Raw genomic sequence first — 114,123 nt, 5'->3', positions numbered from 1 at the left:
GGACCATCATCGACGTGCTGCTGATGAAGCAGATTCGGTTCGACGAGTCCGGCCAGGCGCACTTTGAGCCTATCGACGAGGCCTTCGCGGCGCGGGCCGCCCAGCTCCACAACGACCTCGTGGAGAGCATCGCGGAGAACGACGAGGGGCTGATGGAGCTCTACTTCGAGAAGGGCGAACTGTCCGAGGCGGAGATGCGGACGGGGCTCCACAAGGCCATGATCGCCCGTGAACTCTTCCCGGTCTTCCTGACTGTGGCGAGCGAGAACGTCGGCGTGTCGCGCCTGATGAGCTTCATCGACAACGTCTGCCCGAACCCGACGGAGATGGAGCCCCCGCACATGGACGCGGGCGAGGTCCACGTGGACGCCCAGGCGAGCCCGGTCGCATTCGTGTTCCGCACCATGGCCGAGGAGCACGTCGGCGAGTACTCCTACCTCAAGGTCTACGACGGCATGCTGACGGGCGGCATGGACCTGGAGAACGCCCACGACGGCTCAATGGAGCGTCTCGGCGCGCTGTTCGCCGTCAACGGCAAGGACCGCGACGGCGTCCCCCAGTTGGTCGCTGGCGACATCGGCGTGACCGTCAAGCTGAAGCACACCAGCACGGGCGACACGCTCCGCGCGCGAGGCTCGGACGCCGTCGTGACCCCGGTCGAGTACCCCGAGCCTCGGATGCGGCTCGCCATCCACGCGGTCCACACCGGCGAAGAGGACAAGCTGGCGCAGGGCCTCGCACAGATCGTGAAGGAGGACCCCGCGCTGGTCGTGGAGCACGACGCCCACCTCGGGCAGGTCACGCTGGCGGGACAGGGCGAGATGCACCTCGACATCGCCAAGTACCGGCTGGCGCACCGCGCCAACGTGGAGGTCGCCTTCGACCGGCCCAAGATCAGCTACCGGGAGACCGTCCGCGGACGGGCCGAGGCGAAGTACCGCCACAAGAAGCAGACGGGCGGCGCCGGGCAGTTCGCCGAGATCGCGATGCTCGTCGAGCCCATGGACCGGGACTTCGTGCCGGACGGGCAGATGAAGATCCGCAACGAGCACACGGCGGAGACGGAGTGGGGCAGCCGCGTCCACTTCGTCGACGCCATCGTGGGCGGGGTGATCGACATGCAGCGCTTCTTCGGCGCCATCCAGAAGGGCGTCGCCGACATGCTCCGCGAGGGACCGGTGGCGGGCTACCCGGTCGGCGACGTGCGGGTGGTGGTGTTCGACGGCTCGATGCACTCGGTCGACTCGAACGAGAACGCCTTCAAGACGGCGGCCAAGATGGCCTTCCGGGACGGATTCCGAGACGCCAAGCCCGCGATCCTGGAGCCGGTCGTCGAACTGGAGGTGCTGGTGCCGGGCGACTACATGGGGGACGTGTTGGGCGACCTCAACACGCGCCGCGCGCGCATCCAGGGGATGGAGGCCGAGGGGCCGTTCCAGAAGATCACGGCGCACGTACCGGAGGCGGAACTGTACCGCTACTCGACCTCGCTCCGCTCGATGACCCAGGGCCGCGGCCTCCACCGCGCCCGCCCGAGCCACTACGACCCGGTGCCCCGCGACGTGCAGCAAACGCTCGTTTCCTCCCGCCTCGCGGACGCGGAGTAAGGGCGTCTCGTCGTCCGACTGCGATAGGGTGGGGGCTGGACTGCGCCCCCCCAGGGCCCCGACTCTCGCACCGAGGCGGGCGAGCTTGGGGTGATGACCGGGTACGGATGGCGCAGCCGCGGCGTTATCTTTCCTTACACGACGAAGGGATTCATGCTCGGACTGAACAGCGGCCGGATGGCCAAGCCGCGCGGCTACTCGTACCAGCCTCGCTTCTACGACCCCGAGGCGGACGCGCGCCGGAAGCGGCAGCTTCAGTTCGTCCGCCCCAGCGACAAGCGCCAGCGCAAGACCAAGCAGCCGCAGTTCGTGGCGGTCGGCCTGGGGCTGGTGCTCGCGTTCTACTTCTACATCAACATCGAGACGATCGTCGAGCGCGTGACCGCGTTCGGGGGATGGTTCTTCGGCTAACCCTCCGATGCGCACGCCCGACGCCTCGACCGACGGGCTCATCCAGGCCCTCCCCGACACGCTCGCGAGCAAGATCGCGGCGGGCGAGGTCGTGCAACGCCCGGCCAACGCCCTCAAGGAGCTGATCGAGAACGCTCTCGACGCCGGGGGCTCGTCCGTCGAGGTGGTCCTCAAGAAGGCCGGCAGTGAGCTGATCCAGGTCACCGACGATGGCTGCGGCATGGGCCCGGGCGACGCGGTCGCCAGCTTCGGGCGCCATGCGACCAGCAAGCTGCGGCGCTTCGAGGATCTGGAGCACCTCCGCACGCTCGGCTTCCGCGGCGAGGCTCTGGCGTCCATCGCCTCGGTCGCGCAGGTGGAGCTGACCACGCGGCGGCAGGGAGACGAGGAAGCCGTCCGCGTGCGCGTGAACGGTGGCGATCTGGAGGACGTGGCCCCTGCGGCGGCGCCGAACGGCACCTGCATCGCGGTCCGCAACCTGTTCTTCAACGTCCCGGCGCGGCGGGCGTTCCTCAAGAGCCCCGCCACCGAGTTCAAGCACCTCGTCGAGGCCTTCCAGGCGCTGGCGCTGTCGCACCCGACGGTGGGCTTCACGCTGGTCCACGACGACACCGAGGTGTGGCGCCTGCCCGCCACCGACGGCCCCGACGCGCTTGCGGTCCGCCTCGACGCGCTGGCGGGTGGGGGGCTGGAAGGGAAGCTGGTCCCGGTGGAGGAGGCGACGAGCTACCTCTCCATGCACGGGCTCGTGGCATCGCCCGAGCGGTCGCGACGCAGCCGGGGGGAGCAGTACCTGTTCGTCAACGGTCGCTTCGTCAAGAGCCGCGCGCTCGACCACGCCGTGGTGTCCGCCTTCGGGGCGCTCCTTCCCGAGCGGCAGCATGCCCTCTACGCGCTCTTCCTCGACGTCGACCCTCGGCACGTGGACGTGAACGTCCACCCGACCAAAACGGAGGTCAAGTTCGACGATGACCGGGGGGTGTACAGCTTCGTCAAGGCCGTCGTGAAGCGGTGTCTCGCCGAGAGCGGGCTGGGGCTGTCGTTCGACCCGCTGGCGCGTCCGGTGGGCCCGTCCGACCCGCCTCCGTCTCCTTCGTTCGAGCCTCCACCGGCCTCGTCGGACCTGGAGGGCCCCATCCCGTCGGCGGCGACGGTGCCCGCCCGGGGCGACGGCTCGTCGCGCCCCGCGATGCCAGCGTCCGTCCCCACGTTCCGCCTCGAAGCCGGCTCCGGGCTCGGGGCGATGCCGCCGCTTCCCGACCGTGGCGACCTGGAGCCTGTCCCACCCACGATCCCCGACCCGACGGTCGGGCCGATCCCCGCCCGCCTCGGCCCCGCGTTCGACGTGGGCGACGACCTGGAACTGGACGCCAGCGATGCCGACCGCACCTTCTGGCAACTCCACGGGCGGTACCTGCTCTCGCCGGTGCGCTCCGGCCTGCTGGTCGTCGACCAGCGCGCGGCGCACGAGCGGATCCTCTACGAGCGTGCCCTGGCCACGATGGCGAGCGGCATGTCGATCAGCCAGCAGCTGCTCTTCCCGTTCACCGTCGACCTGTCGCCGACCGACCGGGCGCTGCTGAGCGAGATCCTCGGCGACCTCCAGGCGCTCGGCTTTCAGATGGAGGCCCCCGACGGGCAGCCCGTCCTCGTCCGCGGCGTCCCGGCCGACGTGACGCTGGGTGACGAACGGGCCGTGCTGGACGACCTGCTCGCCCAGTTCCGTCGCAACCACGGGCTCCGGCTGTCGGCCCGGGAGAACCTCGCCCGGAGCATGGCCGCGCGCAGCGCCATCCGGCCCGGCCACCCGCTCGGGCCCGCCGAGGCGAAGCTGCTCGTCGACCAGTTGTTTGGCTGCGACGACCCCTTCAGCGACCCGGCCGGACGCCCAACGATGACCCGCTGGTCGACGGACGAGATCGACCGCCGCTTTCGGCCGCGGTGACGCTCGCCGCGCAGGTCCACGACGGCCTTCGTGCTGCGGGTGTCGAGGAGGCGGGCCGGCTGGCGGTCGCCGTGAGCGGCGGGCTCGATTCGATGGTGCTCCTGCGGACGTGCGCCGCCCTCGGGCGGGACCTCGTCGCCCTGCACGTCGATCACCAGCTTCGCTCGAGTGGGCACGAGGACGCCGCGTTCGTCGCCGCTCTCGCCAGGGACCTCGGGGCAGACTTCGAGGGCCTGTCTGTCGAGGTCGCCGACGGGAACGTGCAGGCAGAGGCGCGCCGCGCCCGTTACGCCTCTCTCGCGGAGGCCGCAGACCGGCACGGCTGCCGGTGGGTGGTGACCGCGCACACCGCCTCCGACCAGGCCGAGACGGTGCTGGCGGCGCTCGCCCGAGGCGCAGGCTTGCGCGGGCTGGCAGGGATGCCGCTCGTCCGGCCCCTCGGCCCTGGCGTGACGCTGGTCCGCCCGATGCTGGCCGTCTCGCGCACAGCCGTCGAGTCCGAGGCGGCCACGCGCCGCTGGTCGTGGCGCGAAGACGCGTCCAACGCGGGCCGGGCCTACCGCCGCAACCGCCTGCGCGCCGACGTGCTGCCGTGGATGGAGGCCGAACACGGTGACGGCGTCGACCTTCGCATCGCCGAGTCGGCGACCGCCGCCCGCGCTGCGCTGGGGCTCGTTCAGGAGCGGCTCCAGGCGCTGACGGTCGGCACCGGTCGGCTGGCTGTCGAGGGCCTCCGCGCGCTGTCGCGGGACGCTCAGTCGCTCGTCCTCGCCGAGGCCGCGGCCCAGTGGGCGCCCGAGGCCGGGCGGTCCGCCTCGGTGGTCGCGAGGCTGGCGACGCTGGTCGACGCGGAGGTGGGCGCCTGTGTCGAGAGCGGCGGACTCCGCGTGTGGCGTGAGTGGGCCGCGGTGCGGTTCGAGACGTCGGCCGCGCCTGTCCTGGATGGAATGCTGGTCTCGACGCCGCTCCTGGAGACACCCGACTCCTTCCCCGCCGACCGGTTCACCGAGGTGGTGGACGTCGACCGCGTCTCTGGCAGCGTGCAGGTGCGGGGGTGGCGCGAGGGGGACCGGATCCAGCCTGTCGGGATGGTCGGTAGCCGGCTCGTGTCCGACCTGCTCCGCGAGCGAGGAGTGGCACGTGCCGACCGGGCGCATGTGCCGGTGGTGTTGGTGGAGGGCGAGGTCGCCTGGGTGGTGGGTCACCGCCTGTCCGCCCGGGTCGCCGTGACGGCAGAGACACGCGGAGTTCTGGAATGGGCGTGGCGCCGGAGCGAGGGGGCGGGGTAGCTTCGGTCTCGCTCCCGACTGCCTCATGCCCGAGACCGCTGCCGCCGCCCCCGACATCGTTCACTGCCAGGGGGAGCGCTTTCGGCTCTACCTCAGCGAAGAGGAGATCCAGACCCGGATCCGCGCGCTCGGCGAACAGATCGCGACCGACTACGCCGATCTCGGCGTCCCCATCCTGATCGGGGTGCTCAACGGCGCGTTCATCTTCACCGCCGACCTGATGCGCGCCATCCCGGGCGATTCCGAGGTGGACTTCTACAAGCTCTCCAGCTATGGCGAGCGGAAGGTGTCCAGCGGGCAGGTGACCGAACTCAAGGACATCGACGCCAAGCTGGAGGGGCGACATGTGATCGTGGTGGAGGACATCGTGGACACGGGCCTCTCGATGAAGTACGTCATCGACCAGATCACGGCCCGCAACCCGGCGTCGCTCCGCGCGGCCACGCTCCTCCGCAAGCCCGATGCGGCCAAGGTCGAGGTCTCGGTCGACTACGTCGGCTTCGACATCGACAATCTGTTCGTGATCGGGTATGGCCTCGACTACGGCCAGCTGGCGCGCAACCTGCGGGCGATCTACATCCTGGACGAGGAGTCCGAGGAGGAGGCGTCGGCCTGACCTCACCCGCCTCGGCACCGAGGCGAGGGCCGCGTCCGCTACAACTCGAACCGGACGACGACCTGGGAGCGCACACCGGACGGGCTGTCGGGCGAGGGAGCGAACCGCATCTCGCGGACGATCTCCTCGGCGAGCCCGTCGAGCCCACCGCCGATGGGGGTCGGGACGGCCGTCGTCACCACGCGCCCGGTGCGGTCGGTCTGGAAGAGAACCAGCACGTCGCCCTCGATGCGACCCACCGTGGCCCACCGCGGGTACTCGGCCTCGTCCAGGCGCCGCCGGATCACGTCGGGGTTGCCGAGGCGGCCGAAGTCGAAGCCGGGCAGGAACGCGACGGCGCCGTCGGACGGGAGGCTGGGCGTGCGGACGGTCTGTGGGGCGGGGCGAGGGGCCACGGGGGCCGGAGCTTCGGTCCGGAGCACGGCCAACTCGCTGGCGAGTCGGTCGCGCTCGGCGGCGAGGGCCTCGCGCTCGGACTGGGCAGCGGCGAGCTGGTCGAGGAGAGCGGCACGGTCGTCCAGGGTCGCCGCTACAGGCGCCGGTGTCATCGGGGCGTCCCCACGGAGCGACTCGAAGGCGGCGCGCTCGGCGGCGAGGGCCGCGCGGTCGGCGTCGAGGAGGGCGCGGTCCCGAACGAGGGCAGCCCGCTCGGCATCCAGGGCCGCGCGCTCCCGTGCGAGTTCTTCCATCGAGGCAGAAGGAGCGGTGGCCGGCGACGGGGCCACGCGGAGCCGGTCGCGCTCGACGACTAGTTGGTCGCGCTCGATCCGGAGGGCCGTCACCTCAGCCACTGACCGGTCGAGGGCGGCGACCGCATCGTCCCGGAGGCGGTAGGCACGGTCGCGGTCGGCCAGTGCGCGGTCCCGCTCGGCTTGGAGGGCCACGAGCCGGGCCTGCATCGCATCCAGCGACGACTCTGCGACGGGCAGCCGGGATGCGCGGTCGGCCTGCTCCGCGCGCAGCAGGTCGATGGCACGGTCGCGGGCCTGGAGGTCGGCGCGGAGCTGGGCGAGTTCCTCCTGAAGCGGGGTCATCTGCTCGCGGCTCCGTGCCCAGCCGGCCGCCGAGGCCTCGGCCTGCTCCGCGCGCTGGCGGACGCTGCCGAACTCCGCCGCGAGGCGGTCCCGCTCGGCCTGTGAGGCCGCGAGGGCGTCGGAGAGCTGGTCGCGTTCGGCCCGGAGGCGCGTCGCTTCCTGGGCCAGCCGGTCCCGTTCTCCTGCGAGCCGAGCCAGCGACGCATTGAGCGCGGCGGTCTCCTGCGTCGCCGAGGCCGAGAGCGCCTGCGCGCGGAGGGCGGCGTCGCGCTCCCCCGCGAGACGGTCTCGCTCGACGGCGAGGCGCTCCCGGTCGGCCACGAGGCGGTCCAGTTCGCTCCGCAGGCGGCTGATTTCGGTGTCCTGCAAGTACTGCGCGGCCGGACGGCTCGACAAAGTCGGACGGGGCCCGGAGGCCCGCTCCCTCTGGGACGACTGCTCGGGGAGGGTGCTCCGGCGCCCCCGTCCGGACACGTCGTCGGCGATGGCAAAGCGCGCCGGACCTCGGGAGCGGCTCCGCGACGGCTCGAAGGTCACGTATGCGGTCGTCGGGCCGGACAGCGAGAGGATGGGCTCACGCGAGAGGAGGCGGACGCTCCGGCCGCCGGTCGCGAAGTAGAGCCCGGACCCGTCGAACTGGCCCGCTCGCCGCGCGCCGGCGAAGGGGCGCTCCGAAATCGTGTAGGTGCCCTCACCGGGGACGGAGATCGTGAGGATGCCGAACGGCTGCTGCACCAGCGGCGTGCCGACCGTCGTCAGGCGATCCCCGTCGACCGACAGAAGGGGATCGACGAGCCGAAAGGTGGTCTGCCCCGTGGCCGTCGGGGCGAGGAGGAGCAGGGCGAGAGCAAAGAGAATCCGCATGGGCAGAGGGGGGCAGGCGTCCGCAGGGCAACGCCGCACCGAACCGTTTGGAGTCCAGTATACACGGTCTCCCTGCAATGCTCCCGTGACGCCGCGGGTCCTCAAAACCCGCCGGAGTCGTCAGCCGCGGTCGTGGTCGCTGTAGAATCGCTTCAGGCGAGACGGCGAGACGCCGACGTTCCAGGCCGTCCAGAGCGCCAGGTTGCGAAGCTGCTGGCGGACGGCCCCGACTTCGCGGAACCGGCGGGCCGAGGTGGTGACCTCCATGTCGAGGAAGACGAACCGCCCATGCTGCCGCATCGCCCGGACGGCGTCGAGGTCCTCGAAGATCGGCTGGTCTGGAAAGCCGCCCATGGCCTCGAACACGCTCCGCCGGACGAACAGCGCGCGGTCGCCGAACGCGAACCGATGCCACTGCATCCAGAGGCGCGACTCCCAAAGCCGCATGAACGCGCGGCCGAACGGGCTGAACCCATCCCGGCCCGGGTCCAGGTCGAAGGTCGTGCGGAAGCAGCCCCCGGACACCGCTGGGTCCGCCATCGCATCGCGCAGGGCATCGAGGGCGCCGGGGGGGAGCCGGGTGTCGGCGTGGAGGAACAGCAGCAGGTCTCCGGTGGCCGGTGCCGCGCCGTCGTTCATCTGACGCGCTCGGCCCCGGTCTCCGCACACGACACGGGCCTCCGGCATGGTCCTCTGCGCCGCCTCGGCCGTACCGTCGTCGGAATCCCCCACCGCGACCAGAATCTCGTACGGGCGAGACTGGCGAGCCACGCTCACGAGCGCCGCGCCGATGCCCCCGACCTCGTTCAGAGCCGGGACGACGATCGAGACCAGGGGGGGCGCGGACAGGGCAGGGGGAGGCAGGGCGAGCGAAGATCCGACTGTCCAGCAGGCGCAGCCACCCCGCCTGGCTCTTACCAGAACATCAGCTTCATGCAGAACACCGAGCCGCCGGACTTCAGGAACTCGCTCGTGTCCATCTCGACAGGCTCGAACCCGGCCGCGCGGAGCAACTCGTTGGTGTCCGTGCATCCCTTCTGGATGAGGACGTGGCGGCCGTCGGGCGAGTGGGCGTTGCAGGCGAACCGCTCACGGGCATCGGCCTCGGGCGCCTCGATGACGCGCCGGAAGTGCTGACGGATCGCAGCGATGCCTTCGTCGGTGAACGCACCGGGGTAGTAGAGCGCGGTCTCCTCGTCGAGTGGGCAGAGGCAGGTGTCGAGGTGATAGAAGTCCGGGTCGGTCAGCTCCAGCGCCACGATCGGAAAGCCGAGGGTGTCGGCGAACCGGGTGTACACCTGCCGGTCGGTGCGGTAGCCGTAGCCGCCCCAGAGGAGGTAGCGGCCGGGGTGCCACAGCGCGTCGCCCATGCCCTCGAAGTCGCCGGGCAGGTCGGCGTCGAGCGCGTGGACCTCGTACCCCTCGCCCCCGAAGAAGCGCTCGTAATGCTCGACCTCAGGCTTCCGTTGGGGCGCGTGCATCCGACTCAGGATGACGCCGCGCTCCCCGCCCGGCGTCTGGTACGGGAGCGTCTGGTTGGCACAGAACACCATGTCGGGCAGGTCTGCCACGCCCGCGACTTCCACCACCTCGACGCCGAGGCGCTCGTAGGCGTCCTTCAGGGCGTCCCACTGGGCGCGCGCCCGCGCGGGGTCGACGTCGCCCACGTTGCCCTCCATGTGGGGGTTGATGACGTACTCGACCGCGAAGTGCTCGGGCGTGGTCATCAGGACGCGCCCCGGCCGCGGGATGGCGGGGATCGCGTCCAGCGAGAAGGCGTCGGGGAGGAGGGCGTCTGGCGACATCGGCAGGAGGGGCAGGGCGCGAGAAGGTACCCCGCCCGTGTCGCCCTTACCGCTGCGCCGAGGCGAGGAAGGCAGGCGTCAGGAAGCCCTCCACGCGGACGCCCTCGGCCTCGGCGGTCACGTCCACGCCGTCCAGCACGTCCAGGGCCGACGGCTCATCCTTCATGCCGATGCGCATGGCGGACAGGCCGGCGCGCACCACGTCCCCGACATCGTCGGGGTTGGCTTCGGGCTTGGTGGCCAGGAAGGCGCGGACGGGGACGCCGTCGTCGTCGAAGCGCATCGACAGCACGAACCCGGCCGCTGCGCGAGCGGCGAGCGCCGACGGACCGGCCTCGGCCGGGATCTCGCCCGTCACACGGTCCAGCCCGCGGGCGACGAACCACGCGTCGTCGGGGAAGGCGACGCGGTCGAAAAGGGCCTGGAGGTCCGGCCCGGCCGGACGAGCCGTGGTCCCGAGGCGTTGGACCATGCCGGTCAGCGTGGCCTCGTCGCCTGCCAGCACCATCTGGTCGCTCGCCAGGGCGAAGCCGCCCCGTCGGCCGTCCTCGGACGTGGTGAGGTAGACCGCGGTGCCCTCGATCTGTGTGACCTCGAAGTCCGCCTCGTCGGAGTCGGCGAGGTACCGCTCGATGCGCTCCCGGTCGAACCGACCGTAGGCCACGAACGCCGCCCGCTCGTCCATGCCGTCGCTTACGGCCACGTACATGCGGTCGAGGTCTTCGGCCGGGTCGAAGCCCGTCATGCGCACGAAGTCCTGGAAGTCGGCCGACCCGCGCTCGCTGACCATGCCGAGGCCGCTGCCACCGAGAGCCGTGGCGAGGGCGTCGCTGCCCCGTGCCTCTGCGAGGTTGGTCATGCCGTACACGTCGGCGTCGGACGGCAGGACCGCGAGCGCGTCGGTCGTCTGCGACGACGTGCCGATGCCGGCTGCGGCCACCGAGTCGCTGCATCCGGTCGCCAGCAGGGCGAGGCCCGCGAGCAGCAGGGCGCCGAGGACACTGGCGAGCACGATGCGCGGGATGCGGGAGGGAGTCGCGAGCATGGGACTAGAAGTCGGTACGAGAGAAGAGGAAGAAGGCCAGGCCGTAGCACGCCGCGCCGAATGCGAGCGAGGAGCCCAGCAGCCACGGCGACCCTACGGCCGCTCCGGTGGCGAGTTGCGGCACCACCTGCGTGCCCACGCCGCCGAAGTTGGGGAGGGCCCAGTACGCGCCGGTGACGAGCGGACGCCACGTCGCGTCCACCTGGACGGCCAGTTCGGGGATGGCCAGGATCAGACTCACGAACAGCACGCCCAGGGTCACGATGAACGACAGCGGGCCGCTCCCGCTCCACACGCCGACGAGCGTCACGACGCCGTACACCACCACGAACATGCCGAACACGACGGGGATGGCGAGCAGAAAGCCCGGCGCCCACAGGCCTGACTTGATCGACATGACGAGCCAGACCGCCCCGAACAGGTAGACGAGCAACACGAGCATGACCGCCATCACGGCCAGCAGACGCCCCGCGAGCACCGCCGACCGGGAGAGCGGCTTCGTCAGCAGCACGTCCACCACGCCGCGCTCGGTGAGAGACGCCACCAGCCCCCCGGTCGCGAACAGCGCCAGTAGGATGCCGACCCAGTAGGCGGCCCCGGCTACGAAGGCCTGCGCGCCGAACACGACGCTCTCCAGCATCGTGTCTCCGAACGGGGGCATGTCGTCCCGCGCCGTCCGCGGTTCGCCGTCGGCGTTCAGAATCACGTTCCCCTCCTCGTCGAGGAGCGGCGCGTCTGGATCGACCGACCCGTCGACGGCTTCCTGGCCGAAGAGCCGGGCGCCCGCCAGGGTGCCGTCGACCACGTCCAGTTGGAGGGCGAAGGTGAACGCGACCCACACCACGGTCGCCACGAGAAAGAGGCCGATGACGACCTTGCGGGCGCGCAGTTCGCGGAGGGTGAGCAAGAAGAGGCCGAGCATCAGCGGGGGGGAAGCGGGCCGAGCGTCTCGTCCTGGACGACCTCCACGAACAGATCCTCGAGCGACTGACGGGCGGGTTCGAGCGCCTCCACCTCGACGCCGTCCGCGCGGAGGCGGTCCAGCGCATGATTCAGCGCGGTGCGGTCGGGGAGGGTGAGCAGGGAGCGGACGAGTCCGTCCGGGTGATCCACGGCGGAGGCGTCCAGCGCCGGGCCCAGCGCGTCCAGGGTGTCGGGTGGGAGGGGAGAGGTGACCAGCCGCCACGCGCGGCCCTGGCGCGTGAGGTCGTCCACGGTGCCCATGCGGATCGGGACGCCGCCCTTGAGGATGGCGACGCGGGTGCAGACGCGCTCGACCTCGCTCAGCAGGTGGGAGTTCAGAAACACCGTCACCCCATCGTCCCGGAGGCGCTCGATGAGAGTCCGGATCTCGCGACGGCCCACCGGGTCGACGCCGTCGGTGGGCTCGTCCAGGAACACCAGCCGCGGACGGTTCATGAGCGCCTGCGCGATGCCGAGGCGCTGGAGCATCCCCTTCGAAAACGTCCCAACGGCTCGGTCGGCTGCCCCATCAAGGTGGACGAGGCCGAGCAGTTCGTCGGCGCGCGCCGGACGGTCGGCGGCCTCGACGCCCGCCATCTGTCCGAACACGTCGAGCGTCTGCCGGGCGGTCAGGAACAGTGGGAAGCGGTGGCCTTCGGGCAGGTACCCGACCGGGCGCCGAGCCTCGGGGGTGCCGATGTCGCGGCCAAACATGGTGGCCCTCCCGGCGGTCGGGCGGACGAGCCCGAGAAGCAGCTTGACGAGCGTCGTCTTGCCCGCGCCGTTGGGACCGAGGAGGCCGAACGTCTCCCCGGCGGCGATCTGGAGGTCGAGCGGCTTCAGCGCCTCGACAGGTGGGCGCCCGCGGTACGTCTTGGCCAGCCCGGTGGTGTCGATGGCGAGGTCGGTCATGGCCGCCTGACGCCTTCTCGGCTGCGAAGTTGCGCGCTACGCCCCGGCCGCCGCGGCGTCGGCGTCCGACACGCCCGGGCCGCCGTCGGCGGATTTGACGTAGACCGTCCGGCGCGGGAACGGGATCTCGATGCCGCGCTCGTCGAACCGCGTCTTGATGAGGGACCGGAGCTGGCGCTCGGCGGGGAACTGCTCGCCGGGTTGGACCTGCACGACCACCCGCGCGGTGACGGCCGAATCGCCCAGTGCGAGGAGCGCCTGCACCTGCGGCGCCTCCTCGACCATCACCTCCCGGGCGTGGTCCGTGGCGGCCCACTCCTCGGCGACCTCCTCCAGCACCCGCAGCGCCTCGGTGGCGTTCTGCTCGTAGCTCAGTCCCACCTCGACGATGGCGCGGGCGTAGCCGACCGACTTGTTGCCGAACGTCCGCAGCTCGCCCGCCGGGACCATCAGCAGCTCGCCGTCGAACTTGCGCACCTTGATCAGCCGAAGGCCGACGTACTCGACCGTCCCGGTGTCGGCCCCGATGCGAATCAGGTCGCCGTTGCCGAGCGTGTCGTCGAACAGCAGGAAGAAGCCCGAGATCACGTCCTTCACGAGCGTCTGCGCACCGAAGCCAATGGCCAGGCCCGCGATGCCTGCGCCCGCGAGCAGCGCCCGCACGTCGAACCCGATCATCGCGAGCACCGTCACGATGGTGATGGCCCAGATCACGTAGCGGGCGACCGACCCGAGCAGGTCGGAGGTCGTCAGGACCCGCTGGCGGCGCTTGTCGGTCGCCGGGTCGTCCTGGACCGATGCCACCCATCGCTTCTTGATGCGCGTGACCACGCCGATGGCGAGCAGCGCCAGCGCGATCGTCAGGCCGACGCGGAGCGCGGTCATCCCCACGCCGAGCCAGAACTCGGGCGAGATCACCGCATTGGCGGCCTGGGCCACATCCTGGGCGGTGATGCCCAGCGTAGAGTCCGTCACGGCGGTCGTCGTGTCGGAGGGCGGAGTCGAGAACTGCATGTCAGAGCGAGGCGTCGGGGGGAGAAGGGCGAGGGAGGTGCATGGAGGTGAGCATGGCCCGGAAGCGGAGCGCGGACGTCGCCACGGCCGCCACCCCGATCTGGACCGGCACCGTCGCGCCGAGGGTGTCGAGGCCGACCAGCAGCGCGCTGCCGATGACGGCGGCGGTCGCGTAGAAGCCGCGGTCCAGCACCGCCGGGCGCTCGCCGACGAGCACGTCGCGGATGACGCCGCCGCCGACGGCCGTCAGCGAGCCCATCATCACCACGCCGAGCGGGCCGAGCCCGGCCTGGGCGCCTTTGAGCGCCCCGAGGGCTGCGAACAGCCCGAGGCCGAGCGCGTCGGCGACCATCACGCGGTTCCAGCGCGCCGCGATAGGGCGGGCGGCCACGATCACGGCGACGGCTCCGGCGAGGCAGGCCAGGAAGAACCGCTCGTCGCGGAACACCGCGGGAGGCGTGTCGCCCAGGAGCACATCCCGGATCAGCCCCCCGCCCACGCCGGTCAGCACAGCGAGGACCGCGATGCCCAGCCAGTCGAGTTGGTTGCGGACGCCCTTGAACGCGCCGGAGAGCGCGAACACGAACGTCCCCACGAGATCGAGGGCCGTCAGCACGTCGCTCAATCGAGCGCGGCGAGCCCGGGCAGCGTCTGGCCTTCCATGAACTCCAGCATCGCGCCGCCGCCCGTCGAGACGTGCGTGACGGCGTCCGCGAGGCCGGACTGGTTGAGGGCCGCCACGGAGTCGCCCCCGCCGACGACGGTCAGCGCGTCGTGGTCGGCGGTCGCGTCGGCCAGGGCCTGGGCGACCGCGAGCGTGCCCCCTGCGTAGGGAGCGAGTTCGAACACGCCCATCGGTCCGTTCCAGATGACCGTCCGAGCGGTACCGATCAGCTCGGCGTAGCGCTCGCGGGAGGCCGGGCCGATGTCGAGGCCCATCCAACCGTCCGGAATCTCACCCGAGACGACCCGAGTCTCCGCGTCGGCCGAGAAGGCGTCCGCGACGACGTGATCGCTGGGCAGCACGAGCGTGTCCTTGAACTGCTCGTAGAGCCGGAAGGCGTCGTCGGTCCGGTCGGCCTCGACCAGCGAGGTGCCGACCGAGTGGCCGAGCCCGGCGAGGAACGTGTAGGCCATCGCGCCGCCGATCAGCAGGTGGTCCACCTTGGGCGCGAGCGCTTCGATGACGCCGATCTTGTCGGACACCTTCGCACCGCCGAGCACGGCCACGAACGGACGCTCGGGATCGTCGAGGGCCTTCGTCAGGAACGTGACCTCGCGCTCCAAGAGCTTGCCCGCGGCGTGCGGGAGCTGCGCCGCGACGCCTGCGGTGGATGCGTGCGCGCGGTGGACCGACCCGAAGGCGTCCGACACGAACACGTCCCCGAGGCGGGCCATCTGGGCCGAGAGGTCGGCGTCGTTGGCCGTCTCGCCCGGCAGGAAGCGCGTGTTCTCGAGCAGCACCACCGATCCCGCAGCGGCCCCGTCCACGCACGCCTCGGCGGCGTCGCCGACGGTCTCGTCGCAGAACACGACGGGCGCGTCGAGGAGTGCGTCCAGCACGGCGGCGACCGGACGCAGCGAGTAGGCCGGGTCCGGCGCGCCCTTGGGGCGGCCGAGGTGCGACATCAGCACCGGCGTGCCGCCCGCGTCCAGGATGGCCTGGATCGTGGGCAGCGCGCCCCGGATGCGCGTGTCGTCGGTCACTGTGTCGCCGTCCATCGGGACGTTGAAGTCCACGCGGACGAGGACGCGGCGGCCGGACAGGTCGAGGTCGGAGAGGGTGTTCATCGGATTGAGTTCAGCGTTCGGAGTTCGGAGTTCGGGGAGTCGACTCTGAGCCCCGAACCCTGAACTCTGGACTCGCTACGCCATCAACTTCTGGACGAGGTCGACGGTGCGGTTGGAATACCCCCACTCGTTGTCGTACCAGCCGACCACCTTGACGAGCGTGCCGTCGGTCATCGTCGACGGCGAGTCGAGGATGCAGGAGTGCGGGTTGTGCACGATGTCGATCGAGACGATCGGGGCGGTGCTGTACTCCAAGATGCCCTTCATCGGGCCCTCGGCGGCGGCCTGGAAGGCGGCGTTGACCTCCTCGACCGTGACCTCGCGCTTGACGATGGCCGTGAAGTCGGTCAGCGAGCCGTCCGGAGTCGGGACGCGGAGCGCGAAGCCGTCCAGCTTGCCGGCCAACTCGGGGAGGACGAGGCCGACCGCCTTGGCGGCGCCGGTCGTCGTCGGGATGATCGAGAGCGCGGCGGCGCGGGCGCGGCGGAGGTCGCGGTGCGGAGCGTCCGCGATCCGCTGGTCGGCCGTGTAGGCGTGGACGGTCGTCATCATGCCCTTCTCGACGCCGAACGCGTCGTCGAGGACCTTGACCATCGGGGCAAGGCAGTTGGTCGTGCAGCTCGCGTTGGAGACGATGTCCTCGTCGCCCGTGAGCGTGTCCTCGTTGACACCCAGCACGACCGTCTTGACGCCGCCCTTGGCCGGGGCCGAGATGACGACTTTCTTGGCGCCCCCCTGGAGGTGCAGCCCGGCGCTGTCGGCGTCCGTGAAGCGGCCCGTCGACTCGACGACCACGTCGGCGCCGAGGTCGCCCCAGGGCAGGTTGGCGGGGTCCCGCTCGGAGAGCACCTTGAAGCGGTCTCCGTTGATCACGAGCTCGTCACCCTCAGCCGACACGTCGCCGGGGAAGACGCCGTGGACGGAGTCGTACTTGAAGAGGTGAGCGAGCGTCTCGGCGTCGGTGAGATCGTTGACCGCGACGATGTCGAAGTCGGTGCTGCCGCGCTCGAGGATGGAGCGGAACACGAGGCGGCCGATGCGGCCGAACCCGTTGATGCCAATCTTGATGGCCATGGGGGAGTCGGGGAGAGGAGAGGGAGGCACTACGCCGAGAGTCAGGGTACAGGACTCGTAGCGCTTCCGGGTCCCGGCGTCCGGTGAAATCGCTTGCAAGAGGCGGTCGGGCGCGGGCGCGAACTTTATCTCGCCCGGCTCTTCACGCCGCACGAGGCCGCGGCTCCGCTACCTTTCGCGGTTCGCGGCGTCGGCCGCGCTGTCCCGACTCTCCGACCTCCCCCGATGGCCCAGATCAACCCGCCGAAGACGCTCACCGCCTCGCATCCCCACGACCTCCGGGAGGATGCCCTTGCGACCTCCGCGTCGCGCGGTGCCGAGTTCTTCGAGGACCACCGCAACGCGGTCATCGGCGTGATCGTCGGCATCGTGGTCCTCTCGCTCGCCGTCATCGGCTGGCGCGCGTACCAGGCGAACCGGTCGGCCGAGGGCCAGGAGCTCCTCGGCGCCATCCTGACTGAGTACGAGGCGGGCAACCTCCAGACGGCCCTCGATGGCACCGGCGACATGCCGGGCCTCCTCGAAATCGCCGATCAGTATGGCTCCACGGCCACGGGCGAGCAGGCCACCTTCTTCGCTGCTGACGCCCTCTACCAACTCGGCGACATGGACCGCGCCTTGGAGCTGTTCGAGGACTACGACGGCGACGGGCTCCTCGCTGCCAGCGCCATCGGCGGCCAGGCGGCCATTGCCGAGGAGCAGGGTGATGACGCCAAGGCGGCCCGTCTCTACGAGCAGGCGGCCTCTGAGTTCGTCTCCCCGGCCTCGACGCCGGGTTACCTCCTCGACGCCGCGCGCGCTCACCTCGCCGCGGGCGACACCGAGGCGGCCGAGTCCGCGCTCATGCGCGTGATCGACGAGTGGGAGGCGGCCCCGGAGGTCCGTACGGCGCTCGTGGAACTGGGCGAGGTCCAGGCCACCGCCACCGCCACCGGCACGCCCACGGGCGACGTGATGGCGGCACCGGCCACGCCGGACTCCGCCGCTGCCCCCTCGGCGCCGGTCCCGGTCCCCTCGCCCGCCGAGCAGTAGGCCGGACGACGGATCGCGAGCGGGAGCAGGCCGTAGCTTCGGCATCCCTTCTCGCGCCGCCATGCCGACTGTCCTCATCGCCGACGACGAGCCCGCCATCCGGCGGGCGCTCCGGGAGATCCTCGAGTTCGAGGGATACACCGTCGAAGAAGCTGTCGACGGCGACGAGGCGCTGGAGAAGGCGCGGTCGGGCATCGACCTGCTCCTGCTTGACATCAAGATGCCAAAGCGGGACGGCATGGAGGTGCTCCAGGCCCTCCACGACGCCGAGTCCACGGTCCCGGTGGTGATGATCTCGGGCCACGGCACCGTCGAGACGGCCGTCGAGGCGACCCAACTCGGCGCGGTCGACTTCCTGGAGAAGCCGCCGGACCTGAACCGGCTGCTCGTCACCGTCCGCGGGGCGCTTGCGCGGGGGCAGCTCAAGGTCGAGAACGTCCGCCTGAAGCAGGTCGTCCGGGACGCCGGCACGTCGGACCTGACGCCCATCGTGGGCGACAGCCCGGCCATCGGGCGCATCCAGCAGACCATCGAGCGGGTCGCGCCGTCGGAGGCGCGCGTGCTCATCACCGGCGAGCCCGGCACCGGCAAGGAACTCGTCGCCCGGCACCTGCACGCCCAGAGCCCGCGGGCCGACGGTCCGCTCGTGGAGGTCAACTGCGCCGCGATCCCGTCGGAGCTGATCGAGTCCGAACTGTTCGGTCACGAGAAGGGCTCGTTCACCGGCGCCACCAAGCAGCGCATCGGCAAGTTCGAGCAGGCGGATGGCGGGACGCTCTTCCTGGACGAGATCGGCGACATGTCGCTCGACGCACAGGCCAAGGTGCTCCGCGCCCTCCAGGAGAGCCGCATCACCCGCGTCGGCGGCGACCGCTCGATCTCGGTCAACGTCCGCGTGGTGGCAGCCACCAACCGGGATCTGCTCCAGCAGGTCGACGAGAAGCGATTCCGGGAGGACCTCTACCACCGCCTCTCGGTCATCCTCATCCACGTCCCGCCGCTCCGCGAGCGTCGTGGCGACATCCCGGACATCGCCCGCTTCATCCTCGGGCAGGTCATGCGTCGCAACGGCATGACCGACAAGTCCTTCGCCGACGGCGCGCTGACCCGCCTCGGGCAGCAGGAGTGGCGCGGCAACGTGCGTGAACTGCGCAACGTCGTCGAGCGCCTCCTCATCCTGTCCGACGGCGACGAGATCACCGCGGCCGACGTCGAGCGCTACGTGATTCCGTCCGGCTCGGGCGGATCGGCGGCGGGCCTGATCGACCGCTACGACACGCTCTTCGAGTTCCGCGATCACGCCGAGAAGCTGTTCATCGAGCGCAAGCTGGACGAGAACGACTGGAACGTCTCCGCGACGGCCGAGCTGATCGGCATCCAGCGGTCGCACCTCTACAACAAGCTGAAGGACCTCAACATCGAGAGGCCGGAATGAGCGAGGACCCACACGGCCCGTCGAATCGGCCGGACACCGGCTTTCCCCTGGGCGGCCCCGCCCCCGAGGCGGTCCACCTCGGCAGGGGAGAGGCCCTCCCGCGGGAGGCCGACCTGCCTGTGGTGCCATCTCCGGGCGCAGGTCGTGATCCCATCCTCTCCGCCCGCGGCCTCGGCAAGAGCTACCCGACGGCGACCGGGGCTCTGGAGGTGCTCGCCGACCTCGACGCCGACATCTACCCCGGCGAGCTGGTCGCCATCGTCGGCGAGAGCGGCACGGGGAAGAGCACGCTGCTGCACCTCCTCGGCGCGCTCGACCGGCCGACGGCGGGGGGCGTGACCTTCCGCGGGGAGGACGTGTTCGCCAAGGGCGACGAGGCGCTGGCCGCGTTCCGCAACCGAGCCATCGGGTTCGTCTTCCAGTTCCACCACCTGCTGCCCGAGTTCAGCGCGCTGGAGAACGTCGCCATGCCCGCCCTGATCGCGGGCGGCACGTTCGCCACGGCGACGCCGAGGGCGACCGAACTGCTCCAGATGCTCGGCCTCGGCGCCCGCCTCGACCACCGCCCGAGCCAACTCTCCGGCGGCGAGCAGCAGCGCGTCGCCGTCGCGCGGGCGCTCATGAACGAGCCGGGCCTCGTGCTCATGGACGAGCCCTCCGGCAACCTCGACACGAAGACCGCCGAGACGCTCCACGACGAACTCCTGCGCCTCAGCCGCGACGCCGACCAGGCCTTCGTCGTCGTCACCCACAACCCCGCTCTCGCTGCCCTCGCCGACCGCGTCCTCCGCCTCGACGGCGGGCGCCTCGTGGACGATCGCCAGCCTGCCGACGCTCACCCCGCCTGACCTGGGCCTCTCGTTCCGGCGTCGGAGGGGGCAGCGGTCGCCGGGTGGGCCCGTTCCGCAGCCGAGGCGGTCTGAGGTCATTACATAGGGAGAGGCGTCACTAGATTTGGAGAGCGGTCTCTGCATCCAGTCACTCTGCCTGCCGCACAAGTACTGGTTCTACGGCCTCCCGGTCAGCACCGCCCTCGATGGTTCGCTTTCTCCTGACATTGGCTGTGCTGAGCGTCATGCTCTGCTCCTGTTTCGACCTCGACCCGCTGGACGTGGACCAACTCGTCACACAGGAGGCGGAGTCCGCCTCGGGGACCTCTACTACACCTTCTTCGAGTCGTACATCACGAGCACAAGCGACCACTACTTGGTAAGAGTCCCCCGTGACGGTGGCGACGCCGATACGCTGTACAGCTCTGAGGTCTTCTTCGATCTCGACCTCGTCGACGATACCGCCGTGGTTACGACCTGTAGCAGGAATGCCGAGACGGGCATCGCACCGGGGAAAGTCGAGGTAATCGTGGATGAGGACTTCGACTGCCGTACGAATAGACCCATCCTCGCGAGGAAGTAGCATCGTAGTTGCGTCTCCCCCGGCCGTAGAACCCGCCGCTGTAGGCCGACCGGGAGCGTCAGCGCTCTTGGCTCGCCCGAACAACGGCGCCTACTTTCTCCCGTCCACCCGCCGCGCCGTCAGCCCTGGCGGCTAAGCGTCCCCCTGTTCGGCAGCCTTCCCATATCTCTTATGCCGATAGCAGAAGCCGTATCAACAGCGCTAGGAGCTTTGAGCACTGGGATTCAGATCCGCGACTCAATGGAGAAGGGGGCGGTGGGAGTCAGTCTGAGAGTCAAGCAGTTTGTGATCGGTAGCACGCACTTGGGGAGGGGAGCAGCGCTGGCTTTCATAGCCGTGACCAATGAGTCCGACAGGCCCAGGTCGATTACGGACATAACGATCGATTTTGGTAAATCCAGAGCCTCCAGGGTTCCACTGATCAGCCTGAGCTACCCGACCTTTTCGGATTCCAAGATTGATGCTGAGTCATACGTACACAGTAGCGGGTTCGATGACGTGTCACCACCGTTTCCAGACCTCAGGCGGCTTCCGCAGGACATCTATCTGCGTCCTAATGAGTCGCAGTCTGGATGCGCTCTGTTCGTATTCGAGGACAAGGGCGAGTTGTCTTCGCCACTTGTGATCGTCGAGGTCGGCGGCGTCGGCTTTCTTTCGAAGCAGATCAACTCGGTACCACAGTTGCCTAACTCGCCGCTGTAGGCAGACGCCGGGAGCGAGCGCCCTCACCTCGTCCGAGCGTCGGCGTATCCTTGTGCTCGTCCTCCTACAGTCGCCGCCCGTCGCGGCAAAGCGGCCCCCTGTCTGTTCATCGCCTTCCGACCGATCCATGAACGCAGAACGCAAGTACTGGCTCGTCGGTGCGAACTGGAGCGGAGATGACCAGGCCGAAGCCTTCTACCGTCGAGGCTATTGGGAGATCGGCTACAGCGATTCGGAGAAGCCCAACTTCGCTGCGCGTCGTGACCGAATGGAAGCAGGAGATCGGGTCGCCATCAAGTCCATGCGAGGGCGTGGGGCAGACACCATTACCATCAAAGCGCTGGGAACGGTCAAGGAGGTCTACGACGGCAAGGTCTTCATCGATTGGTTAGTGACGGACCTTCACCGAGAGGTGGAGAGCAAGGGGTGCTTCAAGACGATTCACGGCCCCTATGGGGCTGGCCGGGAGCCGGAGTGGGTCAAAGAGGTCTTCCACATCTAGCCGGGCGGCCCACCGCACCGCTGGAGGTGCCAAAAGTCGAGACCCACGACGCGTCCCCACCTGCCTCGGCCGCCTCCCCGGCAGAGCCGCTCCCTCGAGACCCGCCCCAACTCCTCACCAAGGCCCACAGCCCTAGGCCCCCGGACGCCGATTAGGACCCCTCGAACATCGATTTTGACCTCTTTTCTGGACACCCCACCCACGCCGACAGAATCCCCATCCCCCGACCGGCGTACAGCCAGCCCCGTCCCCGCGCCCCCATGACCGAGACGCTCGCCCTCCCGACCCTCCCCGCCGAGATCGCCCGCGTCGGCTTCGTCCGCGAGGACATCGACCCCACGCTCGACCTGTTCGAGGAGATCGAGCGCCTCAAGCGCGAGAAGAACGCTGTCTTGCTCGCCCACTATTACCAGGAGGGCGACATCCAGGACATCGCCGACTACATCGGCGACTCCCTCGGCCTCGCCCGCGAGGCGGCCCGCACCGAGGCCGAGATCATCGTCTTCGCCGGCGTCCACTTCATGGCGGAGACCGCCAAGATCCTCAACCCGACGAAGACGGTCCTCCTGCCCGACCTCCACGCCGGCTGCTCCCTCGCCGACTCCTGCCCGCCCGACGAGTTCGCCGCCTTCCGCGCCCAGCACCCGGACCACCTCGTCATCAGCTACATCAACTGCTCGGCCGCCATCAAGGCGCAGACGGACATCATCTGCACGTCGTCCAACGCCGAGCACATCGTCCGCCAAATCCCCGCCGACCAGCCGATTCTGTTCGCGCCCGACCGCAACCTGGGCCGCTGGCTGATGAAGCAGACCGGTCGCGACATGTTGCTCTGGGACGGCGCCTGTATCGTCCACGAGATCTTTTCCGAGCAGAAGCTGGCACGCCTGAAAGGGCGCTATCCCGGAGCGCCGGTCCTCGCCCACCCCGAGTGCGAGGAGCCCGTCCTGCGGCTGGCCGACCACATCGGCAGCACGTCGTCCATCCGCCGCTTCGCCGCGGAGTCGGACGCCGACACGTTCATCGTCGCCACCGAGTCCGGCATCCTGCACCAGATGCAGAAGGACAACCCCGGCAAGACGTTCGTCGCCGCGCCCCCGGACAACGGCTGCGCCTGCAACGACTGCCCGCACATGAAGCTCAACACGCTGGAGAAGCTCTACCTGTGCCTCAAGCACGGCCAGCCGGAACTCCACATGGACGAGGCGATGCGCGTCGCCGCCCTCAAGCCCATCGAGCGGATGCTGGACATGAGCGAGGGCGTCAAGTAGGGCCGGGGCCACCGACGGGTCTCCCGGCCGCGGTGCCGAGGCCGGCGCAGTCCAGGGGACGGCCAGTCTCGACACGTCCCCGGGCCGTTCCGCCGACCGCTACCGCCCGAACCGTAGGCCCACCATCGGCTCGAAGCGTCGCTCGACCAGGAAGCGCGGCGGCCCGTCGGCGTACTCCGCCCCGTCCGCCTCGGTGAGGCGGCGGTAGCCGTACCGCGAGCGGACGAACACCATGCCCCGGTTGCCGACCGGCACGTGGACGTTGAGGACGAGCGTGTTCAGCGCCCCGAGGTCCTGGATGAGGTCGAAGAAGCCTCGGAAGTCCTGGCGTTCCAGCCCGAACTCCACGAGTCCGTTGTCGGGAAGCCGGGCCGCGAGGCGGAGGCTGTACGAGCTCGCCCGCTCGTCGCCGATGTGGCGCCGGGCGTACTGCGACACCTCCAGCCGCCCGAACACGATCAGCCGCAGGTCGGCCACCAGGTCGACCCCGCCCGAGAGGCTGTCGAGCGGCGTCCCCGCCAGTTCCGACGCCACGCCGGGGGCGTAGAACGAGCCGTCGTCCACGATCCGGTCGGTGGCGTTCGAGATCGAGTAGAACGGGCCGACGTGGCCTGGCACGAAGCGGCCGGATGAGGCGAACACGGCCACCCGTGCCCGCGCCCGCGCCTGGTCACCGATGTTGGGCGCCCCCACGTCCACCCCCACGCCGACCGTGCCGCCCTTCCCGAGGTACTGGGCATGGGTCACGAACGGGCGCAGCAGGACTGGACCGAGCCCTGCGTACGCGCCACGCACGGTCGCCTCGACGCCCGTCAGCGACGAGTCGCCGGACAGCCCCGACTGGCCGAGGTCGTGGACGCCGCCGAGCGTCAGGCCGAGATCGGTCACCGGACCGACCCGGAGGCCGCTGCGGAGCGTGACCTCCCCGCCCACGATCCCGTCGGCGCGGAGGACGTCGTCCACGAACGCCGTCGCACGCACCGTGCGGGTCCCGGCGGACCCTTCCGCGCCGATGCGCCGCTCGTCCCACGCCGTCGTCGTCCGGTATCGGCTCACCAGCGCGCCGACGCCGAGCGACACGCGCTGCGTCGGCCCGAGGCGGGCATAGCTCGCCTGCCCCGGCACGGCGTTCCACCGGGCGTATCGCAGGACACGCGCGAGGTCGTACAGTTCGTCGTCTTCTGGTCCATACAGCCCCGAGTCGCCCGAGTGGATCGTCTGGCCGAGTCCGAGGCTGAAGCGTCCTGTGGAGGCGTCCAGCGACGCGTGGGCGCCCGCCCGCCACTCGTCGGGCAGGTAGGCCGGTCCCACGCCTGCGCCGACTGCGAGCCCGTCTTCCGGGCGGAGCGTGCTGCCCCACTCCAGCGGATCGTCGGACGAGCCGAACGCGACAGGCTGGGCGGCCAGCGGCGCGCACAGGACGAGGAGGAGCAGGAAGCGGGACGCGCGCACGGATCGAGGAGGGCGGGACAAGCTACCCTTGCTCGACACAGAACCTCACGCGAACGGCATGGTAGGCCCATGCCTCCGTCCCACCATGTTCGACGAACGTCTCCCCCTGTTCCCCCTCGGGATCGTGCTCCTGCCCGGCGAGCCCGTTCCCCTGCACATCTTCGAGCCCAGATACAAGGAGATGGTCCGCGTCTGCATCGACGGAGACCGGCCGTTCGGGATCGTGTACGCCTCCGAGGAGAAGCTCGCCGATGTCGGCTGCACCGCGCGCATCGAGCGCGTCGCGGCGCGCTACGAGGACGGCCGCCTCGACATCGTGGCCGTGGGCGAGCAGCGGTTCGCCGTGGATGAGATCCACCGGGACCTGGAGTACCTGTCAGCGAACGTGCATGCGGTGGAGGACGCCGGGGGGGAGACCGACACCGCGGCACGCGAGACGGCCATCGCACGCCACATGAAACTGCTCGAGATGGCGGGCGAGGCGCCGTCGCCGTCGCGCTATGATCACTCTCTCCCTGTGTCGTTCCTCATCGGGCGGAACGCAGGACTGGACCTCTCCGAGAAGCAGCGGTTGCTGGAAATGGCGCTCGAGTCCGAGCGCATCCAGTTCCTGGCCAACCACCTCGGCGCGCTGCTGGTGCGCCTGGAGAAGGCGCGGGAGTACCGCGACCTCGCACGCGGAGACGGCCACGCCTCCGGACTGCCCGATCTGGATGTATAGCCGAGCCGGGGAGGAGGGAGGAGGCATGACCACGTTCTTCGGTCCCCGTGACACACGGGCGACCCTGGGCGGGGTGATCTTGGCGTCCCGTCCGAGTCGCGCATGATCCCGCTTCGCCTCCACCTGTCCAACTTCCTCTCCTATGGGGAGAACGCACCCGTCCTGGATCTGGAAGGCATCCACGTGGCGTGTCTGTCGGGGGGGAACGGGCAGGGGAAGAGCGCCCTGCTGGACGCCATGACCTGGGCGATCTGGGGCGAGGCACGCAAGTCGGGCGAGTCCCGCAAGCCGGACGACGAACTCCTCCGGGTCGGCACGCGCGCGATGGTGGTCGACTTCTCCTTTCGGATCGGCGGGGTGGACCACCGCGTGGTGCGGAGCTACACCCGGTCGGCGAGTGGCAAGACCTCCAAGCCGGGGCTCGAATTCCAGATCCGCGACGGCGACGCGTGGCGCCCGCTCACCGCCGAGTCGGTGCGCGCCACCCAGGCGGCCATCGACGAGCGCGTCGGGATCGACTACGAGACGTTCATCAACTCGACGTTCCTGCTCCAGGGCCGCAGCGACGAGTTCACCAAGAAGAAGCCCGGCGAGCGGAAGGAGATCCTGGGCAAGATCCTCGCGCTGGGGCGGTACGACGCGATGGCTGCTCGCGCAGGCCAGCGGTGGTCACGTCTGCGCGAGCGGGCGACCGCGCTGGAGGCTGAGGGCACCCGCCTCGACGTCTCGCTGGAGCCGGTCGGGGAGTGGGAGGCCGAGAGGGCGGAGGTCGAGGCCGAGGTGGGGAGGGCCACCCAGGCGGTCGAGGCCGCCGCCGCCGCGCTGGCGCAGGCCACGGCCACGCTCGCCGGGCTCGATGCGGCCAGCCGGGAGGCGACCACGCGCGAGGAGGCGCTCGCGTCGCTGGGTGGACGGCTCGCGGCGCTCGACCGCGACCTCGTCACCGTCGCCCAGCGCATCGAGACGGCGGACGCGCTCCTCGCTCGCTCCGAGGAGATCGAGGCGGACCACGCGCGCTACGAGGCGCTGCGGCGTGAACGCGCGGCACTCGACGAGAAGGCCGCCCTCTTCCGCGGGGTCGATGCGCAGCGCCACGCGCTCCGGCTAGAGATGCAACAGCAGACGGCGGAGGCTCGCGCGGAGATCGTGTCTCAGGAGGGGGCACTCGCCACCCTGGACCGGCAGATCGAGGCCGACACTGAGGCCGCGGCGGGACTGGCTGCGGCGGAGGCTGCCCACGCCCGCGCCCTGGCCGCAGTCGACGATCTCCAGCGGTTCGAGGCCGTCGCCACCGAGCGGGCCGGGATCGAGAAGAGGATCGAGGCCCTCGACAAGCAACTCGCCGCCGACAAGGGCGCGCTGGAGGGGACGCGGGCTCGGATCGTGGAAGAAGGCAAACGGCTCGCCGCAGAGGTCGCCGCGGCGCAGCCAGTGGAACTGGACGCGCTCCAGACGGCGGTCACCGCAGGCCAGGACGCGGCGACGCGGCGCGAGCACCTCCAGGCCGAGGGCACCGAGGCGTCGCGTGCGGTTGGCGCGTTCGAGGGGCGGCTCCAGGCGCTCGCCGCCGAACGGGCAGCCGTCGAGGAGAAGCGTCGTAGGCTGGTCGACTCGGAAGACGACACCTGCCCGACGTGTGGGACGGATCTTTCCGACGCGCACCGCGCGGACGTCCTCGCAGGATATGCCGAGTCGCTGCAGGCCCTGGCGGACGCACAGGCGGCAGTAACGGCGGACCGCGACGAGGCGGTCGCGACGCGGGACCGACTCCGCGCCGAGTACGTCCGCCTCGGTACGGTCGTCGAGGCCGGTGACGTGGCGACCCGCGACCTCCGGGCAGCCCGCGACCGTGCCGAGCGGGCGGAGGCCATGCAGGCGCGCCTCGAAGAACTTCGTGCCGACGTCCGGCGGCTCCAGAAGCAGATCGATGCGGAGGACTACAGCCCGAAGGCCCGCGCCGAGCGCACGGAGCTGCAGGAGACCCTCGCGGGCGTGGACTACGACCCCACGGGGCACGCCGCTGCCCGCGCCGAGGCGAAACTCCTCGACCACTGGGCACGCCAGGTGCGAACGCTGTCGCTCGCCTCGGAGCGGCTCTCGCAGGCGACCGCCGACCGAACGCGCCGCGTGACAGCGCTCGCGGACCGCCGCGCGGCCCTCGATCGTAACGACCACAACGCGGAGCGAGCCCAACGCATGGCCGCACTGGACGCGCAGGTCGAACGTCTCGAGTTTGACCCTGCCGAGCACGAGCGGGTCGGCAAAGCATTCGACGCCCTGGCCGACGCACCCCGACGGTTGGCCGAACTCCTCGACGCCCGGCGGCAGCGTGCAGAGCTGGGCGAGCGCCGCGCCGCGCGGGTCGAGGAGCGAGCTCGCGTGGAGCGTGACCGGGGGGCTCAGGCGGAGGCACTCGCCGCACTTCAGGACCGTCTCGCAGCCCGGCCCGAGGCGGAGCGCGTCCGGGACGCCGCCGAGGCGGACCGCCGGAGTGCCGCAGCGCGGCTCGCGCAGGCGCAGGAACGCCTCGGCGCGCTCACCGAGCGCCTGGCGAAGGCGAGCCGGGACCGGGCCCTGCGGACGGAGGTCCGCGCTGAGCTCAAAGAGGTCAAGCGGGAGCGAGCCCTCTACGGGCACCTCCGCCGCGCCTTCGGGAAGAATGGGATTCCCTCTCTCATCATTGAGGAGACCCTTCCCGAGATCGAGGCCCGCGCCAATGCGTTGCTGGAGCGCCTGAGCCGCGGCCGGACGCGCGTCGCTCTCGAGACCCTAAAGGACAAGAAGACGGGCGGAGGCACGCGCGAAACACTCGACATCCGGATCACGGACGACCAGGGCGTAGCGCGAGCGTACGAGACGTATTCGGGAGGCGAGGCCTTTCGGGTCAACTTCGCGCTCCGCATCGCGCTGAGCCAGATCCTCGCCGAACGGTCCGGGACTCAGATCCGGACCCTCGTGATCGACGAGGGGTTCGGCACCCAGGACGCCGAGGGGCTACAGCGGCTGATCGGCGCCATCCGCGCGATCCAGGACGACTTCGAGACCATCCTCGTCATCACCCACCTGGACGAGTTGAAGGCGGCCTTCCCCGTCCGCATCGAGGTGCGAAAGGAGCCCGTCACGGGCTCGACCTTCGAGGTCGTGGGCGTCTGAGCCCCCGCCGTCAGGTCCCTGGCGTAACGGTCTCTGTGCTGGATCCCTCGAGCACGACCCCGCTCGCCACCGCCCCGAGGAGGGCCTTCCTGAACGTGCTCACGTCCTGCTCGCCAGGCGTCAGGTCTTCGCCGTTCACCTCCTGGTAGTAAGGCCCCTGGTCGGTGTCGATCCGGAAGTAGACCTCATAGGTGGCGATGGTCTCGCCGCCGGTGTTCTGCGCGCGGTACTCGACCGTCACGAAGGAAGTATCGGCGCTCACCGCTTCGTTGGTGAAGCCGAGCACCTCGGCCGTGAGCATGGACTCTTCGCCTTCCTCTACGGCTGTCATGAAGAGCGTCGCCTGCGCGGTACGACCTTCGCGGACCGACACGGTGACCGTGCTGGTGCGGTAGCCGCTGCGCGAGGCGGAGATCACGTACGTGCCCGTAAGGACGTTCGGAACCGAGAACCGGCCTTCCCCATCCGCGGTGATCGCATCGGTGGCCGGGCTGGTGGTGATGCCCGCACTCGGGATCGCCGCGCCGGTGTCGAAGTCCACCACGACGCCTTCGATGCTGCCGAATCGCTCGGGCTCGACCAGGCCGTCCTTGCAGGCGGTGAGCGAGAGGGCCGCGAGGGCGAGGAGGGCGAAGGATTTCAACGTCATGAGGAACCGGGGAGGGGGGCTGCGGAAGTTATCGCGCCGGAGCGTCTCCGACCGTCTCGTCCAGGGCGTCCCGCGAGATCTGCCCGTCGGCCCATGTGACGGTCAACGACACGACGATGTGGTCGCCTGGAGCCGCCGACACGGACTGGGTCGACAGCGTGCGCGTCCCGGCGTCCAGAAGCTCGAACGCGCCGCTCTGACGAGCAACGGACGATCCGGCCGCGCCTTGGCGCCTCACCTCGATGTCGTATGCGCCACGCGCCGGTCCATCCGCCTCGGCGACGGCAGAGAGAACGTAGGTGACGCCTCGCTCCACGTGGATCTGAGCCGACCGGCTCGGGAGCGGCGATGGGGAGGACATACACGCGAACAGAGCACCCAGCAGCACGAGCAGACGCATCATCGCAGCAGGGAAGGGGAGCAGAACCGGCCTGGCAGGCCGGGCAGAAAATGAACGAGCCGACGGCCGTGAATCACAGACCGTCGGCTCGTGTGGCCCGTAGGCGCGTCCTAGAACTGGGTGATGGTCACCGAGTTGCCGTCACCCAGCGCCGCCGCGTTGGCGGTGCTGCCGACGCCAGTCTGCGTGATGGTGATGGTGTTCATGTCACCCTCCACGTAGAGGCCCGGTCCGAAGGGACCACCGGAGACGGAGTTGTTGCTGCCGTCCTGGGAAACCGTGATCATGTTGCCGGAGGCACCATCCTCGAGCCAGCCACCGATGAAGTTGTCACCGCCCGCCTGATCGAAGTCGATCACGTTGTCGTTGACGCCGAGCACCGGAGCCGTCGTGTTGCGACGGCCATCGAGATCGACCTCCTGGTTGTTGCCGCTCTGCGTCACCGTGATGGTGTTGCGGTCGCCCCAGATGTGCGACACGGCGATGTTGTCGCTGTCGATCTGGTCGATCGTCAGGACGTTGTCGTTGCCGCGGGTGGTGCGGTCGGCAGCCCGGTTGTTGAAGCCGTCCTGCGTGATCGTGGACACGTTGCGGTCGCCGACCTGCTTCACCGTAGCGGTGTGCTCGTTGCCGGTCTGGAGGATGTCCGCAGCGTTGTCGTCACCGTCCTGGACGATGCCAGACTCGTTGTAAGCGCCGCCGTCCTGGTTGGACGTGCCAGTGTTGTTGGTTCCGGCGAGCTGCTCCACCGAGGCCATGTGGCCAAGGCCGGACTGGTTCACCGTGGCGAACCCGTTGTCACCGGCCTGGTCGACGAAGCCGACGAGGCTCGCCCCGTCGCCCTGAGCGACACGGCCGTCGTTCGTCGAGCCGCTCTGGACCACCGTCGCCGAGCTACCGCCGAGGCCGGGGAGGGTAACGCCCTGATCGATCACAGCCAGGTTGTTGGATCCGGACTGAATCGAGGTGGCATCGTTGATGGCGCCGTCCTGGTCGATGTCAGTCGTGTTGTCCATGCCGGACTGCTCGACGTAGGCGTCGTTCGAACCCGACTGGTTCAGGTCGATGGTGTGGCCAGTACCAGACTGGATCGTCGTAGATGTGCTCTGTGCGTGGACGACCCCAGTGAGGCCGAGCGCGAGCGTGAGAGTGAGTAGTGAGCGCATGAAGATGTGGGGGAAGGGAAAACAGGGGCCCGCGTGGTGTTCGTGGCTAGAAACGCCTTCCACGTTCGGGACTAACTCCCGCTGAGTCAGCTGTCTGGCTGGCACGGGAAGGGGCGGCGATCCGTCTTACCGGCGTCGCAACCCTGAAGCCTGTCGGGATCTACCGACGAATGATGGAAATCTCGGCGCCTCCGTACTGCTCGATCGAGGCGGGCGTCATCCCTGCGCCGACGACCTGCGAGGCCGTGTTCCCGGGGCCGTACTGACGGATCGAGTGCTCGGTGTTGTCGACCCCGTCGAGGCGAAGACGGTAGACGTTGTCGCTGCCAGCCTGGAACGAGTCGACGAGGCGGTTGCCGTCGCCGGTGATGTCGGCGAGGAGAAGGTTGTCGACGCCCCGCTGGTACAGATCGACTTCGTTGAACGAACCGGTGATGTCGAGGCCGAGTCGGTTGCCGTAGCCGCGCTGACTCACGAGAGCGACGTTGCCGTCGCCCTGGACCGAGACGGACGCGGTGTTGGAATCGAACCCCGTTCCGACGAGCGAGCGATCCAGGGCCTGGCCGGCGACGGCACTCGTCAGCGCGATGTCCTGCGCGGATTGACCCAGAGACACCCCAGCTTGCTGGATGTAGGTCTCGCTCGATTGGGCCGAGACCAGGGGAGCCGCCAGGGCCGCAGTAAGAAGGAGGAAAGTGCGCATAGAGAAGGCCGGATAAGGATGGGAACCGGCGAGGAGAAATGGGTCTGGCGACCGTGTTACCGGTCGCCAGCCCAGGAGGTCCCGAGGGACCGGAAGAACGTTAGTTCTGCGTGATCGTGACGGTGTTGCCGTCGCCGAGCGCGGCCGCGTTCGCCGAGTGGCCGACGCCCGTCTGGCTGATCGTGATCGTGTTGAGGTTGCCCTCAACGTAGAGGCCCGGGCCGAACGGACCGCCGTTCACGCTGTTGTCGGAGCCGTTCTGCGTGATCGTGATCGTGTTGCCGGAGGCACCGTCCTCGATCCAGCCGTTGATCGTGTTGCGGTCGCCGCCGAACTGGTCGATCGTCATCACGTTGTCATCGACACCGAGCACCGGGATGGTCGTGTTGCGACGGCCGTCGATGCGGATGCGGTTGTCGTTGCCGCTCTGCGTGATGGCCGCGCTGTTGCGGTCACCCCAGATGTGGTAGATGACGGCGTTGCCGCTGTCCACCTGATCGATCGTCAGGACGTTGTCATCACCGCGGGTGGTGCGATCCGCCGCCGAGTTGTTGAACCCGTCCTGGGTAAGGGTCGAGTTGTTCCGGGCGCCGACCTGCTTGATCGAGGCGGTGTGCTCCGAGCCCGACTGGACGATCAACGCCACGTTGTCCGAGCCGTTCTGCTCGACCGACGCGTCGTTGTTGGTGTCGCTCACGAGTGCAGCCACCAGGATGGTCGCGTCGTTGGTGGTGCCGGACTGCGTCGAGCTCGACGTGTTCGTCGTGCCGTCGATGCTGTGGTATGCCGTGTTACCGGTACCCTCCTGGACGGCGGTGGAGCTGTTGCCATCACCGAAGAACAGGCCGAGCTCGAGGGTGGCGTCGTTGGCGGTCCCGGTCTGGGACACCGAGCCGGACTGATCCGCGCCATCCTGAGCGACGAGGGCGCCGTTGCCGTCGCCGTCCTGCGTGATGCTCGCCGCGCCGGTGTCGCCGAACTGGTCGATCAGCGCGAGGTTGCCGTCGCCGGTCTGCGTGGCGTCGCCGGTGTTGCCGTCGCCACCCCACTGACGGGCCTGCGACTGGTTGCCGTCGCCGGAGACCTGGGTCAGCGTGGCCGTCTGGTTCGTGCCGAACTGATCGACGACCGAGACGCCGTTGTCACCCGTCTGGAGGACGAGGCCGTTGAGCGCATCACCGGGGCCCTGGAGGACGAGCGCCTGGTTGGTGCGACCGTTCTGGCCGATCCCCGCGTAGCTGTTGGACAGCGGCGAGAACGACGCGCCCTGGTCGATGATGGCGAGGTTGCCGGTACCGTCCTGATCGGTCTCCGCAATGTCGTTGTCACCGTTCTGGAAGATCTGGGCGTCCTGGCCCTCTCCCTGCTGGAACGACGAGCTGAAGTCGCCCGTGCCGGTCTGGTCCACGGTCGCGACGCTGTTGGCGTCGGTCGTCGAGAAGCCAGCGATCACCTCGGCGTAGTTGCCGGAGCCCGACTGCGTGATCGTCGCGTCGTTGTTGTCGCCGTCATTGAAGATGTCACCGACGTTGGTGTCACCCGACTGCGTGATCGTGCCGTCGTTGTTGGCGCCGAAGAACGTGCCGAGCTGGGTGCGCGCCTGGTTGGCGTCGCCCGACTGCGTGATCGTGCCGATCTGGTTCGAGCCGCCGTCTGACGTGATGGCGAGGTGGTTCGTGTCGGTCTGGTCAATCGTCGAGACGTTGCTGTCGCCCGACTGGGAGACGTCCGCCGTGTTGTCGTCGCCGGTCTGGACGATCGTCGAGAGCTGGTTGGTACCAGTCTGGCCGACGAAGGCCGCGTTCCCGTTGCCGAGCTGGTCGACGGTCGCGAGGATGTCGACGTCCGCCGAGTTGAGGCCAGAGACGACGTCAGCGAGGTTGTTGTCGCCGGTCTGGTTGATCGTCGCGTCGACGTTCACGCCGTCGTTGAAGACCCGGCCGAAGTTGTCGTTGCCGAGCTGGTTGATGACCGCGTCGATGTCGCCGCCACCCGTGAAGAAGGTGCTCAGGAGCGCGACGGCTTCGTTGCCCGTGCCGTCCTGGTCGATGTCGGCGTTGTCGGCCGTACCGCCCTGCTCCACTTCGGCGACGTTGGCGCCGGTCTGGAGAATGTCGGCGATGTTGTCGAGGCCGGACTGATCGACGGAGGCGTCGTTCATGAACGGATTCTGCACGATGCTAATCGTGTGACCCGACCCCGACTGGACAGTCGAGGACGTGTTCTGCGCGCTCGCGGTGCCGACGAGGCCAAACGCGATAGCGAAGGGAAGGAGGTTGCGCATGGCTACCAAGGAGAGTGGGGAAGAGTGCCCGAAGGCTGAAGGATGCGGAGGTCCGCAGATCCCATGGGGTGGGGACCCCTCGGCAAAGACGCCGGGTATGGGAAGGAGCGGGAGGACGTGTTACCGGCCTCCCGCCCGGGGTCAGGCAGGGTAGCGCCCAGGAGGGAAACAGCGAGCAGGTTCATCGGAGCCTCGTGCTCCAGAGCGGTCCATGTGCGCCCGAGCCCTCTCGGAGGCGACCGGGCGCGACGAGCCGGTCCATGTCGAAGCTGCCGTCCGACGGGACGGGGCGCGTCCTCTGATCACACGATCCGAAGAAGCCACAGCGCCTTCTGGAATCGGGCGCGTCCACGCCGCACGGCGCCCGGTGGCCTCAGAACCCCTCGAAGCCGTCGAAGCTTCGGATGTCGGGCGAGCGGGCATGGAGGTCGAGGCGTTGGGAAGGACAGGCATAGCCGGAGTGGCGTCGCCCGTGGTGCCTCAGGTGGTGGGAGCGGAAGCCGCTCAGAGGGCCAGGGTGTCTGGATGTGTCAGCAGCCTCTGAGAGAGGCGTACCGTGCGTAGCACGCCGTTAGTTAACGGCAAGAATTGTAAACGTGCAAGCGCTCAGACCTTCTGAATTCCCGGCCCGTCTCATTCCGGCCTCCTACGGCACTGGTGCCTGGAGACGATTGCGGAAAGGATCCTCGAACCACCCCTGCGGCCGCTCCGCGCATGGTGGCTTGCTATATGCCCAATACTATGGAGTTGCAGCCCGTGGCGCCGGAAGCGCTCCCGGGGGGTGGTCTCGTGGCGGACTCCTCCGGACGGTCAAAAGGCAGTCGCTGGACGGGGGGCGTCGGCGAACAGGGCCGCGCGATGTGACCTCCGAACGAGAAGAAGGAATCGGAACCTAACGGAATATGACGCTGGCCGAAATCGGGGAGCTCGCGTCCTGGCGCTGCCACCGTTCTTACAGATGCCGTCCTCAGACGTGAGGGGGAATGCGAGGTCTAGAACGATGTGTAGAAGACGAAGCCCCCTCGGCCGACCCAGATGTTGTCGTTGACGCTGCCGGACCCCTGAAGGCCGTCGAGACCCTCGTAGAACGGATAGTCGACGCCCGCCTCGAGGAAGAGTCCGAGGGAGGGGCGGATCCGGCTCTCGATGCCCGCCAGCGCGGTCGCATACAGGTAGGAGGAGGGCGAGTTGGGGACGTCGGGGGAGAACAGCCCGCCCAGCCCGACGGTGAACGTCGGCGATGTCTGCGCAGACGGGACGAGGCGGGAGCGGAGGGTGAGCGCACCGGCTCCGAACCGCTCGCCGGTGCCGTTCACGTCGATCAGCCCGCCTTCTCCGCGAACGCCCACCGAAACCCCGTTGCCGATCGGGTAGTCCAGCGAGACCGCGCCGACGGGCTGGATGCCCGGGGAGGCATAATCGCTCTCGATCCGCCCGATCCCCGCCGACAGCCCCACGGCGAGCCCGTCGCTGGACGCGTCGAGAGGCGCCCGGTCATAGAGGTCGCGGGAGGCGTCCTCGGCCGCTCGCGCATCGTACGCCGAGAGGAAGTCCTGCGTGTTGGAGTCGTTCGGCCCCTGGAAGGCCCAGAGCCCATCCCGCGAGCCCTCGACCACCAGGGCGATGACGGCCTCCTCGATGGCTGCCGTGACCGCCAGCACGGGCGGCTCGTTGGTGGAGTAGCCCGCCTCGGTCTCCAGCAGCGCGTCCGTGTCGACGAAGCGGAAGAGTCCCCCGTCGAGCTTCTGCGAGATGAGCGTCTTGGTCGTGTAGACCGACTTCAGCACGCGGCCGTTCTGCACGGAGACGGCGCGGAGGTACACCGTCACCTGATCCTGCCGGAACTGGCCGCTCCCGCCGGCCCCGAGGAGTCGGGCGCCCGCACCACCGGTCAGCACGTTCGAATCGTAGCCCACGATGCCGCCTTCCAGCAGGACCCCCGCGTACAGGAGCGGAGGCAGCGGCCCAAGCCCTTCACCCTCCGGGCCGGTGTACTGCTGACGGGTCGAGGAGATGATCTGACGCTCGTTGAGGAGGTTCGACAGCCCCTCGCGCTCGATGGGGACGAAAAACCCAGACTGTTCCAGGGCGCGCATCAGGATGCTCGTCGCCCCCTGCGTCACCGAGGTGGAGAAGGTGGACAGGTTTTCGAGAGCCCGGTACTGGCCGGTCTGGTCCCGGAACCGGTACACCGCTACCACCACCGGGTCGACGGGCGCTGGCACGGCATCCAGCAGGTCGGCGACGGTGGTCCGCGGCGCGGCCACCCGTGGCGACTCCACGTGGTAGGGCTGGAGGAATCGGGCCGAGCACCCTGCGAACAGAGTCAGCGAGACGACGGCGAGGAGGAGAGCGCGCACAGACGAGAGAGCTAGAGGCTGTTGGGGATGGACACGATGGTCTCCTCCCCGGTAAGCAGGTTGAAGAGGCGAATCGAGACGCCGTCGAGACCCGGAGTGATGTCGATCTGGAAGTCCCCCAGCGTGAACGTGCCCGGCTGGGTCAGATCGAGGTCGCCGAACCGGTTCGTGATCAGCTCTCGCGAGAGCTGATTCAGGATCTGGCGCTGGAGCGTGTCGGCGAAGTTGTTGATCGTCGAGTTCTGAGACGCGCCCCCCTCGTCCTCATACTGGTTCTGCAGCTGCGCGGACTGGAGGAGCCAGTTGTAGTTCAGCGGCGAGCCCCCGAACGCCGGGTTGGTCGGCTGGTAGACCAGCTGCTGGGCAGAGGCGGGAGCCGCGACGGCGAAGAGCCCGAGCGCGAGGGCGGCGGAGAAGAGGCGACGCATGGACAGGCAAGAGTGGGGTGGGGGACGATACGGGTGGGGGCATAGGCGGGCAAGGCCCGTCGCATCACCCGTCGCCCTGCGGCAAACGGCGGAGGGTGAAGCCGACCGCCTGCTGTGCCAGGGCCTCGGCGTCTTCCTCCCGGGGCGACAGTCGGGACTGGAACACCAACTCGCCGTCGAGGCGAACCGACACGAGGGTGCCCTGGCCCGGAAGGGGCTGCTCCGACAGGATCACGCTCACGAACCGTGCGCCCTCCGGAGGCTGCCACAGTCGGTAGAAGACGTCGTAGAAGTAGCTCCCCGTCCGCGACAGCGTCTCGTCGACGACCAGCCGGCCGATGCCCATAAACGGATCGGAGTCGTCGGGTCGGACGGTCGGGTCCGTGGGGATCAGGCGCAACTCCCGGCTCTGGGCGAGCATCGCGCGGTACGTCAGCACCGTGCCGTACGCGAACGACTCCGTCGAGTCGGCGCGGGCCTCCTGTCCCATCGCAGAGGGCGAGAGCACCAGGGCGGCGGTTCCGACGGTCAGAAGGACGAGCGAGCGCATGGCCTCAACCTACCGCCGGCCGGCGGCGCCGGTGCGTCCGATCCGTTTCCGGAGATCAGGTCACGGCGGGGACCCCTGCCGGAGCCGCGACGCCGCGACGCCGCACCACCACCACGCCCAGCACGATGAGCAGGCCCCCCAGGATCTGGAGCAGGGTCACCTGCTCCCCGCGCAGCACGATCCCTGCGAGGACGCCGACGACCGGCACCAGATTCGAGAACGCCGCCGTCTTCGACGCACCCACGGTCCGCACGGACTCGTTCCAGATGGCGTATGCGAGACCCGTCGACAGCCCGCCCGAGAAGAGGATCGCGCCGATCTCCGCCGGACCGAAGGCCGACCACGTCACGGTCGGCAACTGAGGGGCTGCCAGGAGCAGGAGGCCGGGAGCCGAAACCACGATTCCCCAGAACGTGAGCCCGAGCGCGGAGGCGCCTCGCTGCATGAGGGGGCGGGAGAGCGCCGTGTAGAGGCCCCACGCCAGCGCGGACCCCAGCATCAAGACCACCCCGGAGCCGTCCGCCTCGAACGCCGCGCCGGGGTTGCCCGCCACCACCAGCGCGACGCCGATCAGGCTCGTCGCTGTGCCGATCCATCCGAGAGGGAGGAGCCGCTCGTGGCCCAGCGTGTGGGCGGTCACCGCCGTCCAGGCCGGGCTGGACGCGATCAGCAGCGCCCCCGTGCCCGCCGACACCCGGTCGATGCCGACGATGAACAGTGCCTGATAGGCGAGGATGCCGAGCAGGCCGATGCCGATGACCCGACCGGCCCCTGCGTCGAACGTTGACAGCGGCGAGACGCCTCGCGTCCGCGCCTGCCGCACGTGCAGCGTGCCCAGCACCGCGGCCGACACCAGAAACCGAAGCAGGTTGACCGTGAATGGCGGCGCGACCTCCAGTGGTAGCTTGATGATCGCGAAGTTGATTCCCCACACCACGACCACGACCAGCAGGCCGACTTCGGGAGCGAGCGAGACGCGCGGCACAGGTTCAGAGGAAGGACGCGCCGAACGTACCCCGCCCGCTCCCGGCGAGTCCGCGACGGCCGGGTCCGCACGCGATCCTCACCATGGCCTCCGGGATCCGAAAGCTCTACTACTCCATCCGCGAAGTCAGCGACATGACGGGTCTCAAGCCGCATGTCCTCCGCTACTGGGAGAGCGAGTTCGAACAACTCCGGCCCAAGAAGAACCGGGCGGGCAACCGGGCCTACACCGATCCCGACATCGACCTCGTCCGTCGCATCCAGCGCCTCGTCCACGACGACAAGTACACCCTGGAGGGCGCCCGGCAGGTGCTCGCGCGCGAGGCCGACGGGGAAGAGGCCTTCGAGGCCGCCGTCTCCGAGCTGTCGCGTGAGGACCTCGTGGACCTGCGTGCGTTTTTGGCGGACGTGTTGCGGGCGCTCTGAGGCTGGTCCTAGTTTTGGCCTCCCGCAAACGCGGATCACGGGTAGTGGCGCAGCCAGGTAGCGCACCAAGCTGGGGGCTTGGGGGTCGTGGGTTCAAATCCCGCCTACCCGACACCGACCGCCCGGCTCACATCGAGCCGGGCGGTTTTCGTTGACGCGCTTCACACTCCCGTTCCCCCCGACGCAGAGGAGGCGCTAGTTTGAGACGCCCCGCCATCTCGCCTGTGCCCTCCGGAACGTTCGAAGCCGATCTCCGCGCGACTCGTGAGGCCCGAGGCCTGTCGCTCGACGACATTCAGCAGCAGACCCGCATCCCCGTCGATGTCCTCAGGCGGTTCGAGGCCGGAGATCTCGTGAGCGACCCGACCTTCAATCAGGTCTACCTGAAGGCGTTCTTGCAGTCGTACGCCAAGGCGGTGGGGTTGTCGCCCAGCACCGTGACTGGCGCCCTCGCAGACCAGTCAGCAGGCCGTTACGCTGGGGCGCTCCACCCCGACTACGACCCGGCCTCGGCCCCACCACCCCCTGCCCCGGAGCCCACGCCGGAGCCCGCGTTGGGCACCCCGGACCGCACGGACGTGGGACCGAAGCCTCCTCCCGCAGTCCAGGCGCTTCGCGAATCGGCCCCGAGCCCGGCGCCGGCCGCCCGAAAGCCGCTCAGCCCCTCGACCCGCAACGCCCGCGTCAGCCGCCCGAGCGTTCCGTCCGCGCGTCGCTCGTTCGACAAGAACTGGACGACGATCCTGGGGCTGTTCGGTGCCTTCGTGGTGATTCTCGCGCTGGCGTTCTACTTCCTCATCTTCCGCGACGACTCGCCCGAGGCGGACACCGAGCAGGTGACGACCGCCGACGGCCAGCAGACCCCCATCGACTCGGTCGGCGTCGGCGCCGCGGCCTCGGCGGGGCCGCGCCTCCAGCTTCCGATTCAGGTCACCCTGACCGCCGGCGGCGACGGGTTGCAGTCGTTCCGCGTGACGGCCGACGACAACTCGCGCCGCCCCTACTGGATCGAGGTCGGCAACTCGGAGGCCTTCCAGGCCGACTCGCTCCTCGTCCTCTGGGGGGAGGACCCGAACCAGGACTTCAGCGAGGCGACGGTGGAGTTCCAGGGCATGCGGTTCACGCCGCCGAGCGGGCGGCCCTTCCAGATCGACCGCGCCAACGGCCAGCAGGTGCTCGACTCGCTCTCGGCCGCTCCCGCCTCGGCGCCGCCCCCGGCCGGCCCGGCACCGACGGTGGATCCCTCGGCAGTCGAATAGCATGGACCTCGTCGGTTCCGCGCTGGACCTGCTGGCTCGCCTCGACGCTCGCCCTCCCGCCGACCTCGCGGAGCAGGAAGCGACCACCCTCGCCGACGCGCTCCGGCCCGTCGTCCGCGGCCTGGGGCGTGCCTACTACACCGAGGGGGAGAGCCTCGTCGGCGACACGCAGTACGACCGACTCTTCCACGCGCTCCGAACGCTCGAAGAGCTTCACCCGTCACTCGTCACGCCCGACTCGCCGACGCACCGCGTCGGGGGGGGGCCGCTGGACGCATTCGAGAAGGTCGAGCACCCCGTCGCCCTGCTGTCGCTCGGCAACGCCTTCGACGGGGACGACCTCCGGGCGTGGGTCGACCGCGTATACAAAGGGCTCGATGCCGTGCTCGCGGAAGACGAGCGGGTCGCCTTCGTCGCCGAACTCAAGATCGACGGCCTGGCACTCGCGCTGACCTACCGGGACGGTGTGCTCGTCCGCGCTGCGACGCGGGGCAATGGCCGCGTGGGAGAGAACGTCACGACCAACGTGCGGACGATCCGCCCCATCCCTCTGCGGCTGGGTCCGGACGTGCCGGACTCGATGGAGGTCCGCGGCGAGGCGTACCTGAGCCGGTCGCGGTTCGAGGTGCTCAACGAGCGACTCGTCGAGGCCGGGGAGAAGCCGCTCGCCAACCCCCGCAACGGGGCCGTCGGCAGCCTCCGCCAGCTCGACCCGACCGTCACGGCTGCGCGCGGACTGGCGTTTTTCGCCTACGGCGTCGGTCCGGTGGAGGGGGGGACGCTTCCGGCGACCCAGTCGGGCGTTCTCGACTGGCTCGGAAGCCGCGGGCTGCCGACCGGTCCGGAGCGGGCCGTGTTCGAGGACGTCGATGCACTCGTGGCCTTCTGCGAGTCCTGGGCCGGCCACCGCGACCGCCTCGACTACGAGATCGACGGGGTGGTGGTGAAGGTCGACCGGCTCGACTACCAGGACGTCCTGGGGCAGGTCTCGACGGCACCGCGCTGGGCCATCGCCTTCAAGTTTCCCGCTCGCGAGGCCACGACGCGGCTGCTCGGCATCGACCACAACGTCGGCCGGACGGGCGTCATCAAGCCGCTGGCGATCCTGGAGCCCGTCCAGGTCGGGGGCGTCACCGTCTCGAAGGCGACGCTCCATAACGCCGACTACATCACCTCGCGCGACATCCGAGTCGGCGACGACGTGGTGGTGAAGCGCGCCGGCGACGTGATCCCGGCCGTGGTCGGCCCCGTCGGCGCCGATCCGGACCGGGACCGGCCAGTCTATCTCCCCCCGGACGCCTGTCCCGTCTGCGGGCGGCCGCTGGTTCGCCCCGAGGGCGAAGTAGACCTTCGTCACCTCGAGGGTGGGTGCCCGGCCCAGCTCCGCCGCGCCGTCGAGCACTTCGTGTCCCGGAACGCCATGGACGTGGACGGTCTCGGCACCAAGGGGGCAGCCCTCCTCGTCGATGTCGAGCTCGTCACCGACCTGCCGGACCTCTTCACGCTCCAGCGAGAGGACCTGCTCGCGCTGGAGGGCTTTAAGGATAAGAAGGTCGACAACGTCCTCGCAGGCGTCGAGGCGGCCCGGCACCGTCCGCTCGCCCGGTTGCTGTTCGGGCTCGGCATCCGTCACGTCGGCGAGACGGTCGCGCGCGACCTCGTCGCCCACCACGACAGCCTCGACGCCCTCGCGGCGGCGGCTGGGGAGGACCTGGAAGCCATCGACGGCATCGGGCCCATCGTGGCCGAGAGCGTGGTCGAGTGGTTCAAGGACGAAGCAAACCGGCGAACCGTCGAGGCGCTCCAGGCCGCTGGAGTGAACACCCGCCGCTTGCCGGAGGAGCGCGTCGCGGCAACCCTCGACGCGTCCGCCCCGCTGGCGGGCGTCACGGTGGTCCTCACCGGGACGCTCCCGACGCTCACGCGTCCGCAGGCCAAGGCGCGCGTGGAGGACGCCGGGGGGAAGGTGAGCGGCAGCGTCTCCAAGAAGACGGGCCTCGTGGTGGCGGGCGAGGCGGCGGGCTCCAAGCTCGACAAGGCGACCGACCTCGGCATCCCGGTCGTCGACGAGGCCGGGCTGCTGGCGATCCTCGCCGGGGCGCCCGTGCCCGGCGCCGACCCGACCGCACCCACCGCGGCGCCGGAGCCGGACGCTTCGGCCCCCGCAACGCCAACGATGACGCTTCCCGATGGGGAGACACGCAGCCTGGACGCCCTCGGGACCGACGATCCAGAGCAGGGGGATCTGTTCGGCTCATGATCGAGCCGATCCGTCAGGCGCTCGCCCAGCGCGCGGCTCGTGCCGCGCTCGCCGCCCGCCGTCCGCGCCCGTTGCCGCTGCTCGCCGACCGCCGGGTGCTGGTGGTGCTGCCGGAGGATGGGCCCGGCCAGCGCGCCGCGTGGTCGCTCCTCGGCACACTCGGCGTGCCGCCCGCGCGGGTTCGGCCGGTGCTGATGGCGCCCTTCGAGGCCGACGTCCCCTCGGCGTTTTCAGCCGACCTGCGGACCGTCGGCGACGACGAGCGCGACTGGCGCCGCCTGCCCACGCCCGCTGTGCGCGCCGATCTCTGGCGCCCCGAGCCGGACGTCGCCCTCAACCTGGCCGATCCGAGCGATCTTGGCGCGGCGCTCCTCGTCGGCGCGTCCCCCGCGGCGGTGCGGATCGGCCGCCACCGGGCCGATCGCGAGGCCTTCTACGACCTGATGCTGCAGGGCGCCTCCGACGCCGTCTCGGCCGCCGAGGCACTCGGCCGCCTGCTCCGCCGTCTCGACCCGCCGGTCCTCCCCACCCGCTAGCCCGTGCTGACGCCCCTCGACTACGTCGTTCTCGCACTGTATGCCGTCGGGATTGTCGCCTTCGGCCTGAAGGCGGGAGGGCGGCAGACGACGACGCAGGACTACTTCCTCGGCGGTCGCGACCTGCCATGGTGGGCCGTCTGCTTCTCGGTCGTCGCGACCGAGACGAGCACGCTCACCGTCATCGGGGTGCCCGCCGTCGCGTATGCCGGGCCGCTGACGTTCCTGCAACTCACGGTCGGGTACCTCATCGGACGCGTGATCGTGGCGACGGTCTTCCTGCCTCGGTACGTGCGTGGGGAGATGCAGACTGCGTATGCCTTCCTCGGGAGCCGCTTCGGCGACCGGATGCGAGGCATGGCGTCGGTGACGTTTTTGCTGACGCGCCTGCTGGCGGACGGCGTCCGGCTGTTTGCGACTGCGATCCCCATCCAGGTCGTCGCGCGGGCGGCGGGATTCGAGGTCGGCTACCCGGCCGTAATCCTGACCATCGGCATCGTGACCGCGGCCTACACCTACGTGGGAGGCCTGAAGGCGGTCGTCTGGATGGACGTGGTGCAGATGGGGATCTACGTCGGCGGGGCCCTGGTCGCGGTCGGGCTGCTGCTCGGCTCCCCCGCCGCCGGGTCCTTCGCCGCGGCGACCGAGGCGGGCAAGCTCCAACTCCTCGACCTGGACTGGAGCGGGTGGGGCATGCTGCTCACCTCGCCCTACGCGCTCCCCGTCGCGGTCCTGGGCGGCGCCGTGTTTTCGATGGCGTCGCACGGGACCGATCAGCTCATCGTGCAGCGCATCCTCGCCACGCGGAGCCTCACCGACGCCAAGAAGGCGATGGTGTGGAGCGGCATCTTCGTGATGCTCCAGTTCGCGCTGTTTCTGGGCGTGGGCCTGCTGCTCTGGATCCACTACGGCGGGGCGCCACTCGCGGACCTCGGCCTGACCCGCGGCGACGAACTGTTCCCGATGTACATCCTTGAGGAGATGCCTCCCGGCCTACGCGGTCTGCTCCTCGCGGGCATCGTGGCCGCGGCCATGAGCACCCTCTCGTCCTCGCTGAACGCACTCGCCGGGTCGACGCTGATGGACCTGCTGGAGCGGTTCGGGACCACCCCGCGCACGCCGGCGCAGGCGCTGTCGCTGAGCCGCGTGCTGACGCTCGTGTGGGCGGGCGTGTTCGTCGGCTTCGCGATGCTCTTCACCGGGCTGGACAACCCGGTGGTCGAACTCGGCCTCGGCATCGCGGGCTTCACCTACGGGGGGCTGCTCGGCGCCTTCCTGCTGGGCCTGCTGTCCCGCCGGGCCACCGAGGCGGACGCCATGATCGCGTTCGGGGTCACCATCGTCGCCATGGTGCTTCTCATCTTCGGGCTCTGGTGGAGCACCGAGATCGGCGCCTGGGTCGTGGACTGGCGGCCGACGGCTGAGGCGCGCGAGGCACTCGGGCTCCGCGCCGTCGCGTGGCCCCTGTACCCGGTCATTGGGAGCGCCCTCACCATCGTGCTGGGCATGGGGCTCGGGCTGCGTCGGCCGGGAGCCGATCCGGCCGGGCAGCGTCAGACGAGCCTATGAGCTTCCTCGATCGCATCGGCCTGTCTCCCAAGTCCGGGCGCTACTCCCGCCGGGCGGGGCTCCGCACGGACCGCCGTGCCGACCGGGACACGCCCCGCATGGGACGCAAGGACGTGTTGGCCCGCGTCGGCATGTTCCTCGTGCTGGCCGTGCTGGCGTTGCTGGCGTTCCCCAACGTCGCCGTCTACGACGGGACGGCCCGCGTCGGAGACGTGTGGCAGTCCGACGACGTGGTGGCGCCGTTCGACTTCTCCATCCGCCTGCCGGAGGAAGAGATCCAGGCGCGGCGCGACTCCGTGCTCCAGTCCGAGGCGCCCATCTTCAGTGAGCGGCCCGAGGCCCTCGCCCAAACCCTCGCGCGCCTCGACTCGGTCGATGCCCGTCTGGATTCTGCGTTTGCAGCGTACGTCGCCTGGGAGCAGTCCCAGAGCCGCCTCGACGAGGTGACCGTCGCAGACCCAGCCACGGACGAGCCGGTCGACCTCAGCGGCCTCCGCGCCGCGCTGCGCCGCGACTCGCTTCGCTACATCGAGCAGCGTCAGGCCCTGTCGCTCAGCCTCAGCCCCCGCCAGTGGGATCTCATGCTGCGCTCGGCCTTTGACGTCGCGACAGGCCGCGCGCCCGGCCCGACGCTGGACGACCGACTGCTGGGGGAGGACAGTCGCATCGCGCGTGAGTTGCTCGGCCGAGGGGTTCTCAACGTGCCGATCGACTCGGTTCGCTCCCCGACCCTCCTCGTCCAGGATCTCGACCAGCGGAGCGAGACCGAGCGCCGCCGCTCCGACGTCGTCGGCATCGACGAGGCGATCGTTCTGGCGCGGCGGAGCCTGTTCGCGGCGTTCCCGAGCCACCCCGACACCGTCGCCATCGGTGCGGCCCTGTTCGCCTCCGCGCTCGACCCCTCGCTCGTCTACGACGCGGAGGCGACCGAGCGGAAGCGGAACCAGACCCTGAACTCGGTGCTGCCGACCCGAGGGCGCGTCCGAGAGAGCCAGATCATCATCCGGCGCTACGACGAGGTCACGCAGGCGCGCTTCGAGATGCTCCAGTCGCTCGACTACGCGCAGCGCGAGCGGAGTGGCGACAGCTCGTGGATCGCGACCGTGCTGGGGCGCTCGATCCTCGTGTTCTCGGCCATCGCGCTGTTCTTCCTCTACACGTACCTGCTCCGCCCCGCCATCTTCGCGAACCTGAGGAAGTTCACGCTGGCGTGCATCGTGCTGGGGGGGGTGATCTTCGGCTTCCTGATCGCAGGCGCGTTCGGAGGCGCGGCGCCCTACGCCGTTCCCGTCGCGCTCGCCTCGATCCTGCTGACGATCGTGTTCGACAGCCGCGTGGGCAGCTTCGCTACGATGACGCTGGCAGCCATCGGCGGGCTCGCGTTCGGGTACGACTTCCCGTTCACCTTCGCGACCCTCATCGTCGGCGTGCTGGCGGTGTTCTCGGTGCGCGACGTAAAGAACCGCAGCCAGATCCTGGCCTCGGCGGGGCTCGTGTTCCTGGCCTACACGCTGGTGCTGGTCGGCCACGAGCTGCTCCGGGCCGACCCGTTCTCGTCGCTCTTCTGGGCCGACCTGGTCGCCGTCGCCGTCAACGCCGCGCTGATCATGCTGGCCGCGCCGCTGCTCTGGGGCATGGAGCGCGTCTTCGGCGTCACCACCGACATGACCCTCTTGGAGCTCTCCGACACGAACCGGACGCTCCTCAAGAAGCTCTCGATGCAGGCGCCGGGCACGTTCAACCACTCGCTTCAGGTCGCCAACCTCGCCGAGGCGGCCGCGGACGCCATCGGCGCGAACGCGCTCCGGGCGCGCGTCGGGGCGCTGTACCACGACATCGGGAAGATGCTCAAGCCCGAGTACTTCATCGAGAACCAGCAGCCGGGCGAGAACCCCCACGAGAAGATCAAGCCGTCCATGAGCGCGCTCGTGATCGCGGCCCACGTCAAGGAGGGCGTCCAGCTGGGCCGCGAGCAGAACCTGCCGCAGGTGGTGATCGACTTCATCGCCAGTCACCACGGGACGAGCCTCATCGAGTTCTTCTACCGCAAGGCCCAGGAGGCCGAGGAGGACCCGGCAGTGGTGGACGAGTCCGACTACCGCTACCCCGGCCCGCGCCCGCAGACCAACGAGCAGGCCATCGTGATGCTCGCCGACTCCATCGAGGCGGCCTCGCGCAGCCTCAGCAAGCCCACGCCCCGGCGGCTGGAGACGCTCATCGAAGGCATCGTGGCCTCCCGCGTCGCCGACGGCCAGCTGGACGAGTCCACCCTGACGTTCGCCGACCTCGCCCGCATCAAGGACGCCTTCCACAGCCTCCTGTGTGGCATCTACCACTTCCGGGTCCGGTACCCGGATCAGGAGGAGGAGTCGACGGCTGGCGATGGGGCGGCTGCGACGGCGGACCCCCCGGCCGAGCCCGTCGCCGAGGCCGAGGCGGACGAGACCAAGCCCACCTCGGAGGAGCGGTCGACGCTGGGATAGGCGGGGCGGTCGGGCAATGAAGGCAGGCCCCGCTCCTTCGCTATCCAGCCAGCGCGTCGCGGATGCGGGCCAGCGAGGCGGGCGCGAGCGTCGGCACCATCTCTGCGTTGGGCGTCTCCATGCGCTGCAGCAACGGGCGCACGCGCCGCCGGGCCTGGGGCGTGTAGGCCACGAAGGCCGACTGGCGGACGACCGTTTCCACCTGCCGTCGATCGGCGTCCACGGGCAGGCCGAGCAGGGTGCCCGCGAAGCCGGTCCGCGACCGGATCTCGTCGGACAGCGGCGCGACGGCGTCGGCGTGGCGGCTGACCAGACCGAGGGACTCGCCGGGACCCAGACGGGCGATGCGTTCGAGCACGTCGAGCGGGTACTCGACCGCGGCGCCGACGATCTCGGCGGTCGGACGGGCGCGGCGCGCGGTCCGCAGATCGGGAAGGGCCACCACGAGGCCGTCGAGGGTGTCGAGGTCGGCCAGGTCGGTCAGCAGGGAGGGGATGACGCGCTCTTGCAGGGCCGCCCCGGCCTGCTCGGCGCCACTCTCGGCCAGCTCGCGGTAGCCCGCCGCGAACACGAGCGTCCGACGCACCCCCGGCCGCTCGAAGAACTGCAACCCCTCCTGCACGACGTACTCGACCTCCTCGTCGTTGAGCCCGAGGCCGACGAGCTTGTGGAGCGCTTCCTCGACCACGCCCGCGCCACGCTCCAGCCGCTCGGCCCGCGACAGCGTCTGGCGCTCCAGGACGACGTAGCCGCCGCCCCGGCGCACGTCCACGATGCCCTCCTCGGCGAGCCGCTGGTACGCCTTGCGGACCGTGTGGAACGAGATGCCCAGCTGGTCGCCCATCACCCGCGTAGACGGCAGGCCCGAGCCGGGCCGGTAACGGCCTGACGCGATCTCGTAGCGCATCGCCTCGACGAGCTGTTCGGCGAGAGGGAGCGGTGCGTCGCGGTCGAGCTCGATCACGGCGAGGGAGCCGCGCTCCGCGTCATTCCCCCTTGAGCATCTGGCGAGCCGCCACGGCCGCGCCGACGATGCCCGCCTCGTTGCCCAGCTTCGCCGGGACCAGCGTCGCCTTCGTCTTCAGGAACGGCGAGAACGCCCCCCACCGCTCAGGCTTGCTGACGCCGCCGCCGATGATGATCAGGTCCGGCGAGAGCAGGAACTCATACATCTCCAGCACTGGTTGCACGCGGCGCTTCGCCCAGCGCTCCCAGGTCAGGTGCTCCTTCGTACGGATCGAGTCGGCCGCGACGTGCTCAGCGATGCGCTTGTCGAACTTGATGTGCCCGAACTCGGTGTTGCGGACGAGGTGCCCATCGGTGAAGAGCGCGCTGCCGATGCCCGTACCGAGCGTCAGCATGAGCACGGTGCCCTTCTTGCCCCGCCCGGCGCCGAAGGCAACCTCGGCGAGCCCTGCCGCGTCGGCGTCGTTGAGGACCGCCACGGGGACGCCACAGGTCTTGCTGAACAGCTTCTCCGCGTTCGTCCCGATCCAGGCGTCGTCGATGTTGGCAGCCGTCTGGACGACGCCCCGCACCACGCGCCCTGGGATCGTGCACCCGATGGGCTTCTTCCACCCGACCTGCTCCATGATCTGGCAGACGGTCTCGGCACACGCCTGAGGCGTCGCGGGCTGAGGCGTCGGGATGCGGACCCGGTCGGCGACCAGGACGCCCTTCTTGGTGTCCACCGGTGCGCCCTTGATGCCCGAGCCGCCGATGTCCACCCCGAGGATCTTCCGGGGCGCGCGTTTCGACTTGGATGATTTGGCCATGCGGGAAGCTACCGCGAGCCCGCACCGTCTGCCGCATAGAGCTCCACGGCGAACCAGCCGCGCGCGTCGGTCCACCGTTGCTGACGCACGAGCCCGGCCGCCTCGGCGAGGGCGCCGAGGCCGTCGGGGCCGTACTTGTGGGAGTTTTCGGTGTGGATGGTCTCGCCTGCGGCGAAGGCGAACGGGTGGCCGAGGACGGTCAGCGTCTGGTCGCGGAGGCTGCGGAGATGCATCTCGACGCGTCGGGCGTCTGGGTCGAGGCGGACCGCGTGCGCCCACGCATCCAGGTCTGCGTCGCCGTCCAGCTCGGCGTTGATCCGGCGGAGGAGGTTCAGGTTGAAGTCCGCCGTGACGCCCTCGGGGTCGTCGTAGGCGAGGCGCAGCACGTCGGCGTCCTTCCACTGGTCCATGCCGACGAGCAGCGCGCCGTCGTCGCCGATCTGCTCCGCCACGTGCGCCAGGAACGTCGCTGTCTCGTCCAGGGAGAAGTTGCCAATGGTGGAGCCCGGGAAGAACACCACGATCCGCGACGTCTCCTCCGGGAGATCGGGCAGGTCGAACGGCTTCGTGTAGTCGGCCGCGACGGGCAGCACGGGCAGGCCGGGGTACGCCTCCCGGAGTCCCGCGGCCGTCTCCAGCAGGAACGTCTCCGAGATGTCGATGGGCACATAAGCCGCCAGCGTCCGTCGCGCGTGGAGCGCGTCGAGCAGGATGCGCGTCTTGTCGCTGGAGCCGCTGCCATACTCGACCAGGGCCGCGTTCTTGCCGATGGCGTCGACCATCGCGTCGCCGTCGTCCAGGAGGATCTGGCGCTCGGTGCGCGTCGGGTAGTAGGCGTCGAGGCGGGTGATGGCGTCGAACAGCCGCGACCCGCGCTCGTCGTAGAAGTACTTGGCGGGCAGCGTCCGCGGGGTGGCGGACAGGCCGGCGAGAACGTCGCGCGCGAAGGCGGAGGTCGGCGAGTCGGTGGCGGGGAGGTCAGAGATCACGAGCGCGCGAGGCGGAGGCCCGTGAACTGCCACGTGGCGTCGGGCGGGAAGAAGTTGCGGTACGTCGGCCGGATGTGGCTCTGCGAGGTGGCGACGCTGCCGCCGCGGAGCACGAACTGGTTGGCCATGAACTTGCCGTTGTACTCCCCCAGGGCGCCCTCGACGGGCCGATAGCCGGGGTACGGGGAGTACTGGCTGTGCGTCCACTGCCACACCTCCCCGAACATCTGTCGGAGAGCGGGCTGGGTGGCTGGAGCGCCGTCGCCGCCGACCGGCTCGGCAGGGGCAGGGTGGAGGCGCCCCGCGTCGACGAAGGCGCCGGGCGCGTCGCCGGTGCCATCCCAGACGGTCCGGCTGGCGACCTCCCACTCGGCCTCGCTGGGGAGGCGGGCGCCCGCCCAGCGCGCGTAGGCGTCGGCCTCGAAGTAGCTGAGGTGCGTGACCGGCTCGTTCGGGTCGACGCGGCGCATCCCGGCGAGTGTGTAGTGCCACCACGCGCCGTCGCGCTGCTCCCAGTAGAACGGCTCTGTCCAGCCCTTCTCGACGCGCGTGGCCCAACCGAGCGACAGCCAGAGGGGCGCCTGCTCGTAGCCGCCATCGGCCATGAAGGCGAGGTACTCGCCGCAGGTCACGAGGCGGTCGGCCACCTCGAAGCCCTCCACGAAGGCGCGGTGCCGCGGCCCCTCGTTGTCGAAGTGGAACCGCCCCCGGCTCGTGTCGGCGTCGGTGGACTCGAAGCCGATCTCGTGGAGCCCAGCCTCGAACGACCGCCAGCGCAGCGGGCCGGGGTCCACCGTGGCCGCCTCGGGGCGCTCGCGAACAGCCGGGCGCAGCGGGTTGACGGCGAAGACGTGCTTCAGGTCCGTCACCATCAGCTCCTGGTGCTGCTGTTCGTGGTGGAGCCCGACCTCGACCACGTCGGCGATCTCAGGGTGCGAGGCCTCGTCGAACCCGTCGAGGAAGCGGTCCATCGCCTCGGTGACGTGCCGGCGGTACGCGAACACGTCGGCCACGGTGGGACGCGAGAGGTAGCCCCGCTGGGCGCGGCAGTGGCGCTCTCCCGCCTGGACGTAGTAGCTGTTGAAGAGGAACGGATAGCGCTCGTCGTAGAGCGCGTATCCCTCCGCGTAGGGCGTCAGCACGAAGGTCTCCCAGAACCACGTCGTGTGGGCCAGGTGCCACTTGGTCGGCGACACGTCTTCCATCGACTGGACGACGAAGTCCTCGGTGGCGAGGCCGTCGCAGAGCGACTCGGTGAACGCGCGGACCTCGGCGAACCGGGCCGCGAGGTCGGCGCGGACGGCGGGCGGGGAGGGGGGATCTGCAGCCAGCATGGTGGAGCGGTCGGGGGGAGGGCGGACCGGATCGGACGGCGTCGGGTTCCGGTCCGACGGCCACTCCGGGGACGCCCCCACACCCCGATTTCCTACCTGCGTCTACGCCGCCTCGGTCACGATCTGGATGTCGCCCTCCAGCGTCCGGTGGACCGGGCACCTGTCGGCGATCTCCAGGAGGCGGGCCCGCGTGGCTTCGTCCAGGTCGCCGTCGAGGCGGACGGTCCGGGTGAGGCGGCTGATCTGGCCCTCTTGCGTCAGGCACGCCTCGCAGTCGGCCGCGTGGAGGCGCGCGTGGCTCACCGTGACCCCGACGCCGTCGAGCGGCAGCGACTTCCGGTCGGCGTACATCCGGATCGTCATCGCGGTGCAGGCGCCGAGTGCCATCCCGAGGAGGTCGTAGGGCGTCGGGCCGGTCTCGGTGCCGCCGACAGACGCGGGCTCGTCGGCGACGAGGGAGAAGCCGCGAGCCGACAGGGCGGTGCGGAATCCGGTCGGACCGATCTCGACCGACACCGTCGGGTCGTCGTAGGCGGGTGGCGCCTCAGCAGACGGGCAGAGGTAGCGGCTGGCCCAGGCCGCGAGCACGTCGGCGACGAAGCGGGCGTCTGCGGGGGCCGTCAGGAGGTGGTCGGCGCCGTCGAGCGAGACGAAGCTCTTCGGGTGCCGGGCGGCCTCGAAGAGATGACGCGCCTGCTCAATGCCGACGGTTTCGTCCTGCGGTGAGTGGAACACCAGCAGCGCCCGGCCGAGCCCCGCGATCCGCGCCTGCATCCGGTCGTGGGTGTCGAGGTCGTCGAGGAACTGCTTCTTGATGGTGAACGGCCGACCGCCGAGATCGACCACCGCCTCGCCGTCGGTCAGGATGTCTGCCTCCTGCGCCATCAGGTGCTGGCGGACGTGTCCGGGGTCACAGGGGGCCCCGATGGTGGCGACCGCGCGGACGCTGGGGAGTTCGGCTGCGGCGACCACCGCCGCCGCCCCGCCGAGCGAATGCCCGATCAGCAGCTGGGGCGCCTCGTGGACCGTCTCGAGGTGTCGCGCCGCAGCGACGAGGTCGGAGACGGTCGACGAGAACGACGTGTCCTCGAACGCGCCCTCGGACTGCCCGAGGCCGGTGAAGTCGACCGACAGGACGCCGAGCCCGCGCTCCGTGAGCGCCGACGCGATCCGGCGCACGGCGTGGAGGTCCTTCGAGCACGTGAAGCAGTGCGCGAAGAGAGCGTAGGCCTCGGGCTCGCCGACCTCGGGGAGGTCGAGGCGGGCGGCCAGCGCGTGGCCGGAGGCGTTGGACAGGCGGTGGGATTCGGAGCGGGGCATCGGGCTCGGAGGGGGGCTCCGAACGGTACGACGCCCGGCCGCTACGCGTCGATGTCGGTGTCGCCGTCGTCGTCGCGCACGTCCGAGTCGTCGTCGGCGCGGCCCTGCGGGGTGGGGGGGATCTCCTGATCGACCTCGGTGATGTCGTCGTCGGTGGCGGAGGTGTCGGCGGGAGTCTGGGCGTCGGCCATGGGACCTGGGGGAGTGGAGCGCGTTGACCCCCGAGCCCGACCCTCCGTTCCGCGCCATGACCGGCCGCCTCGTCTCGATCTACCTGGCCTCCGCTGCAGGCGCCCCGGTCCGCGCCGTGCCCGAGGTGGAGGCGCTCGCCGGGCGCGGGCTCGCGGGCGACCGGTACGCCGACGGCGCGGGCTCGTTCAGCCGATGGCCGGGGAACGGGCGTGACGTGACGCTCATCACCGCGGAGGCGCTGGCGGCGGCAGAGGCGGAATTCGGCGTGGCTGTCGGCGCCGGGCAGCACCGGCGCAACCTCGTCGTCGAGGGCGTGCCGCTGGCGGACCTCCGCGGGGTCCCGTTCCAGATCGGGGGCGCGCGGTTCGAGGGTGTGCGGCGGTGCGCGCCCTGCAAGTACCTCGTCCGGGTGACGGGGCAGGAGCGGATCTTCGACGCGCTGGTGCGGCGAGGTGGACTCCGCGCCTCCGTTATTGCATCCGGCGTGGTGCGCGTCGGCGACGAGGTCTCGTGGGATCCCGTCGACATCGAACACCGCCGCACCCTTCCGGGGTAACCTCCGCAGTCCCCCCGATTCCATGGCTGGCATCCCCGACTCCGTCATCGAAGAAGTCCGCGCTGCGTCCGACCTCGTGGACGTGGTGAGCGACCGCGTGCGGCTCAAGAAGCAGGGGAGCAGCTATATCGGGCTCTGCCCGTTCCACAACGAGAAGACGCCGTCGTTCAACGTGGTGCCCGACAAGGGCTTCTTCCACTGCTTCGGGTGCCGGGAGTCCGGGGACGTGTTCTCGTTCGTCCAGAAGATCGAGGGCGCGGGCTTCCTGGACGCGGTCCGCCTGCTGGCCGACCGCGCGGGCATCGAGATCCGGGAGGAGGGCGCCAGCACCGAGGGCGACCGGAAGGCGGGGCTCCACGCGGCGCTCCGGTTCGCGGCGGGCTACTTCTACACGACCCTCGGCACCCCGGAGGGCGAGCGGGCGGTCGCCTACCTGAAGAGCCGGGGCTTTTCGAAGGAGGCCGTGCGCGAGTTCGGCATCGGTGTCGCCACGCCGGCCTGGGACGGCCTCGTCCAGGCGGCCACCGAGGCGGGCTACAAGCCCGAGGTGCTGGAGGCGGTCGGCCTCGTCAAGGAGCGCCAGGGCGGCGGCTTCTACGACGTGTTCCGCGACCGGCTGATGTTCCCCATCCTGTCGCCCATCGGCAAGGTGCTCGGCTTCGGCGGGCGCATCCTGCCGGACACCCAGACCGGCAGCGCGGACTACACGCCAGCCAAGTACGTCAACTCGCCCGAGACGGAGGTCTACCAGAAGAGCCAGGTGCTCTACGGGATGAAGCAGGCCAAGCGCGCCATTCGGACCGAGCGCGAGGCCATCATCGTGGAGGGCTACGCGGACGTGGTGTCGCTGTGGGACGCGGGCGTCCGCAACGTGGTCGCGGCCAGCGGGACGGCCCTCACGAGCCAGCAGCTCGATGCCCTGAAGCGGCTCGACGTGCAGCGTCTCGTGCTCCTGTTCGACGCCGACGAGGCCGGCCAGAGCGCGGCCCAGAAGGGCATCGACCGGGCGCTCGACGCCGAACTGGCGCCCTACGCCGTCACGCTCCCCGACGGTGCCGACCCCGACTCGTTCGTCCGTCAGTTCGGGACCGAGGCGTTCCGGACGGTGCTCCGGGAGGAGCGGATGGACTTCGTGGCGTTCCTCGCCCGTCGTGCCCGCCAGGCCGGCCGCCTCGCGACGCCCGAGGGCAAGGCCGAGGTGGTCCGCGACGTGCTGGCCACGATCCGGCGCATGCAGGACCCGATCCTCGTGGAGGGCTACCTGCGGCGCGCGTCGCAGGAGCTGGACGTGGTGGATACCGACATTCGGCGGCTGTTCGGCGGGCAGAAGCCCAAGCCTGCGCCGCGTCGCTTCGAGCGGGAGCCCGAGGTCCGCGAGCGGGCTCCGGTGGAGGTCCCGGTCGTGCGTCCCGAAGAGGCGATGCTGATCCGGCTCATGGTCGAGCACGGCAGTCCGATGGTCGAGCACATCCTCACCCGGATGGGCGTCGACGAGTTCACCGAGGGGCCGTCGCAGCGTGTGGTCGCGGCGCTGATCGCGCAGTTCGAGGCGGGCACGGTCGAGGCCGCGCCGTTCATCCGCGGCGACTTCGGGGAGGCCGAGCGCGTGCTCGTGACCGACGCCCTCGCCGAGCGGCACGGGCTCTCCGGCAACTGGCTCTCGAAGGTGGGCGTCAACGCCAAACAGCGCGACGACCAGCCGTTCGCCGCCGCCACCAGCGCCATGCGCCTCCTCAAGCTCGACCGCGTCCAGGAGGCGATCACCTCGCTGACCCGGGAGATCCAGGCCGCCGAGCGGGCCGGGGAGGACATCGAGCACCTCCAGGTCGAGGTCGGCGCCCTCAACGACCTCCGGCGGCAGATCGACAGCGGCGAGTTCATGGAGTGGTCGGCCTGACGGGGGAGCGCGGAGCCTCCCGGCGCGTTCTACCTTCCCGACGACCCCCCGAGCACCCATGGCCAACGCCCCTTCTGACGAAACGCCCCCCCAGCCTCTCCTCGAGGCCGAGATCGAACGGGACGCACTGCCGGAGCCTGCGGAGCCCGTGCATGTCGAGGCCGCGGACCGGCGGGACCAGGAGCTGACGCTGGCGGTCGTGCCTTCGGAGGTGCCGGAGGACCCGTCCCTGGACGATCCGTCGCTCTACTTCAACCGGGAACTGAGCTGGATCGACTTCAACTCACGCGTCCTCTTCCAGGCCATGGACGAGCGGGTTCCGCTGCTGGAGCGCGTCCGGTTCGTCGCCATCACGGCCAACAACCTCGACGAGTTCTACCGCAAGCGGATCGGGGGCCTCAAGCGCCAGCTCGGCGCAGGCGTCCGCGCGCTCTCGCCCGACGGGCGGACGCCGCGGGAGCAACTGGACCTCTCGACCGACGCCGCGCTCGCCATGCAGCGCGAGCTGTCGCGCCTCTGGGAGGACGAACTCCGTCCCGACCTCGCCGAGGCGGGCGTGGTGGTCCGCGAGTACGACGACCTCGAAGACGAGGAGCAGGCCGCCCTCGACCGCATCTTCCGGGAGACCATCTTCCCGATCCTGACGCCGCTGGCCGTCGACTCGGGGCATCCGTTCCCGTTCATCTCCAACCTGTCGCTGTCGCTCGCGGTCACGCTCCGCCACCCGACCCGCGGCACCGAGCACTTCGCCCGGCTCAAGGTGCCGACGGGCCGGGGGCGCTTCCTGGAGGTCGAGGGCACCGACCACCATGTGGTCGCGGTGGAGGACGTGATCGCCAACAACGCCGAGGAGCTGTTCCGCGGCATGGAGGTCGAGGGCGTCTACGCCTTCCGCGTCACCCGCAACGCGAGCGTCGACCGGAGTGAGGAGGAGGCCGACGACCTGCTGGCGATGATCTCCGAAGAACTCCGCGAGCGCAAGTTCTCCGAGGTGGTCCGCCTGGAGGTCGAGCACCACATGCCCGAGCGTGTCCGCGAGCTGCTCTGCCGCGAGCTCAACCTGACCGAGTCCGAGGACGTGGTGGAGGTGGATGGGCTGCTCGACCTGTCGGGCCTCTTCTCGCTGGCCGACACGGACCGCCCGGACTTGAAGGACCTGCCCTGGGAGCCCGTGGTGCCCATCCGCCTGCGGCACATGGTGCTGGAGGACGACGAGGACATGTTCTCCGTCATCCGCAAGGGCGACCTGCTGGTCCATCACCCGTACGAAAGCTTCGCGGCGACCACCCAGCGCTTCATCGAGGAGGCCGCCGAGGACCCCAAGGTGCTCGCCATCAAGTTGACGCTCTACCGGACGAGCCAGGACAGCCCCATCGTCCGCGCCCTCATCCGGGCCGCCGAGGCGGGCAAGCAAGTGGCCGCGCTGGTGGAACTCAAGGCGCGCTTCGACGAGGAGAACAACATCGAGTGGGCGCAGAAGCTGGAGCGGACCGGGGCGCACGTCGCCTACGGACTGGTCGGGCTCAAGACCCACGCCAAGACGACGCTCGTGGTCCGCGAGGAGGCGGGCGGACTGAAGACGTACGCGCACCTCGGGACGGGCAACTACAACCCGAGCACGGCGCGCTTCTACACCGACTTCGGGCTGTTCACGTGCCGCGAGGACATCGGTGAGGACCTCGTGGGGCTGTTCCACTTCCTGACCGGCTACGCGCCCGAGCAGGAGTACCAGTCGCTGGCGGTGGCGCCCCGTGACCTGCGGCCGCGGTTCGTGGAACTGATCCGCCGCGAGATCGAGCACGCGAAGGCCGGGCGGAAGGGCCGCATCATCGCCAAGATGAATGCGCTCGACGACGTGGGCATCATCCAGGAACTCTACAAGGCCAGCCAGGCAGGCGTCCGGGTCGACCTCATCATCCGGGGCCACACGCGGATGCGGCCGGGGGTCCCCGGCGTGTCCGAGAACGTCCGGATCGTGTCGATCGTGGGGCGTTTTCTGGAACACAGCCGCATCTACTACTTCCACAACGGCGGCGATCCGGACATCCTCATCGGCTCGGCCGACTGGATGCGCCGCAACCTCGACGACCGCGTCGAGGTGGTGCTCCCGGTCGAGGACGAGACGGCGCGCGCCCGCTTGAAGCGAACGCTCAAGTTCTGCCTCGATGACAACCGTCAGGCCTGGGACCTCGGTCCGGACGGGCGGTACTCGCTGCGCTGGCCCGCCGAGGACGAGCCCGTCCGCGCCTTCCACGATACGCTCATGCACCGCGCCAAACGCCGCACCGAGGAGGACGACGCGGCATGGTCGTTCTAGGCAGTCCGATGCATCTGGACAGACGAAACGAAGGGCGTCGATGGGAAGGCCGGTGTCGGGTCCTGTGCGGCGTCGTGCTCCTGCTCGGCCTCGGGGCGTGCGCGGAGCCGCCCGGTCCGTCGCCGGAGCAGCAGGCGCTGTTCGCGCAAGCGGTGGACGCCGAGGTGGTGGTCCGGGCGGCGAAGAACGCGATGCGCTTCGAGACCCTCCGCGTCGAGGCGCCCGCGGGTGCCACCGTGCGCCTCGTGATCGACAACGCGGAGACGACCAGCCCCGCGATGGTCCACAACGTGGTCGTCGTGGCTGCCGAGGCAGACGTGGAGCGCATCGGGCAGGAGGCGTCGGGCGACCGGCTCCCCGACGACCCTGCGATTCTCACCGCGACGCCCCTCGCCGGGCCGGGCGAACGGATGGCGGTGGTGTTCACCATGCCCCCGCCGGGCGAGTACCCGTTCATATGCACCTACCCCGGCCACGCGCGCTTCATGCAGGGCACGCTGGTGTCGACGCCGTAGCGGACAGCGACAGGGGGCCACTCCCCAAGGCCCGGCCTCGGACGGCTGGCTAGTACGCGACCTGATCCTCGATCTGCGGAGGACGGGGCGCGATCGGCTCGATGGGCTGCTGCTGCCGCGGCGTCGGCGGCGTCTCCGGCGTCAGGTCGGCGACGGGAGTCCGGCCGAGGTTCACCCGGGGGTTGACCGAGAGCAGGGTCTCCGTGGTCGCGACGAGGCTACGGAAGGCAGCCGTCCGCCAGATCGAGCGGTGGATGCGGGCGACCTTGGCCTGCGTCTGTCGGTAGCGAGAGTCCGGATTCTGCGAGGCGAGCGACTGCAACTGGTCGTGGATCCGGTCCAGCCGCTGCTGTGCCTCCCGCGTGAAGCCGAAACGGCCCGCGTCGGCGACGAGGCGCTCGTAGGCCACGTCGGTGGACGTCCGCTCGCCCTCCTCCAGCAGGAAGGTGCGCTCGTTGAAGGGCTCCGACTCGCCGATCACGTCCAGCCCGACCCGCTGAAGCACGGAGGTGGCGCCCGCAGGCAGAAAGAAGCGCACCGGCGTGCTGCCGGACGACGCGGAGAACCGAAGGTCACCCGCGGCGGGGATGCCACCACCCGGCGCCATCGGCAGGTCGATGTGGGGGTTGAGGTCGCGGAACTTCTCGTAGATCGTTTCGCCCTCGACCGGCCCCCAGTTGAGGCGCCGTCCGTGGGGCTCCAGGGCGGTCAGAAGCTGGGACAGGCTCGCCGTGGAGCCGGCCCGGATGCGAACCCGCTCGGCGTGGATCGTCTCCGAGGGGTCGATCATGCGGTCCTCCGTGGCGCGGAGGGCGCCGTAGGCCTTGAGCACGTACACGCGCGACTGAGGCCCGAAGCTCGAGACGGCGTCCACGCGCTCGAATCCGTCGGTGACGCCCCACATGTAGGCGTCCGAGACGTGCTGGCCGCGCGCCTCACCGGGGTTGGCGCGGATGTACTCGCGGTAGAGCGCGAAGATGTTGCCGGGGCCCGTGTGGTACGCCGAGATGCCCGGCAGTTCGTGGCCGACCGAGTTGGCATAGGCGCGGACGAGCATCATGTAGGGCTCCATCGCGAGCAACGGGTGCTGCTCCTCCCGGACATCCACCCGACCGCCGCTGGCCACCGGGAGCGTGTACTGCTCCACGTCGAACATCCGCATGATGTCGGGCATCATCTGGTAGCGGCTGCGCGCGCCCGCCGACGACACGAGGCGGTCCTGGTTGAACGTCTCGACGGTGCCGATCTCGGTGGCGAGCACGCTCAGCCCGAGACGGCGCGCCAGGTTGACCTCGTAGGTCAGGTACCGCGCGTCACGCTGACGGGCCTCCAGCGTCTGGTCGGCATAGCCCCAACGGATCACGATGTGCTCGCGGGGGACGCCGTAGGCTTCCCACTTCTGACGGAGCGCGGAGGTGGCCGTCCGTCGCTCGCGGTTGACCGCGTCCCAGTCCGCCTGCCCCGACCCGTCGAAGCGGTCCTTCACGTCTCGGAGCTGGAGTACTTCCAGGGTGCGGCCGTCGCGGTCGTCGAGCACGCGGATGGTAAAGTTGTCGTCCACCCCGTACGCCTTGCGGTACATGTCGAGGCGCCAGCGGAAGTCGGCGAGGTGGCGGTCCTCGGCGCCGCCGCTGGAGGCGGAGCCCGAGAAGGCGCCTGCGAAGTACTGCCCGTAGAGACGGTCCGGGTGGATGTCGAGTCCGCGGAACGTGTAGGGGTCGTCCGGACTGAAGGGGACCACGGGCGCCTCGGCCTCGGTAGAGCCGACGGGGGCCTCTGCGGGAGCCGCTGCCCGCAGGTCGCCGCCGTTCATCGCCAGCACCAGCAGGCCGATGGCGAGGAGGCTGCCGAGCGAGAAGAGGGGCACCCGCATGGCGTCGCGCCACGCGCGCCGGCCCGACGCCCCCTGGGCCGAGAGGTCGTCGTGCTCGTCAGCCGGAGCTCCCGCGGCGCCGGTCGGCTGGCCACCTTCGAGGTCGTCGGGGAGTGGGGAGAACGCGGACGGGTCGGACGGAACGGGCATCGGGGAGAGTGAGCGGCGGGGGGACTGACTACGGTTCAAAAACCGGGCCGAGACCCGATCCGTTCCCGTCTCAGGCGCCTCGGGCCTTTTCGACGAGGTCCTCGAACAGCGCGTCGAGCGGGGGATCCATGGCCTCTGGATGGAACTGTACGCCCACGAACGTCCCATCTGTCCGTTCGATGGCCTCGATGGTGCCATCTGGGGCCACGGCTGAGATCACGAGGTCGGCCCCGGGCTCGGCCAGCGCCTGCACGTGGCGGGTGTTGACTTCGATGGACGATCGGCCCACGATCCGGTGCAGCGTCGTCCCCTCGACCAGGTCGATAGGGTGCGTCGTCCCGCCTCGGCCGCGGCTGTGAGTCGCGGTGCCGTCGACCTGCGTCTCCACGTCGGCGTAGATGGTGCCACCGGCGAGCGCGCTCGCCAGTTGCATGCCGTAGCAGATGCCGAGGGTCGGGCGCCGGGCGTCGAGGAAGGCACGCAGGATGCGCCGGTCGGACGCGACGCGGTCGGGGTCGGTCGGGTCGATGTCCTCGGGCAGCGCCCCGATGAGGCCGTCCGTGACGGCCGGGCCGCCCGTCACCACGAGGCCGTCCAGCAGGGCGGCGAACGCCTCGGCGGCCTCGTCGGTGGCGACCATCGGAACGATGAGGGGCAGGCCGCCTGCCCGCTCGACGGCGCGCACGTAGGCGAGGTCGAGGCGCTGCTCGCGAGCGCCCGATTCGGTGAGGTTGAGCGACGTGGTGACGCCGATACGGGGACGGTTCATCAGCGGAGATCGGCGAGGCGGAGGCGGCCGGGACGCGGGCTCGGTGCGGGCGCGATGCCGAGCGTCAGCATTCCTTCGCCGCGAAAGCTAGAGGTTACGTGGCGGTCGAAGGCCCCCTCTTCCAGCGCGTCGTGGAGGGCGCCCTTGATGGTCTGCGCGACGCCCCGATCCGCCGTGGAGGTGCCGTGGATGAGGCGGACCGTGTGCCGCCCATACCGGGCGGCCTGCACGACGACCGAGTGGGCCAGGTCGAGCGCGTCGGCGACGCGCACGCCGTGTAGGTCGAGGGTGACCGACTGGCCGTCGTCGTCGAGGCGGGGGAGGGGCATGGCCGTTCGGTGGGGGGAGGCGAACGGAGGCGACCGGAGGGCGTTCCGTAGCTGCTCATCCTCTCGTCTCCGTCCCTCTCGATGCACCCCTCTCTAACAGACCTCAAGTCGCTCGTCCTGACGACCGTCCGCGAGGTGGCCGACGACGACGTGCCGTCGCTCGCTGCCGCCATCGCCTACTACACCGTGTTCTCGCTTCCCCCACTGTTGGTCCTGCTGGTCGGGCTGGCGGGCGCGGTGCTCGGCCCGGAGCGCATCGTCGAGGGGATCACGGCCCAGGTCGGCTCCGCCGTCGGCCCCGACGGTGCGGATGCGGTGCGGACCATGATCCAGAATGCCAGCATGACGGGGACGAGCCTCGGCTCGAAGGTGCTCGGCCTGGGAGCGCTCCTGTTCGGCGCCACGGGCGCGTTCGGACAGCTTCAGAAGGCCCTCAACCGGGCCTGGGAGGTGGACGAGTCCACAGAGGAGGGCGGCCTCGTCGGCATCCTTGTCAAGCGCGTCCTGTCGTTCGGGATGGTGGTGACCGTCGCGTTCTTCCTGCTCGTGTCGCTGGTGCTCTCGGCCGTGCTCTCCGCCCTCGGCGACGTGGCGACCTCGGCGCTGGGAGGGGGCGCGGTTGGGTTCGGGCTCCGCGTGGCGAACGTGGTCGTCGGCCTGGCGATGACGGCGGGATTGTTCGCCGTCGTGTTCCGGGTGCTGCCGGATGTCAAGCTCGCGTGGCGCGACGTCGGGGTAGGGGCGGCCGTGACGGCGATCCTGTTCACGCTCGGCAAATCGGCGCTGGCGGTGTATCTGGCCAACGCCGACCCCGGCTCGGCCTTCGGGGCCGCCGGGGCGTTGGCCCTGCTGCTCGTCTGGATCTACTACTCGGCGCTGATCCTGCTGGTCGGGGCCGAGTTCACCCAGGCATGGTCGTGCTGGGCACGCGAGCACCGCGGGGCGGACGGCGGGGGATCGCCCGTCCACCCGGTCGCGCTTCCACGGGACCCGGCGCCATACTGATCACCGCGTCGGCCGACGGTCAGTCGGCCGGGAGCGGGTCGGGACGGATGGGGCGCGTTACTTCGGTGCCCTGCGCCTCGAAGGCGATGTCGTGGAGCCGGGCCATGTCGTCGCGGTCGAGTCCGAGCACCTCGCGAGCCTCGTGGAGGCCGACGTGCTCAGCAGGCTCGATCAGGCCGTCGGCGAGGACGACGTCGATCAGGTTGAGCATCAGCGCGCGGCGCAGCTCGTGGTCGGCGTCGCGGAACTGGAGCAGGCAGCGCTCCAGCGGCGGCGGCTGGATGGCGAGCTGGAAGATCTGCTTCCGGGCCTCGACGGAGAGGCTGCCGAGGTTGAGGGACTCGAAGATGCGGTCGTCCTCGCTCTCGTCCATGTCGAGGTCCGCGGCGGACATCGCGAAGAGGGCGCCGAAGAAGGAAAGCTGGTCCTTCTCAGAGAGCGGGGAGAGGTCGAGGGTCGGAAGCGAAGACATGGCGGGGGCCAGAGAGAGGGGAGTCCCAAACTACCGCCTTCGCCTCGCTCTGTTGGCGCCTCCCCATGAGGCGACGCCCGATTATGCAGCCAGCGCACGGGCCGGGCGACGCACCGGTACCTCGGCCACCCAGGCGTAGCGATCGAACAGATCCCCGAGGTCTCGGCGGACGGCGTCGGCCAGCGGGCCCGTCGGCCCTTCGGCGTAGGCGGCCTCCATCTGGGCGACGAAGCGCGGCCAGTCGGTGACGGTCACGCCCGCGCGGAGCGCGACCGGCGCGAGGGGGGAGGCGAACCGCTCGCGCCGCCATGCGGCCTGGAGTGCCACCCCGTCGTCCCAGCCCGCCTCGGGGGCGGGGCGGCCGAGGCGGAGCCACAGGCGCACCACGTCGGCGTGGGCGCGGACCGCCGCGGCGACCTCCGGCAGCCGATGGGCGTGGCGCACGCGGAGGCCGAGCGTGGTCTCGACGACCTTAACGCCCCGGAGACGCAGCTCGCACAGCGTCTCGGCCGGCGCCCAGTGCGCGCCGGGTCCCTCGGGGCGCGGCACTGGCTGTGCGTGGTGCTCGGGCGGGCCGAAGCGGAACGGGGCATCCGCGAGGTGGGCCGCAGTGCGGGAGGTCGGGGTGGCCTCGTGGGCGCTCAGGGCGCGCTGGAGGACGGGAAGCTGCGAGCGGGTCATCGCCACTGCGGAGGTGCAGGGGCAAGATGGGGCGACCGGGTGTCAGCCGCGTGTCACAGGGTTCTGGCTACGGAATCTCGTCGATCCGCTCCAGGATAGCGTCCGCCTCCGCGGTCTGTCCGGCTCGGCGTCGGGCGCGGGCGTACGCGCGCACTTCTTCCTCCGTGGCGAGCTGGTAGGCCTCGGTCTCCACCGCCGCAGCCGCCTGCGGATCGTCGAGGGCGTAGTAGAGCCGGGCCTTGGTCATGTGGTTGGCGAACGTCGGCCGGATGGCGATGGAGCGGTCCGCCCAGCCCAGCGCCTCCTCGACGCGCTCGTGGTGATCGAAGGCGTAGCGCGCGATCTGGTCCCAGCTCTCCCAGTAGAACCCGTCGACGCCCCGAAGCTCGGCCTCCATCTTCTCCAGGACCACCCGCGGGGTGGAGACGTGGAGCTCGATGGGCACCTCCAACTCGTCCCAGGACAGGACGAGGAACGCGTCCGCATCGGTGGGGTCGTCGAACCGGTAGGCGAGGCGCTCGGTCATCGGCCCCTCGCGCGGGGTCACGGTCACGCGCAGCGCGTCCTCGGCCGGGTCGTAGGTGTAGGATCCCCAGGCGACCGACATCGTCGAGAAGATGACCGTCCAGTCGCCGTCGGTGGGGATCATGTGGAGGCCATAGCGCCCCGCGGGCAGCGGCTGGCCTTCCACCTCGATGTCCGTGGAGGTGTCGAACACCGTGTTCTCGTTGGCGCCCGCGCGCCACACTTCGCCGTAGGGCACGAGGTCGCCCCAGACGCGGCGCCCGTTGACGGCGGGCCGGTGGTAGTCGACCGACAGCTCGGTCATGCCGACCGTCTGGCTCACGCGAGCGTGCGGGCTGACGCGCGGCGTCGTGAGCTGCTGCGCCGAGGCGGGCAGCGCGAGGCCCAGCAGGGCGAAGGAGAGGAGGGCGAGGCGCATCGGTCGGAGGGGTGTCAGGCAGAGTTTACCGATGCCGCCGTCTGCACGCGCCGCTCCCCCGCCTCGGTGCCGAGGTGGGGAGCGCTACCGTCGCGAGACGCGCCAGATGACGTTGCCGACGTCGTCGGCCACGAGCAGCGCGCCGTCGGCGGTGACCTCCACGCCGACGGGACGGCCGTAGGCCTCCTCCTCGTTTTCGGAGAGGAAGCCGGTCAGCACGTCGCGGGGGAGGCCGACCGGCGTGCCGTCGGCGAAGGGCACGAACACGACCTTGTAGCCACTCGGCGGACGGCGATTCCACGAGCCGTGCTGGCCGATGGCCATGCCGCCCTCGGCGCCCAAGAGGCCGGGCTCGACCCAGGCAAGGCCCAGCGACGCGGTGTGCGGGCCGAGCGCGTAGTCGGGGACGAGAGCCTGGGCGACGAGGTCGGGACGCTGGGGCTCGACGCGCGTGTCGACGGTGTCGCCGAAGTAGCTGTACGGCCAGCCGTAGAAGCCGCCCTCCTGCACCACCGTCATGTAATCCGGCACGATGTCGCTGCCCAGCTCGTCGCGCTCGTTGACGGCGGTCCACAGGGCGCCGGTGGTGGGTTCGACCGCCAGGCCGACCGGGTTGCGGAGGCCGGAGGCGACGATCCGCGTCTCGCCGGTGATCGCATCGACGGCCCAGACCGACGCGCGGCCCTCCTCCATCTCGATGCCGTGCTCGGCGACGTTGCTGGCCGACCCCACGCCGACGTAGAGCGTCCGCCCGTCGGGGGCGAGGAGGAGGCTCCGCGTCCAGTGGCGGTTGACGGGGCCGACGGGGAAGCGGGCGAGGGTGTCGGGCGCGGCCGTGATGCGCGTCTGGCCGAGCGTGTACGGGAAGCTGACGAGCGAACCGCTGTTGGCGACGATCAACCGGTCACCCACGAGCGCCATGCCGAACGGAGACGCCAGGCCCTCCAGGAGCGTGAAGCGGACCTCGCCGTCACCGTCGCCGTCGGTGTCGCGCAAGAGGGTGATGCGGTCGGCGCTGGGGGTGACGGCGCCGGCCTTCTTCATCAGCGCCCGCTGGATCATGCCGCGGATGCCGCTGGTGCCGGTGCCCGGAGGGGCGTTGGACTCGGCCACGAGCACGTCGCCGTTGGGGAGGACGTGCAGCCAGCGGGGATGGTCGAAGCCGGACGCGAACGCGTTGACGACGAGGCCGGGCGCGGGCATCGGCATCCGGCCGTCGGGCCACGGCTCGGCGTTGGCGAAGTTGACGGTCGGGATGAGCGTCGGGGTGGGCTCGGGGATCGTGGGGGTCGGCCCGGACCCCTCGGCCACGGTGAGGCGGGCAGTGTCGCCGCAGCCGGTGACGGCGAGGAGGGCGACCAGGAGACCAAGGCGGGGGAGGGGCGGCATCGTAGCGGGGGAACGGACGCCTTGCACCGTCGGGGGGCGTACGGGGTCCGAGGGCGACCCCGACGCGGGAATGCCTGAACCCGGCGCGCCTCTGCCCGCCTCGGCGTCGAGGCGGGCAGTCTCCCGGTGCGTCTGCTCAGGAGCCGACCGGTCGCGCGATGATGCTGCCCAGGGGCGTCGGCGTCTTGTCCTCGCGGTGGGCGACCGCGTCCAGCGCCCACGGTTCGAGCTGGACCTTGCCGGGCTGGAAGATCATGGCGTGCGTCGAGCCGCCAAACTCGAAGTTCCCCAGCGCGTCGCCTCGGCTGACGGTCACCGGCGGGTCGCTCGGGCCGACGAGGAAGTCGGGGTTGATGACGCAGGTCGAGACCTCGACCATCCCGATGCAGATCAGGGCCACCTGCCCGCACTGGGGATGCTCGAACACGAAAATGGCCCGCGCGGCGACGTGGCCGAGATAGGGCTGGGACTCGGTGCCCTCCCAGGTCCCCGGCCCCTCGGCCTGGCCCGGACGCTGGGCGAAGTAGGTGCCCGGCTCCACCCACGAGCGAACCAGCGTGCCCTCCAGCGGGCACTGCCAGCGGTGGTAGTGCGTCGCCGAGAGGAAGCCCTGGTACAGCTGGCCGCCGACGAACGGCGTCGCTACGTCGGTCTGGCCGCCGAAGAGGTCGAGCAGCGAGTAGTTGACATCCTTGATCCAGAAGTCAGTCGTGAGCGCCAGTTCGTTGGCGTACTGCCACGGCGTCGTCTCGCAACCGATGTTGACCACCTCGCTCGTGCCCTGGAAGGGCCGCGCGCCCGGCACGAACTGGCGGATGAAGAAGTCATTCCAGCTGCTGAAGCCGTAGCCGGGGGCGGTCTTGTCGTAGACCATCTCGTTCCAGACGCCCGCATCCCAGGCCTGCTGGGAGATCCAGGAGCCGGGCTTCTCGGGGTCGGCGATGTCGAGCTTGTCGAGCGAGGCAGGCGACTTCAGGAAGGCGTTCCAGGCGTCGAGAACGGTTTTGAACTGCGCGTTGAAGGTGGCGTCGTGGAAGAGGGCCAGCCCCGCTTCGGTCGCCATCGAGACGGCCAGCAGGCCGTTCATGGGGGTGCCGACCATCACGGTCTCGTTGAAGCCGGGCGACGTGGTGACGATCTCGTTCAGGATCTCGAACAGGCTGTCGAAGCTCTCGATCCAGAGCGCGTCGCCGTCCTCGAAGATCGGGAGCCACGGGGAGCCGGGGTCGAGGACGAGGGAGGCGACGTACGCGTTGGCCTGCTCGATCATCGAGGTCACCCACATGCGGTACACGCTGTTCGCGGTGACCCAGGCTTTCAGGTCGGCGACGGCGGGCGTCATGGGGGCGAGCGTCCCGGCCTCGCGGCGCCGGGCGATCTCCTTCCGCAAGGGGACCAGGTAGTGGGCGGTGGCCCAGAGATGGTTGGGCACCCAGAAGCCCATCTGGATCGGGTCGCGACCTTCGTGGCCGGTCCACCCGGCGAGGGCGATGGCGGCGGGGTCGGTGCGATCGGGGGCGTTGGTCGTGGACATCGGAGGGCGGGCAGGGGAGGGATCGGGGGCATCGCCCGGTCCGACCTCGCACCCTCATCGTCCGCGCGTCGTGCGCGAGGCGGTGCCGGGCCATCGGTCCTGCGGACGGCGCGGTGCAACCAGAAGGGGTGCATCCGATGGCATCCTAGCGTCGTCCGGTTTGCCTCACAAGAACAGCGGTCCGATTCGTGTGATCGCCCAGTATCAGTGCAGTCGTGTTTTCTGGACCACGTGGCTCCAGTTGGTAGCCATTTTGAGCCGTCTTCTATGCCTCGGACTCGAGTATCATCGCCTCCGTCCCCAACTGCCGCCGCAGCCCCTTCATCAACTCCGGCGTCAGGTCCACCACCGCCGTCCGCGCGTGCAGGCGCACCGGCCGCGGCATCGCCGCCGACTCCAGCTCGAAGTAGATCTTGCACGCCCCCGGGTGCGCGTCGCAGAGCGCCTTGAGCGCCGTCACGTCCGCCTCGGTCGTCGTGTCGACGTCGATCTTGAGCGTGATCGCCTTGACGAGCTGCTCGCGGACGCGCCACATGGGCAGGATGTCCTTGGCGACCAGCTTGATGGTGCCGCTGGAGGTCTCGGCCTTGCCCTTGACCATCATCACCTCGTCGAGCATGATCATGTGGCCGCAGCGTTCGAGCGTCTGCGCGAAGAGCACCACCTCGGCGGCGCCCGTCGTGTCCTCCAGCGTCACGAACGCGATAGGTCGGCCCGACTTGGTGGTCCGCCGCGTGATCTCGGTCACGATGCCGATGGCCGTCTGGTCGGACTCGTGCATGACGCCGTCGGCGCGGCCGAGCTGGACGGTGCCGAACGTGTCCACCTCGGCCGCGAAGTCGTCGAGGGGATGGCCGGACACGTAGAAGCCCATCAGGTCGCGCTCGTAGCGGAGCGTCTCGCCCTTGGTCCACGGCTCGCAGTGGGGGAGGGCGGGCACGAACGACGAGCCGGTGTCCTCGGCGGCACCGAACATGGAGAACTGGCCCGCCGCCTTGTCGGCCTGGTGCTTCTGGGCGTAGCTCCACGCGAGGTCGATGGCGTCCACGAACTGGCGGCGGTGGCCCTCGAAGGTGTCCATCGCCCCTGCCGAGGCGAGCCCTTCGAGCGTCTTCTTGCCGACCGTCCGCAGGTCGAGGTCCTTGCAGAGCGAGAACAGGTCGTCGAACGCCCCGCCCATCGCGTCGCGCGCCTCGACGAGCGCCTCGATGGCGCCCTGGCCGACGCCCTTGATGGCAGCGAGTCCGAACCGGATGCGCCCGTGCTCGACGGTGAAGTACGCCTGGCTCCGGTTGACGCACGGCGGCAGGATGTCGATGCCCGCCACGCGCGTCGCTTCCAGGGCGATCGCCAGCTTGTCCGAGGACGCCATTTCCGTCGTCAGGACGGCCGCCATGAACTCGGCGGGGTAGTGGGCCTTGAGGTACGCCGTGTGGTAGGCCACGACCGAGTAGGCCGCCGAGTGGCTCTTGTTGAAGCCGTAGCCCGCGAACTTGGCCATCATGTCGAAGACCTCGTTGGCCTTCTTCTCCGGGACGCCCTTCTCGGCCGCGCCCTCCACGAAGGTGACGCGCTGCTTGTCCATCTCGGACTGCTTCTTCTTGCCCATCGCGCGCCGCAGCAGGTCGGCCCCGCCGAGCGTGTAGCCGCCCATGACCTGCGCCATCTGCATGACCTGCTCCTGGTAGACCGGGATGCCATACGTAGGCGCCAGGATGCCCTCCAGCATCGGGTGCGGGTACTCGACCGGCTCCAGGCCGTGCTTGCGCGCGATGTAGGTCGGGATGAGGTCCATCGGCCCCGGCCGGTAGAGCGCGTTCATCGCGATCAGGTCGTCCAGGGTGGTCGGCTTGAGCTTGCGCATCCACTCGCGCATGCCGGACGACTCGAACTGGAAGATGGCGACCGTGTCGCCCTTCTGGAAGAGGCGGTACGTGTCCGGGTCGTCCAGCGGGACCGTCTCGAGGTCGATCTCCACCCCCTGGTTCTCCCGGATGAGCGAGAGGGCGTCGTCGAGGATCGTGAGCGTCTTCAGGCCCAGGAAGTCCATCTTGAGGAGGCCGAAGTCCTCGATGTACTTGCCGTCGTACTGGGTGACCATCGAGTCGCCCGCGCCGCCCTTGCCGCGCTGGATGGAGACGGGCACGTACTGGCTCACGTCGCCGGGCGCGATGATGACGCCGGCCGCGTGGACGCCCGTGTGCCGCGCCGAGCCCTCCAGCACGGTCGCGTAGTGCATCAGCTTGCGGATGGTGGGGTCCGGGTCGCTGTAGAGCTTGGCGAACTCCGGCACCTCGCCCTTGGCGCTCTCCAGCGACACCTTGACGCCGTCCGGGATCATCTTCGCGATGCGGTCCGCCTCGGGCAGCGGCACGCCGAGGACGCGCGACACGTCGCGGATGACCGACTTCGAGCCCATCGTCCCGAAGGTCACGATCTGGCAGACCGACTCGCGCCCGTACTTCTCGACCACGTAGTCGATCACCTTGCCGCGCCCGCGGTCATCGAAGTCGATGTCGATGTCGGGCATCGACACGCGCTCCGGGTTGAGGAAGCGCTCGAACAGCAGGTCGTACTGGAGCGGGTCGATGTTGGTGATCCCGAGGCAGTAGGCCACCGCCGACCCCGCCGCCGAGCCACGCCCCGGGCCCACGGACACGCCGAGGTCGCGGGCCGCCGTCGTGAAGTCCTGCACGATCAGGAAGTAGCCGTCGAAGCCCATCGACCCGATCACGCCTAGCTCCAGGTCCAGGCGCTCGCGGATGATCTCGGTGATCTCGGGCCAGCGCTTCTTGGCCCCCTCGTAGGTCAGGTGCCGGAGGAACGCGCCGGTGTCGTTGTTGAACGCGTCCGGGATGGGGAAGTGCGGCATCAGGAGCTGGCCCATCGGGATCTCCAGCTTGCACTTGTCCGCGATCTCGCGCGTGGCGTCGAGCGCGGCGTCGACCGCCGCCTCGTTGGTGAACACGCCGTCGCGGACGCTCGACCCGAAGGCGAGCCGCATCTCGTCGGCGGTCTTGAGGTAGAACTGGTCGTTCTCGAACCGCATCCGGTTCGGGTCGTGGAGGTCCTTGCCGGTCTGGAGGCACAGCAGCACGTCCTGCGCCTCGGCGTCCTGCTGGTGGACGTAGTGGACGTCGTTGGTCGCGATCACCTTGACGCCGTACTCCTCGGCCCAGCGCATCAGGACGGCGTTGCACTGCCGCTGCTCGGGGATGGCGTGGTCCTGGACCTCGATGTAGTAGTCCTCCCCGAAGATGTCGAGGTACTCCTCGAAGATGGCCCGCGCCTCGTCCTCGCCCTTCTTCAGGATCGCCTGGAGCACCTCGCCCTGGAGGCAGCACGTCGTGGCGACGAGCCCGGCGGAATACTTGCGCAGCGTGTCCCGGTCGATGCGCGGCTTGTAGTAGTACCCGTCGGTGTAGCTCAGCGAGGAGAGCTTGACGAGGTTCTTGTAGCCCTCGTGGTTCTTGGCCAGCAGCACCTGATGGTAGCGGACGCGGTCGGTCTTGTCGTCCATGCCGGACGCCGTGACGTAGAACTCGCACCCGATGATGGGCTGGATGCCCGCCCGCTGGGCCTTGGTGTAGAACTCGGGGACGCCGTACAGATTCCCGTGGTCCGTGATCGCGACGGCCGGGTGGCCCAGCTCCTGCGCCCGCCCGATCAGCTTGTCGATGCGCGCGGCCCCGTCGAGCAACGAGTACTGCGTGTGGCAATGGAGGTGGCAGAACTCGGGCATGTGCGGATCGTGGGGGACGGCCCCCAAGGTCGCGGACGCCGCCCGCTTCCGGCAAGGACTGTGGACAAAACCCGTCCGCCCCTCGCCGACGCTCCCGAGGCGGGCGTGGGCCCACAAAAAGGCGGGACCCTCCCGAAGGAGAGCCCCGCCGATCCAGCGATGCGTCTGAGACGCGGCCGACTAGTTGTCGGTCGGCAGCAGCACGAAGTCGATCTTGTGGATGACGCCGTTCGAGGCCTCGATGTCGGTCGTGACGATCGTGGCGTTCGACGCCGTGCCCTCGTCCTCGGTGTCGAGCCCGAGGCCGCTGCCGTCGGCGACCACGGTGAGGACTTCACCGTTGAGGGAGGTCAGCGTATCGCCGATGTCGAGGTCGTCGGCCTCGAACTCGCCCGAGACGACGTGGACCTGGAGGATGGCGGCGAGGTCGGGGCTGGCCAGCAGCTCGGCGGCCGTGAGGTCGAGGGCCTCCAGGGCTGCCGTGAAGGCCGCATCGGTGGGGGCGAAGACGGTCAGCGGGCCGTCGGCGCTGAGCGCACCGGTCAGGTTGGCCTCGATGACGGCCTGCTCGAGAACGGTCAACTGGGCGTCGGCGACGACGGTGTCGACGATGTCGAGGTCGGGGTCGTTGGAGTCGCATGCGGCCAGCATGGGAACGAGCAAAAGGGCCGCGAGGGCGGTTCGGAGGATGTGCATGAGGGGTACCAGGGGGGAAGAAAGGGCCCGCGAGTGCGGGTGTGGCCTGGAATGGGCATGCGGCGTCCGTGTTTTCAGGGAAAGGTGAAAGTTTGCTCGTTCCGGAGAATCCTGACCAGGCTCGGGGTGGACGCTGGCGCTAGGCGTCGCGGAGCATCTGGGCGAAGGCGTCGGGGAGCGGGCTCGCCTCCACGGCCCGCGCGGCCTCTTCGACATCGTACGCGACCCGGACGTGCTCGACGGAGCAGTAGCCGGGGTCGGCCTTCGGCCGCTCGGGGTCGATCGTGAGCAGGACGTAGCACGCACGCGGGTCGCCGTCCTTCGGCTTGCCGACGGACCCTGTGTTGACCGCGTGGCGGTAGACCGTCTCGCCCGCCTCGGTCTCCGTCGCGAGCGCCTTGTGGTAGGGCTTGTGGGTGTGGCCGAAGAGCAGAACGTCCGCCCCGGCCTCGGTCATCCGCTTCAGGATCAGGTCGTCGGGCCGGTCCTCGAACAGGTACTCGTTGATCCGCCGGGGGCTGCCGTGGACCAGGAGGACCTCGATGGGCTCGGCCTTCCGCTCTCGGGGGGCCGCCAGCATGACACGGAGGTGGCGCGGGAGCCCCCGGAGGTAGCGCCGGGTCGCGTCGGTGACGGTGGCGTTGGTGTAGGCGATGGACTCGGTCCCACGGGCCTTGTCCTCGTCGGTTACGTAGGCGCATCCACAGTCGTCGGAGCCCAGCCCGACGCCCTCGTCGTAGTTCCCAGCGATGGTGGGGATGCCTCGCTCCCGAACGGCGGCCACGACCTCGTTGGGCCACGTCGCGTAGCCGACGAGATCGCCGAGGCAGTAGACGGCGTCGGCCTCGCCGCGGCCGATGCGGGCGTCGATGTCGCGGAGGACAGCCTTGAGGGCGGGGAGGTTGGCGTGGACGTCGGAGAAAACGGCGAGGGTCGTGGGCATGGGTCTCGGGGAACGGGGGAGGGGCTAGGCAGGGGAGAGGGATGCTGCGTCGGAGCGCACGTCGCCGCGCGCGAGGGCGCGAAGGCGGGCTCCCCCGACGGGGGGCTCGATCTCATAGGGAATGACGGCCAGGCGAGGGCCGTCTGGCCCGGCGGGGGCATGGCGCTCGGCGACGGCCTCGACCTCGGGGACCTCGGCGGCGGCGCGGGCTGCGAGGAGCGGATCGGTCGGACGCGCGGCGGCGAGCGAGCGGTTGACGACCCACCCGAACGGCTCGACGCCGGCCCGTCGGAGGTCGGCCTGGAGGGCGGCAGCCTCGCGGACTGGCGTCGTCTCGGCGAGCGTGACGACGAGGACACGGGTGAAGGCGGGGTCCTGGAGCCGCATGAGCGGGGTCGTGACGCGTTCGGCCGGAAGCCCGCTCGACCGCAGGACCTCGCGGTGGTACGACCCCGTCGCGTCTAGGAGGAGGAGCGTGTGGCCGGTCGGGGCCGTGTCCATGACCACGAACCCCCGCGCGGCGCGGCCGACGGCCTTGCTGAAGGCGTGGAACACGGCGACCTCCTCGGTGCAGGGGCTCCGGAGGTCTTCGGCGAGGAGCCGCCGAGCGTCGTCGTCGAGGCCCGCGCCCTTCGTCCGGAGCACGCGATCGGTGTAGCGGCGGGTCTCCGCCGCGGGGTCGATCCGGCTCACGGTGATCTCACCCGGCACGTCCTCTCCGAGGGCGTCGCCCAGGTGGGCGGCCGGGTCCGTCGTCGTGAGGTGGACGGCGTGGCCGCGGGCGGCGAGCTCCGTGGCCACGGCCGCGGCGACGGTCGTCTTGCCCGCCGCCCTTCTACTTCCCGACGGTCACCTACTTCACGGAGACCGAGGAGGTCCAACTCCTTGACCAGCCGGACTGGATCGCGAACGTGGCGCTGGGCTACGACCGCGGGCCCTTCTCCGGACGCGTGTCGGTGCTGTACCAGGAGGGCAACCTGACGGGCTACGGCAACAGCTTCCGGACGGTCGGCTACTTCGACACCTACGTCCGGTGGGACGCGCAGGCCAACTACCGCCTGGTGCCCGCGGTGACGCTGTTCGGGCAGCTCAACAACCTGACCAACCGGCCGGACCTGGCGCTCACGAGCGCGGGCTTCTACCCCGGCCAGAACGAGTTCTACGGCCGCTCCTTCAACCTCGGGCTCCGCATCCGGCCCTGACCCTTCGCCCGGCCCTGCGACCGGGCCGGGCCGGAGCGACGCTCCGGACTCGCGGTCGCGCTCCTTCCCCTTTCGACCCCGCTTCCATGCGTGCTGCTGCCCCCACCTCTTTCCGCAGGCTGAGCCTGCTCCTCGCCGCGGCGTTCGCCCTGGCCGTCGCGCCGGACGCGGCCGCACAGTCCGAGCTGATCGTCGAGCCCGGCCCGCCCGGCGTGCTCAACGACGCCATCGAGAACGACACCGCTCGCCCTGCGGACCGCGTCTACGTGCTCCGCCAGGGCGCCTACTACGGTGTCACGCGGGAGATCAACAACCAGGGCTACACGCTCCGGATCAAGGCGGAGGGGACCGAGGGCACCCGGCCGGTGATCTACCCCGCGCCGGACAACACCGGCACGCCGCCCGGCAGCCGCTACTCCAACCTCGGTGGGGACGTGTACTTCTCGGGCCTCTACTTCCTGGCCGTCGACCCGAGCCAGGGGGAGGTCGCGACGACGTTCGCGCTCAACGCGCCGGGCATGCGCTTCGTGGTGGACAACTCGGTGTTCCAGGGCGGCCGCTCGCGGCTGATCGAGGTCAACGTGGATGACACGAAGCTGCTCATCTCGAACAGCCAGTTCCGCAACCTCGTCCGCAACGATGGGACCTCCAACGGGCGCCCGATCGACTACCGGACGGTCCGCGCCGACTCGCTGGTGGTCACCAACACGTCGTTCCTGAACATCTCCGGCTACCTCGTCCGCTACGACGGGTCGGAGATGAACACGGTCGTGTTCGACCACGTGACGGTCTACGGCACGAACCGCGAGATGTGGACCAACGCGTTCGGCACGCAGGCGATCAATTACCGGTTCACGAACAACCTCGTCGTCAACCCCTACGGCGACGGCCAGCCGCCGGTCGAGGACGGCGTGCTGCCGCAGGGCGTGGTCGCGCTCGACTCGCTCGACGCGGGCATCGACAACGGCTTCACCGAGGCCGACCGGACGATCCGGATCGAGAACAACGGCTACATGATCACCGCCGACCTCCAGGCGTACTACGACGCGCGGACGGCGGCGGGCGACCCGATCCAGCCCCGCGCGCTGCTGGACAACGGCTTGCTGGAGTACGTCGCGGCCAACGCCGGCGTCGTGGTCGGCAACAACGAGACCTACGACATCGGCTTCACGACGCCCCCGGACCTGACCGACTACATCGCGTGGCTCAGCGCCTTCCGCGACGGCGCGGCGGACCCGGGCACCTGGGCGTTCGGTGAGGAGGACGGCAACTACTTCCCGGCTGACCAGCCGCCGCCGGAGGACCTCTCCTACGCCTCCACGGAGGCGGCCTACACGGCCGCGCAGGGCGGCTTCCCGCTCGGTTCCCTGACCTACTTCCCGGCCCTGCTGGAGCAGTGGGAGGCCGGCGGTGGGCTGAGCGTCGCCAACGAGACCGTGCCCGGTGCGGACGGCTTCGCGCTGGATGGCACCTTCCCGAACCCGTCCGCGGGTCGGCTCGCGGTCCAGCTCTCGCTCGACGCCGCCGCCGTGGTCACGCTCGACGTGTTCGACACGCTGGGCCGTCGCGTGCTGACGGTCCCGGCCCAGACGGTCGCCGCCGGTGACCGCCAGTCGGTCGCGGTCGACGCGTCGTCGCTGCCGTCGGGCGTCTACCTCGTCCGCGCCACGGCCGAGGCGGGCGGGCTCGTCCGCGCGCGCACGAGCCGGTTCACGGTCGCGCGCTAGCGCGATCGGTCGCTCGTCCGGCCGTCGCTCCCTGTGTGGGGTGGCGGCCGGACCCCTTTCGGCCCTCCCGGCTCCCGCATCTGATGAACTCTCGCCTCGCTCTCTTCGCCCTTCTTCTCGGCCTGGCCGCGCCCGCCTCGGCGCAGGCGTGGGAGTCTGAGATCGTCTCCACCGGCCCCGACGGGATGCTGGACTACGCCGCCGATGACGAGGGCAACCGCATGCCCAACTTCGGCTGGGCGGGGTACGGGAGCGGCCTGGAGCCGATCCCCACCGTGCCGACCGTCGTGACCGTGGCGCCCGTCGACGGCGACGACACCGCCTCGATCCAGGCTGCGCTCGACGAGGCGATGGCGCGCACGCCCGACGCCGACGGCCTCCGGGGCGCGGTCGAACTGGCCGCGGGCACCTACGAGATCGCCGGAACGCTCGTCATCCGCGAGAGCGGCGTCGTGCTGCGGGGCGCGGGCGACGACGAGGACCCGGCCACCAACACTGTCCTGGCGCGCAGCGGCGCGAACCAGGACCCCATCGTCTACGTCGGCCGGAGCGAGTCGGCCTCCGGCGACGCGCTGATCCGGCGCGTCAGCACGCGCGCGCCCTCGGTGATCTCGAACGACTTGCTGCCCGTGGGCACGCTGTCGTTCGAGCTCGACAACCCCGAGCGCTACGCGCCCGGCGACCCGATCGTGATCTACCACCCGGCGACCCTCAACTGGATCAACGCCGTGGACCGTGGCGCGACCGCGGGCGACGCCCCCTGGGCAGTCGGCGAGCACCCGGTCGCGTTTGCGCGCACCATCGAGCACCTCAACGGCTCCACGGTGACGATCGACGCGCCGACCTTTTACCGACTCGACAAGCCGGTGTCGCCGTCCTACATCTACCTCCGCGACGCGTCCGGTCTGATCCGCGACGTGGGCGTGGAGGACCTGCGGATCGACATCGAGACGGTGAGCGAGACCGACGAGACGCAGGCCGAGAACGCGGTCGTGCTGGCGATGGTCGAGGACGGCTGGGTGACCGGCGTGACCGCGCTCCACTTCTGGCACGCGGGCGTCTCGGTCCAGAACTCGCGCTACGTGACCGTCCGCGACAGCCGCGCGCTGGACCCGCACTCGCTGGTCGAGGGCAGCCGGCGCTACAACTTCGAGGTCTACAAGTCGCAGCTGGTCCTGTTCGAGGGCAACGTCGCGAGCGGCGCCCGGCACGCCTACGTGGGCAACGGGACGACGCTCGACTCGGGCATCGTCTTCCTCGACAACACCTCGCAGGACGCCTTCACGTCGAGCGAGGCGCACCGCCGCTGGGGGATGGGCTTCCTCTATGACAACCACGTCGAGATCGGGTCGACGGGCACGAGCACCTCGGACCGGCGCATCCACCTGGGCAACCGGGGGAGCTACGGGACCGGTCACGGGTGGGCGTGCGCCAACTGCGCCGTCTGGAACGCCGAGATGAACGGCTCACTGGTCGTGGTCGAGAAGCCGCCGACGGCCCAGAACTACGCCATCGGGGTCCAGGGTGCGGTCTCCAGCCGCGGCCCGTTTCTCGCGACCACACCCAACATCGAAGGGACGAACCGGGCCAACCTGAGCCCGCGCTCGCTCTACCTCCGCCAGGTCGAGGACCGGCTGAATCCGCTCCCGGCCGAGAGCGTTGGCCCCGTGGCGACCCGCCTGCTGCCGCCCGCGCCGAACCCCGCCACCGGGGCCGTCCGCCTCGGGTTCGTACTGGAGACCGCCGCCGACGTGCGGCTGAGCGTGGTGGATGTGCTCGGGCGCGAGGTGGCGACGGTGCTCGACGGGCCGCGCGCCGCCGGACGCTACGACGTGCGCGTCGAGACGGGCCGGCTGGCACCGGGCACCTACCTCGTCCGCCTCGCCACCGAGGCGGAGGTGGTGAGCACGCCGGTCACGGTCGTGCGGTGACGTGCCGCCTGCTCCTCGGCTCGGCGCTCCTGACGCTGGCAGCGACCGCCTGCGCGGCGCAGGGCTGGGAGTCGGCCATCGTGTCGACGGGCCCCGACGGGCGCCTCCAGTATGCGACCGATGCCGAGGGCAACCGCGTGCCGGACTTCTCGCGCGCAGGCTACCGCGGCGGCGGCGTGGACCTTCCAGTGGTCCCGACGGTCCGCACCCTGGCACCGGTCGAGGGCGACGACACCGCGTCCATCCAGGCGGCCCTCGACGCCGTCATGGCTCTTCCGGTGGGGCCGGACGGGCGGCGCGGTGCGCTCGAACTCACGGCGGGCACCTTCGAGATCGCCGGTACGCTCGTGATCCGCGCGAGCGGCGTCGTGCTGCGGGGCGCGGGCGACGGCGACGACCCGACCGCGAGCACCGTCCTGCGGCGGAGTGGCGCCAACCCGGAGCCCGTCGTATACGTCGGACAGAGGGAGCACGGGAGCGGCGACGCATTGATTCGTCGGGCGCAGGGCCACGCGTCGGCGTTCATCGAGGACGACGTGGTGCCGGTCGGGGCATGGTCGTTCCGGGTCGATCACCCCGAGGGGCTGCGGCCGGGCGCCCCGGTCGTGGTCTACCACCCGGCGACGGCCGGGTGGCTGGAGGCGGTCGACCACGGCGCGACGGCCAGCGAGCCGGGATGGGCCGTCGGCCAGCACCCCATCGCCTTCGCGCGGACCGTGACCGACGTGACGGGCTCAATGGTCACGCTCGACGCGCCGACGTTCTACCGCCTCGACCGGTCCCTCTCGCCGAGTTACGTCTACTGGCGCGACGACCGGTTCCTGATCCGCGAGGTGGGCGTGGAGGACCTGCGGATCGAGATCGAGACGGCGAGCGACACCGACGAGACGCAGGCCGAGAACGCCGTCGTGCTGGCCCTGGTGGAAGACGGCTGGGTGCAGCGCGTGACGGCGCGACACTTCTGGCGGGCCGGGGTGCGGGTCGAGAACTCGCGCTACGTGACCGTTCGCGACAGCCGCGCGCTGGCCCCGCATTCGGTGGTGGACGGTGGGCGGCGGTACAACTTCATGGTCGAGAAGTCGCAACTGGTGCTGTTCCAGGGCAACGTCGCCTCCCATGGGCGTCACGCCTACGTGGGCAACGGCGAGACGCTGGACTCGGGGATCGTCTTCCTCGACAACGTCTCCGAGGACGCCTTCACGTCGAGCGAGGCGCACCGACAGTGGAGCATGGGCTTCCTCTACGACCACCACACCGAGGTGGGATCGGTCGGGCGCGAGACCCACGACCGGCGCATCCACCTCGGCAACCGGGGCGACTACGGGACCCAGCACGGGTGGGCGTGCGCCAACTGCGTCGTGTGGAACGCGCAGATGAACGGGGCGCTCGTGATCGTGGAGAAGCCGCCGACGGCCCAGAACTACGCCATCGGGGTCCAGGGCGCGGTTTCCAACCGCGGCCCCTTCCTCACGACCGCGCCCCACGTCGAGGGGACGAATCGGGCCGACCTGAGCCCGCGCTCGCTCTACCTCCGCCAACTCGCCGACCGTCTGCGCCCGGTCGAGAGGTGATCGGGGACGCCGACCGGCCATTTCGGGGTGGTCGGAGCGAGGTCGTCCTCGTCACCCGTCCTTTCGCTCCAGGCGCCAACCGCGCCCGACGGCTGGCCGACGGCGTCGCCGTGGCAGCCCGGTCCATCGTCGCCCGATGCTGCGGCGAGGCCTGCCGTTGATGGCCCTGAAGCGCGGGTCGGTCAGGGCCTTTCGCTTCAGGACAGGCTCTAGGTATCGGTCGGCGCCAGCACGCCGTTGATCTTATGCACGACCCCATTCGAGGCCTCGATGTCAGGCGTCGTGATGCGGGCGTTCGAGGACGGCCCGGCGTCCTCGGTGTCCAGCCCGACGGTGCCGGACGCGGTCGTGACGGTCAGCGTCTCCCCATTCAGCGTCGTGATCACGTCGCCCACCTGGAGGTCCTCCAGCGACAGTTCGCCCGCGACCACGTGGACGCGGAGGAGGCTGGACAGGGTCGTCGCACCGAGCAACTCGATCTCCGAAATGTCGTTCTCGGCGGCGTACGCGTCGAAGGCGGCGTCGGTGGGGGCGAAGACGGTGAACGGCCCCTCGCCGTTGAGCGTGGCCGACAGGTTGGCGCGGAGGATCGCCGACTCGAGCGTCCCCAGGTCGGACTCGGCGCTGATCGCCTCGATGATCGTCGGGTCGGAGCCGAAGAGGTCGCACCCGGCGAGGAGCGGAAGAAGGAGAGCGGCGAGCAGAACGCGGAAGAGATGCATGGGGTGCTGGGAGAACCGGGGAGGAGCCGCTGGCATGACGCCGAGGTGGTCCAGGTTTCCGCGGACTCGTCGGCCCACGACGGGGGACAGGCCTCCGGCCTCGGTCTGCCGAGCACCTTCGCATCGACTCCGCAGCGGCCTCGGCACCCCTGCGGGCCGCTCGACGTACCTCGATCCCCATTTCTCCGGCCCCATGCTCGTCGTCTACCTCGATCCCTACTTCCTCGGCGACCCGCTCTTCGTGCCTGGACTGGCACGGGATGTGGCCGCGCGGGGCACCGGGCTCGTGCTGGTCCACGGGAGCGGGGAGCGGGGCGAGCGCGCCCTCGAATCGCTCGGCCGGATGCCGACGGCGACGCACGGCGTGTGGCACGCAGCGGATGCAGAGGGCCGTGGCGCGGTCGAGCGCGCCGTGCGGGTTCTGAACCGCGAGATCACCCACGAGCTCAACGAGGCGGGCGTCTCAGGCATCGGCCTGCTCGGGTCCGACCGCGGGCTCCTCAAGCAGGTGGCCGGCCGCGTCGTGGCCGGTCGTGCAGGGTGGCTGAGCGACCTCGCCTCCCGCGGGGTCGTGGCGGTCGTCGCGGCGATGGCGACGGTGGACGGCGTCGAGGTCGAGGTGGATGCCGCACGCGCTGCTGGCGTGTTGGCAGACGCGCTAGACGTCCCCGTGGCCGCTCTCACGACGGCCTCGGTCGCACCCGACGCTGCGCTCTCGCTGGCCGAGGTGCGCGTCCCGGATGCCGCCGCGCTGGGCAGGATCCGCCCGAAGGGGGAGGGCATCCACGTCGGCACCCGGCCCACGCTTCGGGATTCGAGTGGCCCAAGTGCTGTGTTGACAACAGGTTGAATCGTTCGCGTTCGTAGGAGATCGCCTCATACGGCCCAGTTTGGGGCCCTGTGGGTTGATCCACAGGGGGGGAGACGGTATGTTGACGCCCTCAACGGCCTCGAATCGGCCGGTTGATGATCCACGTCCCCACTTTCCCCAACCCATTCCCATTCATCATGGCCAACATGTTCAGCAAGCTCCAGGAGCACGTCGCTTCGCTCGAAGAGGACTTCAGCAAGTTCTACGAGAAGGGCAACAAGGCTGCCGGCACCCGTGTCCGCAAGGGCATGCAGGAGCTCAAGGCGCTCGCCCAGGAGATCCGCGTCGACGTGCAGGACAAGAAGAACTGAGTCGGCTTGCCTGACTGATTTCGCGAGGCCGCGTCACCCGGTGATGCGGCCTCGACTCGTTTTCCCCGACCTGCGCCGTTCCCGACATGCGCCGTTTGCTTCTCGCCGTTTCGTTCCTGCTCACCACCGCGTCGGTCGCCCAGGAGGCGGACACGCTCCGCGCCGAGGACGGCTGGCGGTCGTCGCTGGTGGCGTCGCTCGCGGGCAACCAGTCGGCCTTCTCGAACTGGCAGGAGGGGGGCGTGAGCGCCCTCGCCGCCACGGCCAGCCTCGACGGTCAGTTCGACCGGGTCGTGGGCACCTTTCTGACCACCCAGCAGCTTCGCCTCGCGTTCGGGGTGCTGCGCCAGGACACGCTCGACGTGCGCAAGGCTCTCGACGAGGCGCGCTACGCTGCGACCGCCGAGGTGGCCTCCGACCGCGCGTTCCGCCCCGCCGTCTCGGCGACGGCGCGCACCCAGTTCGCGCCCGGCTACGACTACTCGCCCACCGCGGCGGCCTACCCGTCGCTGACCGTCATCCCCGGTCAGGAGCTCAAGGTGTCGGACGCGTTCGCGCCGCTGGTGCTCTCCCAGACGGTCGGCATGGCCTACCGTCCCGGCAACGGGTTCGTGGGGCGGATCGGCCTGGGACTGAAGGAAACGGTCGTCGCCATCGAGCGGCTGCGGCCGGTCTACGGCAACGCGCTCGACCAGTCGGTGCGCGTCGAGGCGGGTGTAGACACCGAACTGGCCCTGGAGCGGAAGCTGATGGAGAACGTGACGCTGCGGTCGCGCCTGTCGGCGTTCCAGAGCTTCAGCCAGATCGGCTCGGCGGCGCCCGACGCCATCTTCGAGAACTCCCTGCTGCTCAAGGTGAACGACCTCCTGAACGTCCGCATCGACGCGACGGCGCTGTACGACGCCGACGTGACGACGGACGTCCAACTCCGCGAGGTGCTCAGCATCGGGTTCTCGCTGGGCATCCTGTAGCCGCGTGACCCCAGAAGCGGGGCGCCCCGTGGCTCCGGGCCGACCGTCCCTGTGGCGGGTCGCGGCGGGCTATGCGCTCGTGTGCGTGGGGCTGTGGCCGGTCCCGGTGTTCGGGATCCTGCATGCCGAGGCCAGCGCCGTGCTGGCGGCGGTCGGCTGCTTCGTGGCGGCCATCGGGAGCGTCGGCGCGTTTCGGTCCGGTGCCGGTCTGCGCGCCGTCGCGCGGGTCCACCTCGGCGCGCTCGGGGTCCCGCTGGTGATGCTGACGCTCTCGCTGCTCTGGCGGCCGAACTGCGGCTACGTGCAGGGGCTGGGTCTTTTCCTGCTGCTGGTCCCGCCGAGCGTGGGGTTCGGCCTGGGGCTGGCATACGCGACGACCGGCCTCGGCGTCCGCCTGCCTCGGACGACAGTAGGGCTGGTTCTGCTCGCAGCCGCGCTGGGCGGGGTGCTCCTCGACCTCGCGCGCCACCCGCAGTTGTTCACGTACAGCCACGTCTTCGGCGGCGTCCTGGGGCCGATCTACGACGAGGAACTGGCGATCCGGCCGGGCCTCTTCGCCGCCAAGGCGCAGACGCTGCTCTGGGTGGTGCTGTTCGTGGCGGTAGGGCGGAAGTCGAGGGGGGGAGGCGCCCCGGCGATGCGGCTCGCTCTCGCGGCAGGTACCGCGCTCGTGCTCAGCTACGCCGCCGCCCAGCCGCTCGGCATCGTGCAGACGGAGCGCGGGATCCAGCGGGTCCTGTCGGCGGAGATCGACCTTGGGCCGGTGGTGCTCCACCTCGCGCCCGAGGCGACCGAAGCGGAGCGGCGTCGGCTGGCCGACGAGGCGCTGTTTCGGTTCGAGACGCTGTCTGCCCGCCTCGGCATCGTCCCCGACGAGCCGGTCGCGGTCTACCTCTACCCGAGCCCCGAGGTGAAGGCCTCCCTGATCGGGTCGCGGACGACGAGCGTCGTTCCGGTCTGGCTGCCGACGCCCCAGGTCCACATGCTGGCCGAGGAGGCGGAGCGGTCGCTGGGGCACGAACTGGTGCACGTGCTGGCTCGCGAGGTGGGGATGCCGGGGCTGCGCGCGTCGCCCGCGGTAGGGCTGGTGGAGGGGCTTGCCGTCGCCCTGGAGCCGCCCGACGGCCTGCCGGACCCCACTGCGTTGGTCATCGCCGGGCGAGACCTGCCCGCCGGGCTGGGCGGTGCCAGGGACCCCGCCGAGGCCGTCCTCGCGACGATGTCGCCGATCGGGTTCTGGACCGCGCGGGCGGGCGTGGCCTACACCGCCAACGGCGCCTTCGTCGGGTGGCTGCTGGACCGGTACGGCGCCGCGCCGCTGCGGGCAGCGTACCGGACAGGCCGGTTCGAGTCGGCCTACGGCCAGAGCCTGGAGGCCCTGACAGACGCGTGGGGCGCCGACCTCGCCCGTCGGCCGGTGGACCCGGAGGCGGTCGCGGTGGCGCGGTGGCTCTTCTCCCGTCCGTCGCTGTTCGAGGCCCGCTGCCCCCACCACGTGCCCGAGGCCGTGCGCCTCGCTCGCGACGGGGTGGACGCCTGGGAACGGGGGGAGGCCGTGCAGGCGGGGCAGGCATTCCGCGCGTCGGCGGATGCGAACCCGTTTTCGCTGACGGCGCTGTTCGGCGCCCTCCAGGCGTCGCTCGCGGTGGGGGACGGCGTCCCTCCGGAGGCGCTCGGCCGCGCCGTGGCCCTGGCCGACAGCCTCCCGACCTCGGCGACGCTCGCTCACCTCGCGGACGTCCGCCGTCTGCTCGGCCGGGACGCTGCGCCCACCTACGCCGCCGCGCGGGACTCGCTGGCGCCCATCGACGCGATCGGACGCCTGCTGCTGGATCGGCGTGCGGCCCTGGACGCGGGCACCCTGCGTGAGTGGCTGTCCACACCGCCCGACTCGGCTTCTTCGTGGCTGATGCAGGACGCCCCGGTGCTGGCCGCCCTTCGCCTGGCCGCCGCCGACCGTCCGGCCGAGGCCTGGGCGGTCGCGCGGACGTGGTGCGCCGAGGCGCTGACGGTCACGTCTGACTCCGCTGCCACCGCCGAGGCCGAGCGCGTGCTCCGGCTGCTCCAGGGCACAATGGCGTACCGCGCAGGAGCCCTGTCGGCGAGCGCGCGTACCCTGGACGGCCTCGACGCGGCGTTTGCCGACGGCGGCCCGCACAGCCTCGCCGCCCTCGTTCGCGACCACGCCGCGCGCGTCCGCTGGCGGCAGGGCCTCCTCGATCCCCCGGCTATCTTCGTCGCCCCGACGCCCGTCCCCGATGCCCCCACTCCGTGTTCTGCCGTTCGTCGCCCTGCTGTTCGCGACGGGCTGCGTGCTCCCTGAGGAGAGCTTCGACACGTCGGCCGAGGCCGAGCCAGCCGCGAGGGTGGGGGAGACCGTCGTCGCCGATTCGCGCGTCGGCGCCCTCCAACTGCACGCGATCGGGGAGGAGGCCTCGCTGCCGGTGATCGCGCTCGGCACGAGCCAGCAGCTTCGGCTCGAGTTCGACCTCGTGGGCGAGGAGACGGGCCTCCCGCTGGATATCTCGTTCGCCCACACCAACCGGCGAGGGCAGGTGGATCTGCTCCCGAACGAAGTGCTGACGGGCTTCGAGAGCGACCGCATCCTGGACTACGACCGGTCCGGCTCGGCCGTCGACGTGCCGTACATCCACTACCGCTACGACTTCCCGAACAGCACGATCGGCTTTCGCGTGAGCGGCAACTACCGCGCGGTCGTCCGCGACTCCGAGGGGACGCTGCTGTTCGACGTGCCTTTCTACGTCTCCGAGCAGCTCGCCGAGGTGGACCTGGCGTTCGGGTCGACGGTGCAGGACGGGTCGGTCGGCTTCGCCATCCAGCCCGCCGCACGGCTCCGGCCGGACGCCCGCCTCCGCGAGTTCGATGGGTCGCAGTTCACGGTCTGCTTCGGCCGCAACGGTCGGACGGACGTGCTGCGGTGCGCGCCCGAGCCGTCGCTCGTGGACCTGTCGCTGTTCCAGTTCTACCTGCCCCGCAGCCAGGCCTTTCAGGAGCAACAGGCGCTGTTCACCTTCGACCTCGGCTACCTCGGCGTCAACACGGACGTGATCGAGGTCGACCGCGCGGCGTCGCCGCCGACGGCGCTGCTGGATCTCGACTTTTCCGAGTTCGGCGGCGACGTGCGACAGGCCGTCTTCGCGTCCTCCCCGCTCATCGAAACCCCCTACCGCGACGTCGGCCGGGCGGACGTGGACGGCGAGTACGTCGAGGTCACGTTCCGCTACGTGCCGCCGCAGAGCCGCCAGTCGCCACGGCGCGTCTACGTCGTCGGTCCGTTCAACGGCTGGGCGCGTACGCCCGAGTCGGAGATGACGTGGGTCCAGGCCGACGGCCGCTACCAGGCCACGCTTCTCCTGAAGCAGGGCCGCTACGTCTACAGCTACGTTGGGGCGGACGCGCAGACGCCGAGCCTCAGCGCCGCGTCTCTGTTCACCGCCTACGTCTACCTCGCCGATCCCCGGCGCTTCACCGACCGCTTGATCGCCGTGCGCAGCGGCGTCGCCCAGTAACCCTCCGATCTGCCATGCTCCGTTGGTTCGCCCTCGCGACCGCCGCCGTCCTTCTCGTCGGCGGGTGCTCGTCCGCCCAGCCGGTCGTCGAGCCCGCTACGCCCGCCACCCCCGCTGCCTCATCCGAGGACGACCTGAAGCCGTTCTCTGAGATCGTCACGGAGGACGCGGTCAGCTACGAGGGACTGTTCGACGTCCACCTCGAAGATGACGGACTGAAGCTGCTCTACCAGATCCCGGACTCGCTGTTCGGCCGCGAGATGCTGATCGTCAGCCGCCTCGCCAAGACCACCGAGGGGTACCAGTACGGCGGCTCGAAGGTCAACACGCAGGCCGTCCGCTGGGAGCGTCAGGGCGACTTCGTGATGCTGCGCGCCCTGCGCTACAGCAGCGTCGCCGATTCGACGCTGCCGATCTACCGCGCCGTGCGCGACGCGCAGTTCGAGCCCATCATCGCCCGCGTGCCGGTGCTCGCCATCGGGCCGGACTCGTCGTCGGTGGTCGTCGACATGACGGCCACGTTCACCGAGGACACGCCCATGTTCGGGCTGCCGTCGGGTGCACGGGAGCAGTTCAAGGTGCGCCGGCTGGACAAGGACCGGTCCTACCTCTCCCGCGCCGGGGCCTATCCCCGCAACGTGGAGGTCCGCTCGGTGCTGACTTACGAGGCCTCGGAGGCGCCCGCGAACAGTTCGACGGGGGTCCTCTCGGTCGAGATGGCGCATTCGATGGTGCTCCTGCCCGACACCCCGATGCGCCCGAGGCGGGCGGACCCACGCGTGGGCTACTTCTCCATCGAGCAGACCGACTACGGCCTCCCGGCGCAGCGCGCGGAAGCGCGGGAGTACATCACCCGCTGGCAGCTCGTCCCGAGCGACATGGAGGCGTACGCGCGCGGCGAACTGGTCGAGCCGGTCGACCCGATCGTCTACTACATCGACCCGGCGACGCCGGAGGAGTGGCGCGAGCCGCTGAAGCAGGGCGTCGAGGACTGGAACGTGGCCTTCGAGGCGGCGGGCTTCCGCAACGCCATCCGCGCCGAGGACCCGCCGACCGACGACCCCGACTGGAGCCCCGAGGACGCGCGCTTCTCGGTCATCCGCTACTTCCCGTCGGACACCCAGAACGCCTACGGACCGCACGTCCACGACCCGCGCACGGGCCAGATCCTGGAGTCCGACATCGGGTGGTACCACAACGTGATGAACCTGCTGCGCAACTGGTTCTTCGTCCAGACCGCCGCCGTCAACCCACTCGCGCGGTCGCCCCAGTTCCGGCAGGACGTCATGGGCGAGCTGGTGCGGTTCGTGTCCGCCCACGAGGTCGGTCACACGCTCGGCCTGCCGCACAACTGGATCTCGTCGACGGCCTACTCGGTCGACAGTCTCCGCAGTTCCACGTTTACGGCCACCCACGGCACCGCGCCCTCGATCATGGACTATGCGCGGTTCAACTACGTCGCCCAGCCGGAGGACGGCGTGACGCAGCTGATGCCGCGCGTCGGCGAGTACGACATCTGGGCGGTCAAGTGGGGCTACACCTACTTCCCCGATGCCGACTCTGAAGCGGAGGAGCGGGCGATGCTGCAGGCCATGGTGGCAGAGGTCCGCGACGACCCCGCGCTGCGCTATGGCCGCCAGACGTCCGACCCCGTCGATCCACGGTCGCAGTCCGAAGACCTCGGCGACGACGCCGTCTACGCGTCCCAGATGGGCCTCGCCAACCTCAAGCGGATCGTCCCGCGCCTCCGCGAGTGGACCACCGAGGACGGGGAGACCTACGCCGACCTCGAAGAACTCTACGGTCAGGTGGTCGGGCAGTGGGGCCGCTACCTGGGCCACGTCAGCCGACAGGTCGGCGGCGTGACCATCGACCCGAAGATGACCGAGGAAGACGGCGTCGTCTACGCACCCGTCGACGCTGCCCGCCAGCGTGCCGCGGTCGCGTTCCTCGTAGACGAGGCGTTCACGACTCCGGACTGGCTCCTCGACACCGACCTGCTCGGCCGCATCGAGGCGGGCGGGGCCGCCGACCGCGTGCTGCGGCTGCAGGAGGGGGCGCTGGATCGGCTCCTCAACCCGGTCCGCCTCGCGCGCCTCGCCGAGGCCGAGTGGCTCTACGGCGACGCCGCCTACCCGGCCGCTGAGATGATGGGCGACCTCCAGGGCGGCCTGTTCGCCGAACTCGCTCGCGGCGCCTCCGTCGATCCGTCCCGGCGTGCGCTCCAGCGCGCCTACGTCGATCGGCTTGGCGACCTGCTGACCGACGACGGCCTCGGGGTCCCGGCGGCGCGCGTGCAGCAGGTGTATGGCTACCGTCCGCTGTCGGTCGACCGCTCCGAGGTGCGCCCGCTCGCGCGGGGCGGGCTGCTGGCGCTCCAGGAGGCGATTGCCGCCGCGCTCCCGCGCTACCGGGCCGCCGACGAGCGAGCCGAGCGCTACCACCTGCTCGACCTCGACGCCCGCATCGAGACCCTCCTCGACCCCGAGGACTAGCCGAGTGACGCACCAGCGCACCGGGTGACGAGGCGGTCGCCCGGTGCTCTTCGCCCTCGACTCCCCACGCGCCATGCTCGACCTCCACGCCGCCGACCCCGACGTCCTCGTGCTCGTCGGCACCCAGACGGGCAACTCCGAGATCGTGGCCGACGCGCTGGCGGAGACGCTCGGAGATCTCGGGTTCGCCGCGCACCTGCTCGACATGGCCGAGGCCTACCCCGAGCAACTGGCGGACTACCGGCAGATCGTCGCCGTGCTCTGCACGTGGTCGGAGGGGACCTTCCCCGACAACGCGGTCGAGTTCGCCGAGGCGCTGGAGGCCGTCCGCCCCGACCTCTCGGGCGTGCGCTTCGGGGTGTGCGGGCTCGGCGACCGCGACTACGACCCCTACTACCAGACGGCGGCCTACCGCCTGATCGACCTGCTCACGGCCTCCGGGGCGATGGAGGCCGTCCCCCTCCACGACATCGACGGCGGGCCGTCCGCCGCCGACATCGCGGGCGCGGTCGACTGGGTGACGCGGTGTGCGACGGCGTTCGCGGCGGCCAGCCCCCCGGTGGACTCGTGACCCTGTCCGACCTCGACCTGACCGGACTGCGCTACCGCACCTCCGCCGAGGTCTTCGAAGACCTCCAGTCGGCCTGCGACAGCAACCCGGACCTCGCGGCGTTCGAGGTCATCGGCGAGAGCGAGGAGGGACGGCCCATTGCAGGCGTCACGTTGGGCTACGGTCCTCGCCTCGTGACGCTCGTCGCGGGCGCCCACGCCGACGAGCCGGTCGGGCCGGAGACGCTGCGGACGCTCGTGCTCGAAGGCCTCGCCGCGCGAGACTGGGGCGCCGAAGGCGGCGGCCTCGGTGACCTGCTGGAGCGGGTCACGCTCCGCGTCATTCCCCACGTCAACCCCGACGGGGAGGCACGCAACCGGGCGTGGATCGAGGCCTGGGACGCTGGCCGTCCGGCGGAAACGCTCGGCCATTACCTCCGCGGGCGCCGTCGCGAACTGCCCGGTCGAGACATCGAGTTCGGCTACCCGGACCTCCGCGCCGAGAACCGCGCGGCGACCGCGTTCCTGTTCGACGGTCCGCCGGTGACGCTCCACGCCAGCCTGCACGGCATGGGCTTCTCGGAGGGCGCGCTGCTACTGATCGAGAAGCGCTGGCTTCGTACCGACCGCGACACTGCGCTCCGCGAGGGCTACGAGCGGGCGGCCACCGAGGCAGGCCTGCGGCTCCACGACCACGACCGCGGCGCGGAAAAAGGATTCCGCTACGGCGGCCCCGGCTTCTGGTCGACGCCCGAGGGCACGGCGATGCAGGCGCACTTCCTCGACCTCGGCGATCCGGAGACGGCGGCCCGGTTTCGACGGTCGTCGATGGAGGAGGCCATCCATCACGCCCGCGTGGACCCGCCGCTGTGCGTGGTGCCAGAGTTGCCCATGTTCGTGCTTTCGGCCCCGCACGAGGGCGCGCCCGGCGTCCCCGAGACGCTGCTCGCCTTCCGTGAGGCCATGCCCGCACTGGTCGAGCGTGCCGCCGAGGGGGACGATCTCAGCGACGCCGTCGAGCGCTTCGGCATCCGCTGCCTCGACCTGACGACCCAGGTGCGGATCCACCTCGAGATGCTCGACCTCGCGCTGGACGCGGCGCTCTCGTAGGGGCGATCCGCAGGTCCGGCTCATCCCGCCTCGGCGCCGAGGCGGGCGCGGGGGTCAGCCGAAGAACAGCAGGCACATCCAGACGGCGAACAGCATCGCCGCCGCGTCGGCGAGGAGGCCCGCCGGGAGCGCGTGGCGCGTCTTGCTGACGCCGACGGCCCCGAAGTAGACCGCGATCACGTAGAACGTCGTCTCCGTCGATCCGAACATGGTCGACGCCATCCGGGTGATGAGCGACGACTCGCCGTGCTGTGCGGCGAGGTCGGCCACGATGGCGACCGAGCCGGAGCCGGTCAGCGGGCGGACGATGGCCATCGGCAGCACCTCGGCGGGCATCCCGATCAGCGCCAGCACGGGGGCCAGGACGCTGCTCAGCCACTCCATCGCCCCGGACGCGCGGAACATGCCGATGGCGAACAGGATGGCGACGAGGTAGGGCAAGATGCGGACGGCCAGCCCGAACCCCTCCTTGCCACCCTCGACGAACGACTCGTACACCGGCACGCGCTTGAATAGCCCGTACAGCGGGATCCCCACGATCATCGCCGGGAGGACGAAGACCGAGACGACGCTGATGATCTCGCGGAATGCGTCCATGGGTCAGCCCTCGGAATCGGTGGAGACGACGGCGGGCACCGTGCGGCCGTCGCGGTTGGGGTTCGTGGCGCGGTAGCGGCGCAGCTTCGAGAGCCCCTTCGCCGCCAGGATGGCCACGATGAGCGAGCCGATGGTGGTGAAGAGGATCGGGAAGTAGACGTTGTTGGTCTCGATGCCGAGGATCGCGATCAGCGTGATCGGCGGGATGAGCTGGACGCTGGCCGTGTTGAGGGCGAGCAGCATCGCCATCGAGTCGGTCGCCGTGTCGGGCTCCGGGTTGAGCGTCTGCAATTCCTCCATCGCCTTGATGCCGAACGGCGTCGCGGCGTTGCCGAGGCCGAACACGTTGGCGGCGAGGTTGAGCGCGATCATGCCCATCGCGGGGTGATCCGGCGGGATGTCCGGGAAGAGCGGCCGGAGCACCGGACGGACCAGCTTGACGAGGGCGTGGATGATGCCGGCGTCCTCGGCGATCTTGCTCAGCCCGAGGAACAGCACCAGCACCCCGATCAGGCCGATGGCGATGGTTACGGCCACCTCGGCGAAGTCGATGGCGGCCGTCGTGATGGCGCCCATCTTGACGAAGCGGACCGGCGCGAACTGGAGGCCCCCGGTGGCCGCCGTCCCGTCGCCGCTGATGGTGACGTTCTGGAGCGTCCCCTGGAGGATGTTGTCGCGCGGGTTGGTAGCGTCGCGGATCACGTCGAGGGGCGCCGGGAGCGTCGCGTCTTCGGTGAGGACCAACTCGGGCGTGCCGTCGGCGGTGGCGCGGAGCGTGGCCTCGTAGGCCGCCTCGGGCGCGCCGTCGGTGACGCCGTAGAACTGCCGGAAGGCGATCGGGTCGACAACCAGCCGCGCGGCCTGGCGCGGCGCCTCGGCGTCAAACGGCCGCTCGAACTCGATGCGCACCGGCAGGGGGTCTGCGTTGCGGTAGGTGTCGCGGACGATGTCACCCACATCGCTCGCGAGTGCGAACACGAGGCTGACGATGATGAGTCCGGCCCAGATGTAGTTGAGCATGGCAGAGAGAGGGGTCCGCAAGGTCGCCGCCCTCCGGGCCGCGCGCAACCGGCGCGGACCGTCGACCGGCCCGATCTTTCCGCTCCCTTCCTGCCGTCGCCATGATCTCCCTCGACCTCTCCGGCCGCACTGCCCTCGTGACGGGCGGCTCCGGCGCGCTCGGCCGCGCCATGGTCCGCACCCTCGCTGAGGCGGGCGCCGACGTGGCCGTCCACTTCCACGCCAACCGCTCCCAGGCCGACCTGCTGGTCTCCGAACTGGAGGCGATGGGGCGCCGCGCCGTCGCGGTCCAGGCCGACGTCACCGAGGCGGGGTCGGTCGGCGCGATGCGGGAGGCCGTCGCGGACGCGCTCGGGGCGCCCGACATCGTCGTCGCCAACGCCGTCATCCAGTACGAATGGACCCCCATCCTCGATCAGCCGCTGGCGGACTTTGACAGCCAGTACCGCTCCTGCGTGCTGCAGAACGTCCACCTCGCCAAGGCGTTTGTCCCGGCCATGACCGAGGCGGGGTGGGGGCGCGTCATCGGCATCAACACCGAGGTGGCCATGATGTGTGACGTGACACAGGCGGCCTATGCCGCCGCCAAGCGGGGAATGGACGGGTTCTACCGGGTCCTGGCGCGCGAGATCGGCCCGCAGGGCGTGACCGTCAACCAGGTCGCGCCGGGGTGGACGCTCTCCGAACTCGTCGAAGAGCCGGACTCAGACCATGCGCGGGCGTACCGGGCCGGGGTGCCGCTCCGTCGGCACGGGACGGCGCAGGAGATCGCCAACGTCGTCGCCTTCCTGGCGTCGGACCTCGCCAGCTTCATCACGGGGGCGACCGTGCCCGTCAGCGGCGGCAACGTCATGCCGACGATCTGAGGCGGGTCAGACGGGCGTGCAGAACGACATCGGAACCAGCCGGCCGGCGGGCGCCGTCTCGTCGAGCCGGATCTCCTCGACGCAGGTCCCAGAGATCTCGACGTACACCGCCTCGGCCGGCGCGTGGGGGAGGAGCGCCGGGACGATCAGCGGTGCGGCCAGGGCGCAGAGACCATCGAGGAGGATGAATCCGGCAATCAGGCGGCGACGCATGGGAGAGGGGGGCGTGGAGACCTCGATTCTTCCCATCTACGTGCCGAGGCGGGCCAGGACCACACATCGGTCGCGATCGTCGCGTCCCGGTTCCGCCTGCCCCGACTGGTTCCGAAGGCGGCCGGCACGGTCTCACTCCGTGCACGGCCTCGTCTTCGTTCCGGGATCAGCGCGCGACCGTGACCGGGACGACCTCGTGGAACTTCCCGGAGTCGATCACGACCACGTAGACGCCGCTCGCGCCGGCGGGAGCGGTCCAGACGACCTCCTCCGCGAGCGTCCCATCGGCCGGGGTTGCGACGAGGCGGCCGAGGGCGTCGAACACGCGAGCCGTTACCGACTCGCCCGTCTGAACCCGGATGCGAACCTCACCCCGCGTCGGATTGGGGCCGACGCGGATGGCCGCGCTCGATGTCACGGTGGCCTCCGATCGAGCCAGCGCTGAGGTCTGGGGAGTCCCATCGACCTGGTAGCCGATCAGGTAGACCGAATTGTCGTAGCTGAATGTGGTCCGGTACATCCCGCCCACCAACAAGCGGCCCGCAGGCGTGATGTCGAGGAACGAGTTGCTGTAGAAGGCGCGCTCCGGTGAATCGCCCGGTGTGGGAATCGACGGCTCGGTGTAGACGCCGCCGGTTCCGAACGTGGCATCCAGACGCCCGAAGCGGTCCAGGCGGGCGATGGTGAGATCCCGCAACCCGGTGGCTTCGTTCAGGACCAGCGTGCTCACGTAGGAGGCCCCGTCCGCGGACACGGCAAGCCCACCGTCCGAGGTGAACGAAAGCGACCCCAATGGTTCGCTGAACCAGCGCCAGAGCGAGCCCTCGGTGCCCGCGCGGCCGTTCATCGCGCCCCGCGTGACGAAGCCGCGATCCGCTTTGTCCGGTTGGTCGCCGATGGTGTAGCCGGCCGTGTGGATTCGACCATTCTCGGCCACGACGAGCGACTTCAAAACCGTCGGCAGATCTGGAACGGGCAGGTACATCCCGTCGGTCCCGTACCGCTGGTCGATCCGGCCGGTCCGGCTCACTCGCACCACGACGGCCCGACGCTCGCCGTCGAGCAGAGCGTTGAGGCCCACCAGCACACGACCCGAGGCGTCCAGGTCGAGCGCCGTCGTGCCGCAGGAGGACCCAACGGGCAGGACGGCATAACCATCTACGCCGTAGTCGCTCTGGATCTCACCCGTCGGCCCGACCGCGAGCAGGCCGCAGCCCGTCGCCGTGCTGATGCCGACCAGGTAGCGTCCCCCGACCTGAATGACCTTGGAGGCGTAGGCCGGGACCCCCATCTCGATGCGACGGTAGGGGAAGCGCGGGTCTGGGGTACCGTCGGGACGCAGCCGGAGCATGAACGGGGCTGGAACGACATCGCCCACGGGGGCCGTGCTGGTCCCCACGATGACCGCGTGTCCGCGCGAGTCCTCGATGATGTCGGAGGCGGTCTCGGACGAGGGGGTGGTCGGCGTTCCGGCCAGCGCAGGGAGCCCGTACGCTCCGTCGGTTCCGAACGTCAGGACGCCCTCCCCGTCGGCATCCTGAAGTCCGACCCGACTCTTGCTGATCGCCGACTCCCAGGTGATCGTGGTGTAGTACACCGACCCATCGGGACGCGTCACGAAGCGGACCGACTCCAGGTTGAACAGGGGGGAGGCCGCAAGGCCACGAGCGAACCCGTCCTGTCCGTACTCGGGGTCGAGTGTGGGGGATTGAGCCTGAGCGGTGAGGCTGCTGACGAGGAGAAGGAGCGCCAGGGCGCGGACAACGATCATAGTGGAACGCGGGAGGTGTGCATGTGTCGCAGGTGAGGCCATGCCGCGTGCTCGGGGAGCGTTGACTGGACCCGTGTCTGTTGCTTCATCGCGACACAGGGAAGAACTATTTGGTCCTGCGGCCTTCGTTTCGGTTGCTGCATGGAGTGACTTGCCGAACGATCAATAGAGTCGCAAGACATCGTTCGGGTTGGGCTCGCTTCAGTCCGGCTGGTCTGGCCTCGGCCTACCTGAGGCAGGTCAAACCGACCAGATTCGTCCCGCTAACCGATAGGCCCCGCTTGATTCAGGTGCGTTTTATTTCCAGGCTTATCGCTCATAGGATGCGGTAGTCTAGAGAAATCGTCTTTGTGCACCATTGTGTGAGGCGTCGCGACGTGTAGCTTGGTCAAAACGGGGCCGTGTCCCATTGCCCTTCTTCCCCGCACGACGTGGTGTTTACGATGATGAGGTCCCTTCCCTTCTCTCTGGCTGTAGTGATGTTGGCGCTCCCTGGAGTGTCCCAGGCGGAGAGTCAGTTTGCGCTCCAGGAGTTTTGCAGGACATGGGGTCAGATGGAGCCGAATCCCAACGGTGGCTCCTATTGCACGCTCCGTTGGGCATGCACGGATGGGTCCGGAGGGTCCTACGGAGGGACGGATCCATCAATGTGCTCTGCTCAAGGCTGACGGAGTCTCCTCCGTCTGTTAGTTTGTCCCTCAAAGCTGCACGCACTTCAATGACAACATTCCGAGTCCTGCTTGTTCTGGCAAGCGTATCAGTATCTCTCACAGCCTGCGAGGAGGAGTCCTCGGGTCTCGTCACCCAGTCCTACCCTGCTGCGGTCGAACGAGCGCTCGACGGCGTTGAGTTTTCCCGAGCACCTGGCCACCCGATGGAGGTTCTCCAGGAGCGGGTAAACGTGGCGGTGGATGCCATGTACGACGTGTCCAACAACGCGACGACGTGGCAGGAGGCGCATGCTCTTGCTCAGGAGCACATCCGAAACGCCGAGCCAGGTGTCATCAGGGCCACTGTCGAACAGTCGATGGCGAAGCTCATGCTGGTGGGGTATCTGAACCCCAACACCCGAGAGTCGGGGACGACCGACCTCGCACTGGCCTATTCGCAGGTGTTGGTCGACCGCGGGAGTCCGGAAGCCGAGGCGGTGTTGGAAACTGTGAAGGCGTTCGGGTCAGGCTGGAGCCCTGCCGACCTTCAGGAGGTGGCTCTCGGCGCTGCTGCTGCCGTTGAGGCGCACGTCGCCGGAGGGACGCCATGCAAGGACTGTGATCTCCCTGCAGAGGTCCGCCGCACCCTCGTCGAGACCGGGAAGACCGACGACATCATCACCCTGCGCCGACTCGACGCGGCGCGCGAACTCCGCGCGCTCGCGGGGTAGGCCCCTTCGGGCTGGCGTCGTACACGGCCGGAGGGAGCCTATTTCCCTCCGGACGCTTCTGGGGATCCGTCGTCGTAGTGTGCCCGGATCTTGGCCGCCACCGACGGCCCCGTGACCGCCGCGATCTCCGCCTCGGTCGCCGCCCGGACCGCCTTGGCGCTGCCGAGTTCGGTGAGCAGCTTCTTCGCCGTCTTCGCTCCGACGCCCGGGATGTCCAGCAGTTCGCTCCGCAGGTCCTTGATGCGCCGCTGCTTGCGCTGGGCCGTCACCGCGAACCGGTGTGCCTCGTCGCGGACCCGCTGGATGAGCCGCAGCGACGACGACGTCCGCGGGATGATGACCGAGTCGCTCTGGCCGGGGAAGAAGACCTCCTCCAACCGCTTCGCGAGCCCGACAACCGGGAACTTGCCGTACACGTCGACGCGCCGCAGCGACTCGACGGACGAGGAAAGCTGCCCCTTGCCACCGTCGATGATGACGAGGTCGGGCCACGGGCCGTTCTCCTCTAACAGCCGCGAATACCGCCGCTCCACGACCTCGCGCATCGACTGGAAGTCGTCCGGCTTGCCGTTCTCCACCGTCCGGATCTTGTACGTCCGGTAGTCGGACTTGCGGGGCTTGCCGTCCTGGAAGACGACGCAGCTGGCCACTGTCCCGGTGCCGCCGAGGTGGGAGATGTCGAAGCACTCGATCCGCCGCGGCGGGTTTTTCAGGCGCAGGTCGCGCTGGAGGCTGAGCACCGAGCGCGGGATCCGCTCCTCCTCGCGCTGCTCCTGCTGGAGCTGCCACTCGCCGAGGAGCAGCCGCGCGTTGGCCTCGACCATGTTCATCAGGTCCACCTTTTCGCCCCGCTGGGGGGTGCGGACCTCCACCTTGCGGCCCTTCTTCTCGCGCAGCAGCGCCTCGACGACCGACGCGTCGGACAGCTCGCTCGCGAGGAACACCTCGTTCGGGAGGAAGGCGGCGTTGGCGTAGTAGCCCTCGACGATCCGCTGCAGGATCTCGCCATCTTCGGCGCCCTCGATGCCGCGCACGATCTTGTGCTCGCGCCCGATGATCTTGCCCTCGCGGACCTTGAACAGCACGCCCACTCCGGCGTCGACCTCGCGGTCGAGGGCGATGGCGAACAGGTCGCGGTCCACCTCGGGGTCGGTGACCACCTTCTGCTTTTGCGAGTACGTCCGGAGCGCCTTGAGACGGTCGCGGACCTCGGCGGCCTCCTCGAACTGCTTCTCGGTCGCGAGTCGCTGCATTTCGCCCGTCAGCAGCGCCTCCAGCTCAGACGTCTTGCCGTTGAGGAGCGCCGTGATCTGGCGGATCGTGGAGTCGTAGTGCGCCTCCGTCTCGTAGCCGACACACGGCGCAGCGCACTTCTGAATGTGGTAATCCAGGCAGGGCTGGTACTTGCCCGCCTCGATGGCCGCCTGGTTCAGGTGGAGCGCGCAGGACCGCAGCTTGAACAGGTCCTTGATGGTCTTCAGGACCAGCTTCATGGCCCGCGCGTCCGTGTACGGGCCGAAGTAGAGCGAGCCGTCGCGGCGGACGGTCCGCGTGGGGAAGACGCGGGGGAAGCGCTCCTTCTTGATGCAGATGTACGGGTAGCTCTTGTCGTCTTTGAGAAGGACGTTGTAGCGCGGCTTGATCTTCTTGATCAGGTTGTCCTCCAGCAACAGCGACTCGACCTCGGTGTCGGTCACGATCACCTCAACGTCCGCGATCTTGCGGACGAGCGCCTCGGTCTTGGCCTCGCGCGGGCGGCCTTCCTGGAAGTAGCTCCGCACGCGGCTCCGCAGGTTCTTGGCCTTGCCGACGTACAGCACCTTGCCCTCGGCGTCCTTGTGCTGGTAGACGCCCGGCGAGGTGGGCAGGTTGGCGAGCTTCTCGGCGAGGTCGTCGGTCATCGGGGTGGGGGAGACGGGCGATGTACGTCGATCCGGCAACGTCGCTCCCGGGGATGACGACGGCCGTTCACCTGCCTACGGTACCGTCCCATGGTTCTCGAGGCCGTAGGGGGGCACCCCCTTCGCCGCGCGTGGCACGGGCTGGTGGAGCGGGCGTGCGATTTCCTCGGCCGTGGCCCACTCGTCTGAACGCACCGTTCCCCACTCTCGACCTGGGTCGTTCATTTGGCCTCGTGATGCGGAAGGCCTCAGACCCCGCTCGTCGCCGACTCACGGAGGGAGAGGGCAGAAGTTGCAGCGGAATGGCAGCCGAATCTGGCGATAAGACAAGCTCCCGAACGTCAGGGGTTTGAGAAGGAATGGGAGGCGGAGAAGAGATGGGTGTCGACGCTCGCTGGGTACGAGGCCGGGCGAGGTACCGTTGTGCGGGTTCCTTCATTCTCCCCGTTGCCGATGCGCACAGCCCTGGCCCTGGCCCTCCTTCTCCTCTCGTTCCCCGCCCTCGCCCAGCCAGTCCTCCTGGACTCGTCCGGCACCTATGTCAGTCCGCTCGCCGGAGTCGCCGTCCTCGGGTCGCAGGGCACAGCGTTCGTCGTCGGCGTCGACGCAGGTCGCAGGATCACCCCAGCCGTCGACCTCGGCATGCACCTCAGCGCAGGCGACCTGACGTACGGGGCGGGTGGTGCCTTCCTGACGCTTGGCCCGTCGCTCGGGACCACTCACCAGCTGGGGGGCGGCGTCGAGTTCGATGCTCGCGTACTCGGCACGGCGACGTTCGCCGATGTCTCCGTGGCGGACGGCTTCGGGCTCCGGCGCATCCGCGGGACGGGGCAGGCCACGCTGAGTCGCTCATTCCCGATCGTCGGCAGCCTGTCCCTTGCGCCGACCGTCGGGGCCTACGCGTCGGCGTGCCAGACGCTCGGGATCACCACGACCGGCCGCTGCGCCGAGGCGGGAGCACTCGCGGGAGTCGACCTCCGCTTCCGTCTGTTCGGGGCCGACGTGTCGCTGCCCCTCGTGCTCTCGATCCCGCTCGCAGGCGACGACCGCGCGGGCGAGTTTGGAGTCTTCGACGTGTCCCGGGCGCCGGTCACGGGCGGTCTGCGGTTCCGGTTCTAGCGGGGCCGTTGCCCGGCTGCCGCCACATTCCCCAGTGGGTGGGGCCGCCGCCGGGCAACGGGATCTCCTCTGTGACGGTGAACCCGAGGCGCTGGTAGAATGCGACGTTCGCTGCCGTCCCGGTCTCCAAAAACGAGCCGACGCCGTCGCGGTCGGCCCGTGCGAGGCCTGCGCGCACGAGCGACGAGCCGACGCCGGCCCCCTGCGCCTCGGGCGCGACGGCGAGCAGGCCGAGGTACCAGAACGGCTGCTCGGGCATGGCGTGGTCGAACGCATGGTAGGCGCGGATAACCGTCTGGAGGCGACGCAGCCCGACCGTCCGCGCCAGCGTCGGGAACGTGGCCCACTCGCGCCACGCGGGTGGGTCGGTGTTCGGTGGCAGCCAGAGGGCCATCCCGGCCATCGCGCCGTCGAGATAGGCCGCCTCACACACACCGTACGGACGGTAGTAGTGGCGCATGTAGGCCGTGTGCTCGCGGGCGAACCCCGCGAGCCGTCGGGCCGGGTCGGGGTAGACGAACCGGAAGAGGGGATCGTCGGCGAACGCCCTGGCCGCGAGCCGCACGGCGTCGGGTGTTTCGGCAGGGGGGAAGGGGCGGACAGTCATGCGCGCAGGAAGTCTCGGATGCCAGCCGCGAACGTCGGCACCTCGACCCCCTGGATGGGATGATCGAGGCCCGGGATCACGCGCAGCCGGGCGTCTGGGATCGCACGGTACAGGCCGACGGCGTGGCGCACGTCGAAGAATCGGTCGGCGTCGCCGGCCGACACGAGGGTGGGCACGGCGATCTGGGCGAGCTCGGCGTCCGTCATCCAGGCATCCGGGAGGCCACGCGTGAAGGCGATCATCTGGGCGACGAGCGCCTGCCAGCGGTCCGCCCCGTGGACCTCGGCGAGGCGCCGCGCCCAGAAGGGCTGCGCGGCCTGCATCGTCGCCACGTCCATCGGCCCCACCATCGCCTCCACCTCGGCACGATCCCACTGGACGTTGGCCCCATGGACCGCGAGGCGAGTCACGAGGTCGGGCCGTCGGAGAGCGAGGCCGAGGGCGACGCCGCCGCCCATCGAGAAGCCGAACACGGCGGCGGGACCGAGCTTCAGACTCTCGTAGGCCGTTATTGCATCCGCGACGAACCGGTTCCACGCCGGCGACGGGGTCTCCAGCGGGGCGCTCCGCCCGTGCCCTGGCAGGTCCATCCCGACGACCCGGAAGTCGCGCTCCCAGACCCGGATCAGCCGGTCCGTCTCCATTTCCGTCGACCCCAGCGCGCCGTGCAGCACTAGCAGCGGCGGCGCTCCCTCGGGGCCGGAGAGCTGCATCGCGACCCCGCCCACCTCGGTCCACTCGGGGGCGGGGCGGACGGACTGGACCAGTTCGACGAGCACCCCCGCGGTGTCCTTCGGGTGGAGAAACACGATGCGCTTGCCGTCCGCGCCCGGCTTCGGAGCGTCGGCGAGGAGGCGGATCCCGAGAGCGGCGACGCGGTCCATCTCGGCGTCGAGGTCGGCGACCTCGAACGCGAGGTGGTGCAGGCCGGGACCGCGCTTCGACACGTACGTCGCGATGGGCGAGTCCTCGCGGATCGCCTCCAGCAGCTCCATCTTGGGCGCGGCGTGGGCCTCGCCACCGTCGCCGAAGAACAGCGTCTGGACGCCCTCCCGCTCGACCACCTCGGCCTTGTAGGGGGCGGCCGCGAAGAGGCGCTCGAACAGCGCGGCGTGCGCGGGGTCTGCGATGGCGATGCCGACGTGCTCCAGTGTCATGGGATCGGGGTGTGGAAAGTGGACGACGCGTGGGCCGGACCGGTGGTCCCCGGAAACTCGCATCGGGGCGATGGGTCCCACGCCCGATGCGGCATCTCCCCCACGACCCCAGCCCGCCGGGCCGCGCCGACGCCACGCGCCAGCAGCGCCTTGCGATGACGGCGAGCCTCACGATCGCGGTCGTGATGCTGGTCGGGAAGACGGCAGCGTACAGCCTCACCAGCTCGACGGCCATCCTGTCGGACGCGCTGGAGTCGGTCGTCCACCTCGCAGCGACCGGGATGGCGGGCTTCAGCCTCTGGTACGCCGCCCAGCCGCCCGACCCGCAGCATCCATACGGCCATGGCAAGATCGCCTACCTGTCGATGGGCGTGGAGGGCGCCCTCATTCTCGTCGCCGCGGTCGGCATCGTCTGGACGGCGACGGTCGATCTGATCCGCGGGCCTGAGATCCAGCAGATCGGGCTCGGGCTCCTCATCACCGGAGTGCTCGGACTGGTCAACCTCGTCCTGGGCCTCAGCCTCGTGCGAGTCGGACGGCGCACCAACGCGCTCGTGCTGATCTCCAACGGCCACCACGTCCTGACGGACATGTGGACCAGCCTCGGCGTGGTGGTCGCCATCGGGCTCGTGTGGCTGACCGGCTGGGTTTGGCTGGATCCCGTCGTGGCGTTGTTGCTCGGGCTCAACATCGTCTGGACCAGCTGGGGGCTGATGAGCGAGGCGTACGGCGGGCTGATGGAGTCGGCCTCGCCGGAGGCGACGGCGCGGGTGCTGAGGATCCTGGACGACGCGGTCGAGGAGGGGTTGATCGACGGGCACCACCACGTTCGCCACCGGCGGGTGAACGACCACGTCTGGATCGAGCAGCACCTTCTCATGCCGGACGCGCTACGGCTGGACGAGGCGCACGAGCGCGCGACCGCCGTCGAGCGTCGGCAGCAGGCGTTGTTTCCGGACAGCCGCGTGCAGATCACGAGCCATCTGGAGCCCCGCTCCCACGACCATCCCGGCGAGGCGCCACACGAGGCCGTCGCCGACTCCCTCGCTTCCGGTTAAATGCGACTCGCCATCATCGGGGGCCTCGCCGCAGGCCCCGCCGCCGCCGCCGAGGCGAAGCGCCGCGCGCCCGACGCCGAGGTCGTGCTGTTCGAGCAGGGACCGCACATCTCCGTCGGCACGTGTGAGATCCCGTACCTCCTGGGCGGCCACCTCGAACCGGAGACGACGCTCCAGGTGCTCACGCCTGAGGCGATGGAGCGGACGCGCGGCGTCACCGTCCACGTTCGCCACCGGGTCACCGCGCTCGACCCCCGACGGAGCCGACTCACCGTGGAGGCGCTCGACTACGGCAGCACCCGCGAGGAAGCGTTCGACCGCTTCATCCTCGCCACGGGCGCTCGCGCCCGCCGTCTCGGCGTGGAGGGGGAAGACGCCGCTGGCGTGTTCACCGTCCGCGACCTCGTGGATACGCACGCCATCCAGCGGTGGCTGGACACGCAACCTGTTCGCCACGTGGTGATCGTCGGAGGCGGCTACATCGGGCTCGAAATGGCCGAGGCGATGCGCAGCCGCGGGCTCCGGGCCTCCATCCTCGACCCGAATGGCCGGGTGCTGGGCAGCACGGTCGCCTGCGAGGCCAGTGACCTGATGGACCGTGCGGTCGCCGAGGCGGGCGTGCCGGTACGCGCCGAGCGGGCGACCGAGATCCTGGCCGAAGACGACGGGCGCGTCCGCGCCGTCCGCACCGACCGCGGCGAGCTGATCGGCTGCCAGATGGTGATCGTCTCCGTCGGCGTGGAGCCGCGCACCGAACTGGCCGCCGCCGCAGGCCTCCGCCTCGGTGACATGGGCGGGGTGGCCGTGGACGACCAGATGCACACATCCGCGCGCTCGGTCTGGGCCTGTGGCGATGTCGTCCAGATCCCCCGCGCGCCCGACGGGCGGCGCGTCCTCTGGCCGCTCGCGACGATGGCCCGGCGGACTGCGCGTGTCGCCGCTCGGAACGCGGCGGGCTCCGCGAGCACCCGGTCGGCCGACCGGTTCCGGCCGTTCGCCGGAGCAGTGGGCGTGCGCGCGTTCGGCGTGGAGGTCGGCTCGGTCGGTCTCTCGCTGTCGCGCGCGCTCGACGCCGGGTTCGACGCCGTCGCCACCGACGTGCGCCACGTCAGTCGCACCCGTGCCTTCCCGGAGGCAGCACCGATCGACGTGCGGCTCGTCAGCGAGCGCGGGAGTGGACGCATCCTCGGGGGGCAGCTCGTCGGCCGCGAGGGCGCCGCGCTCCGCGCCAACGTCCTCGTCCCGCTGGTGATCGGCGGCGGGACCGTCCGGGACCTCGCCGAGGACTTCGACCTGATCTACAATCCGCCTCTCGGCCCTGCGGTGGATCCCCTCAAAGTGGCCGCCAGTCAGGCGATGAGGGACGCGGGCTAAGCCGAGTCTCGCTGCGGAACCGGTCGGGAACGGTTCCCAGGTTCCGACGCCAGTTCCCGGTTCCCAGACGCCGGATCCCCTTTTCTTCGACCCCACACCTCACCCTTCATGGATCTCACCGAGCGCTCGCTTTCTTCCGAACAGGTCTACGATGGTGTCCTGCTGGACGTGCGCCGCGACGAGGTGCGCCTCCCGGACGGCGGCACCTCGGGCCGTGAATGGATCAAGCACCCCGGCGCGAGCGCGGTGGTGCCCGTCGACGACCAGGGCCGTGTGATCCTGCTCCGTCAGTTCCGCTTTGGGCCTGGGCGCGAGTTCTGGGAGGTTCCCGCCGGGAAGTTCGACGGGGAGGGGGAAGACGCCCTCGCCGTGGCGAAGCGAGAGCTGGCTGAGGAGGCGGGGGTGGGCGCGCGCCGGTGGACCCGCCTCGGGCAGACGTTCCCCGCCATCGGCTATTCCGACGAGACCATCCACCTGTTCCTCGCCGAGGACCTCCACGAGGTCGGCACCCACGTCGACGAGGACGAGTTTGTCGAGCCCTTCCGGATGCCCCTGGCCGAGGCGGTCGCGATGGCCGAGCGCGGGGAGATCGAGGACGCCAAGTCGTGCGTCGCGCTCCTGCTCGCCAACGCCGCGATGGCACGTCGGTAGCACGGGCACGGTCCGTCTTCACAGGACATGAGCGCCGAGGGCGTGGCGGCGGTCCGGCGGGGCGGTAGCTTTCCCGTTCCCCTCCGCGCCTCGACCGTGTTCTACTTCCTGATCGTCCTGATCCTGATCATCGCCCTGCTGATGGGCATCGCGATCCTTCTCCAGAGCGGGAAGGGCGGCGGCCTGGCGGGCATCGCCGCCGGGGGCCAGACCACCCAGATCCTCGGCGCGCGGCAGGCGCCCGACTTCCTCGAGAAGGTGACCTGGTGGCTCGGCTGGACCTTCCTCGGCATGTGCCTCATCACGACGTTCTTCATCCCGCGCGCGGGCGGCGGCGGCGGGAGCATCCTGCAGGAGCGGGCGGGCGAGCTGCCCTCGACGGCTCCGGCCCCGATCGAGGCGCCCATGCCGGACGCGACCCCCGCCCCGAACGCGGGCGCCCCGGCCCCCGACGTCTCCGACGCGCCTCCGGCCGAGTAAGTCCACCTCGGTGACCCTCCTGGGGCCGCTCGGCATCTGCCGGGCGGCCCTTCTTTTGTCCGGGGGGCTGGCCAGGCACCTACAACAGAGCGGGGCCTCCCCCGAAGGAGAGGCCCCGCCTCGACGCGCGTCGGCCTGTACGCCGGATTCTGTCCGGGCGGCGGAGTCGACCCGCCGCCCTGTGCCGCCATCTATCTGGGACCGCCGTCACCGGCGGCCTCGAGCGGCCTACCCGTCCCGCGACACTCGCGGGCAGCGAGCGGCCCCGCCGGAGCGGAGCGCGGGACTGTGTGGCCTTGCACCCCGTGGGGTTTGCCTGGCCGCGACCGTCGCCGGCCGCGCCGGTGGGCTCTTACCCCACCGTTTCACCCATCACCTGTGCGGACGCGGGCGCCCGCCATCGGCTGGTCTGTTCTCTGTTGCACATGCCGTCGCCCCGCTCGCGCGAGACGCCTTCCCGTTAGGAAGCACGGTGCCCTGCGGTGTCCGGACGTTCCTCCCCGGCACCCGCCCGAAGGCGCTCCCGAGGCGGCGGCCCAGCCGACGCGCCCACAAGAAACGAGCGGGCGCCGGTGATCGCACCGACGCCCGCTCAGAGATCCTGTGCGTTCGAGCCTAGCCCTCGCCGTCCACCTCTGCGAAGAGGGCGTCGTCGACGATGATGCGGCCGTCATGCTCCGAGACGATGATGCGGTCGCGCTGGCGGACTTCGACCTGGCGCTGCGGCGGCACCATGAAGCCCGCGGCGGCACCCCGCTCGATCGGGACGACGGCACGGCCGTCGCGGACGCGCGTCCGGAGGCGCTCGTAGGCACGCAGGTAGCGCCCGTCGATGTCCTCGGCCGCCTTGGCGCGCTGCTCCTCGTACTGGTCCTGCTCGGTCTTGGTCTCCTCGACCACGCGGTCCAGCTCGACGCGCTTCTCGGCGATGCGGGCCTCGAGCTCATTGAGCGTGTCGTCGGCGCCGTCGACCGTCTCCAGGGAGTCCTCGTCGAGGTTGTCGTAGCGCTCGATCTCCTCGTAGGCGCTCTGGATGCGCTGGCGGTGCGCCTCGATCTCCTTCGTGAGGGCGTCGTACTCGCGGTTGTTGCGCACCTGGAGCTGCTGCTCCTCGTACTTGCGGATCAGGCCCTCGCTCTCGGCGATGTCGAGCTTGAGCTTCTTCTTCTGGACCTCCGCCTCCTTCTTGTCCTGGTCGATCTTGGTCAGCCGGGTCTGGAGGCCCGCCCGCTCGTCCTCGAGGTCCCGGATCTCGTCGGGGAGGTCGCCGCGGAGCTTGGTGAGCTGGTCGATCTTGGTGTCGATGATCTGAAGGCGAACGAGGGCTCGGAGCTGGTCCTCGATCGTGGTCGTGTCGGTCGCCATGGAGTGTGCGCGTGGGGAACGAGTATGCTACCTCCCGTACGGGCGCCGGGTTTTGAGCCCCGGGCGAATTGTGCGGCGCCCCGCCTGCGTCGTCGAGGCGGGCGGAGGTCAGGAACCCGAGTAGGTCCGCATCGGGGACGTGCGGTGGTGGGTGGTTTCCACGGCCAGGTCCGGGTGGTGGGAGCGGAGGCGGTCGGCGATGAGGCGCTCCGTGACCGCCTCGGTCTCGTAGTGGCCCGCATCGACCAGCGCGAGGCGCGGCTGGCCCTGGGTGTCCAGCGCCTCGAAGAAGCGGTGGTAGGTCACGTCCGCGGTGACGTAGGCGTCGGCGCCGGCCTGGAGGGCGTGTGGCAGGAAGCTCAGCCCGGAGCCGCCGCAGACGGCCACCCGCTCGATCGTCTGGTCATCGTTCCCGACGTACCGCAGCGCACCGGCCCCCAGCGCGTGGCGAACGCGAGCGAGAAAGGCAGGGAGCGGCTCCGGGGCGTCCAGGCGGCCGATGGCGCCGTACCCCTGACGGGTCGCCTGGCCCTCCAGCGAGGAGACCTCCACCACCGGCGTTTCGTACGGGTGGGCGCCCGCGACGGCGCGGCGGACGGCACCCACCGCCCACGTCGGCGCGACGGCCTCGATGCGCACTTCCTCCACCTCGGCTCCCTCACCTACAGTTCCGAGGTAGGGCGTGGCGGCTGCGCCCGGTCGGAACCGGCCCGTACCCGACACAGAGAACGAGCAGCCGGTGTACTCACCGATCTCCCCTGCGCCCGCTTCCGCCATCGCCTCGCGGACCCCGTCGGCGTGAGAGGCGGGGACAAACACGACCACCTGTCGCATCACCCCGTCGAGGGGAGCCAGGATCGAGAGGTCGCGGACGCCGAGCTGCTCCGCCAGCGCGAACGACACGCCGCCGTGCGCCGCGTCCAGGTTCGTGTGGATGGCGGCGAAGCTGACGCCCGCGCGGGCCAGCCGCCAGACGAGCGAGCCGATGGGGTGGTCCGTCGTCGCCCGGTCGAGGGGCTTGAACAGCAGGGGGTGGTGCGTCACGATGAGCTCTGCGCCCGCCTCCGAGGCCTCGTCCACGACAGCGGGCGTAAGGTCCAGCGCGACGAGCACGCGGGTGACCTCGGCGGCCGGGTCGCCCACCTGCAGACCGACCCGGTCGAAGTCGGCTTTCTGGCCGGGCGGCGCCCAGGCGTGGAGCGTGGCGAGGACATCGGCGACGGTCATGGCGGCAGGGGAGGCGTCTCGCAAGATCGCCCCCCCGCCTCACGCCGCGGGCCGGCCCGAGAGCCGGATGCCCTCCGCCTCGTCGACGCGCGTCAGCAGCGCCGCGCCGATGGCGAACAGGACGACCACGATGGAAATGCCGACCCGCTGGGAATCGAAAGCCGCCGTGAGCACGCCGAGGAGGAAGGGGCCGATGAACGCCGTCGCCTTGCCCGAGAAGGCGAAGAAGCCGTAGAACTCCGTCTCCTTGTCGTCCGGTACGAAGCGTCCCAGCAGCGACCGGCTGGCCGACTGGTTCGGCCCGATGGCCAGACCGACCAGGATGCCGGAGACCCAGAACACCGTCGTGTTGGTGGTCGAGACAGCCAGGATTGCGGCGACGGTCAGCAGCGCCAGCGAGATGAAGAGGACCGGGCGCCCGCCGATCCGGTCGTCCAGGAAGCCGAAGCCGAGGGCACCGATCATGGCCGCCACGTTGAGCACGATGCCGAACAGCAGGACCTCCGAAATGGAGAAGCCGAGCGTCCCCTGCGCGTAGATGCCGCCGAACGCGATCAGCGTGACCAGCCCATCGTTGTAGAAGATGCGGGCGATCAACAGCCGCACGATCTGGCGGAAGCGCCGGAGTTCGCGCGCCGTCTCGGCGAGCTCTCCGAAGCTCTCGCGGACGAGCGTCCCGAACGCAGGCCGGTTCTCGACCTGGACCTCCCGGAGCACCAGAAACGTCGGGATGGAGAACAGCGCAAACCACCCGGCCACGAGCAGGTTGGTGGCCCGGACGTGCTCGCCGGTCGCCTTGTCGAGCCCGAACGGCGCCACCTCCGGGTTGACGAACACGACCAGGGCGATCGCGAGGCAGAGCAACCCACCCACGTAGCCGAGCGCCCAGCCATACCCGGAGATCCGACCGATCTGCTCCGGCCGGGCGACGTCCGGCAGGTAGGCGTTGTAGAACACCTGCGCCGTCTCGAAGGCCACGTTGGCGATTACGAACCAGACCAGCGCCTGCAGTGCCTGCCCCGGCTCTGAGGTGTAGAGCGCGACCGTCCCGACGACGCAGATCACCGTCATCGCGAGCAGGAACCGCTTGCGCGCCCCCCCACGGTCGGCGAACGCGCCGAGGATGGGAGAGAGGAGGGCGACCACGATGGCCGTGATGGTGACCGCGCGCGACCAGAGCACCGTGCCCGCCTCGGCGTCCGGCACCAGGGCCCCGGACGCGTCGGGCCCGAGCACCATGTAGCCCGTGAAGTACGTCCCGTAGATGAACGTGACGACGAGCGTGGTGAAGGACGAGTTGGCGAAGTCGTACAGAGACCAGGCCCAGATGGCCTTGCGGTCGCCTCGCTGAGCAGTGAGAGCCATGAGCGTCGGGGGCGTTGGCCGAAGCTACCGGCGCTCTCCACGTCCACCGTGAGCCGATCGGACTATCTTTTCTGGCCCTCCTGCCCACGTAGCTCAGGGGATAGAGCGTCGGTTTCCTAAACCGCAGGTCGGAGGTTCGAATCCTCCCGTGGGCACCCCTCGCCGAGGCCGTCATGCTGAACTTCTGGATCCTGCCGCTGCTCGCCCTCCTGGCCCCGCCCGCGGACGAGTGCCCCGGCGCGGCTCGCCTCTACGGGAAGATCCAGGTCGTCGAGTCGTTCGCCGACTGCACCGTCAAGGTGGTCACCAGCTTCCCCGACCTCCGCGTGCAGGTGGTCGACTCGTTCGCGGACGACCCGGGGGAATGGCAGTACGTGGAGTCCTTCCCCGACTACACGGTCGAGTTCGTGGAGTCCTTCGCTGACGTCGAGGTCCAGTTCGTGGAGTCGTTCCCCGGCGTCGAGGACTGATCAGCTCGCCTGGATGTGCGTGTCGAGCCAGTCGGCCAGGGCGCCGATGACCTCGTCGCGCTCGGGCTCGTTGAGCGTCTCGTGGTAGAAACCCTCCCAGATGCGGAGCGTGATGTCGTCCGAGGCCGCATGCTCGGCGAGCCACGTCGTCCCCTCAAGGTCCGTCACCTCATCGGCGTCGCCGTGGAAGAGGTACAGGGGCACGTCGAAAGCCTCCGGCCGCTCGCGGACCTCGTCGATGGCGCGGATGATGGCGTACCCGAGGCGGGCACGGACCCCCTGGGTGATCGTCAGCGGATCCTCCTCGTAGGACCGGGCGACGGTCGGGTCCCTGGAGAGCCGCGACAGGTCCAGCCTGGTGACGGGGATGTTGGGCAACCACCGTGCGACGACCGGCGCGAGGGCGGTGAGCACCTTCGGCTGGTCGGGGATGGCGAGGGCCGGGGAGGACAGGACGATGCCCGCCAGCCCGTCGGTTCCTCGGTGGGAGACGGTGGACGACACCACGAGGCCGCCCATCGAGTGGCCCATGAGGAACACCGGCAGGTCGCCCGCTGCGGCGCGCACCTGAAGAAGAAAGGTGCTCAGGTCATCCACGTACTCGTCGAACCCCTCCACCTGCCCGCGCGGACCGTCGGAGTGCCCGTGCCCGCGGAGGTCGAAGGCGTGGACCGCGATGCCGCGTCGCATCAGCGCGCTCGCCATGTAGGCGTAGCGTCCGCTGTGCTCGTGGACGCCGTGGACGAGCGCGAGCACGGCCCGCGTCGGCAGGTCGGGAGTCCACGTCCTCGTGAACAGGGTCACGTCGTCGGGGGTGACGAGGGCGCCGGTCGAGTGGGTCATGGATCGCGGGGGCAGGCTCAAAGGTAGACCCGCCTTCAGACCCTCGTCGCCATGACTGTCCTCGACCTGACGCCCGCCCCCGACGCTCTCCTCGCCACGCTCGACCAACACGTTCGCGACCTCGCCGAGGCGGGCGGGGAGGCGCACGCCATCCTGGTCGGGCCTGAGGCCTACGAGGCGCTCAAGACGGCCGTGGCCGAGCGCTTCGGCCGTGAGCGAGCCGACCTCAGCCAGTACCAGTGGGTCCCCGTGGTCGTGGACCCGTTCCGGGAGGGGCGGCTCTGCGTCGTCCCCACGCCGCGTGACGTATCGGCCGGGGTCCGCGCCGAGCGCGGGTGACGCCGAAAACCAGCACTGATCCGCGGAGGCCCCCCACCTCGGCGACGAGGTGAGCAGCTTCAGTTCCCAGTTCCCAGTTCCCAGTTCCCAGTTCCCAGTTCCCAGTTCCCAGTTCCCAGTTCCCAGTCTCATGAAAGCCACCTGGAACGGTGCCGTGATCGCCGAGAGCGACGCCACCGTCGTCGTCGAAGGCAACCACTACTTCCCGCCCGCGTCCTTGAACCGCGACCACCTGCGCCCGAGCGACCACACGACGGTTTGCCCGTGGAAGGGCACGGCGGGGTACTTCGACGTGGTCGTCGGGGACGAGGAGAACCCGAACGCGGCGTGGATCTACCGCGAGCCCAAGGAGGCGGCGGCCGAGATCCGGGACCACGTCGCGTTCTGGCGGGGCGTGGAGGTGACGCCGTAGCTCGCCCGGTGCAGGTCTGACGAAGACCCGGTAGGGGAGACCCCGATCTCCGCGATCTCGGGGTTAGCTTACCGGCTGTCGTTCTCGCACCCGTGCACCTCCTCCGCCTCGACACCCTCCGCCGGCTGGTCGCCGCGACGCTCGTCGCCGCGCTCGGTCTGTCGCTGGTGCCCGCGGCCGGTGCTCACGGCGGTCCGCCGTCGCTGTCGGCGATGCTGGACGACGCCGAGGCATTCGAGTCGGCCCTCGCTGCGGCTCGGGCGGCCGAGCCCGGCGCGGACCCGATCTCGGTGTTCGCCGAGACCTACGCCGCCGCCGTCGACGGGGTCTCCGCCGAGGTGCTCGCGCATCTGCTCGGCCGCGCGTCGTTGTCCGGCATCCTGCCGCCCGCGCACGACGAAGCGCTGGCGACGGTCAAGGTCCAGGTCCCGCCGACGACCGCTGCGACCACGACACCGGGGATCTCCGCATCGCCCGTTTCGCAGTCCGCCGAGGTCCAGTTCCCGGCTGGCGGGGAGACGCCGACGCTCCGCGTCCAGGCGCCCTCGACGCGTCCACGGGCGCCCTAGGGGTGCGGCCTTCGGGCCCCTCCGACCCCATCGTTTCTTCTGCGCCCGTCCGAGGGGACCGGCGCACCCCCAGACCCCAACCGGCGTCCGTATGGACGTCCGCTACCTATGCAAGGCTACGGATTCAAACTGATCTCGGTCGCGGCGCTGCTCATCATCTCGGTGTGGCAGCTCTTCCCGACCCTCCAGAACTCCCTCAACAACCGCGACCTCGCGGCCATGGATGAGGCCCAGCGCGCCGCGTACCTCGAAGAGCACGGCGACGACATCCAGGCGACCAGCGAGGAGGCCCTCAAGCTCGGCCTCGACCTCCAGGGCGGCATGCACGTGACGCTCGAAGTGGGCACGGGCGCGCTCCTCCGCGAGCTCGCCGGGACCCGCGCCGACGACACGTTCGACGCCGCGCTCGCGGTCGCCACCGAGCAGGCGGAGACTTCGAACGAGGACTTCGTGACGCTCTTCTCCAACGCCGTCGAGGCCGAGCGGCCGGGCACGCGCCTGGCGCGCTACTTCCGCAACACGGCCGCTGAGATCACGGCGCGCTCCGAGAACGACGACGTCGAGGCCTACCTCCGGACGGAGGTCGAGGAGGCGCTCGTCCGCGCCGAGGAGATCATCCGCCAGCGCATCGACCGCTTCGGCGTCACCGAACCGCTGATCCAGCGCCAGGGCTCCTCCCGCATCGTGGTGGAGCTGCCGGGCGTGGACGACGAGACGCGCGTCCGTGACCTGCTCAAGGGCACCGCCAAGCTGACCTTCCACCTCACGCCGCCGACGGCCGAGATCCAGCAGGCCGCCGCCCAGATCTTCGCCTACTACCAGAACGAGGCCGAGGAGGCCGGGACGGACACGACCGCGACCGCAGACAGCGATTCGACGGCCGTCGCCGACGCTGACACGGCCGCAGCAGTCGACCTCAGCGACATCACCGCCGGAGCCGACGCCGCCGATGCCGCCGAGACGAACCCGCTGGTGGGCAAGCTCCAGCTGGTGCAGGTCGACCCGTCCTCCAACTCGCCCATCGTCGGGCAGGTGGTCGAGAGCGACACCGCCGAGGTCGCGCGCCTGCTCGCCGACCCGGGCGCTGCGCGCCTGATCCCGCCGGGCGTCCGCTTCCTGTTCACCGCCGGGCCCGACGCGGGCGTGGACGTGAACGGCGAGGGCGTCTACTACGTCGTCGCGGTCAACGAGCGCGTCGAGCTGGACGGCGAGGTGATCACCGACGCCGGGCCGGACTTCGATCCCTACACCAACGCGCCCATGGTGTCGCTGACGATGGACGGCGCCGGCGGCAGCCGGTGGAGCCAGATCACGGGCGCCAACCGCGGCAAGCCGGTCGTGATCGTGCTCGACGACCTCGTCTACACCTTCCCGACCATCAACGAGCGGATCCCGAACGGGCGGACGCAGATCTCGGGCCAGTTCTCGCTCCAGGAGGTCAACGACATCGTGACGGTGCTGAAGTCGGGCGCGCTCCCGGCGCCGGTGACCATCGTCGAGGAGCAGACAGTCGGGCCGAGCCTCGGTGCCGCCTCCATCAAGGCGGGCACGCGCGCGCTGCTCGTCGGCTTCGTGCTGGTCTGCATCTTCATGGTGATCTACTACCGGAGCGCAGGGCTCATCGCCAACGTGGCGCTGCTGCTGAACGTGCTGTTCATTTTCGGCGTCCTGGCGTCCTTCGGCGCGACGCTGACGCTGCCGGGCATGGCAGGCATCCTGCTCACGATCGGCATGGCGGTCGACGCCAACGTGCTCATCTTCGAGCGCATCCGTGAAGAGATGGCGTCCGGCAAGACGATGAAGGCCGCTGTCGAAGGCGGCTTCGCGAAGGCCCTCTCGGCCATTGCCGACGCCAACGTGACCACGTTCCTGATCGGCGTGATCCTGTTCTCGTTCGGCGTCGGGCCGATCCAGGGCTTCGCCGTCACCCTCATGGCGGGCATCCTGACGTCGCTGTTCACGGCGCTCGTCGTGACGCGCCTGCTCATCGACTACCTCGTCACGGAGCGCGGCATGAACGTCGCCTTCGGCTGACTCAGGGTACCGGGCGCGAGCGTGGGGTGACGCCCCGCCTCGTGCCCGCCCCGTACCTCGTACCTCGTACCCTGTACCTACTACTGCAATGCGCATTTTTGAAAACACTCGCTTCGACTTCCTGAGCAGCTTCAGGAAGAGCTACATCATCTCGGGCATCCTGCTGCTCGTGTCCATCATCTCCCTGATCTACCCGGGTCTGGAGGCGGGCATCGACTTCAAGGGCGGCACCGAGTTCATCATCTCCACCGACGTGCCGGTGCCGACCTCTGAGGTCGCGTCCGTCCTCGGGACGGCCACCGGGGAGGTCTTCCAGGCCAAGGAGTTCGGCGACGACCAGACGATGCTCGTCCGCACGGCTGCCGAGGGCGACCCCGACGCGCTGGAGGCGACCGTCCTCTCGACCATCGGGGAGGCCTTCGCGGGCTCCAACCCCGAGTTGGCGGGCAAGTCGCTCGTGACCCCGAGCATCGCGTCCGACCTGAAGGAGAAGGCCATCATCCTCGTGTTCGGAGCGCTGTTCGTGATCCTGCTGTACATCTTCGTCCGCTTCGACTGGCGGTACGCGCTCGGCGCCGTGCTCTGCCTGGCGCACGACGTGGTAATTGTGCTGGGGCTGTTCGCGCTGCTCCACAACATCACCCCGTTCTCGCTCCAGATCGACCAAGCCATCATCGCGGCGCTGCTGACGATCGTCGGCTACTCGATCAACGACACCGTGGTGGTGTTCGACCGCATCCGCGAGTACGCGCTGCTCTTCAAGACGGAGCCGTACCAGCAGGTCGCCAACCGGGCCATCAACACGACCCTGTCGCGCACGATCCTGACCTCGGGCACGACGCTCATCGCAGTCCTGATCCTGTTCCTGATCGGCGGCGAGGTGCTGAAGGGCTTCTCGCTGGCGCTGCTCGTCGGCATCGGCGTCGGCACGTACTCGTCCATCTTCGTGGCGAGCCCCATCGTGGTGGCGCTGCGTGAGAAGTACACCCCGGCCCGCCGCATGGTGGCGGCGAGCGCATAGTCGGAACACGACGTTCACCGTCCGGAGGGGCGGGGCGCCCGTAGCTTGGGGGCCCCGCCCTTCCCTGGTTTCATGCAGATCCGTAGCTCCACCCACGACGGTGTCGTCGTGCTCTCCCTCGATGGCGATGTGCTCGGCGGGCCGGACGGGTCGGCCCTCCATGACGCACTCGCCGCCGTCCGCGGCGACGCCCCGCTCCAGGTGGTCGTCGATCTCGAAGGCGTCCGGTTCATGAACTCGTCCGGCCTCGGCATGCTCGTCGGCGCGCTCACGACGGCGCGCAACACGGGGGGCGACCTCCGGCTGGCGGCCGTGGGCGACCGCGTCCGCGCCATCCTCGAGGTGACCCAACTCGACGGCGTCTTCCAGTCGTTCGCCTCCGCCGACGAGGCCGTCGCATCGTTCGAGGGATAGCGGGACGGAGGGATGAGGCACGGGCCCGTCCCCCCATCTCGCATCCCGCATCACTCTCTCCCTCCGCAATGCCAGTTTCCGTCGTCATCGGCGCCCAGTGGGGCGACGAAGGCAAGGGGAAGGTCGTCGACCTCCTCGCGCCGTCCATGGACATCGTCGCCCGCTACCAGGGCGGCGCGAACGCCGGCCACACCATCAAGTGGGGCGATGAGACGTTCGTGCTCCACCTGATCCCGTCGGGCATCTTTCATGAGGGCACGGCCTGCGTGATCGGCAACGGGGTCGTGATCGACCCGAAGGCGCTGATGGACGAGATCCGTCAGATCGAGGCGCTCGGGTATCCGGTCGCCGGGCGGCTCAAGATCAGCCACAACGCCCACCTCATCATGCCCTACCACAAGGCGCTCGATGAGGCCAAGGAGCGCTGGCGCGACGCCGAGGCCATCGGCACCACCGGGCGCGGGATCGGCCCGGCGTACGTCGACAAGTTCGCGCGGTCCGGCATCCGGGTCGTGGACCTGCTCGACCGCGACGGCCTCCGCAAGAAGCTGACCGCGGCCATCGAGGAGAAGAACGACATCCTGTCGGCCATCTACGGCTCCGAGCGCCTCGACGTGGACGCCATCGTGGACGAGTACGTCGAGTTCGACCAGCAGATCGACCCGTACGTGACCGACACGTCGGCCTTCCTGAACGACGCGCTGGCCGAGGGCAAGTCGATCCTCGCCGAGGGCGCGCAGGGCGCGCTGCTGGACGTGGACCACGGCACGTACCCCTACGTGACCTCCAGCCACCCCACCTCGGGCGGCGCGTGCACCGGGCTCGGCATCCCGCCGACGGCCATCGACCGCATCATCGGCATCGTGAAGGCCTACTCGACGCGCGTCGGCAATGGACCTTTCCCGACGGAGCTGGAGGACGAGACGGGCGAGCGGCTCCGCGCCGAGGGCCACGAGTTCGGCGCGACGACCGGCCGGCCACGCCGGTGCGGCTGGCTCGACCTGGTCGCGCTCAACTACACGTCGCGCCTGAATGGCTTCACCGAGCTTGCCGTGACCAAGCTGGACGTGATGTCCGGCCTGCCGGAACTGAAGGTTTGCACGGCCTACGAGATCGACGGCAAGACGACCGAGCGCTTCCCGACCGACCTCCGGACGCTCGACCGCGCCCGCCCGGTCTACGAGACGCTCCCCGGCTTCTCCGGTGACCTGTCCGAGGCGCGCGACATCGCCGATCTCCCGGACGCGGCCCGCGACTACCTCCAGTTCGTCAGCGACCGCCTGAAGGTGCCCATCACGGTCATCGGGACCGGGCCGAAGCGCGAGGAGACGCTCGTCGCGAGCTAAGTTC

General features: G+C 70.0%; 100 protein-coding genes, 2 tRNA genes, 1 other RNA gene and 2 pseudogenes (1 of these 105 cut by a window edge). 54 read left to right on the top strand and 51 right to left on the bottom strand.

Features of this window, described 5'->3' with window-relative positions; translation table 11 throughout:
• The 5 genes from fusA to hpt all read left to right on the top strand — a co-directional run.
• Positions 1-1,607, top strand: partial view of an elongation factor G gene (fusA, locus tag B1759_RS01080; RefSeq protein ID WP_095513178.1) — the 3' portion only. The gene continues 508 nt to the left of window position 1, outside the view; only the last 1,607 of its 2,115 coding nucleotides appear in the window; its start codon lies beyond the left edge, outside the window; its stop codon occupies positions 1,605-1,607.
• A gap of 153 nt (positions 1,608-1,760) precedes the next feature.
• Entirely contained in the window at positions 1,761-2,018 is a 258-nt protein-coding gene (locus B1759_RS01075; RefSeq protein WP_095513177.1) for a hypothetical protein, read from the top strand.
• Between the two features lie 7 nt (positions 2,019-2,025).
• The gene (gene mutL, locus B1759_RS01070) at positions 2,026-3,963 is read left to right on the top strand and encodes a DNA mismatch repair endonuclease MutL (protein WP_095513176.1); all 1,938 of its coding nucleotides are present in this window, start codon (positions 2,026-2,028) and stop codon (positions 3,961-3,963) included.
• Complete coding sequence (tilS, locus tag B1759_RS01065) at positions 3,960-5,252, top strand: tRNA lysidine(34) synthetase TilS (protein ID WP_095513175.1); 1,293 nt, start codon at positions 3,960-3,962, stop codon at positions 5,250-5,252. The genes mutL and tilS overlap by 4 nt, the downstream gene beginning before the upstream one ends.
• Before the next feature lie 25 nt (positions 5,253-5,277).
• On the top strand, positions 5,278-5,868 hold the full coding sequence (gene hpt / locus B1759_RS01060; protein WP_095513174.1) for a hypoxanthine phosphoribosyltransferase: 591 nt from the start codon (positions 5,278-5,280) through the stop codon (positions 5,866-5,868).
• 38 nt (positions 5,869-5,906) lie between these two features.
• Here the strand turns inward: hpt and B1759_RS01055 are convergent, their stop codons facing one another.
• The 10 genes from B1759_RS01055 to gap form a co-directional block, all read right to left on the bottom strand.
• Positions 5,907-7,766 (bottom strand): energy transducer TonB, encoded by a 1,860-nt coding sequence (locus B1759_RS01055; RefSeq protein ID WP_095513173.1) that lies wholly within the window; start codon positions 7,764-7,766, stop codon positions 5,907-5,909.
• A 120-nt stretch (positions 7,767-7,886) separates the two neighbouring features.
• A complete protein-coding gene (locus B1759_RS01050; protein ID WP_369811354.1) occupies positions 7,887-8,600 on the bottom strand; it encodes a TIGR04283 family arsenosugar biosynthesis glycosyltransferase in 714 nt (237 codons plus the stop codon).
• A gap of 80 nt (positions 8,601-8,680) precedes the next feature.
• The gene (locus B1759_RS01045; RefSeq protein ID WP_095513172.1) at positions 8,681-9,571 is read right to left on the bottom strand and encodes a dimethylarginine dimethylaminohydrolase family protein; all 891 of its coding nucleotides are present in this window, start codon (positions 9,569-9,571) and stop codon (positions 8,681-8,683) included.
• A gap of 46 nt (positions 9,572-9,617) precedes the next feature.
• Complete coding sequence (locus B1759_RS01040; RefSeq protein ID WP_095513171.1) at positions 9,618-10,616, bottom strand: hypothetical protein; 999 nt, start codon at positions 10,614-10,616, stop codon at positions 9,618-9,620.
• A 4-nt stretch (positions 10,617-10,620) separates the two neighbouring features.
• On the bottom strand, positions 10,621-11,538 hold the full coding sequence (locus B1759_RS01035; protein ID WP_095513170.1) for an ABC transporter permease: 918 nt from the start codon (positions 11,536-11,538) through the stop codon (positions 10,621-10,623).
• Positions 11,538-12,491: an ABC transporter ATP-binding protein gene (locus tag B1759_RS01030; protein WP_095513169.1), complete on the bottom strand. Its 954-nt coding sequence runs from the start codon at positions 12,489-12,491 to the stop codon at positions 11,538-11,540. Before B1759_RS01030 ends, B1759_RS01035 begins: the two co-directional genes overlap by 1 nt.
• 36 nt (positions 12,492-12,527) lie before the next feature.
• Positions 12,528-13,505 carry a mechanosensitive ion channel family protein gene (locus B1759_RS01025; RefSeq protein ID WP_095513168.1) on the bottom strand — a complete coding sequence of 326 codons (978 nt, stop codon included), beginning with the start codon at positions 13,503-13,505 and terminating at the stop codon, positions 12,528-12,530.
• A 1-nt stretch (position 13,506) separates the two neighbouring features.
• Positions 13,507-14,121, bottom strand: a complete 615-nt coding sequence (locus B1759_RS01020) for a trimeric intracellular cation channel family protein (protein WP_095513331.1) — start codon at positions 14,119-14,121, stop codon at positions 13,507-13,509.
• A gap of 5 nt (positions 14,122-14,126) precedes the next feature.
• Complete coding sequence (gene pgk / locus B1759_RS01015) at positions 14,127-15,296, bottom strand: phosphoglycerate kinase (protein WP_095513167.1); 1,170 nt, start codon at positions 15,294-15,296, stop codon at positions 14,127-14,129.
• A gap of 75 nt (positions 15,297-15,371) precedes the next feature.
• Positions 15,372-16,370, bottom strand: a complete 999-nt coding sequence (gap, locus tag B1759_RS01010; protein ID WP_095513166.1) for a type I glyceraldehyde-3-phosphate dehydrogenase — start codon at positions 16,368-16,370, stop codon at positions 15,372-15,374.
• A 225-nt stretch (positions 16,371-16,595) separates the two neighbouring features.
• On the opposite strand from gap, the gene B1759_RS01005 reads away from it, so the two are divergent.
• The 7 genes from B1759_RS01005 to nadA all read left to right on the top strand — a co-directional run bounded on the left by B1759_RS01005 (position 16,596) and on the right by nadA (position 22,725).
• A complete protein-coding gene (locus B1759_RS01005) occupies positions 16,596-17,402 on the top strand; it encodes a tetratricopeptide repeat protein (RefSeq protein ID WP_095513165.1) in 807 nt (268 codons plus the stop codon).
• Between the two features lie 61 nt (positions 17,403-17,463).
• Positions 17,464-18,837 carry a sigma-54 dependent transcriptional regulator gene (locus B1759_RS01000; RefSeq protein WP_095513164.1) on the top strand — a complete coding sequence of 458 codons (1,374 nt, stop codon included), beginning with the start codon at positions 17,464-17,466 and terminating at the stop codon, positions 18,835-18,837.
• 122 nt (positions 18,838-18,959) lie between these two features.
• Positions 18,960-19,685 carry an ABC transporter ATP-binding protein gene (locus B1759_RS00995; RefSeq protein ID WP_369811353.1) on the top strand — a complete coding sequence of 242 codons (726 nt, stop codon included), beginning with the start codon at positions 18,960-18,962 and terminating at the stop codon, positions 19,683-19,685.
• 106 nt (positions 19,686-19,791) lie between these two features.
• The gene (locus tag B1759_RS19160; RefSeq protein WP_143537221.1) at positions 19,792-20,250 is read left to right on the top strand and encodes a hypothetical protein; all 459 of its coding nucleotides are present in this window, start codon (positions 19,792-19,794) and stop codon (positions 20,248-20,250) included.
• A gap of 171 nt (positions 20,251-20,421) precedes the next feature.
• Positions 20,422-20,952 carry a hypothetical protein gene (locus B1759_RS00985; protein ID WP_143537220.1) on the top strand — a complete coding sequence of 177 codons (531 nt, stop codon included), beginning with the start codon at positions 20,422-20,424 and terminating at the stop codon, positions 20,950-20,952.
• Positions 20,953-21,079: 127 nt separating this feature from the next.
• On the top strand, positions 21,080-21,454 hold the full coding sequence (locus tag B1759_RS00980; protein ID WP_095513160.1) for a hypothetical protein: 375 nt from the start codon (positions 21,080-21,082) through the stop codon (positions 21,452-21,454).
• Positions 21,455-21,714: 260 nt separating this feature from the next.
• Positions 21,715-22,725, top strand: a complete 1,011-nt coding sequence (gene nadA, locus B1759_RS00975; RefSeq protein ID WP_095513159.1) for a quinolinate synthase NadA — start codon at positions 21,715-21,717, stop codon at positions 22,723-22,725.
• Between the two features lie 99 nt (positions 22,726-22,824).
• Here the strand turns inward: nadA and B1759_RS00970 are convergent, their stop codons facing one another.
• Complete coding sequence (locus tag B1759_RS00970) at positions 22,825-24,177, bottom strand: hypothetical protein (protein WP_095513158.1); 1,353 nt, start codon at positions 24,175-24,177, stop codon at positions 22,825-22,827.
• Positions 24,178-24,262: 85 nt separating this feature from the next.
• Here B1759_RS00970 and B1759_RS00965 point away from each other — a divergent pair, with 85 nt between their 5' ends.
• Together B1759_RS00965 and B1759_RS00960 are read left to right on the top strand one after the other, a co-directional pair.
• Positions 24,263-24,898 carry an LON peptidase substrate-binding domain-containing protein gene (locus tag B1759_RS00965; protein WP_158225051.1) on the top strand — a complete coding sequence of 212 codons (636 nt, stop codon included), beginning with the start codon at positions 24,263-24,265 and terminating at the stop codon, positions 24,896-24,898.
• Between the two features lie 102 nt (positions 24,899-25,000).
• Positions 25,001-28,051, top strand: coding sequence for an AAA family ATPase (locus B1759_RS00960; RefSeq protein ID WP_095513156.1), 3,051 nt, complete (start codon positions 25,001-25,003; stop codon positions 28,049-28,051).
• 10 nt (positions 28,052-28,061) lie between these two features.
• Here B1759_RS00960 and B1759_RS00955 read toward each other — a convergent pair whose 3' ends face one another.
• The 9 genes from B1759_RS00955 to B1759_RS00915 all read right to left on the bottom strand — a co-directional run bounded on the left by B1759_RS00955 (position 28,062) and on the right by B1759_RS00915 (position 37,576).
• Positions 28,062-28,700, bottom strand: a complete 639-nt coding sequence (locus B1759_RS00955) for a carboxypeptidase-like regulatory domain-containing protein (protein WP_095513155.1) — start codon at positions 28,698-28,700, stop codon at positions 28,062-28,064.
• A 28-nt stretch (positions 28,701-28,728) separates the two neighbouring features.
• Complete coding sequence (csgH, locus tag B1759_RS00950) at positions 28,729-29,103, bottom strand: curli-like amyloid fiber formation chaperone CsgH (protein WP_095513154.1); 375 nt, start codon at positions 29,101-29,103, stop codon at positions 28,729-28,731.
• 107 nt (positions 29,104-29,210) lie between these two features.
• Positions 29,211-30,266, bottom strand: a complete 1,056-nt coding sequence (locus B1759_RS00945; RefSeq protein WP_095513153.1) for a hypothetical protein — start codon at positions 30,264-30,266, stop codon at positions 29,211-29,213.
• A gap of 160 nt (positions 30,267-30,426) precedes the next feature.
• The gene (locus tag B1759_RS00940; protein ID WP_143537219.1) at positions 30,427-30,969 is read right to left on the bottom strand and encodes a hypothetical protein; all 543 of its coding nucleotides are present in this window, start codon (positions 30,967-30,969) and stop codon (positions 30,427-30,429) included.
• 100 nt (positions 30,970-31,069) lie between these two features.
• Complete coding sequence (locus B1759_RS00935) at positions 31,070-33,253, bottom strand: hypothetical protein (RefSeq protein ID WP_095513151.1); 2,184 nt, start codon at positions 33,251-33,253, stop codon at positions 31,070-31,072.
• Positions 33,254-34,245: 992 nt separating this feature from the next.
• Entirely contained in the window at positions 34,246-35,613 is a 1,368-nt protein-coding gene (locus B1759_RS19155) for a CsgG/HfaB family protein (protein ID WP_143537218.1), read from the bottom strand.
• An 11-nt stretch (positions 35,614-35,624) separates the two neighbouring features.
• Positions 35,625-36,041 (bottom strand): curli production assembly/transport component CsgF, encoded by a 417-nt coding sequence (locus B1759_RS00925; RefSeq protein WP_095513150.1) that lies wholly within the window; start codon positions 36,039-36,041, stop codon positions 35,625-35,627.
• Positions 36,042-36,105: 64 nt separating this feature from the next.
• Positions 36,106-36,591, bottom strand: coding sequence for a CsgE family curli-type amyloid fiber assembly protein (locus B1759_RS00920; RefSeq protein WP_095513149.1), 486 nt, complete (start codon positions 36,589-36,591; stop codon positions 36,106-36,108).
• Positions 36,592-36,646: 55 nt separating this feature from the next.
• Entirely contained in the window at positions 36,647-37,576 is a 930-nt protein-coding gene (locus B1759_RS00915) for a DMT family transporter (RefSeq protein ID WP_095513148.1), read from the bottom strand.
• An 83-nt stretch (positions 37,577-37,659) separates the two neighbouring features.
• On the opposite strand from B1759_RS00915, the gene B1759_RS00910 reads away from it, so the two are divergent.
• The 7 genes from B1759_RS00910 (at position 37,660) to B1759_RS00880 (ending at position 46,108) form a co-directional block, all read left to right on the top strand.
• Positions 37,660-38,001 (top strand): MerR family transcriptional regulator, encoded by a 342-nt coding sequence (locus B1759_RS00910; RefSeq protein ID WP_095513147.1) that lies wholly within the window; start codon positions 37,660-37,662, stop codon positions 37,999-38,001.
• Between the two features lie 38 nt (positions 38,002-38,039).
• Positions 38,040-38,113, top strand: a tRNA-Pro gene (locus B1759_RS00905).
• Positions 38,114-38,225: 112 nt separating this feature from the next.
• Complete coding sequence (locus B1759_RS00900; protein WP_158225049.1) at positions 38,226-39,260, top strand: RodZ family helix-turn-helix domain-containing protein; 1,035 nt, start codon at positions 38,226-38,228, stop codon at positions 39,258-39,260.
• Between the two features lies 1 nt (position 39,261).
• A complete protein-coding gene (gene ligA, locus B1759_RS00895; RefSeq protein WP_095513145.1) occupies positions 39,262-41,520 on the top strand; it encodes an NAD-dependent DNA ligase LigA in 2,259 nt (752 codons plus the stop codon).
• The gene (locus tag B1759_RS00890) at positions 41,517-42,056 is read left to right on the top strand and encodes a hypothetical protein (protein WP_095513144.1); all 540 of its coding nucleotides are present in this window, start codon (positions 41,517-41,519) and stop codon (positions 42,054-42,056) included. Before ligA ends, B1759_RS00890 begins: the two co-directional genes overlap by 4 nt.
• Positions 42,057-42,059: 3 nt before the next feature.
• Complete coding sequence (locus B1759_RS00885; RefSeq protein WP_095513143.1) at positions 42,060-43,625, top strand: sodium:solute symporter; 1,566 nt, start codon at positions 42,060-42,062, stop codon at positions 43,623-43,625.
• Entirely contained in the window at positions 43,622-46,108 is a 2,487-nt protein-coding gene (locus B1759_RS00880; RefSeq protein ID WP_095513142.1) for an HD family phosphohydrolase, read from the top strand. Before B1759_RS00885 ends, B1759_RS00880 begins: the two co-directional genes overlap by 4 nt.
• 40 nt (positions 46,109-46,148) lie before the next feature.
• Here B1759_RS00880 and B1759_RS00875 read toward each other — a convergent pair whose 3' ends face one another.
• The 6 genes from B1759_RS00875 to B1759_RS19550 form a co-directional block, all read right to left on the bottom strand.
• Complete coding sequence (locus tag B1759_RS00875; RefSeq protein ID WP_095513141.1) at positions 46,149-47,072, bottom strand: GntR family transcriptional regulator; 924 nt, start codon at positions 47,070-47,072, stop codon at positions 46,149-46,151.
• Positions 47,073-47,094: 22 nt separating this feature from the next.
• Entirely contained in the window at positions 47,095-47,883 is a 789-nt protein-coding gene (gene ppgK, locus B1759_RS00870) for a polyphosphate--glucose phosphotransferase (RefSeq protein ID WP_095513140.1), read from the bottom strand.
• An 8-nt stretch (positions 47,884-47,891) separates the two neighbouring features.
• On the bottom strand, positions 47,892-48,872 hold the full coding sequence (gene egtD / locus B1759_RS00865; protein WP_198948708.1) for an L-histidine N(alpha)-methyltransferase: 981 nt from the start codon (positions 48,870-48,872) through the stop codon (positions 47,892-47,894).
• On the bottom strand, positions 48,869-50,206 hold the full coding sequence (gene egtB / locus B1759_RS00860) for an ergothioneine biosynthesis protein EgtB (RefSeq protein ID WP_095513139.1): 1,338 nt from the start codon (positions 50,204-50,206) through the stop codon (positions 48,869-48,871). Before egtB ends, egtD begins: the two co-directional genes overlap by 4 nt.
• Before the next feature lie 102 nt (positions 50,207-50,308).
• Positions 50,309-51,526, bottom strand: coding sequence for a bifunctional alpha/beta hydrolase/OsmC family protein (locus tag B1759_RS00855; RefSeq protein WP_095513138.1), 1,218 nt, complete (start codon positions 51,524-51,526; stop codon positions 50,309-50,311).
• Between the two features lie 41 nt (positions 51,527-51,567).
• The gene (locus tag B1759_RS19550) at positions 51,568-51,717 is read right to left on the bottom strand and encodes a hypothetical protein (RefSeq protein ID WP_158225048.1); all 150 of its coding nucleotides are present in this window, start codon (positions 51,715-51,717) and stop codon (positions 51,568-51,570) included.
• Positions 51,718-51,773: 56 nt separating this feature from the next.
• Here B1759_RS19550 and B1759_RS00850 point away from each other — a divergent pair, with 56 nt between their 5' ends.
• The 4 genes from B1759_RS00850 (at position 51,774) to B1759_RS00835 (ending at position 57,003) form a co-directional block, all read left to right on the top strand.
• Positions 51,774-52,274: an MOSC domain-containing protein gene (locus B1759_RS00850; protein WP_095513137.1), complete on the top strand. Its 501-nt coding sequence runs from the start codon at positions 51,774-51,776 to the stop codon at positions 52,272-52,274.
• A gap of 22 nt (positions 52,275-52,296) precedes the next feature.
• Positions 52,297-54,171, top strand: a complete 1,875-nt coding sequence (dnaG, locus tag B1759_RS00845; protein WP_095513136.1) for a DNA primase — start codon at positions 52,297-52,299, stop codon at positions 54,169-54,171.
• A 58-nt stretch (positions 54,172-54,229) separates the two neighbouring features.
• Positions 54,230-56,488, top strand: a complete 2,259-nt coding sequence (ppk1, locus tag B1759_RS00840) for a polyphosphate kinase 1 (protein ID WP_095513135.1) — start codon at positions 54,230-54,232, stop codon at positions 56,486-56,488.
• Positions 56,489-56,562: 74 nt separating this feature from the next.
• The gene (locus tag B1759_RS00835; RefSeq protein ID WP_158225047.1) at positions 56,563-57,003 is read left to right on the top strand and encodes a plastocyanin/azurin family copper-binding protein; all 441 of its coding nucleotides are present in this window, start codon (positions 56,563-56,565) and stop codon (positions 57,001-57,003) included.
• A gap of 49 nt (positions 57,004-57,052) precedes the next feature.
• On the opposite strand, the gene B1759_RS00830 is transcribed toward B1759_RS00835, so the two are convergent.
• From B1759_RS00830 to B1759_RS00820, 3 genes are all read right to left on the bottom strand, one after another.
• Positions 57,053-59,026: a hypothetical protein gene (locus B1759_RS00830; protein WP_095513133.1), complete on the bottom strand. Its 1,974-nt coding sequence runs from the start codon at positions 59,024-59,026 to the stop codon at positions 57,053-57,055.
• Positions 59,027-59,096: 70 nt separating this feature from the next.
• Positions 59,097-59,795, bottom strand: coding sequence for a gamma-glutamyl-gamma-aminobutyrate hydrolase family protein (locus B1759_RS00825; protein ID WP_095513132.1), 699 nt, complete (start codon positions 59,793-59,795; stop codon positions 59,097-59,099).
• Positions 59,795-60,124 carry a Smr/MutS family protein gene (locus tag B1759_RS00820; RefSeq protein ID WP_095513131.1) on the bottom strand — a complete coding sequence of 110 codons (330 nt, stop codon included), beginning with the start codon at positions 60,122-60,124 and terminating at the stop codon, positions 59,795-59,797. The genes B1759_RS00825 and B1759_RS00820 overlap by 1 nt, the downstream gene beginning before the upstream one ends.
• 81 nt (positions 60,125-60,205) lie before the next feature.
• Between B1759_RS00820 and B1759_RS00815 the strand changes: the two genes are divergently transcribed.
• Positions 60,206-61,129, top strand: coding sequence for a YihY/virulence factor BrkB family protein (locus tag B1759_RS00815; protein WP_095513130.1), 924 nt, complete (start codon positions 60,206-60,208; stop codon positions 61,127-61,129).
• A 19-nt stretch (positions 61,130-61,148) separates the two neighbouring features.
• Here the strand turns inward: B1759_RS00815 and B1759_RS00810 are convergent, their stop codons facing one another.
• The 9 genes and pseudogenes from B1759_RS00810 to B1759_RS00770 all read right to left on the bottom strand — a co-directional run.
• Complete coding sequence (locus tag B1759_RS00810; RefSeq protein ID WP_095513129.1) at positions 61,149-61,601, bottom strand: TerB family tellurite resistance protein; 453 nt, start codon at positions 61,599-61,601, stop codon at positions 61,149-61,151.
• Between the two features lie 81 nt (positions 61,602-61,682).
• Positions 61,683-62,282 carry a hypothetical protein gene (locus B1759_RS00805; protein WP_095513128.1) on the bottom strand — a complete coding sequence of 200 codons (600 nt, stop codon included), beginning with the start codon at positions 62,280-62,282 and terminating at the stop codon, positions 61,683-61,685.
• Between the two features lie 67 nt (positions 62,283-62,349).
• A complete protein-coding gene (locus B1759_RS00800) occupies positions 62,350-63,225 on the bottom strand; it encodes a DUF2911 domain-containing protein (protein ID WP_095513127.1) in 876 nt (291 codons plus the stop codon).
• Positions 63,226-63,309: 84 nt separating this feature from the next.
• Complete coding sequence (locus B1759_RS00795) at positions 63,310-64,614, bottom strand: sorbosone dehydrogenase family protein (RefSeq protein WP_095513126.1); 1,305 nt, start codon at positions 64,612-64,614, stop codon at positions 63,310-63,312.
• Between the two features lie 136 nt (positions 64,615-64,750).
• Complete coding sequence (locus B1759_RS00790) at positions 64,751-66,148, bottom strand: phosphatidylserine decarboxylase family protein (RefSeq protein WP_095513125.1); 1,398 nt, start codon at positions 66,146-66,148, stop codon at positions 64,751-64,753.
• A 265-nt stretch (positions 66,149-66,413) separates the two neighbouring features.
• The gene (gene dnaE / locus B1759_RS00785) at positions 66,414-69,890 is read right to left on the bottom strand and encodes a DNA polymerase III subunit alpha (protein WP_095513124.1); all 3,477 of its coding nucleotides are present in this window, start codon (positions 69,888-69,890) and stop codon (positions 66,414-66,416) included.
• 180 nt (positions 69,891-70,070) lie between these two features.
• Positions 70,071-70,586, bottom strand: coding sequence for a fasciclin domain-containing protein (locus tag B1759_RS00780; RefSeq protein ID WP_158225046.1), 516 nt, complete (start codon positions 70,584-70,586; stop codon positions 70,071-70,073).
• Positions 70,587-70,725: 139 nt separating this feature from the next.
• On the bottom strand, positions 70,726-71,529 hold the full coding sequence (locus B1759_RS00775) for a metallophosphoesterase (protein ID WP_095513122.1): 804 nt from the start codon (positions 71,527-71,529) through the stop codon (positions 70,726-70,728).
• 24 nt (positions 71,530-71,553) lie between these two features.
• A pseudogene (locus B1759_RS00770) lies at positions 71,554-72,354 on the bottom strand (ArsA-related P-loop ATPase); the annotation flags it as partial.
• 62 nt (positions 72,355-72,416) lie between these two features.
• On the opposite strand from B1759_RS00770, the pseudogene B1759_RS00765 reads away from it, so the two are divergent.
• From B1759_RS00765 to B1759_RS00750, 4 genes and pseudogenes are all read left to right on the top strand, one after another.
• Positions 72,417-72,731: pseudogene (locus B1759_RS00765) on the top strand (hypothetical protein); the annotation flags it as partial.
• Positions 72,732-72,817: 86 nt separating this feature from the next.
• The gene (locus B1759_RS00760) at positions 72,818-74,458 is read left to right on the top strand and encodes a T9SS type A sorting domain-containing protein (protein ID WP_095513119.1); all 1,641 of its coding nucleotides are present in this window, start codon (positions 72,818-72,820) and stop codon (positions 74,456-74,458) included.
• An 83-nt stretch (positions 74,459-74,541) separates the two neighbouring features.
• Complete coding sequence (locus tag B1759_RS00755) at positions 74,542-76,389, top strand: peptidoglycan-binding protein (RefSeq protein WP_095513118.1); 1,848 nt, start codon at positions 74,542-74,544, stop codon at positions 76,387-76,389.
• Positions 76,386-77,960, top strand: coding sequence for a peptidoglycan-binding protein (locus B1759_RS00750; protein WP_095513117.1), 1,575 nt, complete (start codon positions 76,386-76,388; stop codon positions 77,958-77,960). Before B1759_RS00755 ends, B1759_RS00750 begins: the two co-directional genes overlap by 4 nt.
• 209 nt (positions 77,961-78,169) lie before the next feature.
• On the opposite strand, the gene B1759_RS00745 is transcribed toward B1759_RS00750, so the two are convergent.
• The gene (locus B1759_RS00745; RefSeq protein ID WP_158225045.1) at positions 78,170-78,682 is read right to left on the bottom strand and encodes a fasciclin domain-containing protein; all 513 of its coding nucleotides are present in this window, start codon (positions 78,680-78,682) and stop codon (positions 78,170-78,172) included.
• A gap of 193 nt (positions 78,683-78,875) precedes the next feature.
• Here B1759_RS00745 and B1759_RS00740 point away from each other — a divergent pair, with 193 nt between their 5' ends.
• From B1759_RS00740 to B1759_RS00705, 8 genes are all read left to right on the top strand, one after another.
• Entirely contained in the window at positions 78,876-79,532 is a 657-nt protein-coding gene (locus B1759_RS00740; protein WP_095513115.1) for a hypothetical protein, read from the top strand.
• Positions 79,533-79,690: 158 nt separating this feature from the next.
• Positions 79,691-79,864, top strand: a complete 174-nt coding sequence (locus B1759_RS00735) for a histone H1 (protein WP_095513329.1) — start codon at positions 79,691-79,693, stop codon at positions 79,862-79,864.
• Positions 79,865-79,950: 86 nt separating this feature from the next.
• Entirely contained in the window at positions 79,951-80,835 is an 885-nt protein-coding gene (locus B1759_RS00730; protein WP_095513114.1) for a DUF3078 domain-containing protein, read from the top strand.
• 4 nt (positions 80,836-80,839) lie between these two features.
• On the top strand, positions 80,840-83,158 hold the full coding sequence (locus B1759_RS00725) for a hypothetical protein (RefSeq protein WP_143537217.1): 2,319 nt from the start codon (positions 80,840-80,842) through the stop codon (positions 83,156-83,158).
• Positions 83,094-84,365: a type IX secretion system plug protein domain-containing protein gene (locus B1759_RS00720; protein ID WP_095513112.1), complete on the top strand. Its 1,272-nt coding sequence runs from the start codon at positions 83,094-83,096 to the stop codon at positions 84,363-84,365. Before B1759_RS00725 ends, B1759_RS00720 begins: the two co-directional genes overlap by 65 nt.
• 14 nt (positions 84,366-84,379) lie before the next feature.
• The gene (locus B1759_RS00715) at positions 84,380-86,860 is read left to right on the top strand and encodes a zinc-dependent metalloprotease (protein ID WP_095513111.1); all 2,481 of its coding nucleotides are present in this window, start codon (positions 84,380-84,382) and stop codon (positions 86,858-86,860) included.
• A gap of 43 nt (positions 86,861-86,903) precedes the next feature.
• A complete protein-coding gene (locus B1759_RS00710; protein ID WP_095513110.1) occupies positions 86,904-87,431 on the top strand; it encodes a flavodoxin domain-containing protein in 528 nt (175 codons plus the stop codon).
• Positions 87,428-88,519 (top strand): M14 family zinc carboxypeptidase, encoded by a 1,092-nt coding sequence (locus tag B1759_RS00705; RefSeq protein WP_158225044.1) that lies wholly within the window; start codon positions 87,428-87,430, stop codon positions 88,517-88,519. The genes B1759_RS00710 and B1759_RS00705 overlap by 4 nt, the downstream gene beginning before the upstream one ends.
• A 54-nt stretch (positions 88,520-88,573) precedes the next feature.
• On the opposite strand, the gene B1759_RS00700 is transcribed toward B1759_RS00705, so the two are convergent.
• Both B1759_RS00700 and B1759_RS20395 read right to left on the bottom strand, forming a co-directional pair.
• Entirely contained in the window at positions 88,574-89,116 is a 543-nt protein-coding gene (locus tag B1759_RS00700; RefSeq protein ID WP_095513108.1) for a spore maturation protein, read from the bottom strand.
• A 3-nt stretch (positions 89,117-89,119) separates the two neighbouring features.
• Entirely contained in the window at positions 89,120-90,136 is a 1,017-nt protein-coding gene (locus tag B1759_RS20395) for a nucleoside recognition domain-containing protein (protein ID WP_095513107.1), read from the bottom strand.
• A 101-nt stretch (positions 90,137-90,237) separates the two neighbouring features.
• Here B1759_RS20395 and B1759_RS00690 point away from each other — a divergent pair, with 101 nt between their 5' ends.
• A complete protein-coding gene (locus tag B1759_RS00690; protein WP_198948706.1) occupies positions 90,238-91,002 on the top strand; it encodes an SDR family NAD(P)-dependent oxidoreductase in 765 nt (254 codons plus the stop codon).
• Positions 91,003-91,008: 6 nt separating this feature from the next.
• On the opposite strand, the gene B1759_RS00685 is transcribed toward B1759_RS00690, so the two are convergent.
• Both B1759_RS00685 and B1759_RS00680 read right to left on the bottom strand, forming a co-directional pair.
• Entirely contained in the window at positions 91,009-91,215 is a 207-nt protein-coding gene (locus B1759_RS00685; protein WP_095513106.1) for a hypothetical protein, read from the bottom strand.
• 166 nt (positions 91,216-91,381) lie between these two features.
• Positions 91,382-92,986, bottom strand: coding sequence for a T9SS type A sorting domain-containing protein (locus tag B1759_RS00680; protein ID WP_158225043.1), 1,605 nt, complete (start codon positions 92,984-92,986; stop codon positions 91,382-91,384).
• Between the two features lie 718 nt (positions 92,987-93,704).
• Here B1759_RS00680 and B1759_RS00675 point away from each other — a divergent pair.
• The gene (locus B1759_RS00675; RefSeq protein ID WP_143537216.1) at positions 93,705-94,367 is read left to right on the top strand and encodes a hypothetical protein; all 663 of its coding nucleotides are present in this window, start codon (positions 93,705-93,707) and stop codon (positions 94,365-94,367) included.
• A gap of 38 nt (positions 94,368-94,405) precedes the next feature.
• Here the strand turns inward: B1759_RS00675 and uvrC are convergent, their stop codons facing one another.
• Positions 94,406-96,268 carry an excinuclease ABC subunit UvrC gene (gene uvrC / locus B1759_RS00670; RefSeq protein ID WP_095513103.1) on the bottom strand — a complete coding sequence of 621 codons (1,863 nt, stop codon included), beginning with the start codon at positions 96,266-96,268 and terminating at the stop codon, positions 94,406-94,408.
• A 453-nt stretch (positions 96,269-96,721) separates the two neighbouring features.
• On the opposite strand from uvrC, the gene B1759_RS00665 reads away from it, so the two are divergent.
• Positions 96,722-97,387, top strand: a complete 666-nt coding sequence (locus tag B1759_RS00665; protein ID WP_095513102.1) for a hypothetical protein — start codon at positions 96,722-96,724, stop codon at positions 97,385-97,387.
• Here the strand turns inward: B1759_RS00665 and B1759_RS00660 are convergent.
• Both B1759_RS00660 and B1759_RS00655 read right to left on the bottom strand, forming a co-directional pair.
• Positions 97,359-97,994: a GNAT family N-acetyltransferase gene (locus B1759_RS00660; protein ID WP_095513101.1), complete on the bottom strand. Its 636-nt coding sequence runs from the start codon at positions 97,992-97,994 to the stop codon at positions 97,359-97,361. The genes B1759_RS00665 and B1759_RS00660 overlap by 29 nt on opposite strands.
• Positions 97,991-99,151, bottom strand: coding sequence for an alpha/beta fold hydrolase (locus tag B1759_RS00655; RefSeq protein ID WP_095513100.1), 1,161 nt, complete (start codon positions 99,149-99,151; stop codon positions 97,991-97,993). The genes B1759_RS00660 and B1759_RS00655 overlap by 4 nt, the downstream gene beginning before the upstream one ends.
• Before the next feature lie 86 nt (positions 99,152-99,237).
• Between B1759_RS00655 and B1759_RS00650 the strand changes: the two genes are divergently transcribed.
• From B1759_RS00650 to secG, 4 genes are all read left to right on the top strand, one after another.
• The gene (locus B1759_RS00650) at positions 99,238-100,209 is read left to right on the top strand and encodes a cation diffusion facilitator family transporter (protein WP_095513099.1); all 972 of its coding nucleotides are present in this window, start codon (positions 99,238-99,240) and stop codon (positions 100,207-100,209) included.
• Entirely contained in the window at positions 100,210-101,583 is a 1,374-nt protein-coding gene (locus B1759_RS00645) for an FAD-dependent oxidoreductase (RefSeq protein WP_095513098.1), read from the top strand.
• Between the two features lie 108 nt (positions 101,584-101,691).
• On the top strand, positions 101,692-102,234 hold the full coding sequence (locus B1759_RS00640) for an NUDIX domain-containing protein (RefSeq protein WP_095513097.1): 543 nt from the start codon (positions 101,692-101,694) through the stop codon (positions 102,232-102,234).
• A gap of 27 nt (positions 102,235-102,261) precedes the next feature.
• Positions 102,262-102,714: a preprotein translocase subunit SecG gene (secG, locus tag B1759_RS00635; RefSeq protein ID WP_198948705.1), complete on the top strand. Its 453-nt coding sequence runs from the start codon at positions 102,262-102,264 to the stop codon at positions 102,712-102,714.
• A 122-nt stretch (positions 102,715-102,836) separates the two neighbouring features.
• Here the strand turns inward: secG and rnpB are convergent.
• From rnpB to B1759_RS00615, 4 genes are all read right to left on the bottom strand, one after another.
• Positions 102,837-103,262: RNase P RNA component class A (rnpB, locus tag B1759_RS00630), an RNA gene on the bottom strand.
• A 67-nt stretch (positions 103,263-103,329) separates the two neighbouring features.
• Complete coding sequence (locus B1759_RS00625) at positions 103,330-104,079, bottom strand: zinc ribbon domain-containing protein (protein WP_095513096.1); 750 nt, start codon at positions 104,077-104,079, stop codon at positions 103,330-103,332.
• Positions 104,080-104,187: 108 nt separating this feature from the next.
• Positions 104,188-105,306: a Nif3-like dinuclear metal center hexameric protein gene (locus B1759_RS00620; protein WP_095513095.1), complete on the bottom strand. Its 1,119-nt coding sequence runs from the start codon at positions 105,304-105,306 to the stop codon at positions 104,188-104,190.
• Positions 105,307-105,345: 39 nt separating this feature from the next.
• Positions 105,346-106,671 (bottom strand): MFS transporter, encoded by a 1,326-nt coding sequence (locus B1759_RS00615; RefSeq protein WP_095513094.1) that lies wholly within the window; start codon positions 106,669-106,671, stop codon positions 105,346-105,348.
• An 82-nt stretch (positions 106,672-106,753) separates the two neighbouring features.
• Here B1759_RS00615 and B1759_RS00610 point away from each other — a divergent pair.
• Positions 106,754-106,826, top strand: a tRNA-Arg gene (locus tag B1759_RS00610).
• An 18-nt stretch (positions 106,827-106,844) separates the two neighbouring features.
• Entirely contained in the window at positions 106,845-107,141 is a 297-nt protein-coding gene (locus B1759_RS00605) for a hypothetical protein (protein ID WP_095513093.1), read from the top strand.
• On the opposite strand, the gene B1759_RS19545 is transcribed toward B1759_RS00605, so the two are convergent.
• Positions 107,142-107,984 carry an alpha/beta hydrolase gene (locus tag B1759_RS19545; protein WP_158225042.1) on the bottom strand — a complete coding sequence of 281 codons (843 nt, stop codon included), beginning with the start codon at positions 107,982-107,984 and terminating at the stop codon, positions 107,142-107,144.
• A gap of 51 nt (positions 107,985-108,035) precedes the next feature.
• Between B1759_RS19545 and B1759_RS19540 the strand changes: the two genes are divergently transcribed.
• The 7 genes from B1759_RS19540 to B1759_RS00570 all read left to right on the top strand — a co-directional run bounded on the left by B1759_RS19540 (position 108,036) and on the right by B1759_RS00570 (position 114,119).
• Positions 108,036-108,323, top strand: coding sequence for a family 4C encapsulin nanocompartment shell protein (locus B1759_RS19540; RefSeq protein ID WP_158225041.1), 288 nt, complete (start codon positions 108,036-108,038; stop codon positions 108,321-108,323).
• Positions 108,324-108,453: 130 nt separating this feature from the next.
• Complete coding sequence (locus B1759_RS00595; RefSeq protein ID WP_095513091.1) at positions 108,454-108,735, top strand: DUF427 domain-containing protein; 282 nt, start codon at positions 108,454-108,456, stop codon at positions 108,733-108,735.
• 92 nt (positions 108,736-108,827) lie between these two features.
• Positions 108,828-109,304 carry a hypothetical protein gene (locus B1759_RS00590; RefSeq protein WP_095513090.1) on the top strand — a complete coding sequence of 159 codons (477 nt, stop codon included), beginning with the start codon at positions 108,828-108,830 and terminating at the stop codon, positions 109,302-109,304.
• 108 nt (positions 109,305-109,412) lie between these two features.
• Complete coding sequence (gene secD / locus B1759_RS00585) at positions 109,413-111,338, top strand: protein translocase subunit SecD (protein ID WP_095513089.1); 1,926 nt, start codon at positions 109,413-109,415, stop codon at positions 111,336-111,338.
• A gap of 88 nt (positions 111,339-111,426) precedes the next feature.
• Positions 111,427-112,359 carry a protein translocase subunit SecF gene (secF, locus tag B1759_RS00580; RefSeq protein ID WP_095513088.1) on the top strand — a complete coding sequence of 311 codons (933 nt, stop codon included), beginning with the start codon at positions 111,427-111,429 and terminating at the stop codon, positions 112,357-112,359.
• A 72-nt stretch (positions 112,360-112,431) separates the two neighbouring features.
• The gene (locus B1759_RS00575; protein ID WP_095513087.1) at positions 112,432-112,773 is read left to right on the top strand and encodes an STAS domain-containing protein; all 342 of its coding nucleotides are present in this window, start codon (positions 112,432-112,434) and stop codon (positions 112,771-112,773) included.
• Between the two features lie 68 nt (positions 112,774-112,841).
• Positions 112,842-114,119, top strand: coding sequence for an adenylosuccinate synthase (locus tag B1759_RS00570; protein WP_095513086.1), 1,278 nt, complete (start codon positions 112,842-112,844; stop codon positions 114,117-114,119).
• Positions 114,120-114,123 lie beyond the last annotated feature (4 nt).

The sequence above is a fragment of the Rubrivirga sp. SAORIC476 genome, from assembly GCF_002283555.1.
Classification (GTDB): Bacteria; Bacteroidota; Rhodothermia; order Rhodothermales; family Rubricoccaceae; genus Rubrivirga.
This window is presented reverse-complemented; position numbering and strand designations above follow the sequence as displayed.

Coding starts and splice junctions, on each gene's coding strand:
- B1759_RS00890 (WP_095513144.1), top strand. CDS start 41,517: ATGATCGAGCCGATCCGTCAGGCGCTCGCCCAGCGCGCGGCTCGTGCC.
- B1759_RS00715 (WP_095513111.1), top strand. CDS start 84,380: ATGCTCCGTTGGTTCGCCCTCGCGACCGCCGCCGTCCTTCTCGTCGGC.
- B1759_RS01040 (WP_095513171.1), bottom strand. CDS start 10,616: ATGCTCGCGACTCCCTCCCGCATCCCGCGCATCGTGCTCGCCAGTGTC.
- B1759_RS00690 (WP_198948706.1), top strand. CDS start 90,238: ATGATCTCCCTCGACCTCTCCGGCCGCACTGCCCTCGTGACGGGCGGC.
- B1759_RS00960 (WP_095513156.1), top strand. CDS start 25,001: ATGATCCCGCTTCGCCTCCACCTGTCCAACTTCCTCTCCTATGGGGAG.
- B1759_RS00615 (WP_095513094.1), bottom strand. CDS start 106,671: ATGGCTCTCACTGCTCAGCGAGGCGACCGCAAGGCCATCTGGGCCTGG.
- B1759_RS00605 (WP_095513093.1), top strand. CDS start 106,845: ATGCTGAACTTCTGGATCCTGCCGCTGCTCGCCCTCCTGGCCCCGCCC.
- ppgK (WP_095513140.1), bottom strand. CDS start 47,883: ATGGCCAAATCATCCAAGTCGAAACGCGCGCCCCGGAAGATCCTCGGG.
- B1759_RS00955 (WP_095513155.1), bottom strand. CDS start 28,700: ATGACGTTGAAATCCTTCGCCCTCCTCGCCCTCGCGGCCCTCTCGCTC.
- B1759_RS01045 (WP_095513172.1), bottom strand. CDS start 9,571: ATGTCGCCAGACGCCCTCCTCCCCGACGCCTTCTCGCTGGACGCGATC.
- B1759_RS00855 (WP_095513138.1), bottom strand. CDS start 51,526: ATGCCCCGCTCCGAATCCCACCGCCTGTCCAACGCCTCCGGCCACGCG.
- ligA (WP_095513145.1), top strand. CDS start 39,262: ATGGACCTCGTCGGTTCCGCGCTGGACCTGCTGGCTCGCCTCGACGCT.
- dnaE (WP_095513124.1), bottom strand. CDS start 69,890: ATGCCCGAGTTCTGCCACCTCCATTGCCACACGCAGTACTCGTTGCTC.
- B1759_RS00660 (WP_095513101.1), bottom strand. CDS start 97,994: ATGACTGTCCGCCCCTTCCCCCCTGCCGAAACACCCGACGCCGTGCGG.
- secD (WP_095513089.1), top strand. CDS start 109,413: ATGCAAGGCTACGGATTCAAACTGATCTCGGTCGCGGCGCTGCTCATC.
- B1759_RS00880 (WP_095513142.1), top strand. CDS start 43,622: ATGAGCTTCCTCGATCGCATCGGCCTGTCTCCCAAGTCCGGGCGCTAC.
- B1759_RS00985 (WP_143537220.1), top strand. CDS start 20,422: ATGCCGATAGCAGAAGCCGTATCAACAGCGCTAGGAGCTTTGAGCACT.
- B1759_RS00655 (WP_095513100.1), bottom strand. CDS start 99,151: ATGACACTGGAGCACGTCGGCATCGCCATCGCAGACCCCGCGCACGCC.
- hpt (WP_095513174.1), top strand. CDS start 5,278: ATGCCCGAGACCGCTGCCGCCGCCCCCGACATCGTTCACTGCCAGGGG.
- egtB (WP_095513139.1), bottom strand. CDS start 50,206: ATGCTGGCTGCAGATCCCCCCTCCCCGCCCGCCGTCCGCGCCGACCTC.
- B1759_RS19550 (WP_158225048.1), bottom strand. CDS start 51,717: ATGGCCGACGCCCAGACTCCCGCCGACACCTCCGCCACCGACGACGAC.
- B1759_RS00980 (WP_095513160.1), top strand. CDS start 21,080: ATGAACGCAGAACGCAAGTACTGGCTCGTCGGTGCGAACTGGAGCGGA.
- B1759_RS00810 (WP_095513129.1), bottom strand. CDS start 61,601: ATGTCTTCGCTTCCGACCCTCGACCTCTCCCCGCTCTCTGAGAAGGAC.
- B1759_RS19545 (WP_158225042.1), bottom strand. CDS start 107,984: ATGACCCACTCGACCGGCGCCCTCGTCACCCCCGACGACGTGACCCTG.
- B1759_RS00925 (WP_095513150.1), bottom strand. CDS start 36,041: ATGCGTCGCCTCTTCTCCGCCGCCCTCGCGCTCGGGCTCTTCGCCGTC.
- B1759_RS00825 (WP_095513132.1), bottom strand. CDS start 59,795: ATGAACCGTCCCCGTATCGGCGTCACCACGTCGCTCAACCTCACCGAA.
- B1759_RS01000 (WP_095513164.1), top strand. CDS start 17,464: ATGCCGACTGTCCTCATCGCCGACGACGAGCCCGCCATCCGGCGGGCG.
- B1759_RS00790 (WP_095513125.1), bottom strand. CDS start 66,148: ATGTCCACGACCAACGCCCCCGATCGCACCGACCCCGCCGCCATCGCC.
- B1759_RS00735 (WP_095513329.1), top strand. CDS start 79,691: ATGGCCAACATGTTCAGCAAGCTCCAGGAGCACGTCGCTTCGCTCGAA.
- B1759_RS00800 (WP_095513127.1), bottom strand. CDS start 63,225: ATGCGCCTCGCCCTCCTCTCCTTCGCCCTGCTGGGCCTCGCGCTGCCC.
- B1759_RS00940 (WP_143537219.1), bottom strand. CDS start 30,969: ATGCGCACTTTCCTCCTTCTTACTGCGGCCCTGGCGGCTCCCCTGGTC.
- B1759_RS00730 (WP_095513114.1), top strand. CDS start 79,951: ATGCGCCGTTTGCTTCTCGCCGTTTCGTTCCTGCTCACCACCGCGTCG.
- B1759_RS00570 (WP_095513086.1), top strand. CDS start 112,842: ATGCCAGTTTCCGTCGTCATCGGCGCCCAGTGGGGCGACGAAGGCAAG.
- secF (WP_095513088.1), top strand. CDS start 111,427: ATGCGCATTTTTGAAAACACTCGCTTCGACTTCCTGAGCAGCTTCAGG.
- B1759_RS00965 (WP_158225051.1), top strand. CDS start 24,263: ATGTTCGACGAACGTCTCCCCCTGTTCCCCCTCGGGATCGTGCTCCTG.
- B1759_RS00795 (WP_095513126.1), bottom strand. CDS start 64,614: ATGCCGCCCCTCCCCCGCCTTGGTCTCCTGGTCGCCCTCCTCGCCGTC.
- pgk (WP_095513167.1), bottom strand. CDS start 15,296: ATGAACACCCTCTCCGACCTCGACCTGTCCGGCCGCCGCGTCCTCGTC.
- B1759_RS01030 (WP_095513169.1), bottom strand. CDS start 12,491: ATGACCGACCTCGCCATCGACACCACCGGGCTGGCCAAGACGTACCGC.
- secG (WP_198948705.1), top strand. CDS start 102,262: ATGAGCGCCGAGGGCGTGGCGGCGGTCCGGCGGGGCGGTAGCTTTCCC.
- B1759_RS00815 (WP_095513130.1), top strand. CDS start 60,206: ATGCACCCCTCTCTAACAGACCTCAAGTCGCTCGTCCTGACGACCGTC.
- B1759_RS00745 (WP_158225045.1), bottom strand. CDS start 78,682: ATGCATCTCTTCCGCGTTCTGCTCGCCGCTCTCCTTCTTCCGCTCCTC.
- ppk1 (WP_095513135.1), top strand. CDS start 54,230: ATGGCCAACGCCCCTTCTGACGAAACGCCCCCCCAGCCTCTCCTCGAG.
- B1759_RS00620 (WP_095513095.1), bottom strand. CDS start 105,306: ATGACCGTCGCCGATGTCCTCGCCACGCTCCACGCCTGGGCGCCGCCC.
- dnaG (WP_095513136.1), top strand. CDS start 52,297: ATGGCTGGCATCCCCGACTCCGTCATCGAAGAAGTCCGCGCTGCGTCC.
- B1759_RS00830 (WP_095513133.1), bottom strand. CDS start 59,026: ATGCCCGTTCCGTCCGACCCGTCCGCGTTCTCCCCACTCCCCGACGAC.
- B1759_RS00645 (WP_095513098.1), top strand. CDS start 100,210: ATGCGACTCGCCATCATCGGGGGCCTCGCCGCAGGCCCCGCCGCCGCC.
- gap (WP_095513166.1), bottom strand. CDS start 16,370: ATGGCCATCAAGATTGGCATCAACGGGTTCGGCCGCATCGGCCGCCTC.
- B1759_RS00775 (WP_095513122.1), bottom strand. CDS start 71,529: ATGCCCACGACCCTCGCCGTTTTCTCCGACGTCCACGCCAACCTCCCC.
- B1759_RS00625 (WP_095513096.1), bottom strand. CDS start 104,079: ATGGCGACCGACACGACCACGATCGAGGACCAGCTCCGAGCCCTCGTT.
- B1759_RS00820 (WP_095513131.1), bottom strand. CDS start 60,124: ATGCCCCTCCCCCGCCTCGACGACGACGGCCAGTCGGTCACCCTCGAC.
- mutL (WP_095513176.1), top strand. CDS start 2,026: ATGCGCACGCCCGACGCCTCGACCGACGGGCTCATCCAGGCCCTCCCC.
- B1759_RS00755 (WP_095513118.1), top strand. CDS start 74,542: ATGAACTCTCGCCTCGCTCTCTTCGCCCTTCTTCTCGGCCTGGCCGCG.
- B1759_RS00700 (WP_095513108.1), bottom strand. CDS start 89,116: ATGGACGCATTCCGCGAGATCATCAGCGTCGTCTCGGTCTTCGTCCTC.
- B1759_RS00780 (WP_158225046.1), bottom strand. CDS start 70,586: ATGCACATCCTCCGAACCGCCCTCGCGGCCCTTTTGCTCGTTCCCATG.
- B1759_RS19540 (WP_158225041.1), top strand. CDS start 108,036: ATGACTGTCCTCGACCTGACGCCCGCCCCCGACGCTCTCCTCGCCACG.
- B1759_RS00650 (WP_095513099.1), top strand. CDS start 99,238: ATGCGGCATCTCCCCCACGACCCCAGCCCGCCGGGCCGCGCCGACGCC.
- B1759_RS00850 (WP_095513137.1), top strand. CDS start 51,774: ATGACCGGCCGCCTCGTCTCGATCTACCTGGCCTCCGCTGCAGGCGCC.
- B1759_RS00760 (WP_095513119.1), top strand. CDS start 72,818: ATGCGTGCTGCTGCCCCCACCTCTTTCCGCAGGCTGAGCCTGCTCCTC.
- B1759_RS00680 (WP_158225043.1), bottom strand. CDS start 92,986: ATGATCGTTGTCCGCGCCCTGGCGCTCCTTCTCCTCGTCAGCAGCCTC.
- B1759_RS00640 (WP_095513097.1), top strand. CDS start 101,692: ATGGATCTCACCGAGCGCTCGCTTTCTTCCGAACAGGTCTACGATGGT.
- B1759_RS00675 (WP_143537216.1), top strand. CDS start 93,705: ATGACAACATTCCGAGTCCTGCTTGTTCTGGCAAGCGTATCAGTATCT.
- B1759_RS00920 (WP_095513149.1), bottom strand. CDS start 36,591: ATGCGCTCGCTCGTCCTTCTGACCGTCGGAACCGCCGCCCTGGTGCTC.
- B1759_RS00685 (WP_095513106.1), bottom strand. CDS start 91,215: ATGCGTCGCCGCCTGATTGCCGGATTCATCCTCCTCGATGGTCTCTGC.
- csgH (WP_095513154.1), bottom strand. CDS start 29,103: ATGATGCGTCTGCTCGTGCTGCTGGGTGCTCTGTTCGCGTGTATGTCC.
- B1759_RS00805 (WP_095513128.1), bottom strand. CDS start 62,282: ATGACCCGCTCGCAGCTTCCCGTCCTCCAGCGCGCCCTGAGCGCCCAC.
- nadA (WP_095513159.1), top strand. CDS start 21,715: ATGACCGAGACGCTCGCCCTCCCGACCCTCCCCGCCGAGATCGCCCGC.
- B1759_RS00910 (WP_095513147.1), top strand. CDS start 37,660: ATGGCCTCCGGGATCCGAAAGCTCTACTACTCCATCCGCGAAGTCAGC.
- B1759_RS00945 (WP_095513153.1), bottom strand. CDS start 30,266: ATGCGCTCACTACTCACTCTCACGCTCGCGCTCGGCCTCACTGGGGTC.
- B1759_RS01025 (WP_095513168.1), bottom strand. CDS start 13,505: ATGCAGTTCTCGACTCCGCCCTCCGACACGACGACCGCCGTGACGGAC.
- B1759_RS00665 (WP_095513102.1), top strand. CDS start 96,722: ATGCGCACAGCCCTGGCCCTGGCCCTCCTTCTCCTCTCGTTCCCCGCC.
- B1759_RS01075 (WP_095513177.1), top strand. CDS start 1,761: ATGCTCGGACTGAACAGCGGCCGGATGGCCAAGCCGCGCGGCTACTCG.
- B1759_RS01055 (WP_095513173.1), bottom strand. CDS start 7,766: ATGCGGATTCTCTTTGCTCTCGCCCTGCTCCTCCTCGCCCCGACGGCC.
- B1759_RS01005 (WP_095513165.1), top strand. CDS start 16,596: ATGGCCCAGATCAACCCGCCGAAGACGCTCACCGCCTCGCATCCCCAC.
- B1759_RS00720 (WP_095513112.1), top strand. CDS start 83,094: ATGCCCCCACTCCGTGTTCTGCCGTTCGTCGCCCTGCTGTTCGCGACG.
- B1759_RS00595 (WP_095513091.1), top strand. CDS start 108,454: ATGAAAGCCACCTGGAACGGTGCCGTGATCGCCGAGAGCGACGCCACC.
- B1759_RS00575 (WP_095513087.1), top strand. CDS start 112,432: ATGCAGATCCGTAGCTCCACCCACGACGGTGTCGTCGTGCTCTCCCTC.
- B1759_RS00935 (WP_095513151.1), bottom strand. CDS start 33,253: ATGCGCAACCTCCTTCCCTTCGCTATCGCGTTTGGCCTCGTCGGCACC.
- uvrC (WP_095513103.1), bottom strand. CDS start 96,268: ATGACCGACGACCTCGCCGAGAAGCTCGCCAACCTGCCCACCTCGCCG.
- B1759_RS01035 (WP_095513170.1), bottom strand. CDS start 11,538: ATGCTCGGCCTCTTCTTGCTCACCCTCCGCGAACTGCGCGCCCGCAAG.
- B1759_RS20395 (WP_095513107.1), bottom strand. CDS start 90,136: ATGCTCAACTACATCTGGGCCGGACTCATCATCGTCAGCCTCGTGTTC.
- B1759_RS00740 (WP_095513115.1), top strand. CDS start 78,876: ATGCTCGTCGTCTACCTCGATCCCTACTTCCTCGGCGACCCGCTCTTC.